The following is a 115,343-nucleotide window of genomic DNA, read 5'->3' on the forward strand; positions in this document are numbered from 1 at the left end:
CCACCACCCACCAGATCGAGCGGTCCGTCGCTCGGGCTGTAGGTCGACCCTCGACAGCGGCCCGGTGCACTGTCACCATGAGCCCATCGCTTGTCGGCGGCGCACGTCGGCCTTTCAACCGGACCCTTCTGGTCCGTGCCCGAGAGGCCATGCCCCATGGCGATCAAGAAGCTCCCCAACGGACGCTGGGAAGCGTCCTACCGAGACCCCGCCGGACGCGAACGCGTCAAGCACCACCGCACCCGCACCGAAGCCGACCGGTGGCTCACCACCACGAAGGAACAGCTCAACCGGGGCGGCTACGTCGATCCCCGCAACGGCAAGCGGCCCCTCTCGTCGTTCGCCAGCTCCTGGCTCGAATCGGCCGCGACGCACGTCCGACCGAAGACCTGGACCCACTACGAATCGATCCTGCGCATCCACGTGCTCCCGACCTTCGCCCAGCAACCCATCGCCGCCATCGGCCCCGCCGAGGTCCGCGGGTTCCTCACCGAACGCAGCAAGGCCGGCGCCGCACCCGGCACCGTCAGATCCGCCCGCAAGGTCCTGCGGCTCGTGCTCGCCACCGCCCAAGCCGACGGCGCCATCCGCGCCAACCCGTGCGACTGCTCCCGAGTCGCGGCCTCGCCCAAGGCCGAGATGGTGTTCCTCACCGCCGAACAGGTCGAAGTCCTCGCGACCGCCATCGACGAGCGCTACACCACCCTCATCCGCCTCGCCGCCTACACCGGGCTCCGAGCCGGAGAGATCTGCGCACTGCGCGTCGGCCGGGTCGATCTCGCTGCCAAGAGGATCACCATCGCCGAGTCCGTCACCGAGGTCCAGGGGCTCGGCCTCCACTTCAGCGAACCCAAGACCTACGAGCGCCGCTCGGTCACCCTCCCCGCCTTCCTCGTCGACGAACTCACCACCCACCTCGCCGGTCGACCCGACAACCCCGAGGCGCTCGTGTTCACCTCACCGGAGGGTTCGACGCTCAACCACAAGAACTTCTACCGCCGCCACTTCAAGCCCACCGTCACCGCCGCTCCTGACCTCCCCTCGGAGATGCGGTTTCACGACCTCCGCCACACCTGCGCCGCCCTCTGCATCGCTCTCGGCGCCCACCCCAAGGCCATCCAGGAACGCCTCGGCCACAGCAGCATCACCGTCACCCTCGACCGCTACGGCCACCTCTTCCCCAAGCTCGACGAACTGCTCACCGAAGGCTCAGGGCGTGTCTTCGCCCTTTCCATCGTCCGCTGGGCGGCTCCTCGACCTGGTCGAGACCACGTGGCCTCGCTTCGTGCTGCTGCGGGACTGCGTGATTCGCGATCGCCCCGATGTCGACGAAGCGTTCGAGCAATGGTGGGACATCCACCAGGATGAGCCTTGGCACATCGAGAACGCGATGAACCACGTCCACCTCTACGACTTCGTCGGTGACGACTACGACGACAGCGAGCTACCGATGCTGGAGCGCGCTGCGGAGCATATCGCCGAGGCCTGGCGAGCTGCCCTGGGCGTCCAGTTCCCCGAACACAACCTCGAGGTCACGATCGCGACTGAGCCCGACGAGTACGGCCCCACCGTTTCCTGTCACCGGCGGGCGTCATGACCGACCAACCGAGCCCGCTCCTCGTCGAACAGCGGATCCGCAACCGAATCATCGAGTACCTCGAACTGGTCTCCTCGTTCCAGGCACAACGGTCCTACGACCATGCTGGCTCCTTGGCGGACGTTCCCAACGAAGTGATCAACCAGTGGCAGGACTGGGTCCACTGCGATCCGCGCCAGCACGACGACCACTCCCTCGTGTACACCGCCAACGAGATCGATGCGCTGCGGTCCTTCCATGCTGCCTGGGAGTCCGTCACCGCTCGCCTCCCCCAGATACTGCCGCCGCTGACGGAATGCCAGTCGCTGACCGCGTGGCAAGACTTGCGAAGCGCGGCAGTCGCCGCCGCACAAATCTTTGCCTACCGCGGCAATTTGCCAGAGGACAGGGTCGACCCGTAGTTCGGAGGGTGTAGCCACCCGTCGAGATTGATCGCAATGAGTCAAGCATCGAACTACTCGACCGACGCCCCTACTGGCGGATCGGTCATCTCTTGTGCCCAACCGACCCACGCCGGCCCACCGCGTCCAACTGAGTACCACCCTGTCTCGCGGAGTTTTCGCGGAGTGCGGGCACTCGGCCCGACCGCCAAGGCCGGGCCGCAACGCTGTGACCTGGGGAAATTTGGTGGAGACGATGGGAATCGAACCCACGACCCCCTGCTTGCAAAGCAGGTGCTCTAGCCAACTGAGCTACGTCCCCGGGTGGGTGCGCTTGCACGCGCCCGGTTCGGGCAGGCTACCGACCGGACCACTGTCGCGAGAATCCGGTCCGGCCAATGCACGACACATGACCGGTGGGGTCCGGGCCTGGGCACCACCGATGAAGATGCCACGACCGTGTCCCGCACGGGATTGACCCGCTGGTGGTTGGGCTGACGACCCGGGGGCAACGTCCGCCAAGGGTGCGCTGAGGGTGCGCCGACGGCGTCCGGGCTCGAAGAGCCATTAGCGTCTCGCCCGTGTCGGCCCCGCCCGTTTTCGTGTCGCGCCTGGTCAGGCTGCCGTTGGTTGACAGCGACGACGGCCACGTCGGTCGCGTTCAAGATGTGGTTCTCCTGCGAAGTGGGACCAAGCTCCGGGTGCTGGGCTTGATCGCCCAGCTCCAGCGGCGGCGCATCTTCGTGAACATGGCCCGCGTCGCTGAGATCGACCGGTTCGGAGTTCACCTGCGGGGTGGCACCGTCGACACCCGAACCTTTCAACAACGGCGGGGGGAGGATCTAGCGGTCGGCGACCTACTCGACACCGCCATCGGGGACGAACACCTGACCGACCTGGCCATCGAGCCCGGTCCAGACCAGGCCTTCTGGTTCGTCACCCAAGCGGCCCTGGCCCGTCGAGGTCCGCTGCGACGTCGACCACCCCGCGTCGTCGCCTGGTCCGAGGTGGCCCGCCACTTCACCACCACCCCCGAACTCACCGAAGTAGCCGAGATGCGGGATCTCCATCCTGCCGACGTCGCCACCCGGCTCAGCTCGCTGTCACCGGGTCGTCAACAAGAGGTGGTCGCACTCCTCGACGACGAACAGGTCGCGGACCTCCTCGAGGAGATGCCTGAGGAAGAAGCGGTGAGGATCGTCGAACGCCTGGGGGTGGAACGGGCCGCCCACATCCTCGAGGAGATGGAGCCTGACGACGCGGCCGATCTGCTGGCCGACCTAGCCGAAGCCGACCGCTCCGCCCTGCTCGAGGAGATGAGGCCCGAAGAATCCACTCCAATCCGCCGCTTGCTCACGTACGACGAGAACACCGCTGGTGGTCTCATGACCCCTGAACCAGTGGTGCTCTCGCCCTCCACCACCGTCGCCGAGGCTCTGGCTCAGATCCGCCAACGCGAGACACCTTCGGTCCTGGCCGCCCAGGTCTTCGTGACCCAGCCGCCCCACTCCACTCCAACTGGTCGTTACCTGGGCGTGATCGGATTCCAACGCCTGCTACGTGAGCCGCCCTCGACCGAGCTGGGAGACTGCGTGAACGACACGCTCGATCCCGTCGCCACCGACCTGCCTCGCCATGACGTGGCCGAGCGACTGGCCTCCTACGACCTGCTGGCTCTGCCGGTGTGCGACCAGGCCGGACGCCTCGTTGGTGCGGTGACCGTGGACGACGTGCTCGACCACGTCCTGCCCGAGGGTTGGCGTCGCCGAGCCGCCCGGCGTTGAAGTCGTGACCCACTCCACCCTCATCCACCGGATCGCGGCGCTCGTCTCGGCCGTCGCCCTGATGGCGGCATGTACCCAGAGCGGTGCAAAGCAAGGTGCGTCCTCTTCCACCACAGTCTCCCGCCAGCAGGGAACCACCACCAGCGCTGGGCCAGCCACGTCTACTGCCGAGCCCAGCGGCACCACCGATGTCGACCAGGCCCCGGCCCAGTGGGAGGAGTGTGGGTCAGGTCTGGACTGCGCCACGATCACCGTGCCGTTGGATCACGAGAACCCAGACGGCCCGACCATCGACATTGCCCTCCTTCGGCGCCCAGCTCGAGACCCTGAGTCCCGCATCGGTTCACTGGTCGTCAACCCCGGTGGACCAGGAGCCTCCGGGATGGCCCTGGCCGGCAACCTGATGCTCCCAGGCCCGGTCATGAACCGTTTCGACATCGTCGGATTCGATCCCCGGGGCGTGGGCCGGAGCACCGCCCTCGACTGTCACAGCCAAGTCCCAGCCATCTACGACGCCGACCCCACCATCGAGGATCAGGCCGATGTCGATGCCTTCCGTACCGTCTCCCAGCAGTTCGTCGACGAGTGCAGCCAAAAGCACGGGGATTTGCTGGCTCACCTCGGAACCGTCGCCGTAGCCCACGATCTCGACCGGATCCGGGCCGCCATCGGAGATGACCAGCTCACCTACCTCGGGTACTCCTACGGCACTGCCATCGGTCAGCAGTACGCCAGGCTCTATCCCCAACGAGTTCGGGCCATGGTCCTCGACGGTGTCGTCGATCTCACCGAAACGGGTCTGGTCACCGCCGAAGGTCAGGCCGAAGGGTTCACCCGATCACTCGACGCCTACGTCTCAGCGTGTGATGCCCGTGGGTGCATGGATGCTCCGGCAATGGAGATGGTCGACCGAGTGATCGCACGGTCCGAGGCATCGCCGATCCCTGCTCCCGGTGCGGACCGACCGGCCACGCCCGGGGTGGTTTCGCTGGCCTTGGCCCAGGCCCTCTACACCGAGATGTTCTGGCCTCAGCTCACCCGGGCGCTCACCCGAGCCGACGAGGGCGACGGCACCGGGCTGGTGCTCCTGGCCGACACCTACCTCAAACGGAACTCCGATGGCACCTATCGCAACGGCACCGAGGTCTACTTCGCGGTGAGCTGCGTCGACTTCGCCTGGCCCCGCTCCTTCGACGCTGTGCTCGACGCGGCCAAAGACGTCGGTCAGCGCTACCCCAGGCTGGGCGAAGCGTTGGTGAACGACTACGCCCGCTGCGCCCTGTGGCCGGTCCCCTCCGATCCGCTCGAGCCGGTCCCATCCGACCTGGAGGGACTTGCACCGGTGATGATCGTGAGCACCACCGGAGACCCGGCGACGCCTCATGCCGCCGGAGTGGCAGCCGCCGAACGAATCCCCGATGCCCGTCTCGTGACCAACGTCGGTGAGGGTCACACCGTGGTCGGGCAGGGTAAGCCGTGCATTGACGGGCTGGTCAGCCGTTACCTGGCCGATCTCGAAGCACCTCGAGACGGTGAACGCTGCGAATAGGCCGCTCGAGGTCCTCAGACTCAGGTTGGATGATCGCCGGCCACCAGCGGCTCCAGCACCAGTTCTGGTTGTTCGGCCTCCAGGCGTTCCAGCCAGTACTGGCTTTCGAACACGGCAATGAGGGTGCCGTCTGACCGGCTCAACACGTCGACTCCGCGCATGGCCCGAAGGGTCGGTGCACTGGTGGCGTCGGTTCGGCGAGCCACCGAGTAGGTGGTGGGGCTCAGCTCCACCGGCGCACCGAACTCGGTCTCCAGACGGTGAACGGCAACGTCGAACTGCATCGGTCCAACGGCGGCCAACACGGGAGCCTGATCGCCCAGATCGGGGTCTCGGAGCACTTGGACCACGCCCTCTTCGTCCAGTTGCGCGATACCTTTACGGAATTGCTTGAACCTACCGGTGTCGCGGACGCGGGCCACCGAGAAGTGTTCGGGAGCAAAGCTCGGGATCCGCGGGAAGACGACGGGCTCGTCGATCCACAACGTGTCGCCCACGCGTACGTCGGTGGCGTTCACCAAGCCGACCACGTCGCCGGGATAGGCCTCCTCCACCGTCTCGCGGTCTGACCCGAAGACCTGATGGGCGTACTTGGTGGCGAAGGGCTTGCCGGTCTCGGAATGGGTGACCACCATCCCCCGTTCGAAGCGTCCCGAACAGACGCGTAGGAAGGCGATCCGGTCCCGGTGGGACTTGTCCATGTTGGCCTGGACCTTGAACACGAACCCGCTGAAGGGCTGATCGAGGGCACGGGCCGCGCCAGCGGCGTCTGTGCGGGGTCCGGCGGGAGGGGCCAGATCGATGACGGCGTCGAGAAGGAGTCGAACCCCGAAGTTGGTCAGCGCAGAACCGAAGAAGGTTGGCGACAGCTCACCACCCAGGAACAACTCCTGGTCGAAGTCCAGGCCCATCGTGGCCAGAAGCTCGGATTCTTCGACCGCGGTGGTCCACGCTGCTCCCTCCTCGGCTTCGGCTCGATCAGGATCGACCACTTCCTCGGGGGCTTCGGTGGCACCGCGGGCGGTACGGGTGAAACGGACGAAGCGGCCGCCGCCGGCCCGGTCGATGACACCCCGGAAGTCTCCTGCGATTCCGACCGGCCAGGTGATCGGGGCTGCGGTCACCCCGATCTTGGCATCGATCTCGTCGAGCAGTTCCAAGGCATCCAAACCGGGACGGTCCCACTTGTTGATGAAGGTGAGCAGAGGCATTTGACGGGCCTTGCACACTTCGAACAGCTTGAGCGTCTGGGGCTCGATGCCCTTGGCGGCGTCCAGGACCATCACCGCAGCGTCGGCCGCGGCCAGCACCCGATAGGTGTCTTCGGAGAAGTCGCGGTGACCGGGGGTGTCGAGCAGGTTCACCACACAGTCCCGGTAGGGGAACTGAAGGACCGTGGAGGTGATGGAGATCCCGCGCTGCTGCTCCATCTCCATCCAGTCCGAGGTGGCCGATCGCCTGTCGCCGCGGGCCTTGACCGCTCCGGCCCCGCCGGTAAGGGCACCGCCGTAGAGGAGGAACTTCTCGGTCAACGTGGTCTTGCCCGCGTCGGGGTGCGAGATGATGGCGAACGTGCGGCGGCGGGCCGCTTCGGCAGAGGGCGTGGTCACTGTTGGTCCGGTCGTGGGTGAACTTGGTCAGCTGCAATCAGCGCAGCGGCCGAGCAGGTCGAGTCGATGGTGCTCGGTGTGAAATCCGGTGGCTCTGGCGACCTCGGCGGTCACGGTAGCGAGGTCGGCTTCGAGCGAGTCGGGAACTGTGAAGTCCAAGACCGTGCCGCAGCTCGTGCAGATCAGGTGGTGGTGATGATCGGTGAGGTCCTCGGCCAGTTCAAAGCGAGCAAGCTCGTCGGATCCGATGACTCGATGCACGACACCGCAGGCCTCGAGCACGGCCAGGTTCCGGTACGCCGAGCTCTGGGGTAGCGATCCTGCCTCCAAGATCTCGGCCGCGGTGAGGGGACGACCGGCCTGGCCCAGCACCTCGACCAGGCTGCGCCGCCCGGCGGTGTAGCGCTGCCCATCGTCACCGAGCAGGACGCCAACGGCTCCGTGCAGATCGTCGCTCACGACCCGAACCCTACCGGGGCATGGCGTGGGCTTTCCCGGTCGGAGATGGCCTGTGTCGGCCCGTCACGGTTCTTACCCGGGCAAACGGTCGGCCGCCATATCGGTTCACGATCGTCACTGGCGTCCCGAGAGACGATGGCCGGATGGGCCGTTCGACTCAGGTCCGACCGGCAATGTGCCGATGGTTGGAGGACGTTTCGACCGGCATCCACCATGCGATGCCTGGAACCGGCCCGGTTCGTAACGCTATCGTAACAACCTACAGGCGTCAGCCAACCGGAGGCTCAGGCCCCCGGGCAACCGAGCCCAGAGGAAGTAACCAGACATGTCCTGCTCCTGCGGTCATCACGAGACCCCCCACCGGATCGGTGGGAAGCACCTGTCCCGCCGTACTGTGATCGCCACCGGTGCCGCGGCAATCGCCACGCCACTGCTGCCCGGCCTCGGAGGCGTCGCCTCGGCCAGCGACGGTGAGGGTGGTGTTCAGCGGGACTTCGGGTTCCTGCCACCCCAACCCGCCGGCGCCGAGCACGTCCGGCCCATCATGTTCCCGGTCCTTCCCGACCCGGTGCTGGGCAAGGCCAGCTGGTCAGACACCTACCTCGCTCCCCGCAGCAACGGGCGCAAGCACGAAGGCCAAGATCTCATGGGCAAGAAGCTCCTCAAGCTCCTGGCCTGTGTCGACGGCACCGTCGCCGAACTCCGCCACGGCAGCGGCGGCAACTCGCTGTACCTCGAGGGCGACGATGGCTGGTACTACTGCTACCTCCACATCAACAACGACAGCCCCAACACCGACGACGCCGCCAACCGGTTCGACGAAGCCTTTGCCGCCGGCCTCAAGAAGGGTGACCGCGTCACCAAGGGTCAACACATCGCCTACCTGGGTGACAGCGGCAATGCCGAAGGCTCTGGGGCACACCTCCACTTCGAGATCCGTATGCCCAACGCCAACATGTGGCAGGCATCGGCGGTGAACGCCCACTACTCCCTGTTGGAGGCCGAGCCCGCCAAGCTGGGCGGAGGGCCCACCGAGCCCGAGCCCGAGGAGGAGTCGGCGTTCGCCACCACCGGGCCGTTCGTACCCTTCGCCAAGGCCGGCGACTTCGCCCGACGCCAAGCCCTCGATTTCCTCGGGGTCACCCCCAGCGCCGCCTGGCTTAGCGACGCCACCAAACGACTCGAAGCACAGTCGGTGACCGCCGACGGATTCATCCTCGACCAGATCGCTTCGGATGCCTGGACCAGCATCGTCGCACCCACAATTCGCCTCTACACCGCCTACTTCCTACGGCGACCCGATGCATCCGGCTTGCGCTACTGGGTTGAGCGGGTGAGGGGAGGCACCTCGTTGGACAAGGTGTCCCAGGACTTCGCCGGGTCAGCCGAGTTCAAGGACCGCTACGGCCGCCTCGGCAACGCCGAGTTCGTGAAGCAGATCTACCAGAACGTGTTCGATCGGGATCCCGACAACGCCGGCTTCTTGTACTGGACCCAACAACTCGACCATGGCAAGACCCGGGGCTGGGTGATGCGCCAGATGTGTGAATCACCTGAGTACTTGGCCAAGAAGGAGCACGAGGTCGGCGTGATCTCGGCTTACTTCGGTCTTCTCAACCAGATACCCAGCCAGGGTGACGTGAACGGTTGGACCGAGATGTCACGAGCCAACCGGGGTGCCCTTGGCGTGCTGGTCGGCCAGCTTCGAACCAGCGGCGACTACGCCAAGCGGGTCAAGTCCCTCTGACCGTGGCCTCTGGGCCGTCTGGCTCCCCATCTCGATTTCGGGCACGGGCCCCGTTTGGGGAGAGAACCCAGCGGTTTGCGCGAGGATTGGCCCCATGTCTGCCCCGATCGATCTCGCTCTCCTCGACACCGCTGTGGCGCTGCTCCGCCAGGCCGGTGAGCTGACCCTCGAGTACTTCCGCCACCCCGATCTCGCCATCGACTCCAAGGGCGACGGTACGCCGGTGACCGTGGCAGACCGGGCCGCCGAACGCATGCTGCGCGAGGAGCTCGAGAGCCGGTTCCCCGAGGACGGGATCCTGGGTGAAGAGGAGGCGGAGAAGATCGGCACGTCCGGTCGGCGTTGGATCATCGATCCGATCGACGGGACCAAAGCCTTCACCCACGGCGTGCCCCTGTACACCAACCTCCTGGCGCTAGAGGACGGGAACGGCATCGCCCTCGGTGTCATCAACGTGCCCGCCCTGGCCGAAACCGTCTACGCCGGACGAGGCCTCGGATGCTTCTGCAACGGCGAACGCGTGTCGGTCAACCAGCACCCCACCGTTGCGGGCTCCTATCTGACCTCCAGCGGCCTGTCCCCTTGGTCTGACGACGAGCTGTTGCGAGCCAAGCACGCGGGCTACAACCTTCGTACCTGGGGTGACGGGTACGGCTACGTCCTGGTCGCCACCGGACGGGTGGAAGCCATGTACGACCCCAAGGCCGAGCTCTACGACGTGGCTCCGATGCCGGTGATCCTGGCCGAGGCCGGTGGCCGCTTCACCGCCATCGACGGCAGCCCCAGCCCGGACCGGGGCAGCGGCCTCGCCACCAACGGGCTGATCCACGACGAGACCCTGGCCATCCTCCGGGGTGAGAAGTAGGCCTCAGCGCAAGAAGTCGAGCAGGTCGGGCATGCGCAGACGCGCAGCAGTACCCAGCACTGCTTCGAACGCGGCCCCCTGAGCCAGCCGGGTCAGCTCGGCGTCGCCAGCGTCGCCCATCGCCGCGGGATCAGGTCCCCCGGCTGCCACCCTTGGCCTCTGCAATGTCTCCAGACCCAATCGGGCCTCGTTGGAGTTGAGGTGGGCGGTCACCTCGATCTCGGCCACCAGCGAGGTGAGACGGTCGTGATGGTCCCTGAAAATCCCAGGCCACGGCTCGGGCGCCTCGGCAGCCAGGTCGCGCAGCGTCACGCCCGGACGATGCTGGGAGACGGTGGCAGCCCGCATCAGATCCAGCTCACGAGCCCTTGTGCGGGCCCGCTCTACCTCCCGGGTCGCTCGGGACAAGAAGCGTCGTTCCCCGTTCTCCAACAGGAGCCGCGTCGCCACCAGCTTGAACAGAAGGGTCTCCAGGACCTCTTCTTCACGCTCGAGAATGGCGTTGATTCGCTCCATGGGACACTTCCATCGGCCCCGCTTAGCGGGGGGTGAGGCAAACGAGCCGATTGCACCGCCACCTGGAAGTCAGGTGGAGACCATGGCGGCCAATCAGGCCGTAGCGGCCTCTTCGCCGATCCGGGCATGCCACGGGGAGGCATCGGCGATGGCGTTGGCGTATCCGGCCTTGCGTCGAGCCACCCGGCCTTGGGGCCGTTCCACGACCTCTTCGGCGGCAGCGCCGTACTGGGCCGAGATTCCCTCACGGAGCATCTCCAGCGCCTCGGAACGGAGCTGAGAGATCCGTGACTCGGTCACCCCGAGGTGGCTGGCCAGCTCCTGGGACTTGCGGCCTTCGAGGAAGTAGCCGGCCACCACGATGCGATGACGCTCCGGCAGCAAGTGAACCGCGTCGCGCAGGTAGGAATGCAGCTCACGGTTTTCCAGCTCCTCGGACGGCTCTCGGGTGGAGTCGTCGGTGAGAACCTCGACCAGGGTCAGGTCTTCGTCCCCGTCGTTCACGTCGTACTCGAGCGCCAGGACCACCGAGCGGAACATCTTGTCTTGGAGGCGACGAAGCTCCTCGGTGGTGACACCCAATGCTTCGGCGGTCTCCTCCGAGGACGGCATCCGCCCCAGATGGGTGGCCAGGCGCTGTTCGATCGACTCCAGGCGGCGAGCCAGGTTGCGAACCGACCGAGGAGCCCAGTCTGCTGCCCTGACTGCGTCGAGGATCGCCCCCCGGATCCGCTGAGCTGCAAATCGGTCGAAGGGTACGCCCCTCGACTCGTCGAAGCGTTTGGCTGCCTCGACCAGTCCCAGGGCCCCGGCAGTGGCCAGCTCTTCCCGATCGACGTGTCGAGGGAAGTTCACTGCCACCTGAAACACAACGTGCCTCACCAGTGGAAGGTGCTGTTCGATCAGTTCATGAACGGAGGTTTCTCCGGTTCCTTGCATGTTTCGCCCTTCCCCTCGAGCTGACCCGTGTCCAGTGGGTCATATGAACTACGGACCTCGCGGCCGAACACTTGAGCACAATTGCGCGAATCCAACCCGAAAATCGAGAGGACTTGAGACAAATGATCCAAATGGACCATACGAGTGACCAAGCTGGCTGGTAACCGTGTGCTAACTGCAGTACGGCTCTTCGATGTGTTCTCGGTCACTTTAGTTGCCCGAAACATCTCTGTGCGGAGCTGTGGTAGCATCATTGTCACCGGCAGTGGCCAAAGTGGTTGCTGAAGTTGCCTCCGGCGATGCTGGCAGCAAATCGGCACGACCGAGGTCATCACCGCGGCAGATTTGGCCCATCCGCAAGCACCTTGGGTCCTAGTTCGATCCGCAGACCGGGGCGGATCGGCAGACGGTCAGGCGAACCGGGCCACCTTGACACCTCTTCGGGCCAGTTCTCCCAACAAGCCAGGGGCATCCACCAAGCTCGCCAAGCCAGCAGCCCCCACGATCCTGGTCCGGCCCGCACCCACCTCGACCGCGGCCAGGGCCGCCACCGCTCCGCCCGCCACACCGGGACGGTCCATCGCGCCCAGAACCGACACGTCAATTCCCTCAGGACCGCGGCCGCGTATCTCCACCCGCAGCGCGCCAAGTCCACCCTCGGGATGGGGGCGACGCGCCATCGGGAATCGGGCGGTGAGGCGATCTCGCCTTGTCGCCGCCAGTCGGGCCGTAACCCTTCCCACACCGGGGAAGGCGGGAACCAGGAGCAGGGCATCGGATAGTTCAGCCCGGTAGCAGTCGGCTCCGCCGATCGGATCAGGAAACCAAACCAACTCTCGTCCGGACCCGGCTCGACGCTGTTGCCACCCGCCGTCACGCCAGTCGATGGCCTCTCCGCCCAGGGCGGCATGGTGCTGGCGGGCACAAGAAGGCCCGCCTGTTCCCAGCCGGGCAACATGGATCTCGTCGACGGTGTCGAACCGGTCGGCACCAAACCGAGCCAGAACGCAGCTAAGACCGGGCGAGAACCCCGCACCGACCGCCACCGTGACCCCACGCGCCTCAGCCTCGGGCCCGAGATCCAACAAACGTCGGGTCTCACTGACATCGTCGGTGGTGCAAACCACCGACGATCCCCGACCAACCAGGGTTTCGGTCATGGCGGCCTGCGTGCCGACCGGAGTGGCAACAAGCACGACGTCGGCGTTAGGAAGACCATCGCCTAGGGCGTGGCTCTCGGCCTTGGCGCCCAAGGAAGCCACCACCTCAGACATTCGGTCGGGTTTGGGGTCGGCCACCACCACCGACTCCACCTCGGCCGTGGACGCCAACTGACGGGCCGCCCGCGTACCCACGGCCCCTAGGCCGACCACCGCGACGCGCATCAGCGCAGCTCGGAAGGATCCAGCTCGCGCCACCCACCCCGCTGGGGTGGGGTACCTCCAGAACCTCGGAGACGAAGGACCGCGGCCACCCCACCCGCCACCCCTAGGGCCACCAACGCTCGGCGGATGAGGGTCACTGGGGTGTCTCCCGGGTGGATTGACGGTCTTCGTGGGGCTAGCTGGAATCGAACCAGCGACCTCACCCTTATCAGGGGTGCGCTCTAACCGACTGAGCTATAGCCCCGAGCGGGGGCCGACGGTAGCGGGTCAGGCCGGGGTGATGCGAACCGTTGACCGACGTTGGTGCTCGCGCCCATTCCACTGGGCCAACAGGCCTGTCCGAACATGTCCACGCCTGGCCCGACTCGTCCAACCCGACTCACCTCCACGGTGAATCGAAAGACTCCGACTCGCTCAGCGAGAGGGTGGACGTCGGCGTGGTCTTGGGTCTTCCTCGATCACGACGAACCTGATGCCACCGGTTGCCTCGCTGATCACGTTGACCAAAGCTGTGGTCAAGACGGTGACGGTGGTAGCGGCCAAGACACCGATCGCACCGATCATGGCGCATGCCCGCCACATCTGATCGCCGTAGAACCGGTAGTTGTCCAGTCCAACGTCGGACATGAACGACTGGACCTTGTCTATCTGTCCGCTGGAGTAGGCCAACCCCCACAGCAACGCCAAGGTGGCCATCACCGCGGCATAGAGGCATGTGTACAGCACGATCGACAACTTGAGGACAGACCACAGGTCGATCCGCCGTACGACCCTCCTAACCCGTCGACCCTGACGACGACCCACCCGAACGACGTCTGGATCAGCAGGCCGCTCTCGCCGGGCTCGGGGCGGCGAGAGCGTCCCACTGTCTTGTTCTGGTGATCGCATCTCCGATGTGGCGCCAACAACCGACGTCACCGGCTCATCGACCAGAGCAACTGTGGAGTCAACCTCGGGAGCCGACAAGGCCCCCGAGGCAACGCCCAAGACCAGGTCGTCAGCCGAGGTAGCTGCATCCAAACTGATGAAACCCGCTCCTCCACCGGCGTCTGACCCTGAGCCATTGGAGTGAGCTGCGCCATCCCCCACTGGCCGAGGTGTCCGCTTTGGACCGGCCTCACCGGAACGGTCAGCGTCAGAGCGCGACCTTCGGGGACCAGGAGCGGGATGCACCGGGTCAGTCTAGGAAGCACCGCGATGCCCCTATGCATCATCGCCGACTCCTTGAGCCGGGATGAGCGGACCGCTCAGTAGGTGAGGAGGCGAGCCGAGCCATCAGCACGACATGGTTCAACCGACGGCGAAACCTCCATTTGATCAACGTCGCAGCGACGACGACTGGGCCCATCCGCCAAGGGACCTCGTGACCAGGCTCGTCGAGCTGATGGAGGATCCAGTCGACCCGGGCTCCACGGTATATGACCGAGGTTGCCACCTAGCTCTGGCCACGGCCGTGTGGCCGGACCTGGTCACCGTGACCTCGACATCGAGGCCGTCCTGTACGAAACCGGTGAGGACTGACCCGTTCGCGGCGGCAACTCTTTCGGCGCCAGGCCGGCCGTCCTCGGCGCCGGCTAGGGCACTGGCGTCCGCCGCGGCTTGGGCCGCGGCGGATCGGGCAGCGGCTCCGCCCACCCGAGCTACGCCGTATCCAACCAAGGCCGCCAGCACCAGAGCCACCGCCAGCAGCAGGCTCACCGAGCCGCTATCTCGGTTTGCTCGGCGCTGTCGAGCTCGTCGTGCAGCTACATCGACGTGGACTGGTTGATCAAGCATTGGAGATCCCTTCGCGGGTCACCCTCAGTCGAGGGCCATGTACCGGGGAAGGTCTCTCGATGGCTAGTGGCAAGATCACCTCTAGCCCGGCTCTGGGCGCAGCGGCGCCCAGGCCTCACTCGTCGTCGGCGTTGAGCACCGGAGCCACCGCGGCCACCGTGCGATCACCTTCCACGTTCATCACCTTCACCCCGGTGGCGTCACGACCCTGGGACGAGATGTCTCGAACCGGCATCCGGGTGACCACACCATCTGAGGCGATGGCGAAGATCTCATCGTCCAGGCCGACCATGAACGCAGCAACCACGATGCCCTTCTTGGCGGTGAGCTTGATACCCCGCACGCCTTGGCCACCACGGTTCTGGTTGTTGAACTTGTCCAACTGGGTCCGCTTGCCATAGCCGCCGTCGGTGACGATGAGGATGGCGGTGTCGTCTCGCGCGACGTCGCACGACACCACCTCGTCACCAGCCTTCAGCTTCATCCCTCGAACCCCGGCGGTGGAACGACCCATGGGCCTCACGTCGTCCTGTCCGTAACGGATGGTCATGCCGGTTCGGCTCACCATGAAGATCTCGTCCGAGTCGTTGACGGGGATGACCTTCACCAGCTCGTCACCATCGCGGAGGTTGATGGCTATGAGGCCCGCACGCAGCGAGGAGTCGTACTCGCTGAACCGGGTCTTCTTGACCTGGCCGTTGCGGGTGGCGAAGAACAGGTACTGGTTGGTCTCGTAGTCCCGGGTGTCGATGATCGCCCTGATCTGCTCCTCGGGCTGGAGCGGGAGAAGGTTGACGATTGCCGTCCCCCGGGCCGTGCGGTCCTTCATCGGGATCTCGTGGGCCTTGAGTCGATAGACCCGTCCGAGGTTGGAGAAGAACAACAGGTAGGCGTGAGCTGTGGTGGTGAGGATGTTGGCTATGTAGTCCTCGTCTCGGAGCTTGGCGCCCGCCACACCTCGGCCCCCGCGTCCCTGGCTCTTGAAGGCGTCGGCGGCCACGGTCTTGATGTAACCCCGGGCGGACATGGTGACCACGAGGTCCTCGTCGTCGATCAGGTCTTCGATGTCTATGTCTCCCACATCGAAGGTCACCTGGGATTTGCGGTCCGACGCGTACTTGGCCCGGACCTCACCCAATTCGTCCTTGATCACCTGGTGCAACACCTCTCGGTTGGAGAGGATCGCCTCCAGTTCGGCGATGGTGGCCCGCAGCTTCTCCATCTCCTCCTCGAGCTGGGCCCGGCCCAAGCGGGTGAGCCGGTGGAGCTGCATGTCCAAGATGTACTCGGCCTGCACCTCAGAGAACTCGAATGGAGCAGCCTGAAGCGCGGTACGGGCCGCGTCCTTGTCTGCCGATGCCCTGATAGTGGCGATGATCTCATCGATCAGGTCCAGCGCCTTGAGCAGACCCTCGACGATGTGGGCCCGTTCCCGGGCCTTGCGCAGCCGGTACTCCGAGCGTCGGGTGATGACCTCGACCTGGTGCTCGATGTAATGGAACAGCACCTCGCGAAGGTTGAGGGTGCGGGGAACCCCGTCCACCAATGCCACCGTGTTCACCGCGAACGAAGTCTGGAGCGGTGTCCGCTTGTAGAGGTTGTTGAGGATCACCAAAGCCGGGGCGTCACGCTTGAGGGTGATCACGATCCGGGTCTGACCACCCGAAGACTCGTCGTTGGCGTCCGATATCCCCTCTATCTCGCGGGCTTGGACCAACTCACTGATCTTGGCCAGAACGGAACGAGGGCCGACCTGATAGGGCAGCTGGGTGATCACGATGCGGTCACCACCCCGCTTGGTCTCCTCGATCTCACACACCGCCCGCATCCGGATCGAGCCCCGACCCGTGCGGTAGGCATCCATGATCCCCGACCGCCCCATTATCAGGGCACCGGTGGGGAAATCTGGTCCCTTCACAAACGCCATGAGGTCGTCGGGAGTGGCGTCAGGGTTGTCCATCAGGTGGACCGTGGCGTCGATGACCTCCCCCAGGTTGTGGGGCGGGATATTGGTGGCCATACCCACCGCGATTCCCTGACCCCCGTTGACCAACAGGTTCGGGATGCGGCTCGGCAACACCGCCGGTTCCTGGAACTCGCCGGAGTAGTTGTCGACGAAGTCGACGGTCTCCTCTCCGATGTCTTGGAGCATCGACATGGCCAGGGGATCCAACCGACACTCGGTGTATCGGGCGGCGGCCGGGCCGTCATCGGGTGATCCGAAGTTGCCGTGACCGGCTACCAACGGATGGCGCAAAGAGTGCGGCTGTGCCATGCGGACCAGAGCGTCGTAGATGGCGCTGTCTCCGTGCGGGTGGTACTTGCCCATCACCTCGCCCGTGACGCGGGCGCACTTCATGAACGGCCGGTCGGGGCGGGCGCCCACGTCGTACATGCCCCACAGGATCCGACGATGGACGGGCTTGAGACCATCCCGAACGTCGGGAAGGGCCCGCGAAACGATCACCGACATGGAGTAGTCGAGGAAGGACCGCTCCATCTCCTCTTCGATCTCGATTGGTTCGATCAGCCCGTAGGCGGTGACCGTAGGGTCGTTTCCTTCGGTCTCGGTGGGGATCTCGTCGTCGGACATTGCTGGTGGGCTACCTCAGAATCGGGGGGGCGGAAGGACGGCGCGCTGGGTCAGATGTCGATGAAGCGGGCGTCTTTGGCGTTCTTCTTGATGAACTCCTTGCGAGCCTCGACGTCGTCTCCCATGAGGGTGGAGATGGCGGCGTCAGCGGTGGCCGCCTGTTCGACGGTGACCTGGAGGAGGGTGCGCGAAGACGAGTCCATTGTGGTGCTCTTGAGTTCTTCCCAGTCCATCTCGCCGAGGCCCTTGAGTCGGGCGAACTCCTTGCGATGGTTGGGGTTGTCGGCCAGGAAGGCGGCCTTGGCCGCATCGTCCTTCAGGTAGATCTTCTCCTTGCCCACCACCGTCGAATACAGGGGGGGTTGAGCGATGTACACGTGGCGGTGCTCCACCAACTCCTTCATGTGGCGGAAGAAGAAGGTGAGCAACAAGGTGCGGATGTGACTGCCGTCGACGTCGGCGTCGCACAACAAGATGACCCGGTCGTAGCGGGATTTGGTGACGTCGAACTCCTCGGCCCCGAACCCGGCTCCGATGGCCGAGATCAACGCCTGGACCTCGGTGTTCTTGAGCATCTTGTCCAGCCGAGCCCGCTCGACGTTGAGGATCTTGCCTCGGATGGGAAGGATCGCCTGGGTTCGAGGATCACGGGCGCTGGTGGCTGACCCGCCCGCAGAGTCGCCTTCCACTATGAACAGCTCGCATTCGCTGCGATCCCGGCTCGAGCAGTCCCGCAACTTGTCGGGCATGCCAGCACCGTCGAGGGCACTCTTGCGACGAGTGGCGTCACGGGCGTTGCGGGCCGCGGCCCGAGCCCGCTGGGCGTTGATGCCCTTCTTGACGATCTTGTTGGCCTCGGTCGGGTGCTCCTCGAACCAGTCGGCCAGCTTTTCGTTGGTGGCCTTTTGGACCAAGGTCTTGATCTCGGGGTTGCCGAGCTTGTCCTTGGTCTGGCCTTCGAATTGGGGCTCTCGCAGGCGTACCGAGATGATCCCGGTCAGGCCCTCTCGCACGTCTTCGCCGCCGAGGTTGGGGTCCTTCTCCTTGAGCAGCCCCTTGGCCTTGGCGTACTTGTTCACCACGGTGGTGAGTGCCGCCCGGAAGCCCTCTTCGTGGGTTCCGCCACCGATGGTTGCGATTCCGTTGGCGAAGCTGTGGAGCCCGTCGGCCTGGTAACCCTCGTTCCACTGGAACGCGATCTCCACCTCGGCTTCTTCGTCGGTGGCCTCCAGGTAGCCGACGCGGCTGAACAACGGTGTCTTGGTGGAGTTGACGTGCTTCACGAAGTCGATGATCCCGCCCGCGTACTTGAACACCACCGGCTCGTTGTCGTGGCCCTCACGTTCGTCTTTGAACCGGATCTCCAGACCCTTGTTGAGAAACGCCATCATCTGGAACCGTTCCAGCATGGTGCGAGCCACGAACTCGGTGGTCTCGAACAGCCCACGGTCGGGCCAGAAGCTAACGGTGGTTCCGGTGCGCCCCCGTGGGGAATCCCCCACCACCTCGAGCTTGGTCTTTTTGGCTCCGCCCTCGGCGAACTCGATGCGATGGCGCTTTCCGCCTCGATCTACTTCGACCACGACCTTCTCGGACAAGGCGTTGACCACCGAGACACCCACGCCATGCAGCCCGCCCGAGACCTTGTAGCCGTCTCCACCGAACTTGCCGCCGCCGCCGAGCTTGGTGAGCGCGATCTCGACACCGGTCAGCTTGAACTCGGGGTGTACGTCGGTAGGGATGCCACGACCGTTGTCGATCACCCGACACCCGCCGTCGGCGAGGATCGTGACGTCTATCCGGTCACAAAAGCCGGCCATGGCCTCGTCGACAGAGTTGTCGACCACCTCCCACACGAGGTGGTGAAGACCGGACACGCCGGTTCCACCGATGTACATGCCTGGGCGCTTGCGGACGTGGGCCAGACCTTCGAGGATGGTCATGGAACTAGCGGAGTACGACTGGCTCGCGGGGGCCACGGCGCGACCTTTCAAAACCGAGGGGAGAGGCGGTGTGCGTCTTCCTGGAATGCCGACGCCATAAGGCTTCTCGGCGGGTCACCGGGGCGCATCACGATGCTCTCAGCCTACCACGCCACCATGACGATCAGGACCATCCCACCGGCCTCATCGACTTGGGCGCACCCAATGCTCACAACGTTTTGGGCCGAACTGGAGGCGAGCTGATCGGCGAGCCGACTCATGAGTACGGCATGGCTAAACCGAGGGGAAGCCGCGGCCTGATCAACCGTGCAGCGAGGGTCACCGTCGACCGACTCGGACCGACATTGCCGTCACCTGACCTGGTCCCACCAGAGATTCGATTCGGGTGACGATCTCGGCCTCCGCCCACTTGAGGTGGCTAGCCCATGCCGGCCCATCGGTCACCACCCGGAGGCAACCGTCCTCGATAGACACCGGCTGAACGTGGGCGGCCACCTCGACCCCGACCAACTCGCTCCAGCGGTCGTGGATCAACACCACCGCGTCCACCGAGGGGCCACCCAACCCTGCGAGCACACCGTCGAGCAGGTCGGCCAGCGGAGATGGGCCCGGACCCGAATCACCACCCGGTGTTGGTAACGGTGACCACGGCACCGGTCCATTGTGGCCTACGGATCCGCCATCTTGGGCGGCCACCGGTGGTGTTCGACTGTCCGACGAAGTGGAACCGGTGAACAGGCGGGGGTTCGGGGCAGAGCCCTTTGCGGCGGAGCCCCCGAACATTCCGAGATGGGCTTGTCGGTCCTAGCAGCGAAGACGTCGGCCGCCAGGTCGGCGGCCGACGCACTCAGCCGAGGGAGACCACACCAGCGTCGACCCGCAGCACACGGCCCGGAACCGCCCCGGTCGGCAAGGCACCGGCGGTGGTCAGGATCGTCTGGCCCGGCGGCAGGGAGCGCAGCAAGGCATCGCTCCTGTCGGGGTCCAGCTCGGAGAACACGTCGTCCAGCAACAGGACCGGCGATGCGCCGGTTCGAGCCCGAACCACTTCATGGGTGGCCAAGCGCAAAGCAAAGGCCAAGGACCGTTGCTCTCCTTGAGATGCGTGGGTGCGGGCCGGCAGACCGTTCAAGGCCAGCTCCACGTCATCACGATGGGGACCTACCGTGGAGACTCCCCGTCTGAGGTCGTCGCGCCGTGCCGCGGCGAGTGCCGTAGCCAGGCCTGATTCCAGCCACCACGGCTGGTAGGTAGCCGTGACCGGCGATGGTCGGCGCGCCAGTTGGTCGTAGGCCTCGGCCAGCACCGGTGCCATTTCTTGCACCAGCTCTATTCGCGCCTGGGCGACCGCTTCACCCGCTACGGCCAACTTGGCATCGAACACGTCAAGGGTGGTTTCCAGCTCGGAGTTGAGTCGACCGCCAGCCTGTTTCAACAGTGCGCCACGCTGGCGCAGGATCCGGTCCAGGTCGCTCTGTTGTTGATCGTGGCGGGGATGCAGGCTGACCAACACATCGTCCAACAACTTGCGCCGCTCCCCGGGGGAGCCTTTGACCAGCACGAGATCATCGGGCGAGAAGACCGTGACCCGCAATGCTCCCAGCAGATCTCGCGCCCGTCGGAGCGGCTGGCGGTTCAGTTGGGTTCGGTTTCGGCCGTTGGCCACCAGCTCGGCTTCGAGCAATAGCTCTCGTCCTTCACGCTCAGCGCGGGCCCTCACAATGCCACGAGCTGCCCCCACCCTCACCAGGGCTTCTCCCGGCGCACCTCGAAACGAACCCAGGGTGGCGAGATAGGCAACGGCCTCGATCAGGTTGGTCTTGCCCTGACCGTTGGCTCCGACCACGGCGGTGAGCGTCGGATCGAAGGAGACCTCGGCCTCGTGATAGCAGCGGAAGTCGCTCAGCCAGAGTTGGTCGATCCTCACATCACGCTCGGAAGGCGTGTGATCAAGAGACCCTGACGGGCATGATCAGGTAGAGGAACTCCTCGGCTCCCTGAGCCCGGATAACCGCTGGCTTTTGGGCGTCGACGGTGTGGAGGGTGATCTCTTCTCCAGGCGACACCTCCACGCCGCTGAGTAGGTAGTCGGGGTTGAAGGCCACGGTGAGGTCTTCGCCCGAGTACTCCGCGTCGAGTTGTTCGTTGGCCTGGCCCACGTCTTGGGTGATGGCTACCAGTTCCAGGCCGTCTGAGCTCATCACGAGCCTCACCGGAGTGTTCGCTTCCCTGGCCATCAGCTTCACTCGCCTAACCGCTTCGACCAGGCTCTCACGGCTAACGGTGAGCTGGTTCGGATGGCTGGCCGGGATCAGGCCTCGATAGTTGGGGAACTCACCCTCGATCAGGCGGGTTGTAAGGCGAAGGTCGCCCACCTCGAAGGATGCCTCGCGCTCACCGAGGCGAAGGGTCATCTCCTGCTCCGATCCCAAAAGCCTCTCGAGCTCCCTGAGGGCACGAGACGGAACGAGCACGCTCTGGCCTTCACCCATGACCGAGGTGCCAGGGATGTCCCTCACTGCGAGACGGTAAGAGTCGGTGGCCACCAGGCGAAGACCACCGGATTCCGCCGCGAGCAACACACCGGTCAGGATCGGTCGGGCATCGTCGGCGCTGGCTGCTGGGACGACTTGGTGCAGCGCAGTGGCGAATTCTCCAGCCGAGATCGTGACCGCATCATCGGCGGGCATGGTCAGTCGTGGAAACTCATCGGCGGGTAGGAGACGGATCGAAGACTCAAATCGCCCGGCGACGATGGTGGCCTCGTCTGCTTCACAGGAGATCTCAACTCGGGGATCTCCAAGGGACTTGACCACGTCGAGAGCGATCTTCGACGGGAGAACGGCCACGCCATCACGCTCACCCGCTACCTCGATCCTGGTTTCAATGGTGAGCTCCAGGTCGCTGCCGGTGAGCTTGAGCTGGTTGCCGGTGAGCTCGGCCCGGACGCCGGACAGGACCGGTAGAGAACCGCCTCGGTTGGCGACGGCCCGACCGGCGGCGCCGAGGGCTTCAACGAGTCGGTCACGCTCACAACGGAACTTCACGAGGACTGCTCACTTTCTCCGGAGAGGTGCGTGTAAAGAAGTTGATGGTGGTGGTAGGGGGTGTGGATTGTGGACAACGGCTCAACCGTGCAGGTCAGAGCCGGTGCCGGGTGTTCCCGTTTCATCCCCAGCGTTCCACAGCGAACAGGTGGGAGCGGGGATGGCTGGGGAACACGGGACCCTCGATCCCCAGATGATCCTGTCCTGGCTACCGGTTTTTCCCAAGCGTTCCACAGGGTAATCCGCTCACCAATTGGCGCTACCCCCAGATCCCTGTGGACAACAGTGGAAAACTGTTGTGACGGCAGACACCGTACACCAGCGCTTTCCATGCCGTTTCAGCCACCCTTGCGTATCTGTTGCACCAGCTCGGAGACCTGGTCGTAGATCTGGCGACGTTCCTTCATGAGGGCTTTGATCTTCTCCACCGCATGGATCACCGTGGTGTGATCACGTCCACCGAACTCACGAGCGATGGCGGGGTAGGACAGATCGGTCAATTCTCGGAAGACGTACATGGCAATCTGGCGAGCGGTTACCAGCGGTCGACTACGGCTCTTGCCCTTGAGATCCTCGACGGTGAACTCGAACATGGTTGCGGTGGCTTCCAGGATCACTTGGGGCGTGATGGGTCTGGGCTGACGATCGCCGAGGATGTCGTGGAGGTGGCGTTCGGCTTTCTCCAGGGTGAGCGGTTCCCTGTCCAGATTGGCCAGCGCCGATACCCGGTTCAGCGCACCCTCTAGCTCGCGGATGTTGTCGGTGATGTTCGTGGCGATGAACTCGAGGACCTCATCGGGAATCGCCACCGTCTCGCCCTCGGCCTTCTTGCGCACAATGGCAAGGCGGGTCTCGAGGTCTGGCGGCTGGATGTCGGTGATCAGACCGCCCTTGAACCGGCTACGAAGCCGGGCCTCCAACGTCGAGATGGCGTCGGGTGGACGATCCGAGCACAACACCAGCTGCCTTCCACCGCCGTGGAGAGCGTTGAAGGTGTGGAAGAACTCCTCTTGGGTCTCCTTGCGGTTCTCCAAGAACTGGATGTCGTCGACCAACAAGACGTCTACCTCGCGGTAGCGCTTCTTGAAATCAGCCGAGGTCTTGTGACGGATCGACTCGATGAACTGGTTCAGGAACGTCTCGGTGCTGACGTAGCGAACGACGTAGTGGGGGTAGTTGACCTCTATGTAGTGGCGTATGGCGTGAAGCAGGTGCGTCTTGCCCAGACCAGCATCGCCGTAGATGAACAGCGGGTTGTAGGAACGCCCAGGCGTCTCGGCCACCGCAAGGGCAGCGGCATGGGCAAATCGGTTCGAGGGCCCGATGACGAACGCCTCGAAGGTGAGGTTGTTGTCGTCTATGAGCCCAGGCCCCGGTATCGGTGTCTCCTCGGTTGGACCAACGATCGCAGGGGGAGCGCCGAGCAAGGCATCTAGAGGATCATCGAACAGGGTCGGTTCGGCCGCGTCGGGCTGGACGGTGAGCTCGATGGTGAGGGGCTCGCCGGCGCTGTCGCGGGCGATGTCCTCCACCAACGACATGTAGCGGTTCTCGACTCGGTCCTTGACCACCGCGCTGGGAACCGACAAGACGAACGTCATGTCCTCAAGAGATATGGCGGTTATGTCCTGGAAGGTCGATCTCCAAACCGCATCGGAGACCTGGGCCTGCAGGGCGGTTTGGCACGTCGCCCACAGGTGCTGCGCATCTGGTGCCACCGTGTGGACCGTCCCTCCTGATAACAGTTCCACAGCTAGTCCACAAACTGTGGAAAAGAAGGCTAGAGACGTCTGCCGGGTGGCGGACATCTCGAGCTGTGGATGCTGTGGGCGAGACACGGTACTTCGTGCCCCGGCTGGAGAGCGGACCGTAGCACCGTGTTGGACCGGGCGTGCAAGAAGGCTTACGCGCCGGAGGAATCGACAGTCGCACAGGCCCTTCGATGCGACGTCGAGGGAGACCACGATCGCTTCCTGAGGACCTGAGCTCGGGTTCGTCGGTTGCCTGTTTGGTGGCCCAAGGCGTAGCGTTGTCGGACGTTTCGCGCGTCGGGGTCGTTCCCGTGCACGAATCAACACAGCCGGTGTCACGTCTGACACCAGGTCGGGCGCTGCCGCTCGGCCCCGAGGAGGATTTCCGACGTGAAGAGAACTTTCCAACCCAACGTCCGCAAGCGGGCCAAGAACCACGGTTTCCGTAGCCGTATGTCGACCCGAGCCGGTCGCGCCATCCTGCGCAATCGTCGCCTCAAGGGCAGGGCCCGGCTGTCGGCCTGATCGGCCGGATAACCGACCGCCGCACCTTCGAGGCCCTCCGCCACCGCGGAACGAGGGTACGCAGGGGACCTCTGGCCCTCGTGTACTTGCCCGAACCTCTCGACGGAGCGCCTCGCACCCGGGTGGCTTTTGCCATCACCCGCAAGGTTGGCTCGGCAGTGGTTCGAAATCGCCTCCGGCGACGGCTCCGAGCCGTGTTGACAGACATGGCCACGACCCTGCCACCAGGGGCGCTGCTTGTTTCGGCCAGCGTCGGAGCGGTGGAGCGGAGTCCCGCCGAATTGAGAGATGACGTGGTCCGCTTGCTTGAGACGCTCCAAATCCAGTTATGTCGGGACCGGCCATGAGCGTCATGGCCCGAGCCTTGCGCGCTCTGATCCACTCCTACCAGGTCGTTCGAGCCGGTAGGCCGTCTCCGTGTCGGTTCATCCCGTCCTGTTCCGCCTACGCCGCTGAGGCCATCGAGTCACACGGCGCGGGTCGGGGTTCATGGCTGGCGGTGAAGCGAGTCTGTCGTTGTCACCCCTGGGGTGGACACGGCTGGGACCCGGTTCCCGAGGCGAACAAGGCCAACTTGGGTGTCAGCGGTGCGCCCAACCCATCTGACCACCTCACCGAACGGACGGTCGCCTGATGTACAACGTCATAGCCAGGCCCTTGCAGTTCTATTACGAGCTCTGGCCCAGCTACGCCGGCGCCATCACCCTGCTCACGCTCACGGTGATGTTGGTACTGCTGCCCCTCACCCTCAAGGGCACGCGGTCGATGCTGGCCATGCAGAAGCTCCAGCCCGAGCTGAAGAAGCTTCAGAACCAACACCGCGACGATCGGCAGAAGCTGAACGAAGAGGTGATGAAGTTCTACAAGGAGAACAACATCAACCCCCTCTCGGGTTGCATGCCGCTGCTCCTACAGATGCCGATCTTCATCATCCTGTACCGGACCCTGCACGACCTGCTGTGGCGTGCGTCCTCGGGGTTCGACCTAGGCGCGGCCGCAGCCAGAGCCGCGAACGGGGTGAAGGGCGGGGTCTGGGAGCAGTACGGCAACTTCGCTCCCAAGCACCTTGATCCCACCTCTCAGCTCTACCAGGACCTGACCAAGACCAACGAGATGTCCTCGCTGGGCATGAACCTCGCCCAGTCGGCCCAGCAGGCCATGTCGGATGGGGCTGGGGTTGCGGCTCCCTACATCTTGTTGGTGATGGCCGTGGCCGGTACCAGCTACTACCAGCAGCGCCAGATCGCGGGCCGACCAGGCGCGGCCCAAGTGAATCCGCAACAGCAGATGCTCCTGAAGATCATGCCGGTCTTCTTCGCCTTCATCTCGCTGACACTCCCGGCAGGTCTGGTGGTCTACTTCCTGGTCTCCAACCTGTTCCGCATAGCTCAGCAGGCTTTGATCACCCGCACCATGTACAAGGATCACCCCGGAACGATTGAGACCACCGCCACCGATACTGACGAATCGTCAGCTAAATCCGGGGGTGGGATCTTCGCCATGATCAAGGAACAGGCCAACGCCAGCTCCAAGGCACGTGAAGACCTCCAGAAGTCGAAGTCCACGGGTCAGGCTGTCTCCAAGCAGAGCAGCCAACCCAACTCCAAACCGTCCGGAAACCAACCGGCTGGGAAGGGCGGCGCACCGAGTCGGAGCGCCCCCTCCCAGGCCAACCGGTCCAAGGCCAAAAAGAAGCGAAGGTGATTTCCTATGCAGTGGGTTGAGACTACCGGCCGAACGATTGAGGACGCCAAAGAGGCAGCTCTCGATCAGCTCGGCATCGACGAAGCCGAGGCTGAGTTCGAGATCCTGGAAGAGCCCAAGACCGGCTTGTTCGGACGGGTCAGGTCCGAGGCCCGCGTCCGGGCCCGGGTAGTTCCGCGCTCTCCTAGACCCAAGACCGAGCGACGGCCTCGGAAGCCCAAGTCACGCGCTGATGGAGCCAAGACCGCAGGTGCCAGTGATTCCTCCGGAGCTTCAGACCAGCAGTCTGAGGCCAAGGCCTCCAGCTCCCGTCCCAAGAGCTCGACACCCCGCGGCCGCGGCTCTCGAGACCGAAGCTCGGAAACGACGACCAACCAGGAAGGCAAGCAGATGAGTGACGAGATCGTGCCGATAGCACAACAGGCTGATGTCATCACCGGGTTCTTGGAAGGCCTCTTGACCTCCTTGAACATCGTGGGTTCCGTGAACCGGACTCAGGTCGATGAGGACACCATCGAGCTTGATGTTGTCAGCGACAGCGCCGATCTAGGTCTGCTGATCGGACCCAAGGGTCAGACCCTGGCAGCGGTTCACGAGCTCTCACGGGCCGTCCTCCAGCGTCGGGAGCCGGGTCGCCACGAAGGCCGAGTCCGGATCGACATTGGGTCCTACCGCCAGCGTCGGCGCGAGGCCTTGGCCCGTTTCGTTCGTGACCAGGCTGCCGCGGTGGTCGAGTCGGGGGTCAGTCGGGCCTTGGAACCGATGAACGCGGTCGACCGGAAAGTGGTCCACGACACCGTCAACGAGATCAACGGGGTGTCGACCATCTCAGAGGGACAAGATCCCGACCGACGAGTGGTCATCGTTCCCAACTCGGCGGAGTGACGGTCTCAGTTTCTGCCCTCCTCGAGGAAAGCCGGTCACTGGGCTTCCTGGGACCGGGTCCCGTCGAAGATCACATCCGCCATTCACTGGCCTTCATAGACGCTGTCCCGACTGAACCATCGAAGGCCCTCGATCTGGGGGCCGGCGGTGGTCTCCCGGGCCTGGTGCTGGTGGCTGAGGTGTGGCCGACTACCTCGTGGACATTCCTGGATAGTCAAGCCAAGCGCACCGCGTTTCTGGCCCGCTCCGTAGAGGCGCTCGGACACTCGCACCGTGTCGAGATCGTCACCGACCGCGCCGAGGTTGTTGGTCGGGACGGCGTCCACCGATCCAGCTACGACCTGGTCGTATCTCGTAGCTTTGGTCCCCCCGCGGTGACCGCAGAGTGCGCCGCTCCCCTGCTTCGACCAGGTGGTCTGCTGGTGGTTAGCGAACCTCCTGAACCGGCGACGGATCGTTGGCCCAAGTCTGGCCTGGCTGAGCTCGGGTTGATAGTCGACCACGCTGATGACAGGTACGGCGCTCATCTGATGGTGTTGAGGCGAACAGACGATCCCGTGGAAAAATATCCCCGCCGAACCGGGATCCCCGCCAAGCGTCCCCTTTTCTGATCGCCCCGCATCGCGGCTTGCTACCGGGGACGCCAGGATCATCGTAGGGCTGGGCTTCGAGTCTCACGTCTCACGTTTCACGTGAAACCGGGCATCGACTTAGCCTGGCTGAGCAGAAGGGCAGAGCCTTCCGGCGGAGTTCGGTCGCTGGCCTGACGGCCGACGTCTTCGCTGCGACGACCGGCAAAGCCGATCTCCGCAGGTCAGGAGCTCCGCCACAAAGGGCTCTGCCCCCGAACCCCCGCCCAGTCCTGTGACTTCAGCTCGTCAGACAGCCGAGCACTAACGGTGGCCGCACAGAGAACCCGTTTCGCCTGGGTGACCATGGAGAATCGAGCACAACCCAAGATCGATCGGTCGATCGAGGCTAAGGACCCGAGCGGAATGGTCCAGTCGTCATCGCTGTGAGCGTAATCAGACCAAGGCTTCGCCTCGGTCTGGCCATTTTCGGCGGCCATGAGATTGTGCCCGGTGGCGGTCATGTAGCTGCCTGTTGGCGGCCAACGGTTTTGCCCAGTGGCGGACGGTTGGTCTGCCTTCGTTGAAGTCCGTTTCCTGCTGGTCCGTCGGTGGGGTTGCTTCTCCTACTCGACTGGTCGGTCACCACAACCATGACCATCGAGCAGGAGGAGCGAGTGAAGTCTCGCGAGGAGATCCTGAACATTCTGGAAGCGTTCGACCTGCTGGGTCGTTCCAGGGATGCCGGCGAGTTGGCCGGCTGCTCACATCACACCGTCGCCCGTTACGTCGAGAAGCGTGACGCTGGCGAGCTGGTTGACAATGGGCCCGAGCGGCGGGAGCGGATCATCGATCCGTTCCTGGCGAAGATCGAGGAGTGGGTGGAGCGCAGCGAGGGCAAGATCCGCGCCGATGTGTGCTTCGACAGGTTGCGGGCGCTGGGTTCACCGGGTCTGAGCGCACGGTGCGTCGGGCGGGCGCGGAGGTGAAGGCGAACCATCGCCGGGGTCGCCGCCGGGTGTATCGGCCTTGGATTGTGGAGCCTGGCACGTGGGCGCATTGGGACTGGGGCACCGGTCCGAGTGTCGGGGCGGGCGACGTTGTTGTTCTGGGCCTGGTTGGCGTGGTCGCGGTTCCGGGTGGTGATCCGGGTCTGGGAACCCAAGCTGGCCACCACGATCAGCTGTCTCGATCGGGCGATGCGCGCCTTCGGAGGTGTGCCGACCTACTGGTTGACTGACAACGAACGGACCGTCACCACCGGCCACGTCGCGGGGATCGTGGTCCGACATCCGGAGATGGTTGCCGTCGTCGGTCACTACGGGGTCACGGTCGAGACGTGCGTTCCGGCCGATCCCGAATCGAGGGGAGGCGTCGAAGCAACCGTGAGGATCGCGACGGCTGATCTGGTCCCGACCGATGCAAGCTTGCGAGCGGCCTACAGGTTGTGGGCCGAGTTGGTCGAGGCGTGCGACGCGTTCATGGCCGAGGTCAACGGTCGGGATCATCAGGTGACCCGTCGCCCGCCGACGGCGATGTTGGTCGAGGAACAGGCCCGGCTGCACCGGCTCCCCGAACGGCCCTACACGAGCGTGTTCGGCGAGACCCGACGGGTCGGTTGGTCGGCGACGATCAGCTACGGCGGGGTCTCCTACTCGGTCCCCCACGGGTTGGCCGATGAGACGGTGTGGGTGCGTGTCGATGGAGACGAGGTCGTTGCTGTGCAACTGCGGTCCTGCGGGCCCGGTCGAGGTTGCCCGGCATCGCCGTTCTTCACCGGGCAACCCACAGATCGACGACGCCCACGACCCGCCACGCCCCGACGGGCCCGGCCGCACACCGAAGCCGACCAACGCTGCGGAGGAGACGTTCCTCGCGTTGGGGGACGGCGCCCGCCTCTGGCTCATCGAGGCCGCCTCGGCTGGGACGGCAAGGATCAAGGTGAAGATGGGCGAAGCGGTCGAACTCGCAGCGCTCCACGGTGTCGGCCGGGTCGACTGGGCGCTCGGTCACGCCGCCGGGTTCGGCCGGTTCGCCGATGGTGACCTGGCACGAGCCTCGCGGCGAACCTGCCCGGACAACGACGTTCCGCCGATGAGGTCCATTCGTTGCAGACCGGCACCGCCGCGTGGGAAGGCTTCGGCCGATGACCACCACCTCGAACCCCGCGGATGACGTCGTCGATCTGTTGCGCCAGTTGCGGCTCCCCCACATGCGCGCCGCGGCCCCCGACCTGCTCGCCACCGCGAAAGCCCAACGCTGGGACCCCGCTGAAGCGATCCGGGCACTGCCGCCGAGGAGCTCACCAGACGACAGGCCTCGTCGGTCAGGTCTCGTCGCAAGGCGGCCGGGTTCCCGACCGGCAAGACCTTCGACGGATGGGACGAGACCATCTCCTCCATCGCGGAGCCCACCCAACGAGCGTTGCGGACCCTCGAGTGGATCGACCGCCACGAGAACATCGTCGTCTGTGGTCCATCGGGCACCGGCAAGAGCCACTTCCTCGAAGCACTCGGCCACGCCGCCATCGACCAGGGCGCCCACGTCTCGTGGTTCAGTCTCGAACAACTTGGCGTCCTCATCGGACGGCACCGAGTCGACGACTCGACCAGCCGCGCCATCCGCAAGATCCTCCGCGCCGATGTGATCGTCATCGACGACATCGGCCTGCTGCCCGTGTCCGCCGAGACCGCCGAAGCGCTCTACCGCGTCGTCGACGCCGCCTACGAGAAACGCTCCATCGCGCTCTCCTCGAACCTGCACTCCGCCGGCTTCGACGAACTCATGCCCAAGACCATCGCCAACGCGACCGTCGACCAGTTCCTACACCACGCCCACGTCGTGCTCACCGCCGGTGACAGCATCCGCCTCACCCACGCCACCACCAGCAAGGGGTGACGCCCCTGGCCAACTGACCCCGGGCAGTACCCCCGGCCACCACCGGGCAGTTCTGCTGGCCACCCCCGGGCAGTTCTCCTGTCCGTCAGCGGGCACAAACCACTGGCCCTTGACAGCTTCCTATCCCAGTCAACGAGTCCTACGGTCAAACCCAGGATCGGCACCCGTGGTGATGTCACCGGTCCCCTCTGATGCGTCAATCGCCGATTGGCCCCCATCATTTGGCCTCTGTCCGCTAGATCTGATCGGCGCTGACGCTTGAAGCACACCTAGTCCATGCCTCGGATCCAACGGTGCCGTGCGGCTGGCTCACCTCTCCGCCAAGCCTGGTCTTTAGTGGCGTTGATGCGGTAAGGAGGCGAGTGGATAGCAATCACCGATGTGTTCAATCCTGTTTCACGTGAAACGTAGCCACAAGGGCACTTGGGGGTGAGAGCAGCGCTGCGAGTACTGCCAGAGACCCGCCGCAACCGGTAGCCCGATAGGGGCAATGTCCAACGTGACCCGGCAGCGTTGGTCGGACCGAGGTCTTGCCTCGGTTCCGCACGCCGTGTGCATGGTCGGCTCACTATTCGCTCGCCTCCTCGGCGCGTCCGCTGTGGGTGCTTGACCCATACGCTCTGGGCGGGAAGGATAGGCGGGTGACCGACTCGACGCCGTCGACTGACGCGCCTACAGGGGAGGAGCGGACAACGGCATCATGGTCGTCCGTTCCTCAAATGCCAAGGCTGTCAGCATCTGACTCTGCGCCATCCAGCCCTGAGGCTCCGGACTTGGACGCACCCCCAGTTGACACTCCCGGCCATGATCCGGGTAGTTCCATTCCAGAGCCCGTCGTTGCCTCGGCTCCTGAGAGGGTGAGGCCACCGTTGCCCAGAATCATTGCGGTGGCAAACCAGAAGGGTGGTGTTGGGAAGACCACCACGGCGGTGAACCTTGGCGCATGTCTTGCTGATCTGGGCTATCGGACGTTGGTGGTCGACCTAGACCCCCAGGGCAATGCCAGCACTGGTCTCGGCATCAACATTCGTGGTCTCCAGGCCTCGATGTACGACGTCATCCTCAATGATGTTCCCATCGAAGATTGCATCGAGGCATCGTCAGTGAGGAATCTGTTCGTAGCTCCAGCGAGCCTTGACCTGGCCGGTGCAGAGATCGAACTGGTGCCGGCATTCAGTCGAGAGCTCCGTCTCAAGCAGGCTCTGGCCGAGGTGCGTGAGGACTATGACTACGTACTGATCGATTGTCCGCCGTCATTGGGGCTGCTCACCATCAATGGGATGGCAGCAGCTACCGAGGTATTGGTACCCATACAGTGCGAGTACTACGCCCTAGAAGGACTTGGTCAGCTCCTGCGCAATGTGGGACTTGTCCAGAAGAACCTGAACCCCACGCTGGACGTTTCAACCATTGTCTTGGTCATGTACGACGCCCGCACGAAGTTGGCCGACCAGGTGGTGACCGAGGTCAGGAATCACTTCGGTGACAAGGTATGTCGAATGATGATCCCGAGAACCGTCCGTTTGTCGGAGGCCCCGTCGTTCGGTCAGCCGATCATCGCTTTCGATCCGTCTTCTCGCGGCGCCATCGCCTACCGGGAACTGGCCAAGGAGGTAAGTGGTGGCGCGGCGTAGTGGTTTGGGACGCGGTCTGGGGGCGCTGATCCCCAGTGAGGTGACGGCGTCCGAGCAGGACGCATCCTTGCGGGAGCTGGCGGTGAGTCAGATCGATCCCAACCCGATGCAGCCTCGCGAGCGGTTCGATGAAGAGGCCCTTGTTGCCCTGACCGCATCGGTGAGCGAGCTTGGTGTGCTCCAGCCGGTGTTGGTGCGCCCGGTAGGGGATCGCTTCGAACTGATTGCCGGAGAACGTCGATGGCGTGCGGCCAAGCGTGCCGGGCTTCAGGCGATCCCCGCTGTGGTGAGGACGGTGGATGACACCGCCTCACTGGAGCAGGCTGTGGTCGAGAACCTGCATCGTCAGGACTTGAACGCGTTGGAGGAGGCTGCTGCCTATCAGCAGTTGATCGAAGACTTCCAGCTTTCCCATGACGATGTCGCCCGCCGGGTAGGCAAGAGCCGGTCGGCAGTGTCGAACACGCTTCGACTGCTCCAGCTTCCGCCTTCGATCCAAAAATTGGTGATCGAGAGCCAGATAAGTGCCGGGCATGCCCGGGCTCTGCTGGGGACTCCGGACCGTGCCTTCCAGGAGGCACTGGCTCGCCGTACGGTTTCCGATCAACTGTCGGTCCGGGACGTCGAAGAGGCAGTGAAAGCTCGAGGCGGAGACGAGTCCGAGCAGGGTGGTTCCTCGGGGGTTTCCGGTGGAGACCACCATCAACAACCAGGCGCACAGCCCGGATCGAAGTTGCGTCCCCCCGGTCTGCTGGAGTTGGAGGAGTTGCTCTCCGACCGACTCGACACCCGGGTCAAGGTGGTAATGGGGTCGAAGCGGGGCAAGGTGACAATCGACTTTGCCACGTTGGAGGATCTCGAGCGGATCTATCGGGCTATGACCAACCCGCCAACAGTCGAAGATTGATCAGACTCCTTGGGAGGTGCGCATATAGGCGGACCGACCCACCGATGACCGGACGATGATCGCCCGGGCTCTAGGTTGACTTGACATGTGTCCCTCATGGCGCTGTGACGTCTGACATCACCCTGAGCAAACGGGTTGTCCACAGCTTGTGAGGAAGTCTGTGGTAAACCGTTTCCCTCAACCTGCGCATGAGCTGGTTACAATGGCATCCGTCTTCTTGATCGAGACCGCTGGCAGGCGCGGAGCGCGGCGACCGAGATCGGGGTAGCGGCGCTCGCAACCCTCAGCTTCGGTGGGAGTTCGCCTAGGTGATATTGACATTACGTCAACGAGCAGGGCAGGACGTGGGTAGCACGAAGGGCGCGATCTTTCGTTGACAACGATCTCGTGATGGGGCTGTCATCGACACCACTCCGCTGGCGGCCGCTCGGAAGCCAGTCGAGAGGTAAGGGCGCTTGAGACGCGAAACGAGGCCAGGTCCTAAGACCAGGCCTCGCTCCGAAGGTCGCCGTGGGGGGGAGGGCCGACGACCTCAAGGGTCATCATACGTTGTTACTGCTCGGTATGCCACCCTCCGTGGCTAATTATGCGCGAACCGACGCCGAGGGTGAAGCCATCGGTCAGATCATGACAGCCGGATCAGAGGAACTGATCGAGCTGTTGGAGCATTCCGGCCTTGCCCGAAGCGCCTTGAAACCGGTGAACCGGTTGACCGTTCTGAAACACAATGAGCGTCGGGATGCTCATGATGTCGAACTGCCGGGCTATGTCCGGGTTCTCGTCGACGTTCACCTTGGCGACCGTGATCTTGTCCAGGTTCTCTGCCGCGACCTCTTTGAGGACAGGCTCGAGGGCTCGGCATGGTCCGCACCACTCTGCCCAGAAGTCAACGAGGACGGGCTTGTCGGCGGTGGCCAGCTCCTCGGCGAAGTTGGCCTGGTCGAGGGTGGCAATGGCATTGGCCATGGTTTGATGCTCCTTGATATTGGCTCGCCGACTGTAACCGTCCCGGCCCCCAGCTGATTCCCGTCGATGGACGAGGCGAGCGGATGGGCGAGCCGACCCATGAGCACGGCATCGTTAGACCGGGGCAACGCCTCGGTCTGATCAACCTCACAGCGACGACGACCGGACCTATCCGCTGAACCGATTAGCTGTGGACGTTGGACTCCAGCCATCGCTCTGCGTCGATGGCGGCCATGCATCCAGAGCCGGCGGCGGTGATGGCCTGCTTGTAGGTGTGATCTTGTACGTCTCCGCTGGCGAAGACCCCCGCCACGGTGGTGGCGGTGCCGGGACCGGTGACCACGTAACCGTCGCTGTCGAGCTCCAACTGGTCTACGAACAGGTCTGTGTTCGGTCGATGTCCGATGGCCACGAACAGGCCGGTGACGGCGAGGGGCGACTCTTCACCGGTCTGGGTGTGACGTACCGTCAGACCGGTCAGCTTGGTGTCACCTTCGATGCTCACCACCTCGTGGTTCCACAGCATCTCGATCTTGGGGTTGCTCAACGCCCGGTCCTGCATGATCTTGGAGGCTCGGAGCTCGTCTCGCCGGTGGATCAGGACCACCTTGTCGGCGAACTTGGTGAGGAATGTGGCTTCCTCCACTGCGGAGTCTCCGCCGCCCACCACGGCGATGGTGTGATTGCGGAAGAAGAAGCCGTCGCAGGTGGCACATGTCGACACGCCGTGACCGAGCAACTCGCGCTCGCGGTCCAGGCCGAGCATCAGCGACTGGGCCCCGGTGGCCACGATTACCGAATGGGCGCGATAAGTGGGTTCGGGTGCGTCAGGGTCGCCAACCCACAGCCGGAACGGACGTTCCGTGAGGTCGACGCGGCTGACCTTCTCGTAACGGGTCTGAGCGCCGAATCTCTGAGCCTGCTCGCGGAACCGCATCATCAGGTCGGGACCCATGACCCCCTCTGGAAATCCGGGGAAGTTCTCCACCTCGGTGGTGAGCATGAGTTGACCACCCGGTTGATCAGAGGTCGAAGACGGCTCGCCCTCCAGCACCAGGGGCTCGAGGTTGGCTCGTGCCGTGTAGATGGCCGCGGTGAGCCCGGCAGGGCCGGATCCGATGATGACGACGTTGTGGATGTCGGACACGGGGACTCCGTTTCGGGACAGGGACGTCGGAAGCAACCGGATCGGACCGGTAGTTCTTCCGGGACGCTTAGGAGGCGAGCGGATAGACGAGCCGACCCATAAGCACGGCATGGTCTAGATCGAGGCAACGCCTCGGTCTGATCAACCTAGTAGCGACGACGACCGGACCTATCCGCTCGGGTCCTGATGACGATGTCTTCAGTAGGTGTCGGGGGCAGCTGGGCTGTTGGCTTTGCGGATCAGGACGATGCCCGTGATCGTGAATACCACCGCGAGCCCCAGGTAGATCCACCAAACCGGCCCGGGTACGTAGTTGTCCAGCACTCGGATCAAGACGATCAGGAACAGAACCAGCGCAATCGAGGCGACCACCGCGGCGACCAAGCCGTAGACGAGCGCGCGGGCCGCGATCAGTGCCGGTCTTGTGGTCTTGTCCCTGACCTTGCCGATCACGTCGACGACGGTGTCGGCAGCCTGAGCTGGCCACTCGGCCGGGATCACGGTGCCGGGTTGGGAGGTTCCATTGGGCGACGAAGGCGCGGCCATGGGACCGCACCCTACCCGCCCAGGCCATCACGTCAGTCTCCCGAGCTTTGCAAGTGACCGCGATGCGGTTGCCGCTGGGCCATCGCCCCCGGGCTGGATCAGCGCTGGAAGCCGAGGACCGGTATGCAGCTGAGCTCGCCGACGGCCAAGACCAGCGTCGTGGCCGTCCCATCATCGGTTTCGTACGGCAGCTCGTAGACCACGGTTCGGTCTCCGGCCACGGTGGCCAACCCGACGTTCACCGGGTCGCCATCGGTGTTGAACATGGCGTCGACCTTGCCTAGGCAACGGAAGGCGGCGTCGAGGTCGGCCTCGGAGGATGGGGGCGTGGACTCGTCGGGTTGAGGGAAACCGTCACGCAGGTGGACTCGGAGTGCGTCGGAGTCGGTGAAGTCACCCAACGGCACTAGAACCGGCACATCGTCGCTTGTTTCGGAGCCGGCGGAGGCGGTGGTGGTCGCCTCGGCTCCGGCGGCCTCGGACTCGGCAGGGGCCGCGGCGTCAGGAGCCACGGCTGACGCCTCGCCACGATCGGCCAGGTCACCCGAGCCATCATCGGAGGTGCCTATGGACGAGCCCACCGCGTTGAACGCCACCTCGGCTTGATCACGACCGGTGTACACCAGGGTCAGCCCGATCCCCATGAGGATCAACACCACCGCGGCGACCAGCCAGCCCGGTACCGGCCCGGTCCGAGACGATGGAATCGGTACGACCCCGTCCCGGTCGGGCTCCTGGTCATCATGTTCAGAGGTGGTCTGAACGGCACTATCGATCATGGCGGTGATCACGTCATCGCCCAAGGGAGGCACCGACGACTCGGCCAGCATTCCTTGGGCGTCACGAAGCTGACTCAGGCGCGAGCTGGCGCTGGGGTCGGCGGCGATGCGGGCGACGGTGGCGGCATCGGCGTCACCGTCGAGGACGGACGACAGCAGATCGTCGTCGAGAGGGGAAGGGGTGGAGGTCATGGTGCAGTAGTGGGACGAACGGTGGGGGTCGTTGAGTTCCCGGGTTGAGCATGGTCGATTGCGTCAGCCAGTTGACCGCGGCCCCTGGCAATGCGCGACCTGACAGTTCCGATGGGTACGTCGAGTACTTCGGCGATCTCGGCGTAGTCGAGTTGGCAGATGTCGCGCAGCACGACTGCGGCCCGGAATTCGGGGGCCAGCCCGGCAAGGGCTTGATCCACCAGCAGGCGGCTCGAAACGGCGTCTCCGACTCGGTCGACACCGACTGACGTCGTATCACTTCGATCGTTGCCCCCCTCGGGTGACCCGGTTTCGATCGGGGTGGGGCGGCGCTTGCGTCGGCGCAGCTCATCGAGGCAGACGTTGGTGGTGACGCGGTACACCCAGGTCGAGAACTTGGATCGGCCGTCGAAGCGGGGAAGACCCTTGACGATGGCGATCAGGGCTTCCTGGGTGGCGTCGAGAGCATCGGTGTCGTTGCCGGTGATACGTCGGCAGACCGCATGGATCTGAGGTTGGTGCCTTCGGAGCAGGAGTTCCAGCGAGGCGCGATTGCCAGCTTGGGCGGCTTCTACTTCGGCTCGTTCCGCAACTGGATCTGTCATCGGCCTCGCACCTCCAGCGAGCTGACCGTCACGGCTCTGTCCTCACCCACATCGGTGAACCAGATCATCACACGCGACCCCGACCGACGGGCGAAGGAGACCAGGGTCGCTCCTGGCGAGGCGTCGGTGACGGTGGCCACTGGGTCACCCCATGCGGCCCTGTCGGTGGGTTGGCCGCCCGTCGACACCAAGATCTCAGCGGCCCAGCCTCGGTTGGGTGACGTGACGGTGAGTTCGGACAACTCGTGGGTGGATCCAAGGTCAGCTACCAGGCCGAAACCGGGCTTGTGCACGGTCACATCCCGGTTGCGGTAGGTCTCACTGGTCCATCCCGAGGTGGGATCCTGGTCGGTCAGGCCGGCTAGGAGGTCGTCGTTTTCACCGTTGGTTCCTGGTGGAGGGTCGAACGTGGAGAACCCAGCCACGGCCACGATGGGATCTTCCGATGCACTTCTGGTGGCACCCACGTAGATGGCGGCCGCGGCGACGGCGACGATCAACAGGACCAGAAGGATGGCCCCAGCCCCGCCCCGTCGACCGGCCCCAGGTGGGCTACCGACATCAAGGGCCGACTCGGGAACGGTCCGAGGGCTCGATGATCCCGCGACCATCGGCCCGCCAAGGTCGTGTCTCTCCTCAACTGGTCCCATCGACGGGCCAGGGGTGGAGGTGGCGGCGGCCAGGGCCACGGCGCTTGCTCGGGACGGGTCGGCGCCGGCATGGAGGAGTGCAGCGCGCATTGCCGTGGCCGTGGGGAAACGGTCCTCGGGGCGCCGAGCCAGCGCTCGGCCGATCACCGCTTCCACCGCGACGGGGATGTCGGGGCGCAGTTGGCGGGGGCGAACGGGGTCGTTGTGGAGCCGGGCCAGCGCCGTGGCAGTGTCGGAGTCCCCCTTGAACGGCGGTACACCGGTGAGGGCCTCGTACAGCACGATGCCGAGCGCGTAGATGTCGGTTCGGGCGTCGACGGTGACGCCTTGCACTTGCTCGGGAGCGAGGTATTTGGCGGTACCCACCATGGCCCCGTCGTCGGTGTGATCGGCTCCCTGAGCGGCCTTGGCGATTCCGAAGTCGGCGACCAGGACTCGCCCATCGGCCGACAGCAAGATGTTGGCGGGTTTCACGTCGCGGTGGACCAGTCCGCCAACGTGAGCGGCACCCAAGGCGTCGGCTACCTGTATTCCGATGGCGAGAACGGCCTGAAGCTGTAGCGGACCGTGAGCGTCGATGTCGGCTCGCAGCGTGGTTCCCCGCACCAACTCCATGACGATGGCGTTCACCTCGCCATCCACCACGGTGTCATAGACAGAGACGATCGAGGGATGGGTGAGCCGGGCGGCGGCCACGGCCTCCGCTCGAAACCGTTCAACGAAGGCCCGGTCGGTGGCCAGGTGAGGGTGTAGCACTTTGACCGCCACCCGTCGGGCCAGGACCTCATCGGTGGCTTCGTAAACCTGGGCCATGCCACCGGCGGCGATGGGGCGGTTCAGGCGGTATCGCCCGGCCAGGACGCGGCCGGTGAGCAGGGCGGAAGCAGGGGAGGTGGCCACGACGCCACAAAGCTAGAGGGCGCGCCCTCCGACACAGGGGCGAGCCCGCCCGTGGATACCGCGGGTGCCGTGACCCTGATGAAGCATGATCGGTCGCTAGCTGGGTCAGGCGTTGCTGTGCCAGCAGAGGCCTGCGATGGCGGGGCCGCCATGGGAGCCGATCACCGGCCCGATGGTCCACACGGTGATCTGCTCGGGGCTGTAGCGAGGCGATAGAAGGTCGGCGAGTTCCTGTTGGTCGTCGGCCATTCCCGAACAGACGGCCACCATCTCGGCGTCTGGTTCTTGGAACAGCCGGTCTCGCAACCAAATGAGGGACTTGCCTCGGGTGCGCTGCTTGGCGGCTTCCTCCACCTCGCCGCTGGAGATGTCAATGATCGGCTTGATCGACAGGAGCGACCCGAGCATGGCTTGGGCGCCGCCGATGCGGCCGTTCTTCTTCAGGTTCTCGAGGGTGTTCAAGGCGCCGAAGATCCGGGTGCGGGGAATGAGTGCCTCGACGCCTGCGACCACCTCGTCGACGCTGGCTCCCTCCGCGGCCATCTGCGCGGCGGCGATCACCTTCATTCCTAGCCCAGCGGTGATGGACCGGGAGTCGATGACCCTTACGTAGAGGTCGTCGCCGATGGCTCGGGCCGCGTTCTGAGCAGACTGCATGGTGGCCGAGAGGCCCGCCGAGATGTTGATGCACACCACCGGGTCCCCATCGCGGCCGGCCTCGCGCATGGCCTGCTCGAACTGACCCGGACCGGGAGCGGCGGTGGAGGGCATCACGTCGCTGCGGGCCATCTTCTCGTAGAAGGCCTCGGTCGTCAGTTCGATGCCGTCGATGTACTCCTCGTCACCGAAGCGGATGGCGAGCGGAACCACCCGGATGTCGTGGGCAGCAACCTGGTCGGCGGTCAGGTCAGCTGAGCTGTCGGTGACGATCTTGACGGGCATTAGAGCTCCGGAGTGGTTGGGGAGTAGATCGGGGTTTCGACCCGAGACAAGAGGAAATGGTTACACGGACCGTGACGGTGCCATGGCAATGGGTCAGCAGGCGTGACGACCCCGGGGTCGCCGACTCCTGATGATGTGACGACCCCACCAGATGGCTAGGAACAGACCGGCGCCCACGGTGAGCACGAGGCCAACACCCGACACCGCGGTTGAACGCACGGAGTAGGTGCCTTCACTGAGCAACACGGAGCCATCGGGGGTGGTGACCCTCACCTTGAGCGGGGTGTCACCGGGGAGGCGGCTTCTGACCGCGATCGGTACCTCGGTGTGCTCTCCGTCCAGAAGCACCTCGATTCGAGGCTTGTCGATTGTGAGTCGATCGGATGCGGTCAACTCCACGACCACCTCGAGGGGAGTGGGCGACTGCGAGGTGATGACCAACGGGAACTCGGCGTCGCGATTTCCCAGCGTGACCTGGTCTGAGGGTGGGATCGACACCTGCCTTAGGAGACGCTCGACGTCTTCGCGTACCCCGGTCACCTGCTGGCTACGACGGTCGGGGTCCAGTCGATGGTCAGCGGAGAGCGAAAGGCGTTGGGACAGTTCGGACACCGACGTGGGCTGGTCCGGCACCATCGACGAGTAGCTGTCGACCAGTGACCTGGTCCGGCGCAGGTCGCCAGCCCAGCTTCGGTCTGCGTCGGTGGTGGCCGTCGTGGGGGCGAAGACCACCGGGGTGTCGTCGTGGGGGCCTTTCGACAGGGGGCTGATCGCCTCGGCGTCTACGAAGGTATTGGCCTCCAGCAGGGTCAGGATCGCCTCGGTCTCGACCGCGTCCTGAGCTGTTCGGGGTAGTTGGATCGTGACCACGGTCGAAGGTCGGCCTTCGATGGACGACAGCGCGGCCAGGTGACCGATGAGGCGGTTGGCCGCCAAGACCGGGTCGGAATGGTTGCCGACCCTCAGGGCGGGTTCGACGACTGTGGCCCGGCTGCTCGGTCCTCCAGACGGGACGGGGCTGGCGGGATGGCCCTGGTCGCCGATCACGGCGTCAGGGGCAACCAGTAGGTGGTGGATCCCGATGCTGGTCAGCGCCTTCACCGCGGCCGAGTCGAGCCTGGTTCGGAGCCACCAGGCCGACGTCAACGGTTGCTCGAGATGTCGGGTCAGGATCTGAGCACCCCGGAGGTTCTGAGCCGCCAGTTCGTCGGCAAGCCCCAGCTCGATCAACTCGGCGGGGTCGATTGTTTGGGCTGGGGCCCCGAGGACCTCTCGCCCGCTCGACTTCAGAACGGTTCTCAGCCCATCCATTGCCTGAGCCGCGGTGACATCGTTCGGGTCGGTCCCGCGGGGCTGGGAGGTGGTGGAGCTGGGCGGGGTTGAACCGGAGGAGGTGGTCGTCGTCGCCGAGGTCGACGATGGGTTGTCTTCGGTATCAGCGTCTGAGCGGGGCCTGGTGGAGGCCAATCGTTCCACGACCTCGGGGGTGACAGAGATGGTGGCGGGGACCGTGGGGTGATCGCCCAGGAGGTCGGTGAGGGTGGCGATGCCTTTGACCATGTCGTCGCCGAGCGGTGCTGTCGGGTTGTCGATCAGTTCGTTGGCCTGTGTTCCGGATCGGATGTCGGCCAGCAGGTAGGCAGGGGTCGGCTCGACGTCCTCGTCGGTGTCGGGCCCTCGCAGGAGGAACGTGACCACCGTGGTGAGGGTGGTGTTGTCGGGACCACGCAGTCGGATCCGGATCGGGTACACGCCAGCCTTGGTCAATCGCTTGGCCCAGCCACCCCGTTTCGGAAGCCCATGTCGTCCCCACAAGTCGATGACGAACCCGGAACGGACCGGTGAGAGGTTGGGGTCGCCGGGCAGTTCGACGACGGGGAAGGTGCCGATCGAGCTGCGGGGCTTGTTGTCCAAGGCGGCGTCGAGCTGGCTCTGGGTGGTGACGGCCGGGAAGATGTCGACGGCCAGATCGCTCCCTGACGCCACACCGGATGCCTCTACGAACACGGTGAACTGCCCGTCGGGTGCCACCACACCGTCCTGAGCGATCAGCTGAAGCCTGGGCTCGGGATCCACCTCCGAGGATTGGTTGAAGGTGGAGGGCTGGCCTGATCTGGCGTGCGCGGCGCGGCCCGGGATCACCGCGAGTCCGAGCGCGAACAGCCCAGACAGAGCCACCAGGGCCATGACCCCCAGTCGCAGCGAGTAGTTGTTGGCCACTGGATTTCTCGGGTCGCGTTGACGCGCTGACCAGCTCGAGGAGAGGCCCCGCTTGACCGAGTCTCGGCCGTGATGATCAGAGGAAGTCAAGGGGGAGGTCACGGCGCAGTCGATGGTTCCAGAGTCCGGGAGAGCACAGCCAGACCAGCCGGTTCCATGGCGAACCCGCACGCCAGGTAGAGGGCCAGCGCGGCCTCGTTTTGTTCCTGGGTGTTGACTAGGGCCAGCGTTGCACCACCGCGCCTCAGCCACCCGAGGGCATCTACCACCAGGGCGGTCCCGATGCCGCGGCGCAGGTGATCGGGACGTACCGCCAGCCGTTGGAGGTACCCACGTCCCCCGGCGCGACCGGTGACGGCATATCCGGTGAGGTGAGAACGTTCTTCGTCTCGCGTAACCCGGAAGCGGTTTACCGGGGTCGCCCGCACGGCGTCGTCGAGTCCGCGGGCATCGAGCGTCCAGAACGTGTCGAAGGCAGAGGCGTCCAGCGCCAGGACCGCCGGTCGGTCACGCCGCCAGGCGCGGCGGACGGGAACCGGAGGCACTGGGGGAAGGCGTTCGAGGGTGTGACGCAGCAGATGGAGGCGCTCGTGCACGTTGAAGCCGTTGGCGAGGAAGGGCTCGAGCTCGTTGACGTGCAGGGCGCTGGTGATGGCCCGCTCATGACCATCGGCGCTCAGTTGGACGATGAGGGCTTCGACCTCGACAGCCGAGGGCGTTGGCCGGTCGGCGTTGGGGGTGAGAACGACGGTTCGGTGATCGTCTCGCCATGTCGATACCTGCACCGCGCCGCGGTGGAGGCGGCGCCGGTCATCGACAGCCATGGCGAGCGCCGGTGGGGCGGGAAGGTGGCACGGGTGACGGCTCTGGTCTCGGCGGAGGTCGGCAGCGGTGGGTGGGCGAGGTACTGCAACTCATAGGGTACGGAGCTATGTCGGTGCTGTACGTCACCCACCCCCGTTTTGCCGACCACGACACCGGATATGGCCATCCCGAGCGACCGGCCCGCTTGGCTGCGGTCGATGCCGGACTGGACCGAGCGGACCTACGTGATGCTCTGATCCCGGTCGCCGCGGTTCCGGCACCGGACACCGTCATGGATGCGGTCCACCCCGAGGCGTATCGGACCGCTCTGGCCAACTTCTCCATGACCGGAGGTGGATACCTGGATGGTGACACCCACCTTGGCATCCATTCGTGGGAGGCGGCTCGGTTGGCTGCCGGGGCCGGTCCCGAAGCGGTGCGGCGGCTCGACGCCGGCGAAGCCTCGGTGGCCTTCTGCGCGGTCCGTCCGCCGGGGCACCATGCCTTGTCGTCTCGAGCCATGGGGTTCTGCTTGCTGAACAACGTGGCGGTAGCGGCGGCGCATCTGGCCGAGCGGGGTGAGCGGGTCGTGATCGTGGACTACGACGCTCATCACGGCAACGGGACCCAGGACATCTTCTGGAACGACCCGAGGGTCTTCTACATCTCGCTGCACGAGTGGCCGCAATATCCGGGCACCGGGGCGCTGAGCGAGATGGGAGCCGGTCCCGGACACCGGACGACCATGAACTTCCCCCTTCCATCGGGGGCCACCGGCGATGTCTACCGGCACGCTGTGGACGAGGTGATCGTGCCAGCGCTGGAAGCATGGGGCCCGACCTGGATGATCCTGTCGGCTGGCTTCGACGGCCACCGTCGGGACCCGATCACCGATCTGGGCTTGACCAGCGGCGACTACGCCGACATGACCCGGGACTTGGTGGCCTTGGTTTCTCCGGGTCGTCGGCTCGTGTTCCTGGAGGGTGGATACGACCTGGAGGCGCTGAGCCTCTGCTCCGGATCGGTGTTGTCGGTGCTGGTCGACGGTGGGTCCTACCGCCCGGAGCCGGCCTCGGCTGGCGGTCCGGGGCTGGCGGTGTCGAACGCAGTCCTCAAGAACTGGTCCGTGTCCGCCGACGGGTAGTCACGGTCCTTTTTTCGGGCCGATCCCCCGTCTGTCGAGGTGCGTCCCGTGGCCCGTGTAGTCGATCTGTTGCAGTACCTGTTGGAGGAGCGCGGCTCCGACCTGATCGTGAAGGTGGGGTCGCCCCCCTGCATCCGTCGCAACGGACGCCTGGAGCGGACTCCGTTGGAGACCCTCAAGCCCGACGAGATCGAGGCATTGGCCACCGAGATCCTCTCCTCGGACAAGGCGGTTGAGTTCCAGAACTCGGGGGAGACCGACCTCGCCTACAGCGTGCCGGGCCTGGGCCGGTTCCGGGTGAACATCTACCGCCAGCGGGGCTCGGTGAGTCTGGCCATACGGCGAGTGGTGCCCGGCGCGCCGGCCATTGCTGACCTGGGAGTTCCAGCAATCGTCGCCGACCTGGCGTCTCACCGCGATGGTCTGGTGGTTGTCGCTGGTCCGGCGGCTTCGGGAAAGACCACCACGGCGGCAGCCATGATCGAACACATCAACGCCTCGCAGAACCGTCACATCGTGACGGTCGAGGATCCCATCGAGGTCCTGTTCGCTGATCGGGAAGCGATCGTCAGTCAACGCGAGGTCGGCTCCGACACTCCCGAGGTCGCTACGGCGTTGCGTCGGATCTCGCGTCAGGACGCGGACGTGGTGTTCGTGTCCGACCTGCCTGACGCCGAGGCCGTACGTGAGGCGCTGGGCGTGGCCGCAGCTGGACGTCTGGTGATAGCGGTGCTCAACACGCTGTCGGCTACCGACACCGTCAGTTGGATGATCGATCGTTTCCCGCCCCACCAGCAGGGTTCGGCCCGTTCTCTGCTGGGCCGGGTTCTGAGGGGCGTGGTTTGTCAGCGCTTGGTCGACCGAGCTGACGGTCGGGGCCGGGTGGCGGTGGTGGAAAGCCTGGTGGGTACCCACAAGGTGCGAGACGCCATCATCGACGGGGCCGAGACGTCGGTGCTGGAACGGTTGATGTCAGAGGGCGAGTACCACGGCATGGCCACCTTCGATCAGGCTTTGTTCCACCTGTTCAGCGAGGAGTACGTGTCGTTGGACGAGGCGCTCGAGCGGGCCATTCACCCCGAGGACTTCCGCATAGCGGTACAGCAGGCCGGGTTGGCCACCCTCCGCTAGTTCCCAGGTCAGGCTGGCGACCGAATTCCGCCGGAAGGTTCTACCTTTCGGCGGATCGAGCGAATCGGTCTGGCGGTCGCCGCCCGTCGGTTCGTAGCTTTCGGGGTGTGATCCCCGCCCGCATGCAGTCTGTCCTCGAAGAGGTTCGACCTCTGGCCGAGGCGTTCTCGACCGCGGGGCAGCCGCTCTACCTGGTGGGTGGGGTGGTACGTGACCTGCTTCTCGGTCGTGAGCGACCCGAAGGAGCCGACCTCGACCTGTGCACGCCGGCCCACCCCGGCGAGATCAAGGCAATCGTTGCACCGTTGGCCGACGCGGTGTGGACCCAAGGCGAGCGGTTCGGGACGATCGGTCTTCGGATCGCGGGCCGTGACTACGAGATCACCACGTTCCGGGCCGAGTCCTACGAACCTGATTCTCGCAAGCCCGAGGTTTCCTTCGGCGATTCCATCGAGACCGACCTTTCCCGCCGCGACTTCACGGTGAACGCCATGGCGCTGGCCGTTCCAGAGCCGGAGCTGTTGGATCCCTTTGGGGGAGCCGCTGACCTGGCTGCCGGGCTGTTGCGCACGCCGTTGGATCCGGAGGTCTCCTTCGTGGACGATCCGCTGCGGATGTTGCGGGCGGCCCGATTCATCGCCGGTTACGGACTGGAACCGACCCCCGAACTGGTCGAGGCGGTGCGAGCCAACGCTTCGAGGTTGGAGATCGTCTCGGCCGAGCGGATCCGCGACGAGTTGGACAAGTTGCTGGTCACGCCGGACCCGTCGGCAGGCCTGTGGTTTGCGGTGGACACCGGGCTGGCCGATCACTTCCTTCCGGAGCTGCCGGCCATGCGCCTGGAGCAAGATCCGATCCATCACCATAAGGATGTTCTGGCCCACACCATCGCGGTGGTGGCCAAGACCAAGCCTGAGCGAACGGTTCGGCTGGCGGCCCTGCTCCACGACGTCGGCAAGCCGCGAACCCGCGACTTCGGTGATGGCGGTGTGACGTTCCATCACCACGAGGTGGTCGGGGCTCGGATGGCACGTGATCGCATGAAGGCGCTCCGCTACTCCAACGATCACGTGGAGGCGGTACGCCTGCTGGTGTACCTGCACTTGCGGTTCCACACCTACAAGATGGGCTGGACCGACGCCGCGGTGCGGCGGTTCGTGCGCGACGCCGGGGATCACCTTCCCGAGCTGATCGACCTGACCCGTTCGGATTGCACCACCCGCAACCAACGCAAGGCCGCCACCTTGGCCCGCCGCATGGATGAGCTCGAGCTCAGGATCGCCGCGCTGCGCGAGCAGGAGGCGCTGGATGCCATCCGTCCCGACCTGGACGGTCAGGCGGTGATGGCCCACCTGGGGGTGGGTCCGGGCCGTCACGTGGGTGAGGCCTTGGCCTACCTGTTGGAGTTGCGCATGGACGAGGGCCCACTCGGCGAAGAAGAGAGCTCGTCGCCGCCTCGACGCCTGGTGGTCTCAGCGCATCGCCTCGGTGGATCCAGGCTAAGCCTGTATCCACGTATCGTCGGGTCGTGATGACTCCGAAGGTGGGTAGGCGGTGGTTGACGGACCACCCAGCCCGCTTCGTGGTTTCGGCCTTCCTAGCCGCGATCGTGGTGGGAGCGGGCTTGCTGTCACTGCCGTGGTCCACCGCCACGGGGCGTGACACGGACTTGGTGACGGCGTTGTTCATGTCGACCAGCGCGGTCTGCGTGACCGGCTTCTCCACCGTGGACGTGGGAACCCACTTCAGCGGTTTCGGACAGGGCGTCTTGTTGGTGCTGGCTCAGGTCGGAGGTCTGGGCTTCATGACCTTGGCGTCGCTCATTGCCATGCTGGTCTCGCATCGACTGGGGTTGCGGATGGCGCTGGTGGCCACCGCTGAGCGGGGAACGTTGGAGCTCGGTGATGTGCGGCGGGTCCTGACCGGGGTGGCGGTGGTGACTCTGGTGGTCGAGGTGACGGTGGCCTTGGCCCTGTTGGTCCGGTTTCGTTTCGGATACCACTACCCGTGGGACGACGCGGTGTGGCACTCGGTGTTCCATTCGGTGGCCGCTTTCAACAACGCCGGGTTCTCCCTGTACCCGGACTCACTGAACCGCTTCGCCACCGACATCGTGGTCACGGCCGCGGTGATGGTCGGGATCATGGTCGGAGGTCTGGGCTTCCCGGTGTTGGTGGACCTCTATCAGCGAAGAGGACGAGGGTGGCGGAGGCTCAGCCTTCATTCCCGCCTCACCTTGACCACGTCCAGCCTGTTGTTGGTGGTGGGATGGGTGATGGTGTGCGCGTCGGAATGGGCCAACTCCGAGACGCTGGGGTCGCGAGGTACAGCGGGCAAGGTCTGGATGGGGCTCTTCGGTTCGGTGACGGCTCGTACCGCGGGGTTTCACACGATGACCCCAGCGGTCATGACCGATGAAGGACTGATCGGAACGATGTTCTTGATGTTCGTCGGAGCGGGGTCGGCGGGAACCAGTGGTGGGATCAAGGTGGCAACGCTCGCCCTGCTGGTTCTGGTGGTCTTGGCCGAGCTGAGGGGTTCAAGAGACGTTGCGGTCTTCGGGCGGCGGATCAGTGAGCAGGTGCAGCGTCAGGCCGTGACCGTGGTCCTGTTGGGGATGTCGGTGGTTGTCGTCACCGTGTTCGGCTTGCTGTGGGTGACGGACCTACCAGTCGAGGCCGTTGCCTTCGAAGCCGTCTCGGGGTTCGGTACCACAGGTCTGACGACTGGCGTCACGCCTCTGTTGCCGACTTCCGGCCGGTTGTTGATGATGGTGGTCATGTTGGTGGGGCGCCTGGGGCCGGTCACGTTGGGTACCGCCATGGTCTTCCGGTTCCGGAACGCCCGGATCCGCTTCCCGGAGGAGGCTCCTCTCATTGGCTGACAACCGTTCCACTGTTCTCGTCGTCGGCCTGGGTAGGTTCGGATCGTCGCTGGCCCTCGAGTTGGAGGCCCTGGGGCACGAGGTTCTGGCGGTCGATTCCCGGGAGGCGGTGGTCCAGCAATGGGCCGCTCAGGTCACCCATGCCGTTGTTGCCGACGCCACCGATCATGACTCCCTGGTCAGCCTGGGGGTATCTGAACTGGCTCATGCCGTGGTGGCCATCGGTGAGGACGTCGAGGCCAGCATCCTGGCTACCGCGGCTCTTGGTGAAATTGGTGTTGCCGACGTCTGGGCCAAGGCCAACTCTGGATCCCACGCTCGGATCTTGGGTCTGGTGGGGGCGACCCACGTGGTGTTTCCCGAACGGGACTCGGGCCGTCGACTGGCTCATCAGGTAACCGGCCGGATCCTCGATTACATCGAAATCGATGACGACTTCGTCCTGGTGGAGACCGCAGTTCCACCCGGGGTTGCGGGGAAGACCCTGGGGGAGGCGCAGATCAGAGCTGCATTCGGGGTGACGGTGGTGAGCGTGAAACCAGCCGGTGGCCGCTACACCTACACCACCGCCGAGTCGGTACTCGAGGGCCTGCTGCTCGTGGCTGGATCGAAGCCCGACGTCGAACGCTTCGCGGCTTCGGCCCCGGTGTCTGCGCCCGGCAACGGCGCGCCACCTGGGCCCCGCCTCTGACTCGCCTTCATCGCGCTGGCGTTGCTTCAAGCGGTTGCGTCGGTGAGGGCGCTGTGCCCGCAGCTCAGTTGCCTTGCTTGCGGGCTCGGATGATGAGGGTGGTGGGTACTGCGGGTACGCCGGCGGGGATCACCGAGGGCAGGGGCTCGAGCACCTGGTCGACTACGAAGCTGGCCCGGTGGAGGGTGGTGAAGATTTCACCGATGGTGCGGAGGTGGTCGAGCACCGTTCTGGGGCCGTCGACCCATTCGACCGGCGAGCTTCGCTGGTAGGGATGGACGGCACGGGTCGGGTCGTCGCCGTCGAAGTCGAACAAGCCGGCCACCGGATGCGGGAGCGATGCCACCAGTGGCGCTTCGGGCTTGAGGACGCGGTGGACCTGTCGGAACACGCGGGCCATGTCCTCGGCGGTGGCCAGCGCCATGACGCTGAGCGCGGCGTCGACGCTGTCGGAACGGAGAAAGGCCAGGTCGGCGAGGGCGGACTGGTGAAGTTCGACCTTCACCTCGGCGGTGTCGGCTCGCTCGCGGGCCCGGGCCAACAACCCTGCGTCGGGATCCACGCCCAGCACCTTGGCGCCTTGTTGGGCCAGGACCACCGCGTTGTGTCCGATGCCGCAGCCCAGGTCCACGAGCCGTCGGCCCTCGACCGGACCCAGCAGCTTGAGGTCTGCCTCGCTGGGGACGTCGCGTCCGTAGATCACAGCGGTGGCTCGGGTGGGATCGGAGTCTTGGGCCGTGCTGTACCGCCGGGGCTCGGGGGATGGGTTGCCGGGGAGCGGGACGGTGAGCGGTTGATCGGCCATGGTGGGAGTCTGCCGCCCGAGGCTGTCCCGGTTCGGGATCCTCCGCCACGAACGGCCCGAGAGCAGATCGGCGGGTTCGGACCTAGCCTGGTGTGCCATGGGATTCAGACCGGATGCCGTGCGGGGTGCTGGCCCCGGCCAGATCGACTACCGCTTGGCGCGGCGGTCGGTGTTGGCCGAGTACCGCAAGGGTCGCATCGCCCGTCACGAGGTGTGTGACGCCCATCCCGAACTGGCTCGCGCGGCGAAGGAGTGTGGCGAGCCCAGTTCACTCACCTGCCCGATCTGTGAGGAGGTGAAGGTCGTGCTGGTGTCCTACGTGTTCGGTCCGAGATTGCCGGCGTTCGGTCGTTGCATCACCTCCAAGAAGGAATTGGCCTCGATCGCCAAACGATCGGGCGAGTTCACGTGTTATGTGGTGGAGGTGTGTCCGGCGTGTTCGTGGAACCACCTGGCCCGCACGTTCCTGCTCTCACCGGGTCGTGGCCGACTGGTGGCCCGCTGATCGGCGTTCGGGGTGACTGCCAGAGCGGGGTGGACCGTTGGTAGCCTCTGGTGCCCGTTCGTGACCGCTCCGCCTCGATGCGTGTGATCCCGAGCCCCGAGCGGATCCGACCCCATGCGCAAGCGAACTCGTAAGCCGGTACCGGTCCACAACCTCAAGGTGACCCGCAAAGGCAAGGTCAAGAAGCGCGGGATCATCTGGCGGTGGCGACGGGTCTTTTGCGCCTTGGCTCTGGTTGCCACCTTCGGCCTGGCTGGCGTTGTCTTCGTGCTCACCCAGATCGAACTACCCCGAGACCCGCGCTTCGAGGACGAGTACAAGCAGACGTCGTTCATGTGTTCGGCCGAGGTTCAGGTGAACTGCAACGCCCAGAACGCCATGGCCCAGCTCCACGGCACCGAGGACCGAGTGCTCGTCACCTACGAGCAAATCCCCGAGGTACTCAAGCAGGCGGTGATCGCCACCGAGGACAAGGACTTCTTCGAGCACGACGGTGTCGATCCGCTCGGTATCGCCCGGGCCGCCTACCACGACATTCGGGGAACCTCTGCTTCTCGTCAGGGTGGGTCGACGATCACCCAGCAGTACGTGAAGAAGACCTACCTAACCGCCGAGCAGACCGTCACCCGCAAGATCAAAGAAGCGGTGATGGCAATCAAGTTGGAGCAGAAGCTCTCCAAGGAGGAGATCCTCACCCGCTACCTCAACACCGTCTACTTCGGTCGAGGGGCCTATGGGGTGCAGGCGGCGTCTCGAGCCTGGTTCGGTCACGACGTGGAGGCTGTCACCGCCGGGGAAGCGGCCTTCTTGGCCGGTCTACTCCGCAACCCCAACGGGGCCGACCCTTACCGTGGTCCGGATTCTCTGGCCGAAGCCGAGCGCCGTCGCCTGGTGAGTCTCCAAGCCATGGTCCGCGACGGGTACCTGACCGAATCCGAGAAGGCTGCGTTCGCTGCCGTTCCGATGGATCCCGACGCACCCGGCGTGGCGGTCGAGGACCGGTTCATCCAACCACCGCCGGTGCCGTCCACATTGGGTGAGGACGTCAAGGGTGCAGAGTGGGGCAGCGAGTACTTCGCCGAGTACGTCCGCCAATGGTTGATCGACGAGTTCGGAGCCGATGCCGTCTACGGCGGAGGCTTGAAGGTGTATACGACCCTGGACCAGTCGATGCAGAAGTCTGCCTTCGAAGCGGTCACGTCGGTTCTCGACCGCGACGGTGATCCGTCGGGAGCCTTGGTGGCACTCGACGACCGGGGGCAGGTGAGGGCGATGATGGCCGGCACCGATTTCGCCGACCAGGAACTGAACCTGGCCACCGGTCGCGAAAGCGGTGGGTCTGGTCGTCCGCCGGGGTCGACGTTCAAGACCTTTGCCTTGGCCGAGGCGGTGCGCGAGGGCTACTCGATCCGCTCGGTGCTCCCGTCACCTACCAACCTCGAGATCTCCGAACCGCAGTGCACCAACGGTGGCGATGTCTGGAAGGTTCGCGGGGGACCGGGTGGAGGCTCCTCTCTGGTGACGGCCACCAAGAAGTCGATCAACACCACCTACGCCGAGCTCATGGTGCGTCTCGGCCCCGACGCCGTGGCGGATCTGGCCCAGTCCATGGGGGTGAGCTCCCTCGCCGACCAGAAGGTCCAGTGCTCGTGGGTGCTCGGTTCGGGCGAGGTCTCGGTGATGGACATGGCTGCCGCCTATTCGACCCTGGCCAACGAAGGCACCGCCCGCACCCCGATCGTGGTGACCAGGGTCGAGTTCCCCGACGGCACCGTGCGCAACTACGAGGCCGAGGAGACCCAGGTCCTCACCCCCGAACAGGCTGCTCGGGTCACCTTCGCCCTCCAGCAGGTGATCCAGGGCGGCACGGGTCGGGAAGCGAACTTCGGTCGACCGGCGGCAGGCAAGACCGGTACCACCCAGAACAACGCCGACGGTTGGTTCGTGGGGTACACCCCGGATCTCACCGCCGCCGTGTGGATGGGATTTCCCGAGGGCCAGATCCCCATGCGCAACGTGCACGGCATGTCGGTGCAGGGCGGCAACTTCCCGGCCCGGATCTGGAACCGGTTCATGACCAGCGCCACGGCCAACATGGAACCCGCCGAGTTCCGGGAGTGGGACGACGACGTCCTGGGAGATGGAGAGACTCTCGATCCGAACTTGGGCAAGACGTCTGTGATCGGCAGCGGTTCGGACCAGAACTCGCCCAACCAGGCACCCCGCACCACCGTCCCTGGCGGTGGCACCACGTCCACGACAAGCGGAAGCGGTTCGACCACCACCTCACCGGCGACGACGGCTCCCGCCACCACCGCGCCACCGGCCACCACGAGCCCCCCGGCTACCACAGCCCCGGCAGGGGGAGGGGCCGACCCATAGATGCGGCATGGTTGAACCGAGGCGGAGCCTCGGTCTGGTCAACCTGGTAGCGACGACGAGTAGCGACGACGATCGGAACTATTCGCTCGGGTCCTAGGTGATCGGCTCGTGTGGGTAGATGGTTCTACAGATCGCGCACCACGTCTCGAACTCGCCGGCTCGGTGTTCGCCATCGGGCTGGCCTGCCTCGTCGAAATGGACGTAGATCCGCTGCACGGTCACCAGGTCGGGGCCGGAGTCACCGCAGGAGTCGCATCGGTCGCTCATGGAGCCGACGGTACCTTCCGCTCGTTGAGAGTCCCCCGAGCGAGAGGTGGGGAATGGAACAGCCTCAGGAGCTGGTTCTAGCCTGGTGACACCGCCGGCAGCCGAGGGGCGCTGGACGGGAACAACCAAGGAGGCTCACATGAGCACATCTCCCTCTTCTTCGGCGACCCCGGTCACCGTTCCTTCGATTCGGGGGACCAAGGTCCGCAACGGCGCGGACCGGCTGGTGATGGTCACCGCCTACGACGCGCCCGGCGCCCGCATCGCCAGCGAGGCCGGTGTCGACCTGATCTTGGTGGGAGATTCTCTGGCCATGGTGGTTCTGGGCTACGACGACACCCTTCAGGTGACCGTTGAGGACATGGCCCACCACACCGCGGCGGTGGCAAGGGCCAAGCCCCGTCCGCTGATCGTCGGCGACCTGCCGTGGCTCAGCTACCACGTGTCGGTGGAAGACACGGTTCGCAACGCCGCCATCCTGATCCGGGCCGGTGCCGAGGCCGTCAAACTCGAGGGTGGGACGAAGCGGATTCCGATGGTCGAGGCCCTCGTGGATGCCGAGATCCCGGTGATGGGTCACATCGGTCTCACTCCCCAGTCGGTTCACGCGATGGGGGGATTCAAGGTCCAGGGTCGCAGCAGCGACGCCGCTCTTCAACTGGTGGCCGACGCCAAGGAGCTCGAGCACGCCGGGTGTTTTTCGATCGTGCTCGAGGGGGTTCCCAGCGAGGTGGCGGCGATGGTGACCGAGACGGTGAACGTGCCCACCATCGGTATCGGTGCCGGTCCGGAGTGCGACGGCCAGGTGCTGGTGTACCACGACGTATTGGGAATCGAGGACCGAATGGCTCCCAAGTTCGTGCGGCGCTACGCCGATGTGAAGGGCGTGTCGGTGGCGGCGATGGCCACCTTCGCCGAGGACGTTCGGGCCGGGACCTTCCCGGGCCCGGCCGAGTCGTACCACCTGTCGGCCGAGGTGGCCGAGGCCCTGAACCTGTACGGATCCGGAAGCTGAAACAGGGGCTCGCTCCCATGGTCGGTCATGGCGGACCTATGGTTCCGCCGTGACGACGTCAGCCTGGATGGGTCAATGACGGGGCCAGAGGGAAGGGGACGCCGCCGACTGGCGGTCGGTGCCGGCTTGGTGCTGTGTCTGATCGGGCTGGCCTTGGTGGGATACTCATATCGCGGGTCGATCAAGCAGCGGGTGAAGGAAACGGTTCGGCCGGACCCCGAACCCCCGGCCTGGGTGGCCTCGGTGACCACGGCCCCAGCGGATCCGACCGGCATGGTCGGGGCCTGGTCTGAGGTGGTTGGGGGGCGTACCCCGCTGGCCGGTTTCGGTGAGGTGAAGGCCACCGTCACCGCGGCTGACGGCACGGTTTGCGAGGTGTGCCTGCTGGCGGCGCTGACCCCGGACCAGCGTGCGACGGGTCTCATGTACGTGACCGATCCGGACTTGGGGGGGTACGACGGGATGGTCTTCGTGTTCGACGCCGACGTCTCCGCGGGGTTTTGGATGCGCAACACGAGGTTGCCGTTGTCCATCGCCTACTTCGACGGTGACGGGGTGCTGGTGTCAACCAACGATATGGAGCCGTGTCCGGACGACGAACCCAACTGTCCGACCTACCCGGCATCGGGGCCGTTCCGCTATGCGATCGAGGTACCGCAGGGTCGACTGGCCGACATCGGAGTGGTCGGTGCCGACGGAGGTGTGCCGGAGCCGCGAGACGCGGTGCTCGAGATCACCGGCGAGCCATGTCCGGCGGCGGCCGACGCCCCCTGAGGGTTCGGGGACTGAGCTCTTTGTGGCGGAGCCCCCGCCTCTAGCTGGGATGGGGCCGTTGGTGGTTACACCCCGGGTCAACCCCCCTCGCCCGGTTTCGTTGTCACACCCCTCGGGGAGGATGGTGCGATGAGGTCCGAAGGGCACAGGTCCGCTACCGTCATGCGGTCCAATTGCAGACCCTGCCCCAACCGTTGGGGCCCCGGCTCAGCCGGGTCCGGAGGGAGGTGAGGCTCGCGATGCGAGCATATGAGTTGATGGTCATCTGTGACGGTGGGCTCGAGGAGTCCGAAGTTGCCAAGGTGATCAACCAGGTGACCGCTCAGGTCGAGGCTGCCGGTGGAACGGTGCCCAAGACCGAGAAGTGGGGTCGCCGACGTTTCGCCTACGAGATCAACCACAAGACCGAAGGTTTCTACGTGGTGTTCGAGATCGAGGCCGAGCCGGGTGCGCTCGACGATGTCGACCGCAACCTGCGCCTCGCGGACGAGGTGGTCCGCCACAAGATCATCCGGCTCCCAGATGCCGAGGCGTTCCGCCGCGGCCTGTTGGGTGCGCCGGCCCCGGCCGCTGAGGCTGGGTGACCACCAGGAGCAATCATGGACAACACCGTCACCCTCGTGGGCAATGTGACCCGCGATCCCGAGATCCGATACACCCCCAGTGGTCAGACCGTGGCCACCTTCGGCCTTGCGGTCAACCGCCGCTGGCAGAACAAAGCCACCAACGAGTGGGAGGAGCAGGTCTCCTTCTTCGACGTCAAGTGCTGGTCACAGATGGCTGAGAACGTGGCCGAATCCGTGCCGCGGGGTACCCGGGTAATCGTCACCGGTCGCCTCGAGCAGCGCTCGTGGGAGACCGACAACGGCGAGAAGCGCTCCAAGGTCGAGGTCGTGGCCGACGAGATCGCTCCCAGCCTGCGCTGGGCCACCGCCCAGGTGCAGAAGATCGACCGACGAGACGGAGCCCCTAGCGGTGGCTCCTCCGGTGGTGGGGGTCGTCCCATCGCCAATGAGCCCACCAACTACGACGGGGAGGAGCCGTTCTAATGGCACCCAAGCCAAAGCGCGTGAAGAACAAGGACAACGCGCGTCGCGCCAAGAAGAAGGTCAGCATCCTGACCCAGGAGTCCGTCGACTACGTCGACTACAAGGACGTCAACCTGCTTCGCCGATTCATGTCGGACCGGGCCAAGATCCGCGCCCGTCGCGTTACCGGAAACGACACCCAGCAGCAGGCCGCCATCGCCATGGCGATCAAGAACGCCCGTGAGATGGCTCTGCTGCCTTACGCCAACCGTGTCACCCAGCAGCGTGGTGGTCGGGACCGTGGTGCAGACCGTGGCGTCCGCGCCGATGGCCCGCCGCCCCGTCCGTCGGGTCCGCCTCCCTCCGGTGGCGGCGCCGAGGGTGAAGAGTTCGAGAACTACGAAGAGTTCGAGGGCGAGGACGAGGGCGTGGAGGCCGAGGAGGTGGACGCCTGATGAAGCTCATCCTCCGCTCAGATGTCGAGGGTGTCGGCCACAAGGGCGACGTCGTCGAGGTATCCAACGGCTACGGCCGGAACTTCCTGTTGCCCCGTGGGCTGGCCTTCAAGGCCACCGATGGGGCCAAGGCTCAGGCCGATGCCATGAAGCGGTCTCGCGACATCCGTGATGCCGCCGCTCGTCAGGCCGCCCAAGAGGTGGCCAAGCAACTGGTGGCCTCACCGGTTTCGATCACCGCCCGGGTGGGTGGCGACGGCCGTCTCTTCGGTTCGATCACCACCGCCGATGTGGCGGCGGCCATCGTGGCCCAGACCGGAGTCGAGATCGACCGCAAGCAGCTCACCCTGGAGGAGCCAATCAAGGCTCTGGGTACCCACTTGGTGCCGGCCAAGCTGCATGCAGACGTGGAGTTCCCCGTCACCGTCGAGGTTGTCTCCAACTAGTTCCTTCCGGCCTCGGGGCCGGTGATCCGGTGACCCGGTGGGTTCGGAGGTTTCTCCTCTGAACCCACCGTGATCCGGTCTCTCTGACGGTCCTGGAGTGCTGGCTCCTGGACCGTCCGGTCGTTTGCTCGACCGTTTGCCTCTCTTCGGCGCGTCCCGGTCGCGGTCCCAGGGTCCAGAACCTCCCCGCCTGACTCGTTGTCCACACCCTGTCCACAGGTAGATCACAGGGTTTCGGTACTGGTTATCGACAGCCCGCTTGCACGAAGGTGTAACCCACCATGCCTGACGAGCCACCTCCGGAAATGGACGAGCCTCCGGGCGACTACCTCGATGCTCCCGCTCCGCTGGCGCCACGTCGTGACGGTGGCGTTGACGGGTGGTCGAGGGGTGGTGGGCGATCGGCTGAAAGGCCTTCGGGAGGTGGCGCCGGTCGACGCCTGCCCAGCAACATCGACGCCGAGGAGTCGCTGCTGGGCGCCATGTTGCTGTCGCGCACCGCGGTCGACGTGGCGTCGGAGGTGGTGTCCTCCGACGACTTCTACCGACCAGCGCACGGTCACATCTACGACGCCATCACCTCGCTGTCGGCCCGGGGAGAACCGGTGGATCCGGTCACGGTGGCCGAAGAGCTGCGCCGGGCCGACCTCCTCGATGCAATCGGTGGCCCCGGGACCCTGCTCGCCCTTCAGGCCGGCACACCGGCCACCTCGAGCGCGGCTCGCTACGCCAAGATCGTCGAGGAGCACGCCCTCCTGCGCAGCCTCATCGGAGTGGCAGGTGAGATCGCCGAGATCGGCTACGGGCTACCCGAAGATGTGCCCAAGGCGGTGGACCTGGCCGAGTCGCTCATGTTCGAGGTGGCCCAGCACCGCCAGACCGACTCCACCAGCCGCCTGCACGACCTGCTCGATCAGACGCTGGACAGTCTCGAAGCTCTCTATGAGAAGGGCGATGCGATCACCGGCACGCCCACCGGCTACATCGAGTTCGATGAGCTGACGTCTGGCCTTCAACCCAACGCCCTAGTGGTGGTGGGGGCCCGCCCGGGCATGGGCAAGACCAGCTTCGCCCTGGGAATGGCTGGTCACGCCGCGCTGGAGGCCCACCGTCCGGTGCTGTTCTTCTCCCTGGAGATGAGCCGGATCGAACTGTCCCAGAGGCTCTTGTGCTCTGAGGCTCGTGTCGATTCCACCAAGGTCCGCAACGGCCGTCTCACCGACGACGACTGGCGACGGATCTCCCACGCCATCGGCCGCCTCGGCGATGCCCAACTCTGGATCGACGACAACCCCCACGTGACCGTGATGGAGATTCGGTCCAAGGCCCGTCGACTCCAGTCCAAGGTGGGCCAGCTCGGCATGATCGTGGTCGACTACATCCAGCTCATGACCGGCAACTCCCGGGCCGAGAACCGCCAGACCGAGGTAGCCGAGATCAGCCGTGGTCTCAAGATCTTGGCCCGCGAACTCCAGTGCCCGGTGGTGGCCCTGGCCCAGCTCAACCGTGGCCTGGAACAACGGGCCGACAAGCGGCCCATGCTTGCCGACCTCCGCGAGTCGGGATCACTCGAACAGGATGCCGATGTGGTGGTGTTCCTGTACCGAGACGAGCAATACAACGCCGATTCACCCGATCGAGGAACTGCGGAGGTGTTGGTCACCAAGCACCGCGCTGGCCCAACCGGCATGGTCCGCCTTGCCTTCCTCGACCATTACACCAAGTTCGCCAACATGGCCCGGGACTGAGGCTTGCCGGGGATCGTGGTCACCCTCGACGCGCCGTGAACCCTGAGGATTACGACGACTGGCTGATGACCCAGGCCGGTGAGCGGGCCGAACGCCGACGCCGCCTGATGGTTTGGGCTCTGTTGGTCGCCATGGGAGCAATGCTCTTCGTGCCGGTGATCCAGGCCTTCACCTGAGCACTTTCGGTGGATCCAGGCCTGTCGGTTGGGGCCTGTACGGTCGGCGGCGTGTGGTTCTGCGACGAGTGTGGTTCACGGGCCGAGGGAGGTGCACCGGCCGCGGCGGTGCCGCCGGTGTGTCCCCAGCATGGACCTCGGTGGCGTCTGGTCCGCAACGCGCCGTGTGCCGAGGTCCTGGTGGAGCGAGACGGACGGGTGTTGTTGAGTCGACGGGCCCACGAACCGTTCCTCGGGGTTTGGGAAATCCCGGGCGGCTTCGTCGACAGGGGTGAACACCCGGTGGACGCCGCGGTGCGCGAGCTCCGGGAGGAACTGGGGATCGACGTCGAGCTCACGGCTCTGCTCGGTACCTACCTGGAGCAGAGCGCCTATGGCGAGTGCTTGGAGATCACCTGCTATCTGGGCCGGTCGGCTGAAGAGCCGGTGGCCAACCCGGCCGAGGTGAGCGAATGGGGATGGTTCACGTTGGTGGAAGCCCCCGAGACGATGGCTGGTCGTGACCGCCAAAGGGTGGTCGACTGGGCCGCCGGTCGGGCCGTAGCGCTGCCGGCCGACGGGCTCTGACAACCGAGAACTGCCCCGGTGTGGGATCGGGTCACCTGTCCACGCGACCTCACCGGGAATCCCCACGAAGGCGGGCGGCGAGAATCACCCCGGCCGGGGGATCATCGACCGTGGCGATCTGGTGTGTGATCCTGATGGAAGTCGACGGAGCGGAGAGCTGACCATGGACATGAAGCGCAGACTCGGTGCCGAAGCGTTCGGCACCTTCTGGTTGGTGTTCGGGGGCTGCGGCTCGGCGGTGCTGGCAGCGGGAGTGCCTGATGTGGGCATCGGTTTCGCCGGGGTGGCCCTGGCCTTCGGATTGACGATTCTGACCATGGCCTATGCCGTTGGCCCGATCTCAGGTGGTCACTTCAACCCGGCCGTCACCATCGGACTGGTGGTGGCCAAGAGGTTCGACCAGAAAGATGCCCCGGCCTACATCGGGGGCCCAGGTGGTCGGGGCTGTGGTGGCTGCCGCAGTGTTGCTGGTGGTGGCTTCGGGTGTCGACGGGTTCAGTGCCTCTGACGGTTTCGCCTCCAACGGGTTCGGGGAGTTCAGCCCGGGCGGCTACTCGATGTTGGCCTGCCTGGTGGCCGAGGTGGTTCTCACGGCCTTCTTCTTGTTGGTGATCCTGGGTTCCACGGCCAAGCAGGCGGCTTCGGGGTTCGCCCCCATCGCCATCGGGCTGGCCTTGACGCTCATCCATTTGATCTCGATCCCGGTCACCAACACCAGCGTCAACCCGGCACGATCGACCGGTCCGGCGCTGTTCGCCGGGGGTGACCACCTGGTGCAGCTCTGGTTGTTCTGGGTTGCCCCCATCGCCGGCGCCGTTCTGGGGGCACTGATCTGGAAGCTGGTCCTGGCTGATCCGGCCGAGGAACCCGCCTGAGCCTCCCGCTGGAAGGGGCGTTCGGCCAGACGGAGGCCGAGTACCCACCTGGCCAACTCCGAGGCGTCCGAGGAGATGGATCTCCGACCGCGTCATCTCCCAGGCAGAGGACCCCGATCCCGGCACTAGCGTCTCGGGCCATGTCCGAGACGTCCTCGCCCAAGCCTCGCTCGCGACTCACCCGCGGTGTCGCCGTGGCCTCGGCGGTTGGTGTAGCCGGTGTGGCGGTCGTGCGGAACCGTCGATCCGACCGCCTCGATGCCGCCTCCATTGCCACCGGTCCGGTACCGGCTCTGGGACCGATCGGTGCCACCGGCCGTGCCCGCCGGTCGTTGATCACGGCACGGGCCGCGTCCAGGGCTGGTGGAGCGTGGGCGCTGCACCGGGCCCGGCGGACCTTCGCTGATGCCGAACGACGAGATGAGCTCGACCTCGCCCATCAGATCAAGACGGCCACCGAGGTGGCCGAGACCCTTGGCAACCTGAAGGGCGCCATGATGAAGCTGGGTCAGATGGCCAGCTTCTTGCACCAAGGGATGCCCGAGCCGGTCCGTGATGCGCTGGCTCAGCTCCAACAGGACGCCCCACCCATGGCCCCCGAACTGGCGGCCCAGGTGATCGAGGCCGAATTGGGCCAACCCCCAGAGAAGGTGTTCGCGCAGTGGGATCCGGTTCCCGTCGCCTCGGCCTCGATCGGTCAGGTCCATCGAGCTATGACCCAGGACGGTCGGGCGGTGGCCGTGAAGGTCCAGTACCCCGGAGTCGACGAGGCGATCCGAGGGGACCTGGACAACGCCGGGCTGCTGTTCGGAGCGATGAAGGCCATGTTCCCGGGGCTGGACCCCAAGCCTTTGGTGGCCGAACTACGAGAACGGATCAGCGAGGAGCTCGACTACCGCATCGAGGCCGACAACCAGCGCCTCTTCGCCGACTACTACCGCGATCATCCCTTCATCCACGTACCCGCCGTACTCGACGACCTGTCCACCACCCGGGTCCTGACCACCGAGCTGGCCACCGGCGCCCGGTTCTCGGAGGTCAAGACCTGGTCGCCAGAGCAACGGAACCTGGCCGCCGAGACGATCTACCGCTTCGTCTTCGGGAGCCTGTATCGGCTGGGAGCCTTCAACGGCGACCCGCACCCCGGCAACTACCTGTTCGGTCCGGACGGTCGGGTCACCTTCCTCGACTACGGCCTGGTCAAACGGTTCACCACCGAGGACATGGACCTGTTCGAGCAGATGATCCGGGCCATGGTGATGGATCGAGACCTGCCGGCCTATCGCCGCATCGTGGAGGAGGCGGGGCTGTTGACCCACAACCCCGACTTCACCGACGAACAGATCGGAGAGTACTTCGGTCACTTCTACGCCTTCGTCATGGAAGACGAGCCGGTGGCGATCACCGAAGAGTACGCGTCGGAGACCGTCGGGTTGTTCTTCGACACCAGCGGTGCCCACGGCGAGATCATGAAGGCAGCCAACGTGCCGGCCCCGTTCGTGATCATCCAGCGGATCAACCTGGGGATCTATGCCTTGCTGGGTGAGTTGGGCGCCGTCGGGAACTGGCGACGCATCGGCGATGAGCTGTGGCCGTGGGTGAACGGACCGGCGTCCACCGAACTCGGACGCCGAGAGGTCCGCTGGCGGGAGAGCCACCATCCCGACTGAGCGGGCTCGCCTCGTTAGGGTCCTACCGGATGGGTCTGGGGGTCAACGTTCGGTCACGACCGCAGGCGGAACGAGGAGCCTCGACGGGTCCGGGGAGGTCGGGGCCGGGCCAAACCCATCCATTGGTAGACCCGAACTCCACCCTCGATCAGGGCGGCGACCAGGGCCACGAGGGTTCCCCCCATGACCAGCCACGCGGCGGGCCGGGCTTGGTTAGCCGCTCGTTCCTGGCACGGATCGTTGTTGTTGGCCTTGGCCTCAGATGCGGTCGTTCCCGAAGGGGGGTTGTCGGGGTCCACGTATTCGTTGAGGCGCCCGTCGAGCAGGAAGGAGAACGAAGTACCGCAGTCCTGGGTAGGTGTCGCTAGTGGCCGTGTTCCCCACACCAGCCCGGCCCCGGCGACCACAACCCCGACCATTGCGACCACCAGGGTGACGGTGTGAAGCAGGGGACGGCGGGTGACCTGGGCATCTTCAGGTGCCGAGGAGCCGGAGCTGGCCTGGTCATCGGCTTCGGTTGTGATGGTCTCGGTCACGGGGCCCCGGTTGGGTCAGGTGTGAACGGCCAATGGTAGGCAGCGTCGACCATTCGTCCCACGCGCCGTCGTCCAGAGCGCGCACGGCTCGAAAACGATGCCGCCGGTCGGGGGGAGCGAAGGCCACGTCACAGGTCGTCGCATCCTGGACCGATGCGACGGCGATGTGGTGTGGAGGGAGGAGTGTGACCTCCGCTCCTACCCCTAGGTGGCCAGCGGGGGCGAACGCCACTGACCACGTACCTACTCATCGGCACCCGGGGGACCGTCTTGAGGGTTCGGTAGCGTGAGGGACTGTGGCAACCATCACCAACGCCGTGTCCGTGGCAGGCCAGGAGTCATTCACCCCGTTCCTGGGCGATGACCTGATCGTCTGGCTGGTGCTGGCCATGGGCGGGGCGCTGCTGGCCGGCAACCTGGCCGCCGTGCTGCGCCCTCCTGCTCAGGCCAACCGGCGTGAAGGTGACCTGGAGCAGGCGCCGGTGACCCGTTCTCTGGTCATGGCCGGGGTGGGTCTGGTAGCCACGATCTGGGCTCTGCTGTCACTGTTGGCTTGAGTGCCCGCATCCCGGGCCGGAGTTCACCAGCCCGGGATGTTCCAACCCTCGGGTGTCCAGCCCGGTGGAGCGAGCTCGAAGCCCTCGAAGTCGAAGGCGGGGGCCACGGTGGCTCCCACCAGGGTCCAACCTCCGGTGGTGCGCGCGGCCTGCCAGGCCCGGGCTTCGACGAGGGCCTGGGGCGACTGTCCGGAGAGCACATCTGGCCCGAGCAGCGTCACGTCGTGATCGTTGCCGTGGGCTACGGCCAGCTCCAGGGGGGCGCCGGCGTAGTAGTGCCATATCTCGGCGGCATCGACCCGGTGCCAGTGGGATCGCTCGCCTTGCGACAGCAGGAAGTAGATGGCGGTTCCCGCACCGCGCCCACCATCGGCGGGATGATCCCGCCAGTTCTCCCGGTACCAGCCACCTTCGGGGTGGGGATTGAGCCCGAGCTGGTCGATGACGGCCAGAGCTTCGGGGTTGGGGGTGCCAGGCGACATCGGACCAGTCTGTCCGAACGGTGTGCCAGACCAGAGGATCGCTCCGAGGCCGGCTGGATCAGCGCTGAGGGTCGAGCGCGCCGTCGTGGTCGGCGTCGGCGGCCGCCAACCAGGCCGCACGACGCTGGCGCGATGTCTTGGATCCGCGCACCACCTTCACTCCGATGCCGGAGATGGACGCGACGATCAGGACCAGGAGGCTGAGCTGAGCCCAACCACCTCGATCACCGGCATCTTCAGGGGCTCGACCCTCGTTGGGTTTGGGGATGCTGCGCGGCTTGGCATCGGGCTGACCTTCGGCTGAGGTCTCGATGGCCGTATCCCGGCCGGTGTCACCATCGGAGAGCAGCGCTACTGCGGTCACGCCGCCGAGGATGGCCACCATGAGGACGATGGCACTCAGGATGATGGTTCGACGGTTGGCCGCGTCCTGATCCCGCCGGACTCGCGTGGGAGGGGCGGCACGGGCCTGAACACCTCGGCTGGTCGGTTCCACAGATGATCGATCGTCAGCGGGGCAGGTGCTTGGCCGCTTTGAGCAAGGCGGTGAAACGCTTTGCGTAGGCGGGGGCATCGTCGCCAGGGTCCATCAGCTTGTCGACGATGGGGGCCCGTACGGCGATGGTCTGGGACTCGGTGTACTTGAGCAGTCCCTCGCGGGCGTGACGGCGGCCGACTCCCGAGGTCTTCATTCCACCCATTGGGGAGTCGATGGCAGCCCAGCCCGATGAGTAACCGTCGTTCACGTTTACGGTGCCCGACATGAGCCGGGCGGCGACGGCCTTACCCTTGCGCACGTCGCCGCACAACACGCTGGAGTTGAGCCCGTACTCGGTGTCGTTGGCCAGGTCGATGGCCTCGTCCACGGACTGGACCGTGTAGACCGACACCAGCGGTCCGAACGTCTCTTCCTCGAAGACGGCCATCTCGGGGGTGACGTCGGCCAATACGGTCGGCTCGTGGAAGAAGGGTCCGATGTCGGGGCGGGGGTTGCCACCGGCCACCACGCGGGCCCCCTTGGACACCGCGTCGTCGATGTGCTCGCGCACCTTGTCCAACTGCGCTTTGGAGGCCAGTGCTCCCACCTCGGGCCCGTATTCCTGATCGGCTCCGAGGGTCAAGGCGTTGACGCGGGCGGCCAGGCGGTTGGTGAAGGCCGAGGAGATGGCCTGCTCCACGTAGATGCGTTCGATCGAAATGCAGAGCTGTCCGGTGTTGGCGAAACAGCCGCGGGTGGCCGTCTCCACGGCCCGGTCGAGGTCGACGTCGGCCATCACGATCATCGGGTTCTTGCCCCCCAACTCGGCTGAGAAGCCGACGAGTCGGGCGGCGGCCTGCTGAGCGATGGACCGACCGGTCTGGGTGGAGCCGGTGAACATCACGTAGTCGGTGGTGTCGATGATGGCGGTCCCGACCTCGGTGCCAGGGCCGGTGACCACCTGGACCAGGCCTTCGGGTAGACCCGCCTCTTGGAGGAGTTCGAAGGCGCGGAGCGCGGTGAAGGGGGTCTGGGAATCGGGTTTGATGACCACTCCGTTGCCGGCGACCAGCGCGGCGAGGGCGTCGGAGGTGGCCAGGGTCAGTGGGTAGTTCCACGGCGAGATGACACCTACGACGCCCTTGGGGATGTGGTGCTCCCGGGCCGTCACCAGGCCAGGCATGGCGGTCAGCCGCGGCGTTGGCCGCAACGCCCGGGGGGCGAGGCGGGCGTAGTAACGGGCGGTGATGGCCTGATCCATGATCTCTTCGAAGGCCCAGACCCGAGCCTTGCCGTTCTCGGCTTGGATCAGGTCGAGGAGCTCGTCTTGGTGTTCGAGGACCAGATCGTGGTAGCGGAGCAGGACTGCGGCCCGCTCACGAACGGGGGTCTGAGCCCAGCGTCGCTGTACCCGTCGGCACTCGGCCACCGCCGTTTCCACGTCGTCGCGGGTACCGAGGGGAACCTGTCCGATCACCTCACCGTTGAGGGGAGAGGTGATCGACTTGAGCTCGCGGCCTTCGGCCACGGAGATTCGGCGGGCCAGACGGTCGGTCTCCATGGGCCCGGGACGAAGCTGGCCGCCTCTCGCACCCGATCGGTCGCCTCGCTCCGATGCGGAGGACGACGGCGCGGTGTCGGTGGTCTCGGTGTCGGTGGCGCTCACGGGATGCTCCGATCGGGAAGGGGTCGCAATGACTCGACTAGGCGGGTCGACCGGCGACGGTGACGTGGGACAACGGTAATGGCGCCCTCTTCTCGGTGGAAGTGGAGGGCCTCGAGGCACATGCCCGCGATGGTGCGGGCCAGCTACCGTGGCCGGTCCGGGGGGAACCGGTACGCGGCTCGGCCGCACGAAGGGTGAGCATGTTTCCGTTCTGGGACAAGGTGGTGGCACCGATCCTTGAGGCCGCTGACGTGAAGCGACTGGTGGAGATCGGTGCCCTTCGGGGTGAGAACACCCGTCAGATCCTCGACACGGTTGGCCCCGAGGCCGAGCTTCACGTGATCGACCCGGTACCCGACTTCGACCCTGACGAGCACGCCCAGGAGTTCGGTGGCCAGTACATCTTCCACCGAGACCTGAGCGTGAACGTTCTGGGCGGGCTGCCGGTGATGGACGCGGCTCTGATCGACGGTGACCACAACTGGTACACGGTCTACAACGAGTGCCGCCTGCTGGCCGAGGTGTGCACCGAGGCGGGGGCTCCCTTGCCGGTGATGATCTTCCACGACGTGGCTTGGCCCTACGGTCGCCGTGACCTCTACTACAACCCCGATGACATCCCGACCACCTACCGCCAGGAATGGGCGAAGAAGGGGATGTTGCCCGGGGTCAGCGAGCTCGTACCCGAGCACGGGCTCAACCCGACCATGGCCAACGCCGTGATCGAAGGCGGACCGCGCAACGGCGTCATGACGGGTGTGGACGACTTCGTGGCCGAGTATCCCAAGCCGTTGCGGGTGTTGGAGATCCCCATCTACTTCGGGCTGGCCGTGGTGGTGGAGGAGGATCGTCTGGCCCAGCTACCCCGTCTGGCCACCTTCCTCGACTGGCTTGAAGGCATCGAGGGCAAGTCGATGCTGCTGGAGTTGGCCGAGACCATGCGGATCCAGGCCATGTTGTTCCAGCATCGGATCTACTTCCAGAACGAGGCCGAACTGGAACACGTCGCCCGACGCTACTTGGATGCCCTCAAGCGCGAGCTGGTGGCCGAGCTTGGCGACCCTCGTAAGCCGGCCCTGGATGCCCTTCACGCCGCGCTGGAAACCATGCGCTCCGATCACCTCCGGGGGCACGTGGCCGTGGCCGGCGTCGGTCCCGGCAGCTCCATCGGACTGGTCCGGGCCCACCTAGACGCCTACAAGCAGCACGGTCGTGAGGTGTACGCCATCGACCGCTTCGAACACACCGAGATCGCCCAGGTCCGGCGCAACCTCGAGCACTGCGGCCTGTTCGACGGTCGGGTGAACCTGGTTCACGGTAACCCCGAGGCCACCCTGGTCGAACCTCCCGTCGACAGAGTGGCCGTGTTGTACCTCGGGGCGTGGACCGGTGCAGACGTGGCCACGGTGTTGGAGCGGCTCCACCCCCGCCTGGCCCCCGGTGCAGTGATCCTCATCGAGAAGGCCACCGACCCCGCCGTCCGGGCTGCCATCGATGCCTATCGGTCCAGTCACGGGATCACCGCTCCCGAGACCACGGTCACCACCGCCACCACCTGGCGCCACCAACCCTGACCTCGAGTGTCCGCCGAAAGACCGAGCCTTCTGGCGGATCGAGATGGGTACCGGCTCGCCAGAAGTCAGGCCCGTCGGGGACTCGGGGCAGCCTTCGGGGGTGGTTCGGCGCCCTCGGGGAAGCGGATGGCGGCGAGTTGGGTGGCCTGGCCTACCAGGTGGCCCGCGCTGTCCCACAGCTCGCAGACCTCGTCGATGCGGTCGTGGTGTACCGACTGCACATACTGGCGGACGCGCAACGGGCCCGGAGCAGGCCAGGACCGGACGTAGGCGGTGAGCGACAGTGTCGGCACCCAACCGGTGGGGGCCAGGTCGAAGGTGGCGGGCGGCAATGCATCGAGGAAGAACAGCAGGGAGTAGGGGTCCGCGGGACGACCGTCAGCCAGCGAAATCCAGCCCTTCAGCTCACCTCGCCCCGTCGGTTGACCGAAGGCGAAGCCCAGACACGCCGGGTCGAGACGGGTGTCGGCCCGATCCATCACCGGGATCGTGAACCCGCTTCCCGGTGGTGCGCTGGGCATGCGGTGACAGGACTCGGGCGGAGCGACTTCGAAGGGGTCGGGTCCGGTCCACCACGGGGGTGAGGATCGATCGGGTTGCTCCAGGCGGCCGAGGGTTACCACCACATCGACGCAGGCTCGGCCGGCCTGGGAGAGCGTGGCCCGGGCTTGGCTGGCGCCGTGGCCCAACCGGAGGATCTGTACTGCGATCTCGGCCGGGCCTGGGTCGGGGGCCCTCATGAAGTGGGCGGTGGCGGCCAGGGGATGGGGGTGGTCGGCACCGTCGGTGACCACCTCGTCGGCGGCAGCGCGGACTAGGGCGGCCAGAAGGTACCCACCGTTGGGTTTGGGGCCGACAGTCCAGCCAGCGTCGACGTTCAGGTCGTACACCGGGAGGCCTGGTCGGCGGGTGCTGGTGGTGGCGGTGTCGAACTCGGAGGCTCCGATGGTTGCGGACATCTCGGCAGGGTAGGGCTGCATTCGGGGAGAACCTCAGCCCTACGTCGGGTACGTTGCCGGCCATGGCCGAACCAGATCAGATCCGAGAGACCGTCGCCCGATACGTGGCTACCTTCAAGGATGATCGTGCTGGCTGGTTGGCCCTGTGGTCCGCCGACGCCACCTTGGAGGACCCGGTCGGTTCGCCGGTTCGACACGGCATCGACGAGATCGCCGAGTTCTACGACCAGAGCCAGGCCTCGGCCGACAGCGTCGAGCTGCGGGCCGACGGTCCGGTGATAGTGCTCGGTCATGAAGCCTCGTTCCGGTTCCACGCTCGTCCGACTCTGGGTGGGGTCACCTTCAGCCTTCCGGCCATAGACGTGATGACCTTCGATGACGAAGCCCGCATCACCAGCCAACGGGCATTCGTCGACTTCTCCATGTTGGCTCCGGCCGAAGACTGAGCTCGACGACGGCCAGGTGGCGGCGCCCTGGCTTGACCCGGCGGTCAAGTTGGGCGATACGGTCCGTTGGGCAAACGTGCACACAGGGGGTGTAGCGCCATGACCGTCACCGACCCGTCCATCAGCGCCGAGGCTCTGGTCCAGGATCGAATCGACCAGCTTCTGGGAGTCGGCGATGCCCGATTCGGCGACCCCGTCGAGTTTCGGGGTCGCCAGTACGACCTGGGCCTGGCTTGGGTCCATTTCCCCGAAGGGTGGGGCGGGCTGGGGCTTCCTCCCTCTCATCAAAAGACGATCGACGCTGCGTTGCGGGCGGCCGGGGCCCGTTCACCCGAGGCCCGTCACTTCTTCGGGTTGACCATGGCCGGGCCGACGGTGGTAACCCACGGCGATGACGCAATGCGGGCCCGGCTGCTACGACCGATGTTCACCGGGGAGGACGCCTGGTGCCAACTCTTCAGTGAGCCCGGTGCTGGCTCGGACCTGGCCGGTCTGGCCTGCAAGGCCGTTCGCGACGGGGACGAATGGGTGATCACCGGCCAGAAGGTGTGGAACACCCTGGCTCACCTGGCCAATCGGGGGATGCTGGTGGCCCGCACCGACCCCGATGCCCCCAAGCACAAGGGCATGACGTACTTCGCCTTGGACATGCACGCCCCAGGGGTGGAAGTGCGTCCGTTGCGTCAGATCACCGGAGAGGCCGAGTTCAACGAGGTCTACCTGACCGAGGTGAGGGTTCCGGACTCCGACCGCATCGGCGACGTGGGCGAAGGCTGGCGAGTCTCGATGACCACCCTGTCCAACGAGCGCACCACCATCGGTGGTGGCGGCGGAGTACCCGCTCGTGGTTCGGGCGCTATCGCCGAGGCGGTGAGGATCTGGCGGGACGAACCCCACGTCGAGCGGTCCCCGGTGGCGCGGGACCGTCTCATGGATCTGTGGATCAGGGCGGAGGTGTTGCGTCTGACCAACATCCGGGCCTCACAGAACCGCAAGGCGGGGAACCCCGGGCCCGAGGGCTCGATCGCCAAGCTCATGTTCGCCGAGGTGAACAAGGACATCTACGAGCTGTGCGTGGATCTGCTGGGCCCGGCCGCCACCGTCGGTGCCGACTACGAGATGCGCCGGTCTGAGAACCTCGGCTTGGTGGGTCCTCCCGGCTCGTCCCGCAAGATGTTCCTTCGTGCCCGAGCGAACTCGATCGAGGGGGGCACCAGTGAGATCCAGCGCAACATCCTCGGTGAACGGGTCCTGGGACTTCCGGGAGAGCCGCGCACCGACAAGGAACTCCCGTGGAAGGACGTTCCCCGGAGCTGAGTTTCGCTCAGCCCGCCCCGAGGGCTCGACTCGACGACCCGAGGCCGCGCTGACCCAGCCCGGCCCGATCAGCAGCCGACCGCCCGCTGCGCCAGCCTGCGCCCGAGGATGCCGAGAGTCTCGCCGTACGGGTGCGAGGGTAGGCCTCTCGTAAAGCCTCATCTACCGCGGCGTCTCGGTCGGCCAGCATCAAGGCCACCCCGGACCCGCCCACCGCGGCGGCTTCGGCACGGGCCTTCTCGCCGGCCTCTCTGAGGCGCTGACCGACCCTGGTGGCATAGGACAGCAGGAAGGCGTGACGAAAACGCCTGGGTGTGTCTCCCGGCGGTACCGGAGCGGCCACCATGGCCCGAACCGCTTGGACCGAGAGGCTGGCGAAGAGGGTCTCGACGTTGGCCAGTTCACCCCGATGGCCGAACACGTGACATATCTGGGTGCCAGCCGCACCACCTAGGTAAACGGTGCGGCAACTGTTGGCCGCCGACACCGCGCCCAGCAGGGTGCGCTTGGCGCTGGCGTAGGGCGCGTCGATCGTGATCTTGAGGGTGGTGACCGATTCGGAGGCAGTGGCGGAACCTCGGCCAGCCTCGACCATCGCTTCTGAGATGGCGTGGCGGGACATGAGGTCCTGGGCCTTGGCCAGCAACGCTTCGGCCTCTTGTGGGAACTCGGTACGTTCGGCCTTGGCCAGCAGGGCCTGAACCCGGCCCAGCCAGGCTTGGCCGTTGGTGGTGGGGGAGGGGGGGTTGGGTGTGGTCATGGTGGTCCTTGGGGTGCGGGCAGAGCCCGACGACACGACCGGGGAGGCGGCAACCATCTTCTCAGGTGGCAGTGACGATGAAGCCGGACGTACCTCGTCACTCGACCTCGGAACGTCGATGGACCTCGATGGTCCACCTCTGCCTCGGATGGCTGCTGACGTTTCCGGCGCACGAGACCGGCCGGAGGTCTAGCCTGCGGTCACCTTCGGGGAAGGGGAACCCCATGGATCATCCGATGCAGCCCAATGGCGGCAGCGTTGGCGACGCCGCGGTCTTCACGACGCCTTGGACCGGACCCGGAGAACCCACTGATCCGGTCACCGAGGTCACCCTGAGTCCCGCGGCGTTCCGGTCTCTGTTCGACTATCTCTCTGAGACCGTCATATGCATGGACGGCGATGGCCTGGCCAGCTTTGTCAGCGGAGGAGTGCGGGGCTTGTTGGGCTATGACCCCGACAGCCTCCTGGGCAAGGACCTGTTCAGCTTCGTCCACCCCGACGACCTGCCGGTGGTGGCGGCCGGGCTGGCCCGATGGGATGGACGTCGAGGCACGCCGTTGGGACACCGCATCCGGGCTCGGACCGCCGACGGCACGTGGCGCGAGGTCTGCTACGACGCCCAGATCGGGGTGGACATGGGGACGCTGGGGTCCATTGTCATCACCCTCTACGACCCGGCCGACCGGAGCGAGGAGGTTCGAAGGCTCCGCTATCGCCTACTCGTCGAGGACCGTCTGTCCCGGCTGGCGTCCATCGTGCTGCACGCGCCCACGTCCCGCTTCGAGGATGCACTGGACGAGGCCGCTCGAGAGGTCGGGACCTTGGACTGGGTCGGGCGGGTGTCGGTGTGGACGGTGGATCCCCACGAGCGAGATCGCTTGGTCAAGCGGGCCGAGTCGGCCGCTCCCACTTCGGCTCCAAGCTTCGGGCTGTCCAGATCGTTCCACCTCGACAGCTTCCCGGCGCTGAGACGAGTGTTGGATGGAGTGGAGCTGCACCTCGACGCCGCCAACGTCTCGGCCGCTCCGCTCTCCGACCAGGAGCGCAAGGCGTTCAACAACTTCGGGCTCCAGTCGATGCTGGTGGTACCGCTGCTGGCCGAGGACACGTTCCTCGGCATCCTTCTGCTGGAGTCGATCACGGGAGACGTGGCCCACGACTCGATAACCACCGCCACCGCCCGAGCAGCGGCCACCTTCCTGGCCGGTGCCCTCCAGCGAAACCAGGCCGAACGCCTGCTGGCCGAGCACGCCCACACCGACAGGGTGACGGGGCTGGGAAACCGGTGGGCGTTCGATGATGCCCTCCACCAAGCCTTGACCAGTCTCAACGGTGACCGCAGCGCGGGTTTCGGCCTGGCTCTGGTGGACCTGGACCGGTTCAAGCTGGTCAACGAGGCCTTGGGCCACGCCGCCGGTGATCGCCTGCTCAAGAAGATCGCCGACCGGCTGACCGGCGCCGCTGACGATCACACCGTCCTGGGCCGCTTGGGCGGGGATGAGCTCTTGGTGTTGATCGACCGATCCCCGACGGTGCACAGCACCCGCGAACGGGTGAACCGGCTTCTCCAGAGCTTGGCCACCCCGTTCGACGTTGACGGTCACGCCATGGGGGTGACAGCCAGCGTCGGCGTGGTTCACGTGGCCGAGGCCGCGGCCGCGGGACCAGGAGAGCTGCTACGCCGAGCCGATGTGGCCATGTATCGAGCCAAGGCCCGCGGTGGCAACGCCGTCGAGATGGACAACCCCTATGAGCAGGGCGACGACGGCGCCACCCTCAGACGAGAGGCCGAGTTGCGCGACGCGTTGAGCCGCCGGGCATTGGAGGTTCACTTCCAGGGTGAATGGGACCTCGAGACTGGGAGGCTGGTCGGGGCCGAGGCGTTGGTGCGCTGGCCCCACCCCACCCTCGGGTTGTTGTCGGCCGGGCAGTTCGTGCCGTTGGCCGAGGAGCGCGGCCTCATCACCGAATTGAGCTGGATGGTGCTGCGCGAAGCATGCCGGACGGCGGCAGCGTGGACATCGACCGTCGCCTCCGACGGTTTCGTGCTGCGGGTGAACGTGGCCGCAGATCAGCTCCGCAACCGCGATTTCGCCGATCGGGTGGTCGAGACCCTCCATGACGTCGGGTATCCGCCCGAACTGTTGTGCCTGGAACTGACCGAGAGCACACTGCTGTCTGACCCCAAGGGCTCTGCTGAGCTCTTCAACCAGCTACGCGGCAACGGGATCGGGTTGGCCATCGACGACTTCGGTACCGGCTACTCGTCGATGCTCCAGCTCAAGCAGTTGCCGCTGACCGCGCTGAAGATCGACCGCTCGTTCGTCACCGGTCTCCCGGCTACGTCAATCGATCGGGCCGTGGTCCGTACCGCAGTTCAGTTGGCGGAGGCACTCGATGCGTCGGTCACCGCCGAAGGGGTGGAGCGACCAGATCAGGTCACGGCCTTGGTGGAACTGGGTTGTACCCGGGCCCAAGGGTTCCTGTTGGCCCGTCCCGAACCCGCAGCCGAGTTCGAACGCCGCGTGCTGTCCAGCTGCGCCTAGGAGGCGAGCCGACCCATAGGCACGGCATGGTTGAACCGTGGCGGAGCCTCGGTCTGATCAACCTGGTCGCGACGACGACTGGACCTATCCGCTCGGGCCCTTGTGCATGGCCCTGGGGGGTTTGGATCAGCCTCTGACCGTGAGGGTGGAGCGGGTGCCCTTGGCTATGTCGGCCTCGCGGAACTCGATGGGACGCCACTTCTTGTCCCGGAATGCCTCGGTGGCTTCGGTGAACACCGGGTCGGCTGGATTCTCGGTGTCGCTGTAGACGAGGAAGGCCTGGGCCTCGGGGCCATCCTTTCCGTAGGCGAGGGTCATGAAGAACGAGCTTCCGAACGTGATGGGAGTTCCCACCTCGCCGTCCATCCGGTACAGCGCCGAGTTGGCCACCAACGGCTCCAGCTTTCGGTTGGTCATGGCCGGGTCGAGGATCGTGCCGGGGCGTCCGCTGGTGGACACCACGTTGGTGGTGCCATCCACGCCGGTGCCGCCGTGGACCGGGATCCGCTGCCCGTTGCGCATCGTGAACTGGACATCACCGAGCTTGGCGCTCGGCTCGAAGCCGGCCACCTCCAGCGCTTGAACGGCGCGGGCCAGGTTCACCAGCACCGGGTCCGGAGCTCCTGGCGGGGCAGGGGCTAGGCCCGATGGCGTGTCCAGCGGGCGGGTGGGATCGAAGGGCTGGGCCCACAGCGTGCCGCTTCCGGTGTCGTACTGGTCCTTGGCCGGGAACTTGAGGATGAACTCACGCCATAGCGGGGCGCCGGCGCTGTCCAAGTCGTAGACCCCGTTCCAGCCGGCCAGCACGTCGCAGGCCTCGGTGATGTCGATGGTTGCCGCGGGGAGCCCCTCCGCGGTCTCGGTGCCTTCCATGGCAGGGATTGCGACCGGGCCGGCGGCGGCCTGGCATCGGGTCACCACCGGTTCGAGCAGGGCCCGAGCCGTGAAGCCGACGTTGTCTATGGCGGCGGCGGCCAGTTCGTCGAGGTCGAAGGTGCCGTCCTCGCCCGAGGCCCCGAAAGATGTGGTGTCGTCGAGCACCGTGGCGTTCTCACGGGTACGAACCGACCGCACCGTTTCCTGACGACCGTGCAGCGGTGAGTAGTCACCCGACAGCAAGGCCGAGGCGTGGGGCATCCAGAACGAGTCGTTGGCGTTGAACACGTAGTCGGAGCGCTCGACTCGAGGCTGACGTGAGGCGGGAACCAGACCGGGGTCTCGGGCACCGGGTTCGTCAACCCACTCGAACATCGGGTCTGACCCGTCGAGGAGGATGGCTCGGCTATCGGCCGCCACCTTCACGATGGGATCGGTGGCCAGGGACGCCTCGTAGGCGGCCAATGCCTCCTCGGACAGGTTGGGGGTGGCCGACGTGTCGGCGTACCAGGCCCGTCCGTCGGCCGAAGTGGCGACGGTGTTGAACAGCGGGACCCCGTTGGCGGTGGTCATCACATCGACGAAATCGTCGAAGGACTTGGCTTCGAGCATCCCGAAGTACTGGGTGACGAACTCGTCGTTGTCGATGTTGGCGTCGCGGTAGGTGATGGTGGCCGTGTCGGACCAACCGAATCCGGGGAAGTTGATGATCGGTCCGTAGTGGCTGGCCCAGGTCGTGTGTTCTTGGGTCTGCACCTTTCCGTCCTCACCCTTCACCTCGATGTCGAAGGTGGTGGGGGTCATCTCCCGCCACTCATCGCCGTAGCGGTAGGTGGTGGGCGATCCGGGTTGGAGCTCGAGGCGGTAGGCGGTGAAGCGGCTACCGGCGGACACGGTGTGGGTCCAGGCGAACTGGTCGGTGAAGCCGATGCCGATGCCAGGCAGCCCAGCCAACTGAACGCCGTAGACGTCGGGCCCATCGTTGACGGTGAGATGTGACTCCCAGAAGCGAAGCTCGCCCTCCCACGGGAAGTGGGGGTTGGCCACCAGCATCCCGCCACCGGAGGTGGAGCGGTCCGCACCGATGGCCCAGCCGTTGGACCCGATCTCGGCCGGTGCCGCTATCGACACCGACTCGGCGAACCGGCTCAGGTCGACCTGGTCGGAGGCGGCGGTGAGGTCGCGGGTTCCCGGTGCTGTCGTGGACGGCGTCGGAGCGGTGGTTGTGGTCGAAGAGGTCGGGGCGGGAGCGGTGGCAGGTGCGGACGTAGTGGTGGCGTCCCCGGCGGGCGAGCCGGGCGGCACGGCATCTGCGATGTAGCGGGCGAGCTGGCCGCTGCTGGCCAACAGGATCACCGAGCGGGCATAGGCGTAGGCATCGGATGCCTTGATCTCCTGCACCCAAGGTTGGCCCTTGCACCAGCCTTCGATCTTGTCGACTCCGGTTTCGTTCAGGTGCAGGTTCCAGCCCGCAGTGAACGCCTCGAACAGGGCCTGGTCGTCGGGGTCGACGTCGGCCCACTCCTCGGTGGCCTTCTGGTGGATGCCGATGGTCCGCCACGCGATGTCGGAGTCGAGGTGCACGTTCTCTTCGCCCGCCCCGAACCACTTGGAGCGCTCGCCCTTGATCTTCACCACTTGGTCGGCGAGGTCACAGGTGTGATCCTCGCCGTTGGCATAGCCCTGACCGAAGGCCACGTCCGCGATCGAGTCCCCGCTGATGTGGGGTACTCCGCCGCTGGCCCGCCTGATGGTGGCCTCGTAGCGGTCACCCGAACCGATCAGCTCGCCGCCGTCGACGGGTCGGGTCGTCGACGCCGGCTTGTCGTCACCGTTGTCGGAGCAGCCAGCGACCCCACCCAGCAGGAGGAGCGCGGCGGCGGTCACGGCTGCGGCCCCCCGATGCCGTGGCGATCGGGTCCGGGAGAGGTGGCTGGTCACGAGTTCTGTCCCCTGTTATGTGTCGGATCCCGGACGTCGAAGGCTCGAAGTTGGGTATCTGCACCAGGGACGGTAGACCGTTGCGGCCACATCTGTCATCGGATGCCACAAACCCGGTAGGAGCCATGCACCAGGAGACCGCCACCGACCGTTCCAGCCTGTTTCGTCTGGGACGTTGGTGCTATCGCCGTCATCGCCGCGTCCTAGTGGGTTGGGTCGGCATGATCATCATCTTCGGTGCCGCCACCGCTTCGGTCGGAACCGGATACTCCTCCAGCTTCGGCGACTTCCAGAGTGAAGCCACCCGTGGCTTCGACTTGGTGGAGAAGGGGTTCGGGGGCGAGTCGGCCGGAGAGCGAGGAACCATTGTGTTCGTCGCCGAAGGCGGGCTCGACGATCCCGCGGCCCGCGCCGCCATCACTGAAATGGTGGAGGCGGCCGACGCCATCGAAGGCCTCGAGGTCACCAGTCCCTTCGACAACCCCACCCAGGTGGTGGCCGATGGTCCGCTGGCGGGGAAGTTGGGCTACGCCGACGTCCAGTTCGCGTCCACGATCACCGACTTCGCAGATATGCAAGCCATCGGCAAGAAGGTCAGGCTCCTGGTCCCGGCCGCCGAGAAGGCCGGGTTGCGCGTCGAGTTGGGGGGCCAGGTATTCGGGGAGTTCGAACCGCCCGAGTCAGAGGTGCTGGGGCTCGGATTCGCCATCGTCATCTTGATCTTGGCCTTCGGATCGGTTCTGGCCATGGGTTTGCCGATCGGCATGGCGGTGGCCGGCATCGCCTCGGGGGTGATGGTCGTGGGCCTGGTCTCAAACGTGATGACCATGCCCGACTTCACCTCGACCATCGCCGTGATGCTGGGCCTGGGGGTGGGCATCGACTACGCCCTGTTCATCGTCACCCGGTTCCGTGAGGACCTTCACCGGGGGATGCCGGGCGAGGAAGCCGCCGGTCATGCCATCGACACCGCCGGTCGGGCGGTGATCTTCGCCGGGATCACCGTCATCATCTCGGTCCTGGGCATGATCGTCATGGGCCTGGGATTCATCCGCGGCCTCGGCGTCGGATCGGCCATCGCCGTGGCCTTCACCCTGGCGGCGTCCATCACCCTCCTGCCTGCGCTGCTCGGCTTCGCTGGCTCCAAGCTGGAGGTCACGCGGCGCCGAGGCCTGGTCGCCGCCGGCCTGGTGGCGGTGGCCCTGGTGGGTCTGGGACTCGGGTTCCCGGCCGCGGCTGGGGCCCTCGGTCTGGCGGTACTCGTCTTGGTCGTGGGCACGTTCATCCCGGCCCTGCACCAGCCGCTCGAACCCCGACCACCCCGGGACCCGCGGACCACGTTCTGGTATCGCTTCGCTGGTTTCGTCCAGCGTCGGCCGTGGCCCATCGCCATCGGCGGTCTCGCCCTCCTCGCCTTCTTGGCCATCCCCGTCCTCAGCCTGCGCCTGGGCTTTTCCGACGAGGGCAACTACCCCGAGCACACCACCACCCGCCAGGCCTACGACCTGTTGGCCGAAGGGTTCGGTCCCGGGTTCAACGGTCCGCTCCTGCTGGTCAGCGAGGTTCCGGACGGGACCGATCCCAAGGCGCTCGAAGCGGTGTCGAGGGCGGTGGCGGCCACCGACGGCATCGCCTTCGTGTCTCCGGCCATGACGTCCCAGGACGGCACCGTTGCCCGCTGGTTCGCCATCCCCGAGACTGCCCCTCAGGACGCCGCCACCTATTCGCTGGTGCGCGAACTGCGTGACACCGTCTTGGAGGACGCGACCAAGGGAACCGGTCTGGATGTGTTGGTGTCGTCGGGCACGGCCATCGGCGTCGACTTCTCGGAATACCTGGCCGAGCGGTACCCGATCTTCTTCGGCGTGATCCTCGGTTTGTCGTTCATCTTGTTGATGGCGGTGTTCCGATCGATCCTGGTTCCGCTCAAGGCGGTGTTCGTCAACCTGCTGTCCATCGGGGCGGCCTACGGCGTGGCCGTTGCCGTCTTCTCGTGGGGCTGGGGTGGATCGTTGATCGGTGTGTCTGGAGGTGGACCGATCGAACCGTTCATCCCGATGATGCTGTTCGCCATCGTCTTCGGGTTGTCCATGGACTACGAGGTCTTCCTGCTGTCTCGGATCAAGGAGGAATACGACCGGACCGGAGACAACGCCTCGGCGGTGGGAGACGGGTTGGCTCTGACCGCCCGCGTCATCACCGCCGCCGCCCTGATCATGGTGGTGGTGTTCGGCTCGTTCCTGCTGGAGACCGACCGGGTGGTGAAGCTGATGGGGCTGGGTCTGGCCACCGCGGTGCTTCTCGACGCCACCGTGGTCCGGATGTTGCTGGTCCCCGCCACCATGGAACTGCTCGGCGACCGGAACTGGTGGCTTCCCCGCTGGTTAGACCGGATCCTGCCGGTGATCCATGTGGAAGCACCACCCGATCACGTCGACGTGGCCAACCGGACCACCGATCTCGGTTGACGCCCCAGCGTCAGGGCTGGGACGGCTCTACCCAGTCTGCGATCGAGGGGAGCTCGGCTCGGGCCAACCAGTGCCGCACGGCGTGGGTGGCCCGTACGTCGTCTTCGTTGTAGTTGAGCAACCGTTGGCGGTTGCTGGCTCGAACCGCGGGATCGGGGTGGGTGACGGCGTTGCGGTGCCAAGACATCGACTGGAGCCCGCCAGCGTCGGGATCTCTCCATGAGAACCCGGCCAAGGGGGCGATCCGCTTCAGACCCAGGCCGTGACCCACCACCAAGGACGCCCGAACCAGTTGGTAGAGGTCGACCCAGTCCGGTGAGGAGACGAGGGCCTCGACCGAATCGATGATGGTGGGGTCTGGACCGGCTGGGGCTTCGGTGAGGATCTGAACCATCTTCTGGTGCTCGGCCGAGGTGTAGCAGTAGGCCGCGAAGGTGAGGCCGGCGGCACTGCATCGTTCACGGAGGTCGGTCAGCCAATCCCAGAACCGTTGGAACACCGCGAGTTGGACCGAGGGATCTACCGCTGACCACGAGTAGAAGGGTCGGTAGCCCCGGTCGACCCCCACCGCAGACAGGGTGTCGGCCGCGCCGGAGACAAGTGTCCCCCACAGGTATACGCCGTCCTCGACGTTCTCCATGTCTACGTCGACTTCCACGTCGGCCAGGCGAACCGAAGGACGACGGAGCCCGCGGGCCAAGAAGGGGGTGCCGCTGACCGTGGCGCGGGCCTCGTCGATGACGGTGGGTAGATGTCCGCATTGCGAACCGCTGTAGGACGCGGTCAAGGTGTCGACCCGGGACAGGTCGGCCACGGTGATGATGCCGAGCGAACGAAGCCGGGCCAGGAGTACCTCACCGCCGAAGATCGGTGAGGGATGGTCTGGTGAGCCGCCGTTCGGCATCGAGCCCGAGGCGGGATCCGAGGTTGGGACGGGAGCTGGGGCGGCTAGCCCGGTCGCCTCGTCGGGATCCAGTGGAGGGGCGAGGTCTTCGCCGTCGGCTCGCAGGGGACTGGGATCTTCGGCGGGTCCGTAGCCTCCGAGAGGCAAGGCCAGCTGGATCCCTCGGGTCGAGGGCGAGGCGGACGTGGGGTCTGGGCTGTCTGGGTCGAGCGGTGCGTTGTCGGAGCCATCGCCAGCTCCGGCGGTGGTGGATGAGGTGCCTCGTGCCTCGTCGTCTGGGGTCGGCTTCAACAGCGGCTGGAGGTTCGCGGACGGTGGAAGCTGGCGCGCAGCCTCGATGAGAGCCGAGACATCGGTGATCTCGCTCCGAGGACCATCGCCGAAGATCAACCACGCGGTGGGCCAGTGCAGGCGAGCGACCTGACGGCGCGACTCGATCCCCCGGTCTCGGTGAGCCAGCACATGGTCGTAGGTGGAGCGGGGGATCAGCGACAGGTGGTCCTCGGCTTCGAGCTCGTCTCTGCATACCCGTTCCCAGGGGCAGGTGGCGCATTGCCCGATGCGGATGGGCACGACCCCGCGGGGTACCTCGGGGTCGCGATCACGGGCCAGTCGGTTGGCGATCACCTCCAGGCGAAAGCCGAAGGCATGGTCGTAGTGGGCCAAGGTGGTGACGGGCGTGGGCGACCACCGTGTGGACCACCGTGAATCTTCGAGGTCGACCCACCACAGGGTGCCGTCGGCGTCGACCAGGCCACCCTGGGCTCGTTGGCCGGGGGCGGTGGCCCCGGCCGCCACCAGGAGGCGCCAGCCGTGGGCGAGGGCCAATCCGTTCTCGTTGTGGCGGTTGGTGCGTGGGGCCACACCCGTCATCGGGGAGGCCTGGTCGGGGAAGGGTTGAGACAACGGCGAGCGGTACATGACCCCAGAGGTCGTCGGTCGGGTGAAGGCGTGGCGACGGATCTCCACGGGCACCCATCCGACCGGCTCTGACATGGCGGGGCGGACCAGCAGCATCGATCGACCCCGGCGCCGCCCGTCGGGGTCGTCTGGGAGTTGGGCACCAACGATGACCTGGGCACTGCCTTGGAGTGCGGCTCGTGTTTGTTCCTCACGCGTGACCCGGTCGGGTGCGTCGATCACCACGGTCTCCAGGCCACCAACTCGGGTCTGATCGGTCACTGCGGCCCAAGTGGTGAGCACGTGGGCCTGGGTCAACTCGGCACGGGTCAGCTCGGAAGGGTCGGGCTCGGCTCTTAGTGCGGCCAGTGCCGGGGCGTGGTCGAGGTCGGCCCGGACCGGGCAGCGGGTGGCCACCTGGGCCCCCTGGAGCGGCACATCGAGGACCGTCACCCCAGGGTGGGGGGTGGGGGTGCCGTAGTGCATGACCCGAAGGTACCGCCGTGCGGTGACAGGCTGTTGTCCCGTGCCTCCAAAATGGGTCCTATCGGATAGGTCCAGTCGTCGTCGCGACCAGGTGATCAGACCGAGGCTCCGCCTCGGTTTAGCCATGCCGTGCTTATGGGTCGGCTCGCCGATCTGCTCGACTCCTACGCTCGAAACGTGGAACTGATGATCAGAGTCGATGGGCGAGCCGTGGCGAATTTCAACAACATCCCCTGTGGGTGGCAACGGACCGGCGGCGCCTTGCCCCGATTGGCCGGCCCGTGCCCGGGAACGCCCAGTGCGTTGTTCGATCTGGCTGGGAACCCATGAGCAGGCCCATCCGCTTCGGAGTGGCGGCTCACGCCGTGGACGGTGCCGACACGTGGCGTGCGCTGGCCCGGCGGGTAGAGAGCCAGGGCTACGCCACCCTCCTGTTGCCCGATCACACCAACCCGCAGCTGTCGCCGATCCCGGCGTTGGTGGCGGCGGCCGCGGTGACCACCACCTTGCGGGTGGGGACCCAGGTGCTGTGCAACGACCTTCGCAACCCAACGATGACAGCCAAGGAGGTGGCCACCCTCGACGTCCTCACCGGGGGGCGGGCCGACTGGGGTATGGGGGCGGGATGGTTGCCGTCGGATTACGAGGCCACCGGCATCGCCTTCGATCCGCCTGGGGTCAGGGTCCGGCGTCTTCAGGAGTCGGTGATGTTGATCAAGGCTCTGTTCTCCGGCGACGAAGTGTCACATCGAGGCGAGTTCTACCGGGTGGATGGTCTGCGCGCGACCCCGGCCCCGGTGCAGGCCCCGCACCCGCCGCTCCTCATCGGCGCTGCCCAGCGACGCTTGTTGACGTGGGCCGGCAAGGTGGCCGACATCGTGTCGGTGGCACCGTCGTGGGAGTCCCGGCGTATCGGTGACATCCCGGCGTCGGTGTCGATCGTCGAGGGCATGGATCGTCAGATCGGCTGGGTTCGGGCCGGGGCTGAGTCGGTGGGGCGTCGCTTCGAAGACATCGAGTTGAGCGTGACGGCCATGCCGGTGACCGTGACCCCAGGTGCGGCCACCATGGAGGACTTCGGTCGAGCCGGCGCCCCGCACGGGATCTCACCGCAGGATTCGGTGGATGCTCCCTACCTGCTGGTGGGGTCGGTGGATCAGATCGCCGAGACTGTGCGCCAGCGTCACCAACGTTGGGGTGTGTCCAACTGGGTGGTACCGGTCGAGGTGGCCGACGCGTTCGCCCCGGTGGTGGAGCGGGTCCTGAGTGGAACCTAGGAACCGGAGCGGAATGGTCCGGTCGTCGTCGCTTCCGGGCTGATCAGACCGAGGCCCTGTCGGTGGGTTCGGTGGTACCGGCCAACGCGGCGAGGACGTCGGTCGCATCGGGTGCGGTCATGTCCACCACCGCCGAAACCGGGCCATCTACTCCCGAGGATTGCTTGAGAGCCTTGGCTCCCGGGGTGGAACCGGCCGGTAGGTCGGTGGTGAGGAGCACGACCGACAGCTCGGTTGCCGAGTGGAGCACCGCGGCTTGGCCCAAGGATCGCCACAGCACGTCGGAGCGCCGCAGCCCGTTGCGCGAGGTGGTCAGTCCCCCCGAAACCAGAAAGGCCCACTGGTTGTCGTGGACATCTGACGCGACCAGGTCGACTTCCACCCCGGTCCCGCGGGGCCTGGCCTTGGCGGTCACCTGGGTGAACCCGGCCTGTTCGACCATGATCCGGGCGATATCTCGAACCTGGAGACCGGCTCTTATGGCGGTTGCGACGTCGACTGGGCTTCCGTTCGTGTCGGCCTGGAGGCCGGCGAGTTCCCCGAGTGGATCGACCTCGACCAGCCGTGAGCCGTCGCGGCGGATCGGTGCCTCGATTCGACTGCCGGACGCGGCTGAGGTCGGGGTGGAGGGGTCGCCCTCGCGAGCCAGTCGGGAGTTGGCCAGGTCGATGTAGGAAGCGTCGGTGTCGAAACCGATGTAGTGGCGCCCGGATCGCACCGCTGCCAGCGCGCTGCTGCCCGACCCCATGAACGGATCGAGCACCACGTCTCCGCCGTAGGTGTAGAGGTCGATCAGCCGCTGGGGAAGTTCCACCGGGAAGGGGGCCGGGTGACCGACTCGGGTGGCGCTCTCGGTGGGTAGCTCCCACAGGTCGGTGGTAGCCTCCATGAACTCATCTCTCGAGATGGTGATGGTCGACGGCAAGCCGGCTTGTTGGCGGCGACGGGGATCTTGGGCACGGTCGAACCGCCCCTTGCTGGCGATGACGATGCGTTCGGTGACGTCGCGCAGCACCGGGTTGGACGGTCTCTGGAAGGTCCCCCAGGCACACGAGCCGCCGGCGGCGCGGCCCTTCCACCAGATCACCTCGCCCCTCAGGAGCAGGCCGAGGTCTTGGAGGATGGCGGTGACATCTCCCGAGAGTGAACGGTAGGGGCGACGACCAAGGTTGGCCACGTTCACCGCTATGCGACCACCCGGTTCCAGCACCCGGCGGCACTCGGCGAAGACGTCGTAGAGGAGCTCCAGGTATTCGAAGTAGGTGGCAGGGACCCCGTTGTGGCCGAGGCTCTGCTCGTACTGTTTGCCGGCGAAATAGGGCGGTGATGTGACCACCAGGGCCACCGAGTTGTCGGGGACCATGGTCATGGATCGGGCGTCGTGGTGGTGAATCACGTCGATCTGGCCCGGCGGGTTGACGGTGTCGTCGTCTGAGATCTCGGGGCTGATGAAGCGGTCGTAGAAGGCCCGGGCGTCGTGGCTCTCTCGTCGGCCGGACCCGAACTCGGCGGTTGCCGTGGGCCGACGGGTTCTGGGCCCAGTTCCGTTCGAGGTCTGTGGTCGGGCCGGAGTCACCGCTGAACCTCGGGTTGGGTCCTTGTGGTCTCTGCTAGCGCTGGGAGCCGGTCGAGGTATTCCTCTAGGGCGCGGGTGATCAGGAGGTTGGCCGAAACCGTCCGCTCCCGAGCTTCCTGGTGCAGGCGCTGGTGTAGCGACTCGGGAAGTCGTACTGCGGTTGGAATTCGCGGTTCGGAATAGGAGCGCGGGCGGGCCATCTGAGGACCATAACGGGGGGCAGTGACGATTCATGGGTTTTCGCGCGTTAGTACGCGCGAAAACCGTTGGGATCGGGTCCCCGAGCCGAGTGATCGCTCAGGACCCGAGCGGATCGGTCCAGTCGTCGCCGCGACCAGGTAGATCAGACCGAGGTTTCGCCTCGGTTCAACCATGCCGTGTTCATGGGGCGGCTCACCCACCCGCTCGCCTCCATGGATTCAGCCGAATCATTGCTCAGGTTCCTACCTAGCGAACCGCGACCAACACACAGGGTGGCGGAGCGGCCCGTTATCGGCGGTCTGGCTGAGATACTGAAGTTCTTTTCCTTGACAATGATCCTGTGACCACGCACGGTGGCCCAAAGGCTCCGTGCTCGGGGCCTGTGCTGAGTGATGGGGACAAGTGCCTGGGCAGCAAGTCCAGGTTCCAATGAAAAGGGGATATATGTCACCACGTCGTCTGTTCGCCGCCCTGGCTGTGCTGGCCGCTTCGCTGGTGCTAGCTACGCCAGCTACGCCAGCTCACGCTGCCGCCAAGGACCCGGTGGTGGTGGTACCGGGGTTCACCACCGGTCCTATCGCCGCGGTTGGGTATGTGCCGCTCGTCGAACGCCTGAGAAACGCGGGCTATGACGTGACCCTGCTCGTCTACCCCGACTACGGCCTGGGTGACATCAACGCCAATGCCCAACGGTTGGCCAACACCGTGGCCTCTGTCCGGGCCCGTACCGGAGCGGCCAAGGTCGACCTGGTCGCCCACTCCATGGGTGGCCTGGTCAGCCGGGCCTACGTGAAGAACCTGGGTGGTTCCTCCAACGTCGACTCGCTGATCATGATGGGCACCCCCAACTACGGCACCGACTTGGCCGTGGTGGCCAAGTTCCTCACCTTCGGAAGCTGCATTGGGATCACCGCCTGCAACCAGATGGCCCGTGGGTCGTCGTTCCTGAGCGCTCTCAATGCAGGTGACGACACCATCGGCAACGTGCGCTACACCTCCATCGCCACCAAGGTCGACGAGATCGTCTTCCCCTACTCGACGGCCTACCTGGCCAACGACGGCAACATCCGCAACGTGGCGGTGCAGGACCAGTGCTGGGCCCGCCTGCCGATGCACCTGGGTCTGATCCTGGATGGAACGGTGTTCGACGGAGTGAACGATGCCCTCAAGGGCAACTCCGTCTCCATGAACTGCTGGGCCTTGTAGGTCCGGCGGTGGCAGCCGGCTTCGGCCGGTTCCCCCCTGCTGCTGAGCAGGTGACACACGAAGGCCCGGTCCCTAGGACCGGGCCTTCGTAGTTCGTGCAAGCACTGGGCCGCAGCGGCGACAGTCCGGCTGCTACCAGTACTCCTCGTAGTGGATGTTGCCGCGCTGGTTGCGATGATCGAGGGTGAAGCCTCGGTCCACCAGGAGCTGGACCACACCGGTGGTCTCGGGGAAGGTGACCTGGCCGTCGGCCTCGGTCGGCAGGCCGATCATGGCCGGGTTGCCGCACAAGAACACATGGGTGGTGGCCGGGTCGAGGGCCACGCCGTGCTCGGTGACGAAGAGGTCTTCGGTGATCAGGTCCTGGATGTAGCGCTTGGGTACGTCGGCTTCCCTGGTGGGGAGCGGAACGTAGCGGTAATTGGGGTAGCGGTTCTCGAGCTCGCGGTGCTTGTCGAGGTATCCGAGGTCGGCCCATTGGCGCACCGTCACCGCCGAGACGATCGGGCCGTGGTGGCCCTTGCGGAGCAGCTCGGTGACCATGGCGTTGTGGGGGGCTTCTCCAGTTCCGGTGGAAAGGAGGATCACGGTTCCGGCCGGGTCGGTAACCGGAGCCAGGGTGTATCGGCCTGCAACCTTCGGGCCCAGGTAGATGCGGTCGCCGGGCTTCTTGAGGGCGAGCCTGGGGGTGAGGCCGGGCACGTTGTCGGGCGTGGGTGGCACCAAGACGATGTAGAACTCGAGCTCGTCGGCCCGGCTGTCGTCAGCCAGGTATCGGTGGTCGTCGAAGATGCGGCACGAGATCGAATACGACCGCCGGATCAGCTTGTCGAAGCGGGCATCCAGATCGGGGTCGACGGCGTCGTCCACCCGCTCTTCCCAATAGCCGAGGCCGAGCGATGCGTACTGCCCGGGGAGGTGGCTCACGGACCCGTGATCGGGCTTCACCCGCAACACCCACAGGTCTGAATGGGTGGGCTCGAAGTGGGTGATGGTGGCGTTGTAGTGCTCGGTGCGCAGTTCTTCGATCACCTCGGGGAACCCGCGGCGGCGTTCGGGTCGGACCAGCTCGGGCACGCTCACCTCGGGGAACGCGCCAGAGACGATCTCCCGGCCCACGCGCCAGCCGGGGGCGGTGGGCACGCCCTCTGGGGTTTCTTCCGGCTCGCCCAGGAACCAGACCCGGCCAGTGGCGAGAGCGGCGTCGCTAAGGCCGACCTCGGCGGTGGTGTGGGGCCGGCGTCCCGACGCGAAGACCACGTAGTCGAACTGGAGGTCTGGGGTGCGACGGTCATCGAAATCGGCCATGGGGTAGCCGTCCACCGACCGGATTGCGGTGGGCATAGACCGGTAGAGGAGGGTGGCCTGGCGCTCCAGTTCCAGGCGGTTCAGCAGGCTCTCGGCCACCGGTGACAGGCGTGACGGGTCCATGCCGCCGGCGGCCACGACCACGCCGCTGCCCTTGTCGACCAGGGTCACGGCCAACTCCACGGCATGGTCGGTGTGGCCGACCACCAACACGTCGGCGTCAGAGGGGTGATCGGGGAGGTGGTCGACGAGCACGCGCTCGCTGTCGACCACCGGCACCGGGGGCACCCAGTCCACCCGTGCCGTGCGTTCGGCGACCAGCACGGCCCGGGTGCGGTAGGTGCGCCGGGCGGTGGTGACCACCAAGACGTCGCCATCGGCGTCGATGGCCGAGACCTGCTCGCCGTAGCCCACGTCGAGGCGGTGAGGTCCCACCACATCGGGAAGGGCCAGGGCGGTCCCGGGTTCCAAGATGGTGACCCGCTGGACGCCGCACTCGCGAGCGAACACGGCGGCCGACAGTCCTCCGGCGTTGCCGCCCACGACCACCAGGTCGTGTTCGGCGCTCACAACGGGCCTCGGGGGTCGCAGGGAAGGGTGAGGAGAGCGTGCATGGGGCGAGAACCTACCGGGGAGGGACCGGTCTGGACCTGTTCGAAATTCTGACGCCGTTTCACGAACGTCACTGTTCACAGATTGCTACGGTGTGGCTGTGAGCAGTCGAGCCGAGCCCCGTCCATCAGCCCACACCGGTACCGCAGGTCGGTACCGGCCTTCGAGGGGCCTCACCCTCGGTGCCTTGCTCACGGTGTCCTCGCTGTTGGCCCTCGGTGCCTGCTCTTCTGATCCATCGGGGCCGGCGGCGACCACTGCGGGAACCGAGCCGGAGGCGACCGCTCCCAGCGGATCGGGACCGGCCGGCTCGAGAACGCCGCCCGAACAGTTCTCGGGCTCGCTGGAAGAGTTCTACGAGGTGCCCGACCCGCTGGTGGAAGGTGATCCGGGTCAGCTCATCCGGGTCCAGGACCTGGGGGAGTCAGATGGTTACCGCCACCTGAGGGTCATGTACCACTCCCGCGACGCACAGGACCAGGACCGGGCCGTCACCGGAATCGTCAGCTATCCCCAGAACCCTGCCCCCGAGGGTGGCTGGCCCGTCGTTGCCACCGCCCACGGGACCACCGGCTTGGGCACGAAGTGTGCTCCGAGCCGAACGGCCAGCGCCGCGCCCGATTACGGCATCGAAGGGGTTCGGGTGATGACCGACTACATCGGCATGGGACCGGTGGGTGAGGTTCACTCGTACCTGTCGGGCCTGAGCGAAGGCCGGTCGGTGATCGACTCGGTTCGAGCAGCCCGCCTGTTGCCCGAAGCTTCGGCCGGAGATCGTTGGGTTGTGGTCGGTCACTCTCAGGGGGGACATGCCGCGCTGTTCACCCACGAACTCGCCGAGGAGTACGCCCCTGAGCTCGATCACCTCGGCAGCGTGGTCAGCGCCCCCGCGGCCGTCCTGGACAAGCGGTTCGGACCCGATGACGAGGTCGTGCCCCGGATGGTCGCTCTCATGGGCCTCTACGGAATCGCCCAGGACCATCCCGAACTGGACCCCGACGACTATGCCGGAGATCAACTCCGAGCCAATGACCAGGTGGTGACCACCGGGTGTACCCAGGACGTGATCGATGCCTTCGTCACCATCCCGCCCGATCAGCTCTACAAGCTGAACCCCATGGATGACCCCGGGGCACGGGCCGTGGTCATGGCCAACGACCCCGCCACGGTCGCCACCGATGTGCCCATGTTGCTCCTCTACGGCGATCTCGACTGGTGGGTCGTGCCCGAGCGGGTGAAGTACCTGTTCGGACAGCTCTGCGACGGTGGGCAGAAGACCGAACTGGTCGAGGTGGTGGGGGCTGACCACGGCAACCTCTTGGCCAAGGCGGACCAGACCGTGACCTCCTGGCTGGACGACCGACTCCAAGGTGCGAACGCGACCGACTCCTGTCCGGACGCGGCCTGACCGTGGTCCCGCGGCGGTGAGGTGCGTCCACCGGCGACTGCCGATCCACGACCGGTCGCCGAGCCCGGCCTTGCGGGCGAAGTTGCGGGTCGAGGAAGGGCGCAGCCCGGTTGCGGACCAGACTGGAGTCGGTCATGTCGGCCCCGCTGGCCCGACGGTCCTAGGAGTGTGAATGCCCGCTGACACCGATGAGACCCTGACCGCACCTGAGGCCGAGGTGGAACGTCTGCCTCGAGGTCGGCACAGCCTGAGCCGCGAGGAGGTCGCGGAGCGACAGAGGAACAGGATCCTCATGGGTTTGGTCGACACCATGGCCGAGAAGGGCTTCGTGCCGACCACCGTCGCCGACGTGATCAAGGCCGCCGGTGTGTCGCGCGAGACCTTCTACCAGCTGTTCACCTCCAAGCAAGATGCCTTCATGGCTGCCTTTGACGCCGCGGCCGAGCTGGCGGTTGGAACCATGGGCGTCGATCCCGCGATGCCGGACACCCGGAGCGGCGAGCCGAACGTGGCCGGGTCAGATCACGACATCCGCCTGAAGGTGTTTGCGATGGCTTTGCAGCGCTACCTCACCAACCTGGTGGAGAACCCGGCCTTGGCCCGCATGTTCCTCATCGAGGTCTATGCCGCCGGCCCCGAGGCGCTGGAGCGAAGGCTCCAGTTCCAGGGTCGGCTGGTGGATCGCATGGTCGGAGACCTGGGGTTGGGTGAATCCAACCGGTTCGCGTGTGAACTGACGGTGGCGGCCACCGCGGCCATGGTCACCCCCCTGTTGGTTGCCGGAGACCTGGGGGCCATCGAGTCGCTCGGCCCTCGACTGGTCGAAGCTCTAGACCGCCTGGTGGTCTGGCCGGCCTGATTTTCTGACTCCGCCGAAAGGCAGAGCCTTCCGGCGGAGTTGGGTCGCCGGTCTGCCGGCCGAACACCAATGGCGGCTGCTCAGAGCCGGATCCGCCTGGCGGACCATGCCCAGGGTCAGGTCTCCAGGCCCCTTTGGTGGGCGGCTATGTGGGCGGCGGCCGCGGCGGCGGTGGTGGGCCCGTAGGTCGGGGCCGGGCCGAGTGCCATTCGGACCTGTCTCAGCTCGGCGTCGTCCACCACACACCGCCCGGGTTTGGGTTCGATGCCATACAGGGCCGCCGAGGTGAGACCAAAGATCTTGGCCTTCAGGTCGGGCGTGAGCTCTGGGTATCCATGTCGTTCTTGTAACTCGGCTGAGATCTGGAAGGTGCGCATGGCCTGGATCTGATCCTGGGGGGTGCCGAACCAGATCGAGTCTGTCCCCCACACCACCCGGTCCGGGCCGAGGTGTTTGAGCAGCTTGCCCAACACGTGCGCGGCCTCGGTCGGGTTCCCCATGAGGAACCACCAGGTACCTCCCAGCTCGGCGTACACGTTCGAGTTTGGCTCCACGCCCGCCACCTCCAGGCTGCGGATCAAGCGATCTACGCCCTGGGGGGCGGGATCGGCGGGATCATAGGGACCGACCCCGGCGCCCGGCTCGAAGCCCGAGTGGTACACCACGAAGGAGATGTCGGGGTTGCGGGCTGCGGCTGGGCCGATGTCGGCAGGATCGGCCAGTGCGGGGCTGGACCCCACGATTCCCGACAAGCCCTTGTGCGTGCAGATGATCGGCGGCCCGATCTCGCGGACGTGGTCGATGAACCGCTGTCCGATCTGAGGTCGGTTGGGGTCGTGATCGTCGAAGTAGAAGTGCGAGTCCAGCGGGGTCATCGTGTAGATCTTCCACGCAGCCAACTCGTAGTCGGCCCGCAACTCGGTCATGCCCGACAACGCGACCTCGATGGGTCCGCGGTGGGGATATGCACCACCGTGCATCAGCACCCGACCGTCGCAGCCGATGCGGGTGGCCAGATCCGCAGCCCGGGCCATCTCCGAGGCCGGGAGCGCCCCTTCCACGGCACTGGGCAGGGCCGAGAGGATGGCCATGGACGTGTCGGAGCGCACGAACATCTCCACGAAGTACGCCGACACCGTGAAGCACGTGGTCGGGTCGCCCTCAGCGATGCCCTCGGGGCAGCCGGCCTGGGGGAAGGCCCTGGTCCATCGGCCGTCGAGGGGGTCGATGTCGGCGTTCACGTAGTAGGACTGGACGTCGCAGATGAACTCGTCGCCGCTCAACTCGTGTTCGGCTCGCTCCTCGTCGAGGGTGGCCTCCGGGCTCACCTCGAAGGTGCCACCCGGTGAGGTACCTCTCGATCGCGCTTCCTCGTTGGAGCATGCGGCCAGGGTGAAGAGGGTGGCCGCGGCTCCGGACGCACCGAGCAGGAACCGGCGTCGGCTGACACCGAGCTTGCGGGCGTGGTCGTCGGCGAGGGCGTGGGTACGGCGGATCGACTCCCGTAGCAACGGGGAATGTGGGACCGGTAGGAACTCACCGTTGGAAACCGGTCCGTACTTGATGGGTAGCCACTGATCGTCGTTCACGGTGAGCCTTCCGGTGGTTCGGGACTGCCAAGACGTGGTTCGGGACGGTGCCGCGGCGGGTGGGGAGAGCCCAAGGGTGGAGCGGCCGGCGCGGAGGAGAGGCCACCCATCATTGTTGGAAATGCCCCCGGAGCGCGGTGAGGGACAAGACTGGGGCCCGGTCGTGTCAACCGAACGCGTCGTTGGCACGTCTCCAGAGCAGATGCCTGCACCGACCCGACTTCCAGAGGGCTTCGACGCCTCCTTCGATGCGCTGTTCGCACGCGCCTATCGGGTGGCTCGTCGGATCCTGGGCGACTCGGCAGCGGCCGAGGATGTGGCCGCCGAGGCCATGGCTCGCGCCTATGCCCATTGGGCCAAGATCGCCGATCAACCATGGCGTGAGGGGTGGGTGGTCCGGGTGGCAAGCAACTTGGCCCTCGATGTCGTTCGCAAGGAAGCCCGGGTCTCCAACGTCGAGATCGAGAGGGTGGTCGAAGACGACGATGTGGCCGTGCGGGTGACGCTGTCCGAAGCCCTATCTCGCCTGCCCCGCCGGCAACGGGAGGTGGTGGTGCTTCGCCACCTCGGCGGCCTGTCAGAGGCCGAGTGTGCCGATGCGTTGAGCGTGTCAACCGGGGCGGTCAAGACCCACCTGCATCGCGGTCTTGCCGCTCTGCGGGTTCGGCTCGGTCCGGTGATGAGCGCCGAGGGGGTGAGCGCCAATGGTTGATGACCAGTGGCCGGTCGCCACCTCCCGAGAAGAGATGTTGGCCCGGGTGGCGGCGCGGGGCCGTAGGATCCGAGCCACTCGCGGTGCCCTCAACGCGGTGGCGGTGTTGGCGGCCATCGGTGTGTCCAGCATCGGGGTCGGCGCTGTCGTCCAGAGGGTTTCCGACGGTACCTCCGGCACCGAGGTCGATGGAGTGGCCACCGGTCCCCAGCGCCCCGAGTTCCCCACCGACGCGGTTGGTGATCCCGATGTCGGTCCCCGCCCGACCGGCGTACCCGACGATGGTGTTGGTGAGAGCAACGGTTCGGAATCGGCTGGTTCTGGGCGGACCACCACGACCAGACCGGGGTCGTCCACCAGTGGGACCACGGCGCAGTCCACGGCGCAGTCCACGACGCCTCAGACTGGCTCGAGTTCTTCGTCCACCACCTCGACCACCCCAGGTACCACGGTGACGACGACAGTCGTGGTCACCACGACCACTGTCCCCACCGACCCCACCGGCCCTTCCGACGGTGCCACCCCCAGACCTGCGGTCGGCAACCCGAAGGCCAGGACCAGCGGACTGCCGACCAACCAGAGCATCTGCGCCGGTGAGAACGACTCGGTGGTCGTGGTCGAGATCATGGGCGCAGACTTCGCCACCCTCAGCTGGACCCAGGGCAGCGAGACCACGATGGTCCCAATGGAACGTGACGGAACCAGCTGGTGGGCTCCCATCGGCGCTGTCGACGGCCAGGTCAGCGGAGCTCCCATCATCGTGAGCATCGAGGCTCAGGGGATGGGCGGCACCGCACACGAGACCGCGGTGTTCGACGTGGTGGAGTGCACCCCCCAACCCCGGGCCTGATCCGCGCCTCTGCCGCATCCGTCTTGACCTGAGCAGGTCCGGTTGCCGGCTTGGGTCGGCTCGCAGTTCCGCTCGCTTTGTTACCGGTCACGTTGGCGCGAGGCGCCGACGACCCTAGGGTGCAGGTCGATCGTCTTGTGCGAGCGTCGACGGCCTGGGTTCGGGCCGTGGCCGTCCCGGACCCGAACCCATCTGAGGCTGAACGTTGCCTGCTGTCGAAGTGAACTCGATCGACGCCGACCACGGCATCGACGAAGTGGTCTTGGCCCGTCGGTGGGCGATCCTGGCGGTGCTGTGCACCAGCTTGATGATCGTCATCATCGGCAACACCAGCCTGAACGTGGCCATCCCAACCTTGGCCCGGGATCTGGGCGCGTCCACCAGTCAGCTGGCGTGGATGGTCGACGCCTACTCGTTGGTGTTCGCCGGCCTGCTGTTCACCGCGGGGACGCTGGGGGATCGCTACGGTCGCAAGGGGGCGCTGCTGTCGGGTCTGGCCGTCTTCCTGGTCGGCACAACGGTGGCCGCCGTCGGCGACTCGGCTGGTCAGGTGATCGCCGCCCGAGCGGTGATGGGCGTGGCTGCCGCCTTCGTGATGCCCTCTACCCTGTCGATCCTCACCAACGTGTTCCCCGCCCACGAGCGGCCTCGGGCCATCGCCATCTGGGCCGGCATCTCCGGTGGTGGGGCGGCGATAGGGCCGATCGCGTCGGGGTACCTGTTGGAGCACTTCTGGTGGGGCTCGGTGTTCTTGGTGAACATCCCGGTCATTCTGGTGGCGTTGGTGGCGGTCACCGTGTTGGTGCCGACCTCGAAGGACCCCAACGAGCAGCCACTCGACGTTCCTGGTGCGGCCCTGTCCATCGTGGCGTTGGGGTCGCTGGTGTACGGGATCATCGAGGGTCCTCATCACGGGTGGGCATCGCCGGCGTCGCTGCTCACCTTCGGGGTGGCGGTGGTGGCCATGGTCGCCTTCTTGGTGGTGGAGTCCCGGGTGGCGCACCCGATGCTGGACCTCAAGTTGTTCGGTGACCGTCGCTTCAGCGTGGCTTCTGCCGGGATCACCCTGACGTTCTTCGCCATGTTCGGCACCTTCTTCTTGGTGGCTCAGTACTTCCAGATGGTGTTGGGCTACTCGCCGCTCAAGTCGGGGATGCTCCAGTTGCCCATGGCCATCGTGATGATGAGCCTGGCACCGCAGGTCCCCAAGCTGGTCGCTCGCTTCGGCACCCATCGGGTGGTCCCGGTCGGGCTGACCTCGACGGCGCTCGGCCTTTTCGTGTTCTCTCAGATGACGGTGAGCTCACCGCTGTGGTCGATCTACTTGTCGGTGGTGCCTTTGGCGTCGGGCATGGCCCTGACCATGACCCCCTTGACCACGCTGATCATGTCGTCGGTGCCGCTCCACCGAGCCGAGGTCGGTTCGGCCATGAACGACACCACCCGAGAGCTCGGCGGTGCCCTCGGTGTGGCGGTGCTGGGTTCGGTGGTCTCATCGGTGTACGTGGACCGGTTGGCCCCCGTCACCGCTGGCCTTCCCGAACAACTGCGATCGGTGGCCGACTCAGGTCTGGGCGGCGCTCTCGGGGTGGCCGCCCGCATGGGGCCGGCGGGTGTGGAACTGGCCGATGCCGCTCGCCAGGCCTTCGTGGACGGGATGAGCACGGCCGCCATGGCCGGCGGTGTGGCCGTTCTGATCGCGGCGGGGGTGGCGGCTCGCCTGTTGCCCCGCGGCGGCTTCCTGCCCGCGGGCGCCCATGCCGGTGATCAGGGTGCGGCCGGCGATGTGGTCGACGAGGGTCAGCACACCACCTCACCGGTCCTCGACTGACCCTGGGGTCAGCGGATGCCGATTGCACCTGGGGGGATGACGCCTAGACGGCCGGCCTCGAAGTCCTCGAAGGCCTGGACCAGTTCGGCGCGGGTGTTCATCACGAACGGTCCGTGCTGGGCCACCGGTTCGCCGATCCGTTGGCCGCCCAGCACCAAGACGTCGAAGGCGTCGGTCCGTGAGTCGGGGCTGGGTGAGCCTCCCAACGTCAACACGTTGCCCGGGCCGGTCACGGCCAGTTGGCCCGAGGACAGCGGCCGCTGGTCGGTTCCGACCGTGCCGGCGCCGCTCAGCCCGTACACGAGCCCGTTCCAGTCCTGGTTCCAGGGCAGGTCGACCTGGGCACCGGGGGCGATGGTGAGGTGTTGCATGGTGATGGGGGTATGGGTCGAACCCGGTCCAGCGTGGCCGTCGACGTCTCCGGCGATGACCCTGATCAGTGCCCCGCCGTCAGGCGAGGCGAGCAGGGTCACGTCACCGGGTTCGAGCCCCTGGTATCGGGGTTCGATCATCTTGTCGGCGGCGGGAAGGTTCACCCACAGTTGGAGGCCGTGGAAGAGGCCGCCGGAGGCCACCAGCGCTTCTGGTGGGGTTTCGATGTGGAGGATGCCGCGCCCGGCGGTCATCCACTGGGTGGCTCCGTTGGCGATGACACCGCCGCCGCCATGGGAGTCCTGGTGGAGGAAGGTGCCGTCGATCATGTAGGTGACGGTCTCGAAGCCGCGATGGGGGTGCCACGGGGTGCCCTTGGGTTCGCCGGGGGCGTATTCGACCTCGCCCATCTGGTCCATGTGGATGAACGGGTCGAGGTCGGCGTGGGAGACACCGGCGAAGGCGCGGTACACCGGGAAGCCTTCGCCTTCGAAGCCCTTGGGGGCGGTGGTGACCGACCGGATCGGTCGTGGAACCGAGGTGGCAGGGTCTGGAGTGCTCAGGCGGGGTAGGGCCAGGATGTTGTCGGTGGTTACGGCGGGCATGGGGGCCTCCTTCGTGACGACCCTCATGGTCGTCCGTTCTTGTTGACATGTCAACTACTTTGGGAGGCGTTCGATTCCCGTCCTGGGCAATGTCGGCTTTCGAACCGGTCAGTGCCGTTCCAGCCAGATGACCGAAAGAGGTGGAAGCGTGAGTTCGGTCGAGGTCGGTTGACCGTGACGGCCCTCGCCATCGGCGGATGCTGACCCCAGGTTGCCCATGCCCGACCCGCCGTAGTGGGTGGAGTCGGTGTTGAGGACCTCCTGCCACGGCCCCGCTATCGGTAGGCCGATCCGGTAGTGGTGGCGGGGAACCGGGGACAGGTTGGCCACGCACACCATCGGTGGCTCACCGCTGCGGCCGGCGCCGCGCCAGAACGCGGCCACGTTCTGGTCGGGATCGTCTCCCACCAGCCAGGCGAACGTGGACGGGTCGGCATCGCTGGCCCACAGCGAAGGGCGGGATCGGTACAGGCGGTTCAGGTCCCGTACCAGGTCTTGGACACCCTGATGGCCGGGGTCGGCCAGCAAGTGCCAGTCCAGGGACCGGTCGTGATCCCACTCGGCCTCCTGGGCCAGCTCACCTCCCATGAACAGCAGCTTCTTGCCCGGATGTGCCCACATCCAGCCGTACAGGGCCCGGACGTTGGCCAGTTGCTGCCAGCGGTCGCCGGGCATTCGGGTGAGGATCGAACCCTTCTCGTGGACGACCTCGTCGTGGGACAGCGGGAGCACGAACCGCTCGGTCGAGGCGTAGTGGAGGGGAAAGGTGAGGTCGTGGTGGTGGTGACGGCGGTGGACCGGTTCGTGACCGAAGTAGCCGAGGGTGTCGTGCATCCATCCCATGTTCCACTTGGCCCCGAAGCCGAGCCCGTCCCGGTCGGTTGCGCCGGTGACACGAGGCCACGCCGTTGACTCCTCGGCCACCGTGATCACGCCGGGGTGGTGGTCGTGGACCATGTCGTTCAGCTCTCGCAACAGCGAAACTGCTTCCAGGTTCTCTCGTCCTCCGTAAGGGTTGGGAAGCCAATGGCCCGGGGGACGTGAGAAGTCGAGGTACAGCAGCGAGGCCACCGCGTCGACGCGTAGGCCGTCCACGTGGAATTGCTCGATCCAGTGGCGGGCGCTGGACAGCAGGAAGCTGCGAACCCCGCCCCGGCCGTAGTCGAAGACCAGGGTTCCCCAGTCGGGGTGCTCACCACGGCGGGGATCGGGATGCTCGTAGAGGGCTTGACCGTCGAAGCGGGCCAGCGCCCATTCGTCGCGGGGGAAGTGGGCCGGAACCCAGTCCAAGATCACCCCGACCCCGGCCTGGTGCAACGTGTCGATCAGGTGGGCCAGGTCCTCGGGGGTACCCCAACGGGCGGCGGGGGCGAAGAACGAGGTGACCTGGTAACCCCACGATCCGCCGAAGGGGTGGTGCATCACCGGCAGCAGTTCGACGTGGGTGAAGCCCATGTCTCGTGCGTAGGCCGCCAGTTCGGGGGCGATCTCGCGGAAGCCGCGCTCACGGTGGGGTTCGTGGGGATCGCGTCGCCACGAACCCAAGTGGACTTCGTAGACCGACATCGGTCCGGCCCACAGGTCCCCCTCAGCTCGTCGGGCCAACCACTCGTGATCGTCCCAGCGGTGGTTGAAGCGATGGATGATCGAGGCGGTGGCCGGGGCTGGTTCGGCTCGGCGGGCCAGCGGATCGGCGTGCTCGACGGTCACGCCGTAGGTGCCGGTCACCGCGTACTTGTAGCGGTGGCCCTCACCCGCGTGAACGCAATGGCCCTGCCACACCCCGCCGTGGCGGTGCAGCGGATCGGATCCCGGCCTCCAGTGGTTCCAGTCTCCGACCACGGACACCGCTTGGGCGGTGGGGGCCCACACCGAGAAGTGGGTACCGGCCTGCCCTGGTTCGCCAGTGAGGTGGGCGCCGAGGCGGTGGTGGAGGTCGAGGTGACGGCCGGTGTCGAGCAGGTGGAGATCGAGGTCGGTGACGCGGTGATCGGAGACGGTGTGATCGGTGGATTCGGGGGATTCGGTCACGGATGGCTGACCCCGGTCCGTTCGAGCCGGTCCAGGACCTGGCCCAGACCCGTGACCGGGAGATCGACCCAATCGGCCCGATGGCTCAGCTCGTACCCGATCTCATAGACCGCCTTCTCCACCTCGAACAGGGCGAGCAGGAGTGCGGTGGTCCCCGCTCCCTCCGGCAGCAGGTCTCGGGGTAGCTGGCTCAGGTAGCCGTCGAGCAGGGCGGCTCGCGCGGCCGGTTCCCACCCCGGCCCTACCCGGCATCCCCCGGCTCGGCGGACGGTTTCGGACGCGTAGGACAGGGATCGGAGGAGACCGGCCATGTCGCGCAGACCGGGCTGACGATGGCGTCGTTCGACCAACGGACGGTCAGGTTCCCCCTCGAAGTCCAAGATCACCCACCCGTCGGAGCCGAGCACCGTCTGGCCCAGGTGCAGGTCTCCGTGTACCCGGAACTCGGGTCCCAGCACTCGGTCACCGAGCGCCGCGGCGAGATCGGCCAACACCCGGTCGGTTCTGGCCACCAGATGGTGGCCGACGGTCGGCTCGAGCGCCGCCAGTGCGTCTACAACCGACGAGATGGTGGTGGTGATCGCCTCGGATCGGTAGGTCGTGACCCCGAAATCGGCGGTGGTGCCGGGCTGGGCCAATGCCGCGTGGAGGTGGGCCACGTCGGTCCCGAGCCGATGAAGGCTGGCAAGCAGGCCCCCGGGGTCGGCGGCCAACCCCGATAGCACCAGCCCCCACCCATCCAGTGCGGCGGGAATCAGGCGGTGGATCACACCGAGGGTGGTGACTCCTCCGGCGGTATCGGTTAGCTCGTACCAGCCACATAGGGGTGCGACCGGTGCCACCGGGTGGCCGGCGGTGGCCTGGTGATGGAGGTGGAGACCCACTTCCACCTCGGGATGGATGCCGGTGCTCAACCGACGAAGAACCTTGAGGACATGGGTGCCGCCAACCGCCGATGAGGTGTTGGACTGATCCACTCCGAGCGGTCGGGGCAGACGCCGGCCCGGGGGGGCCGCCCCAGTCACCCAGTGGCCCCGGATCGTGCCCGTCGGCCCGTCCACCGAACCTTCGTCCACGCACAGGCGGGCCAGGGCCTTGGTCGAGTCCGGGTCCGTTGCCACGTCCACGGGTGGCCAGGCGCGGTCGGTGGCCGCCGCCCGCCTGGAGCCACCCCTGGCGCCGGGCACCGGACGGATCAACTGGTAGGTCTCGTCGCGGTCGTCGGTGATCAGCGCGATCCCGACCCGACCGGATTCGAGGACCTGGGTCTCACCGACCGAGACCGAGACCGAACCCGAGACCAGGCCCGGGTCGGAGCCGGTCTCGGTGTCCTGGGAGGAGTACCACCGTTGGCGGCGGATCCATTGGGCCACCGATTCATCCGACGGTTCGTCGGGGACCGTGGCACTCATGGTTCTGCCACCACCAGGATGTGGGCGGGACGGTCTCCGGGTTCCAGGCGGACGTAGTTGCGGCCCAGATGCCACTGCCACCGTTCGCCGCTGAGCTCGTCGAGCACCGTGAAGGAGGGGGGCAGTCCGGCATCGTCGGGGACGATGCACACCGCTTCGTGTGTGGCACTCGGGTCCAACAAGACCACCACGATCACAGTTCCCACGCCGCCGCCGGCAGGGCTGGTTTCGGAGTTGGCTCCGTGGTGATCAGGGCGAGTCGGTGGAGGCCGCAGGTAGGCGAGGATCTGGGGGTTCTCTGTGTCGAGGAACCGGATGCCGGTCAGGTGTTGGAGGGCTCCGTTGCGACGGCGCACCTCGTTCAGTTGGGCGACGAGCCCCAGCAGAGGCCCGTCCAGCCTGCGGTCGTGGATCTCGTACTTCTCCGAATCCAGGTACTCCTCGGACCCGGACTTGACGGCCACCGACTCGAAAGACTCATAGCCCGAGTACATGCCGTAGGAGGGGCTGAGGGTCGCGGCCAGGATCAGTCGACTGGTGAACACAGCACGCCCACCGGCCTGTAGTTGCTCGGTGAGGATGTCGGGGGTGTTCACCCAGAAGTTCGGTCTGAACAGGTCCCGTTCGGGGCCGGCCAGTTCGGTGACGTAGTCGCGCAGCTCGTCGGCTGACTGCTTCCAGGTGAAGTACGTGTAACCCTGAGCGAAGCCGACCCGGCCCAGCTCCTGTTGCATGGCCCGATAGGTGAAGGCTTCGGCCAGGAAGATCACCTCGGGATGCGAGGCCCTCACCCCCGCGATCAGCCACTCCCAGAACGGCAGCGGCTTGGTGTGGGGGTTGTCGACCCGAAAGACACGGACCCCTCGCTCGACCCAGGTGATCACCACATCGCGCAGCGCCGCCCACAACCCGGCCCGGTCTTCGCAGTTGAAGTCGAGGTTGTAGATGTCCTCGTAGCGCTTGGGTGGGTTCTCGGCGTACTTGAGGGTGCCGTCGGGTCGGTGAGCGAACCATTCGGGGTGTTCGGTCAACCATGGATGATCGGCCGAACACTGAACGGCCAGGTCGACGGCGACCTCCAAACCAAGGTCTCGGGCATCGGCCACCAAGGCCTCGAAATCGGCCACGGTTCCCAGATCGGGGTGGACGGCGTCGTGCCCCCCGGTGCGGTCGCCGATGGCCCACGGGGAGCCGGGATCGCTGGCGGTGGCCTCCAGGGCGTTGTTGCGTCCCTTGCGCTTGGTCAGCCCGATGGGGCTGACCGGAGGCAGGTAGATCACGTCGAAACCGAGCTCGGCCACGGCGGGCAGACGGCGGCGCAGCCCGTCGAGCCCGCCCCAGGAACGGGGAAACACCTCATACCAGGCTCCGAACCGGGCCAGCGGCGGGTCCACATCGAGGGCGACCGGGCTGGGCAGAGATCCGGCCCCGGTTCGGTCGGGGTGGGCGTCACAGGTGCGGGCCAGGTCGTCATCGAGGGCCGCGGCCACCCGCTCGGCCACGGCGAGGCTTCGGTCACCGACGATGACGGCGGCTTGTTCGATGGCCTGGGCCACCAGCCGGGCCGAATGGGTTCCACTGGCCTCGGCCCGTTCGCTGCAGCGACGAAGCAGTGCCGCGCCTTCGGCCAGCTCTCCGGCCAGCTCGGTCATTCCCGCGGCGTGCTTGCGTGACAGCTCCACCCGCCACGACGCCAACGTGTCGGCCCACGCCACGATGTTCCAACGCCAGATCCCGGGCCGGTCGAGATGGAAGGAGCCCGCCCACCTGACGCCGAGAGACCCGCCGTCCACGTGGTGGAGCGTGATGGTCGATGGGGTCGTGGAACCCGGGGGCCACACGATGCCCTCAGCGCGGAGCACCTCGTGGCCGTCGCGGATCACGTCGGCCGAGACGGTGACCGATTCACCCACGGTGCGTTTGGGGGCGTGGCGCCCGCCGTCGAGGGTGGGTTCGGGCCGGGCCACGACCACCCGGGCCGGGATGGGATCGGGAGGATCAAAGGGCGACGCGGTCCCGGCCGTGGTGGCGGCCGGTCGAGGACGGGTCACCAGTCTTTGAGCCGAGCGGTGGCGGCTGGGTCATAGAGGCACACCACATCGGCGAAGCATCGCAACTGGAGAGCGGCCCGCAGCATGGCCGCGCCCGCCCCGGCCTCGGGCAGGTGCGAGGTGACCACCACGTAGGGCGCCGGGTCTGTGAGGCTCCGCAGCAGGGCCCCGTTGGCGATGGCCTTCTTCAGGGTGTCGGTTCGGCGCAGCCCGGGTCGGGTGCCCTGAACGCTGCCCTTGTATTCGAACCACACGATCCGCCCCGACGGGCTGACCGCTTCCTGATCGATCTCCACCCCGACCTCGGTGAGGACTCGTCGACCCCGAAGGGTGAAGCCCATGTGGCTGAGGAGCGTGTCGCACTGTTCGGCGAACTGGCGGCCTTGGATGCCGGCCGAAGCCTGGAAGGACCGAGCCGGACCAGGGTTGCGAGAACGGTCTCGAGCGGGCAGGTGCGGCCCACCCCACGGGCTCTCGGCGTCATCGGCCTGAAGGTCGTCGTCGGTTGGGGACGGGGTCGAGCCGGCGACCGTCGCACCCGCGTCCGAACCGGCGCCGCCATAGGTGAAGAACGACTCGTCACCACCCAGTGGAAGCTGCCCCGACGGTCCCATCACTGCCCAGCCTACGACCCCTGCCAAAGCTCTGGGAGTGGCTCCACGGAGGAGGGTCACCTCCTGGCGTGCGGCTCGACCTGTCGATGGCTTCATCCCACCGAAACTGGCTGTGGGTCCACGGGCCTGTGTGGCAGCGCAGGTAGTAGGGTTTGGCTCCGTCTGGCCGGTGGGGTCAGTTGTCTGAATAATGGAGCGGAACCAATGAGAATCAGAGCAAAGCTGTTGGCCATGGTCGCGGTGGCGGCCGTCGGCTTGGCCAGTGCCACCTTGCCGGCGTCGGCTGACATGGTGGTGTACACGGGAGAGATCGGGCCGAACGACACACCGACCATGTCGGTCGTGACGATCTCCAATCCCGACTGCGTCGGGCAAGGCGTATTTCAGGTGGCATACCGAGAGCACCTCCTGCCGGCGAACCTGAGCGGTCCCTTCACCTTCACCCACACCGAGAGCGACGGGGCGAACCTGTCGATGTACCTGATGACGGCAGACTGGTACCCCGGTGCCGCCTACCCGTACTGCATCGCCGCCGTCAACGGCAGCTCGGGCACGATCACCGCCAACCTCGACCCGTCAGTGCGTTACTCGCTGGTGGTGTTCGACGATTCGTTCGACCAGAACGGCGGTTCCTATGAGGTGTCGGTCAACCGACCCGGCCTGAACCCGCCGGTGTTGCGACCCGGGCTTCCTGGTGATCGGCCCTCCGACTCGGTTCCGGCCACGACCACCACCGCACCGGTGACCACCACGACGCGGCCGTCGACCACCTCGACCACCGCGCCCGCCACCACCACAACGCGGCCGTCGACCACCACCTCGACCACCGCGCCGGTGACCACCACCACTCGGCCGGGCACCGTTCCCCAGGCTGGTGGGGCACGTCCCGTGCCGGCTTCAGCCAGCTACACCGGCTGATCCAGGCTTACCCTGGATCCTCTGAAGGGAGGCGCCGGGCCAGTTGGCCCGGCGCTCCTTCGCGCCACTGCACCTATGGGGGAGGGTCGGGTGCCGCAGGGGGAGGGGTCCCGGTCGATAGCCTCTCGGGGGTAGTACGTGGGCTGGAGGGTCTAGCGGTGGCAGGTAGGCAGGGACGGTCGCTGGCCTGGGTGATGGTCGCCCTGGTCGCCATCTTGGCGTTGGTGGGTGGAGCCACCTATCTGGTGTTGGAGAACAGCGACCCCGACGGTGGCGGGGGTTCGAAGGCCGATCCGGCCCGACCTGGAGTGGATGTGGCCGATCCGGCGGTGGTGGCTGCCGATCGATTCGCGGCCGCGGTGACCAGCGGAGATTTCAGCGGAGTCCGGGTCACCGACTCGACGATCACCGCCCGCCAGGCCCAAGAACAGGTCGACCTGATGCTGGCCGGAATGTTGACCGGCGGCGCCACCCGTCCCACCGTGAAGGTCTCCGAAGTGGAGCGGGGCACCGGTGAGAACTCAGACACCGCCCAGGCCACCATGGGCGTTACCTGGAACCTTCCCGGTGGCCAGAGGTGGACGTATGACACCTTCTGGACCCTGGTCGAGGATGCCCAGGTCAAGGGCGGGGATCGTGAATGGCGGGTGTCGCTCAGCGTCGACCGGCTGTTTCCGGCCGAGGCCGATGGCGGTGTGGTCCGGCTGGTCCGGGTGCCGGTCGGTCGAGGACGCATCCTCGACACCACCGGCCGGCCGCTGGTGGCTGGCGGCGGCACCGTGACCATCGGCATCCGCAAGAGCCGCGCCACCGACCCCGAGGCCACGGCTCGCACCGCGGCCAGCCTGACCGGGGTGGACGCGGATGACCTGGTGGCCCGAGTCGCCGCGGCCGGGCCCGATGAGTTCGTGGAGGTCGCCACCCTCGACCGTCCCGCCTACGACCTGATCCGCGCCCAGATCCAGCCCCTGCCCGGCACCGTGTTCACCGAACAGGCCGCCGAGACGGACCTACCCGCCGGCTACGCCAAAGGTGTCCTGGGAACCGTTGGTCCGGCCACTGCCGAGATCGCGGCGGCGTCGCAAGGCAAGGTGGTCGAAGGGGATCTCACCGGGCTGTCGGGTGTGCAACTGGCCCGCAACGCTCAGCTCGCCGGTGAGCCCGGCATGCGGATCGAGGCCGTCAGCACCGACGCTGCCGCCGCCGTCACCACCTTGGAGGACTACCCCGGTCGGCCCGGCGCCGACGTGACCGTGACCTTGGATTCGGCGGTGCAGTTGGCCGCTGATGCCACCCTTGCCGTCTCGGGACAGCCGGTGGCACTGGTGGCGGTCAGGGTCAGTACCGGTGAGATCTTGGCCGTGGCCAACGGTCCAGCGGGATCGGCTGGCTACAACCGAGCTTTCCTCAACCGCTACCCCCCGGGTTCCACGTTCAAGGTGGTGTCGGCCCTCACCTACCTGGAGGCCGGTCTGAGCCCCGATGACACCGTGTCTTGCCCGGCCACGGTGGTGGCGGGCAAGCGGTTCAAGAATGCGGGTGGGTTCGCGTTGGGTGACGTCCCCTTCCGGCGGGCGTTCGCCCGTTCCTGCAACACCACGATCGTGGCCCGCTCCGACACGGTTAGCTCCCAGCAGTTGACCGACACCGCCCGCCTCCTCGGGTTCCGGGACCTCGATGCCGAGCTGGGCATGGACGTGTTCGGAACCGAGGTGCCGGTCACCGACAACGAGACCATGCATGCTGCCAACACCATCGGTCAGGGCAAGGTCGAGGCCAGCGCCTTGACTGTGGCTCTCATGGCTGGATCGGTGGCCAACGGTTCGTCTTTGCTGCCCCGGCTGTTCGTCGACCCTGGCGCGCCGGCCCCGGTGTTGGGCCCGGCCCTGCCCAGCGGTGCGGTAACGGCCCTACGGGAGATGATGCGAGACGTCGTCACCGACGGAACCGGTTCGGCGCTTCAGGGCGTGGCCGGTGGTCCCGTGCACGCCAAGACCGGGACCGCCGAGTTCGGTACCGACGATCCGCCCCGGTCCCACGCCTGGATCACCGGCTGGCAGGGAGACGTCGCCTTTGCGGTCGTGGTGGAGGACGGTGGTGGTGGCGGTGCCGTTGCTGGCCCGGTCGCGGCCCGGTTCCTGAACGCTCTGGCGGGGGCCTGACGACGGGACTCGCTCGGCTGGGCCATCATTGCGGCCATGACAAGCGTGACCCGTTCCGACTTCGGCCCCGATTTCACCTGGGGTGTAGCCCACGCCTCCTATCAGGTGGAGGGCGCCAAGGACGCCGACGGCAAGAGCCCGTCGATCTGGGACACGTTCACCCACAAGCGAGGCAAGATCCGCGACGGCTCCAACGGAGACGTGGCCTGCGACTACTACCACCGCTTCGAGTCCGATACCGCGTTGGTGGGAGAGCTGGGCTTCGGTGCCCAGCGGTTCTCGATCGGGTGGCCGCGGATCCTGCCCGACGGCACCGGACGGGTGAACCAGGCTGGGCTCGACTTCTACTCCCGTCTGGTCGACGCCAACTTGGAGCGGGGCATCGAACCGTGGGCCACGCTCTACCACTGGGATCTTCCTCAGGTGCTCGAGGATCGGGGTGGTTGGGTCAACCGTGACATCGTGGGCTGGTTCGGCGAGTACGTGGCGACCGTGGTCGACAAGCTGGGGGACCGGGTCACCAACTGGATGCTGTTCAACGAACCGTGCAGCTTCATCCACGGTGGCTACCTGTCGGGCTACCACGCACCGGGTCGACGGGGCCTGCTCAAGGCGCTGGCCGCCACCCACCACGTGAACTTGTGTCAGTCGGTGGGGGCCGAGGCCATCCGGGCGGGGGTGACCAACTCCAACGTGGGCACCACCCATGTGGTCTCGCCCATGCGAATCGCTTCTCAGAGCGACCGGCACCGGCGCGGGGCCGAGGTCATCAACGCCTTCACCAACCGCATCTTCATGGAACCCAATGCCGGGCTCGGCTACCCCGTAGACGTGTCGCCGTTCATCCGGCCGGTCGAGCGCTACATCAAGAACGGTGACGAGTCGGCCATCAAGGTCGACTGGGACTTCATCGGGGTTCAGTACTACTGCCGGTTGCTGGTGAAGCCGGTGCCGGTGCCGGGCCTGTGGGGTGTGCCCTGGCCCAGCAAGGACCATCGCAGCTTCGACGTGTCGGGCATGGGACAAGAGATCCAGGCCGACGGTCTCTACGAGGCCCTTCAGATGGTGAACGACCTCCCCGGTGATCACCGCATGGTGATCACCGAGAACGGTGTGACCGTGCCCGACCGCCTGGTCGACGGCCGGGTGCGTGACGTTCGACGGGTGGCCTTCTACCAGGACCACCTGGCCGAGGTGGCCCGAGCCCGACGCGATGGCCTGCCGGTGGACGGCTACTTCTGCTGGTCGCTGATGGACAACTTCGAATGGGCCGAGGGCTACACCGCCCGATTCGGTCTGGTCCACACCAACTTCGACACCCTGGAGCGGACGGTCAAGGACAGCGGGCGCTGGTTCCAGTCGTTCCTCACCGACGACCCCGCCCCGGCGCTGATCCCCGACTCCCCGATGGTCACGGCGTGACCAGCACCGGAGGGGCTCTGCCTCTGGCCGGGTCCTCGGTGACGATCCCCCGCCTGGGGGTGGGCACGTGGGCGTGGGGGGATCGGTCCACTTGGGGGATGGGCACCTATGACCAGGCCCTCACCGAGGGCACGATCCGTGAGGCCTGGAGGCCTCGATCGATGCGCGCGACCTTCTTCGACACCGCCGAGGTGTACGGCGCGGGTCGCAGTGAGTCGATAATCGGGGAGTTGCTGGCTGCAGACCCGGGCCGGGCCGACAAGGTCCAGATCGCCACCAAGTTCATGCCGTCGCCGTGGAAGCTCGATGTCCGTCGGTCTTTGATGGCGGCGCTACGGGCATCGCTGGATCGGCTCGGTTTGCCGGCTGTGGACCTGTACCAGATCCACGGCCCGGTGAGCCTGCGTGGCCACGCCGCGTTGGCCGATGCGCTTGCCGACGCGAATGGCGCCGGTTTGGTGCGAGCGGTGGGGGTGTCCAACTACTCGGTGCGCGAGACCCAGGCCATGGCCGCCGCCTTGGCTGAGCGGGGCCTGGCCCTGGCCACCAACCAGATCGAGTTCTCACTGCTGCGCCGCATCCCCGAGACGAGTGGCCTGTTGGCAGCATGTGCCGATCTCGGGGTGGTGCCCCTCGCCTATTCGCCGATCGGGCAGGGTCGCCTCACCGGCAAGTACAACGCCCACAATCGTCCGCAGGGGCGGCGCAACTTCTCTGACCATCCCATGGAGGTGGTCGACGACGTTGTGGCCGTGTTGCGACGAGTCGGAGAGGCCCACGACGGCAAGACCCCCAGTCAGGTGGCACTGAACTGGATCATGGCCAAAGGGGCGGTTCCGATCCCTGGAGCCAAGAACCAGGCTCAGGCCAGCGAGAACGCTGGGGCACTGGGGTGGGATCTGACCGCTGAGGAACTGGCCGAGCTGGACCATGCCGCGCTGGTCCGGGTTGGGGGAATCGCCGGCCTCAAGACCCGGCTCTGGCAACACGGCTGATCTGATCGGTGACGCGCCGGGGGCGGGGCTGGATCTGATGCGATCGTGGCCCCCGCCCCCGGGACGGAACCTGGTGGTGGCTGAGGTCAGCCCGCAGCAGTGGTCGAGGTGGTGGTGTCCTCGCCCCTGCCGTCGGTTTCGCCTCCCATGTCTTCACCCATGCCCATGAAGGCGCAGCCCATGATCCCACCCATGATCTCTTCCATCTCGGGGTTGGTCTCCATGCCCTCGTCGCCTTCCATGAACATGCTGACCAGGAGCTTGCGGAGGTTTTCCTCGGTGAGGACGGTCTCCATGCACGCCTTCTGACCAGCGGTCATCTCCTCTTCGGCAGACATCGACTCGAGCATCATCTCGTGCATGTCGATGCCGCACTTCTCGAAGTTGTCGAACATCTCGTTGGCCTTGTCCTCGGAGAGCTTCACCTCGGAGAAGTCCATCGAGTTGTCCGAGACGAAGTCCTCGGGCTTGATGCCAGCGGCCTGAAGGGTGTCGACGCCGATGGTGTTCACGGTGCGGGCCGCGAAGCACTCGGTCTGCTCGTCTGACAGCGGGAAGTCCTCTTCGCCCTTCATGGACTCGGTCATGGCATCGACATAGGCCCGGGCGTCAGCGGAGACCTCGACGTCGCCGCCGTCGTCTTCCTTCTCGGTGGTGGTGGTCTCGTCGCCTTCACCTTCACCTTCGGTGGTGGCGGTGTCTTCGCCGCCGCTCTCACCCTTGGTGGTGGTGGTCTTGTCTGAGGCCTTGTCGTCTCCCCCGGAGCTGCACGCCCCCAGAGCCATGGTGGTGACCATGGCGAGGGCGAGCAGGAGGCTGACTGGTCGGCTGGTTCTCATGAACGTTCCCTTCGGTGTGGGTCACCGACTCTCCCGCCGGCGATCCCCGAAATGATGCCTCATCGGAGCCTCCGGACTGGCCGCGGTGGCAGGTGGGGTCGGATCGGTCTCGGTGACACCGTCGTCTGCGGCCACCTAGGTTGCCGACCATGGAGATCAACGGATCCACGATTCTCGTCACCGGTGCCAGTGGCGGCTTGGGCGCTGCCATGTGTCGTGAGCTGGCCCGGCTCGGGGCCCACCTGGTCGTCACTGCTCGGCGTGAGGCGCTGTTGGCCGACTTGGCGAGTGACACCGGGGCCGAGGTGCTGGTGGCGGACCTGACCGATCGGGACGACGTGGTGAGGGTGGCTGATCGGGCCGCCACCTGCGATGTGTTGGTGGCCAACGCCGGCGTAGGCAACGACCCGAGCCTCGATCACCTCAGCGATGACTCCATCGACTTCTCGATCGACGTGAACCTGCGGGCTCCGATCGTGTTGTCGACCCGGTTCGCCCGTGATCACGTACAAGCTGGCAATCCGGGTCAGATCGTGCTGGTCGGATCGTTGTCGGGGTTGGCTGCCAGCCCCGGAACTCGCATGTACAACGCCACCAAGTTCGGGCTCAGAGGGTTCGCCCTGTCGTTCCGCCAAGAACTGGAGGGAACCGGGGTGGGCTGTACCCACGTGGCGCCGGGGTTCATCCGCGACGCCGGCATGTTCGCCAACGGCGGTATCGATCTACCTCCGGGGGTGCGCACCAAGTCTCCCGGCGATGTGGCGGCCGCGGTGGTGAAGGCCATCACCTCCAACCCGATGGAGCTCTACGTGTCTCCCCCCGAGTTGCGGGCGGTCTCGACCTTGGCCACGGTGGCGCCGGCGTTGAGCGCCTTCGTCCAGCGCAAGCTGAACGTGTCGGACCGCGTGGAACGGTGAGCGGTGGCCACCCCGATCGCTCCACCTGAACTGGCCCGCCTGGTCGACCTGTCCGAGTGGCCGCGGGCTCAGGGCTGGAGCCTCCGGGCGGCCCTGGTGCGCTACGCCCAACCCCAACCGGTGCGGGCCGCGGCGATCTTGGAGGTGGTGCGTCGAGTGGATGCCGCCCTGGCGGGCCAGCGCCGATCGTTGGAGAAGGACGGACCCGCGGTGTGGGCGGCGGTGGTGGGCGGAGACACGGCCCCTCTTCCGGCGCTGCTGCGGGCCGTGGTTCCGCTCGACCGTCTGGCCGACGTCATGACCCGATGGGCTCCCGATCGCGCTGGTGAACGCCCCGACGCCGATGTGGACGCGGCGGTGGCCGAGGTGTCGGCCACGCTGGATCTTTTGGGCGTACCGAGAGAGGAACGGACCGGGCCTCCCCGGGCGGCCCGTGGTGCTTCTCGCCGGTCGGGCCCCGAATGACCACCGCAGGTGGATGGTCTCGGCGGTAGAGGCTCGGGATCGTGATTTCAGGTGGGGGTGTCGCCGAGTGTCGACGTGACCACCTCGATGACCTGGTTTTCGGTGAGCGGGGTGTAGTCCCACACGTCGACCCCGACGTTGATCATGTGGCCGTTGGTACGCCAGCGGGAATGGACGTGACCGTGCAGCAGTACCCGGCCCTGGTCGACGGGGCGCCAGTCGAGGTAGCGGTCCTGGTCTCCGGAGTCACCCTGGTAGGGGAAATGGTCGACGCCGACCACGGTGCCGTCGGCCAGTTCGATAGTGGCTGGTGCGTCGATGATCCGGTCGACCCCCGGCGTCAAGGTATCGGTCGAACCAGTCGCCGCGGTGGGGGTTGCCCAGCCAGGCCCGGTCATGGTTTCCAGGCACCAGAACGATCCGTCCCTGGAGCTCGCCGATGAGGCCAAGGGTGGTGTCGAGCTTGCCCATGACGATGTCGCCGAGCACCCACACCTCGTCGTCGGCGCCGACGGTCCCGTTCCATCGGTCGATGAGGAAGGTGTCGAGCCGAGCCTGGGTGGCGTCGTCGGCGGGACCGTCGAGTGGTTCCACTCCAGCAGCTCGGGCGCGCCCGGCCTCATAGCAGGCGATGTTGCGGTGGCCCAGGTGGAGGTCGGAAGTGAAGAAGCGAGCCATGACATCCTTCTACCGTTCGTTCAGCCTGGCTCCAGAGGCTGAGAGGAATGTGGCGGCCCGCGGGTGAAGTCGGCGTCGTCGGTGAGCAACATGAGGTTGTTGGAGATGCAGATCTGGGCGATCAGTGCGTCGACCGAGTCGAGCTGCACTCCGGCCCGGCGACACGTGAGGCACAAGTTGGAGGCCTCGGCGTAGTCCTCGCGGGTGGGCTCCACGAAGGGGACGTTGTCGAAGTGGTTCCGGATCATTTCCCGTGTGCTTTCCCGAGTGAACCCGCGCAACAGCTCCAAGTAGACGATGCCGGTGGTGACGACGTTTCGTTCACCGAGCTGATCGTCCAGTTGGGACACGATGGGATCGCTGTCGTCTATGTCGCTGCGGAGGTAGCGCGACCATGCGCTGGTATCGGCCAGGACTGCGCTCACTCGGTCAAGCCGAGCTTGCGGTCACGAGCACGGCGCGACGCCTTGTAGTCGAAGGTTGGGTCCCAGTCGCCGAACTGCCCGCGCGAGGCCCTGATCTTGGGCTGTGCCCTCCGCTGGATGTACTCGAGCGCCTTGGTGACGGTGGCCTTCTTGGTCCTCTCTCCGCCGATCGCCAATGCCCGCTCCAACAGGTCGGGGTCTATTGCCAGGTTCGTAGCCATGGTGTGTACCTCTTTACACATGATGCTACACAAGTGCGGGTCCGGATGGTCGCAGCTCACCTGGTCGCTATGGAGGTGGAGAGTGGTATCGCCGCCTCAGGTCGTTCAGGTACGCCTCGGTGACACCGCGATGCCCGCTACAGGGCCTCAACGGGGACGGGTCAGAATGCTGACGGCGTGACCTCGGCCCGGCTCCTTCCCTGACGCAGGTTGATGAGCGGCAGTCCGATGGTCATCAGCGCGGCACCGCCGATGAGAGCAGCAAGCGTCATCGGGTTGACCCGGTTGAAGGTTCCTATCGCCCACACGAGCATGCCGACGCCCCACAGGGCGCCGGCCGCCACCAACGTGCCGTTGGCGTTGCCAAGTCGGCGCCAGACGCTTCCCGTCTTGGTAGCCAGCGACAGAACGACGGTGAACACCGCAATCGGCAGGCTGAAGAAGAGGAGCTTCTCGGCCAGGAAGAAGGGAATCATCGTGCCCGACATGGGTGTAGGTCTCGCTCCAGTACCTGCACCCGCTGCCAGTGGCCGTCGGCACCCACCACGACCACACCCTGATCTCGGGCCGACACGACGACCGAATCGGTACCGCTCTGGTCCACCACCGCCACTGCGGTGAACAGGTCGTAGAGGCTGGCTCCCTCATCAAAGCGGCGATAGTCGATGACCGCTCGCTGCCGCTTGTTGAACGTGAAGGTCGATTCCAGGTCTCCGTTCGCGGCCCGATGCCCGATGCTGTGACCGACAGCCTGGAAGCAGTGGCCATCACTGCGACAGGCCTTACTGGCGGCCTCGACCGCACCCGCGGGGACGGCTCCCTCCAATCGGCGCCACTGGTGCCCCCCGTCATCGCTGACCGCCCACACCTCGCTCTGACCGTAAGAGTCGGGTTGGTCGATCTCGGCGTAAACCGTCGAGCCCATGGTGCGCAGTGCGATCACCTCGGGCCGCGAAACCGGCGATGTCGCGGTCAGGGCCAGGAGTGCCACGAACGCTCCCCCGACGGGCGCAGCCAGCGGTGCCCGCTGCTGACGTTGTGGAACCGCTATTCCTGGGGCGGTGGTGGGCCATGGTGCCGCTGTTCTGGTCGAGTCACGGCACCGACCGAGCCAGTACCAAAGCAGGGGGATAGCGCTGAGCCCGACGAGATCGCTGGGGTCTCGGAGGGTCACACCACCGAGGATTGGTGCCGCCGACTCGGCGACACCGGGGACGGTCTTGAGGGCAACAAACCGGCCCCGGTGATGATGACGGCGGCGTTCCTGCCCGCGACGACGGCGATGACGGTGGCGACCATGAGGGGCCCGGCGAAGTCGCTGAGCTTGCCGGTCACGGTTCCAGGGAACCGTGCTTTGAGGATGTGATCGTTGACCGCCAACACCACCACGAAGCTCAGGAAGCACGGCCGTCCCAGCACCGTCGGTGAGACCCCAGTTGCACCGACCCGCCCGACTCTCATCGATCGGACTCTAGGTAGAAACGATGCGCGGTGCCTCGACCCCGTGTCTTCGAAGGGAGGAACACGGCAAGTCGGCACCAGACGGGCTCGGCACCTCGGCATCGCACCGGTCGCTCGCACTGGGCTGGGCCGACGGCAATAGCCACATGGCGCGGAGTTACGTGCCGGCCTGCTCGATGGAGTGAACCAGGTCGACGATCGTGCTCTCGGGAACCGGGCGGTAGTCCCACACGTCGACGCCGACGTTGACCATTCGCCCGTTCGTCTGCCACGTGGAATGGACGTGGCCGTGCAGCAGCACCCGGCCGCGGTCCACGGGCCGCCACTTCTCGTGTCGGTCGGTGTCACCGGAATCTCCCCAGTACGGAAAGTGGTCGACGTCGACCACGGTGCCATCGCACAGCTCCAGGGCCGTGGTGCCGTCGACGATCTCGTCTATCCCCGAGTCGAGGTAGCGGTCGTACCAGTGATCGCGCCTGGATTCACCCTTCCAGACCCGATCGTGGTTGCCAGGCACGAGAACGATCCGGCCGAAGAGGCGACGCATGGACTTGAGCGTGTCGTCGAGCCTGCCCATGACGGCATCACCCAGGATCCAGGTCTCGTCCTCGGGTCCGACGGTTTCGTTCCACCGGTCGATGAGGAACGTGTCCAGGCGGGCTTGGGTCTTGTCGTCGGCCGCCCCGGTGAGCGGCGCGACCCGGGCCAATTCGGCGCGCCCTGGTTCGAACCTAGCGATGTTGCGGTGCCCCAGGTGGAGGTCGGAGGTAAAGAAGCGGGCCATGACACCCTCAATCGTGCCGCCTGAACCCAACACCCCACCCAGCAAATTTCCCGACGGTCCTTGCTGCCCGAGGTCGTTCAGGTAGCTCTCGGCCACACCCGACTTTCTCGTGCGTCGTAGCCTGTCTCCATGAGCACGGTCCTGCCGGGAATCGATGTCGACCTCGATCTCCTCGCCGACATCTGCCGTCGGTATGGCGTCGCCCGCCTCGACGTCTTCGGTTCCGCCAGCCGTGGGGAGATGAGTGACACGAGCGACATCGACGTTCTCTACGAGCTGGAACCTGGCACGCGGCTGGGCTGGGACATCGAGGATCTCGCCAGCGAGCTCACCGGGGCACTCGGTCGGCGCGTCGATCTCGTCTCTCGCCGCTATCTCAACCGCCGGCTTCGTGACATCGTCATCGCCCAGGCGACCCCGCTCTATGCGGCGTGACTCGCTCCTCCTCGAGGAGGCGATCGAGGCGGCCTCTCGATCGATCGAGATCGTCGGCTCTCTGTCGGTCGACGAACTGGCAGACGACCGGCTCCGGCTGGACGCACTCCTCTGGAACCTGACGATCCTCGGCGAAGCGATCACCCAGCTCTCGGCCGAAACGATCTCGCCGTACGCGGATATCCCCTGGCGCAGACCGATCGACCTTCGAAATCGGATCGTGCACGGTTACTGGTCCGTCGACATCTCGGTACTCCATGCCACAACTACTCTCGACCTTCCGCACTTCACGGCTCAGCTCCGCATCGTGTTGGCTGACCTCGACGGGCCGCAGAGGTAGTTGCGGGAGGTCCGCGACGCCGGCACCTACGAGTCGGAATTCGGCCCGGCGGATCCGTTCTCGGTCGCCGAGGAAGTCGGCGAGACGCGCCTTCGCTTCGAACCTGAACCTTCTGGTGGGCGAGGGGACTTGAGCTCTGGGGAACTGGTGCCAATGCACACCAGCCAGCCTCGCTCGGTACCGCACTAGCCGGGGGCTTCTCGGTTCGGACGTTCGTCCAGTAACAACGAGTGCATCGCCCTATCTGCTCGCCCGGTAGAGATCCCGGTAGAGACCCAGATAGAGGTCGGACGTTCGTTCCGCTCGTCACATCGAGCGCCCGCGCCCGCGGGCGCGGCCATGCGCCGTTGCACGATCACATGATCAGGTGCGGGAGACCGCTCGTGGTCGCACCCACGCGAGTGGCCGAAATCCCGGTTGTTTGGCTTCTAGGTCAGGCTTCGTTGTCATACCTCCTTCTTAGGCTGGTCGAGCGGAGCTCGACCGAGGAGGCATGGCGATGGCCACGGCGGAGAATGACACGACCGGCAGGTTCACCACTGAGCTGGCGGATGTGCCGGCGGAGCGGTTGGAGGCCGAGCTGATCGATCTGGCGGGGTGGCTGTCGGCGGGCACTTTCGAGTTGTTGGTGCTGGTCGGTGAGCTCGACGCCCGAGGGCTGTGGGCGCGTTGGGGTGCCCTGTCGTGCGCGGCGTGGCTGGCTGAGGTGTGTGACGTCGAGGTGGGCACGGCCCGTACCCAGGTTCGGGTGGCCCGGGCCCTGCGGACCTACCCGCTGTTGGCCGAAGCGATGGCCGATGGTGACGTCTCCTACGCCAAAGCCAGGGTGCTGGTCCCTCACCTCACGGAAGCCAACGTTGACGTCTTGTTGCATCTGGCGGTCACCAACCCGGCCGGGCGGCTGGGAGCGGCGATCGCGGCGTGGTCCCAACGCCACGAGGACCCCGAAGCCATCGCCCGTCGCCAACACGAGGAGCGCAGCGTGTCGTGGCGTACCGGGCCCGACGGAATGGTGACCATCACCGCGCGTCTCGCTCCCGCTGTCGCCGGTGCGGTGTGCGCGGTGATCGACGCGCAGGTCACCCGGTCCGCCGCGCCCGCGGACGCGTCACTGACCCAACAACGAGCCGACGCCCTGGCCGCGGTCGTGACCGGCGGGGGAGGCAACCTCGACGCCGAGGTCGTGATCCACGTCCGCGGAGACGCCACCACCCTCGCTGACGGCACACCCATCAACGACCACGTGGTGGCCCAACTGTTACCTCACGCGTTTGTTTCGTTGCTGATCGTCGACACCAACCGTCAACCGATCGATGCCAGCCCCCGCCGCCGCACCCCGACCCGCCGCCAGAAGCGCGTCATCGACGAAACGAACCCCGAATGCGGTCACCCGGGCTGTCGGGCCCGAACCTTCCTCCAGTACGACCACATCCAGCCCTACGCCCAAGGTGGTCCCACCGTCGTCGCCAACCTCCGACGCCTCTGCGGCCCCCACAACCGAGCCCGAATCGGCCCCACATTGCATGACGAAGCCGCCGAGTTCGTCGCCGACCTCATCCCGTAGGCAGGAGCTGTCATGGCGACTCAGATCAAAGAACACCTGCGCGACGAAGACCCAAGAGAGTGGACGCTCGTCATTCGAGGCCGGCCGCTGACCGTCGATGGCCTCCTCTTGGCGGCCGGGCGGACCCTTAGCGAGTTCACCTTGCGGGGCGATCCAGTCGCTGCCATCTCCGCGGAGGTCACCGGACCGGGCCGAACGACCGACGACCTGCTGGCCGGTCCTCGTCTTCGTACCCGTCGGACCTACGCCTTCGTCCCGGTTGCTGTACTCATCGAATGTGGGTTCCCGGTGTTGGCGACGTTCACCGCGCCCCATGTGAGCATCGTGCTACCGGCGTACGATGACGAGCGTGTTCGTGCGTTGGTCGACCTCCTCGGACCGGAGCACGTAAACCCGCACTATCTGAGGACACTCTGATGGCCACACGAATCACGCTCCCCGCCGACGTTCACCAGATCGACGCGACCGGCTACGTGTGGACCTTCCTCGACGAGGCTGACACCCCAGGTCGCATCACGGTCGGCAGCGTCGTCGTCGCCGGCGACAGCGAGGACCCGTTCCTCGCCCGGGTCATCGACATCGTTGCCGGTAGCTCAGGCCGCGAGATCGTCCACCTCGACGTGATCGGCGTCCCCGACCAGGTCATCGACGAACTCCGCCACGCCAACCTCCTCCCCGCGTAGCGGACCGAGCTCGTAGATGGTGCTTGTAGAACGACCGACGACGAAGGTCGTCGATCAGTTCGGAATGGCGCCCGTTCTTCACTGCACCCAGACAGCGAAGAACCCCCTGCTGAGCAGGGGGTTCGTGGTGGGCGAGGGGGACTTGAACTCTGGAGAACCGGGTATCGGTGCGTACCTCTGCGTCCCGTTCCGTACCCCCTGAGCAGGGGTTTCGCGATTCGGCCGTCCAACCCGTACCAACGAGTGC

The 115,343-nt window shown here is 66.1% G+C and carries 107 protein-coding genes, 2 tRNA genes and 3 pseudogenes (1 of these 112 cut by a window edge); 60 read left to right on the forward strand and 52 right to left on the reverse strand.

The window, feature by feature from the left end:
- The 4 genes from IPG97_05510 to IPG97_05525 all read left to right on the forward strand — a co-directional run.
- Nucleotides 1-42: the final stretch of a hypothetical protein gene (locus tag IPG97_05510; GenBank protein ID MBK6856017.1), read on the forward strand. The gene continues 276 nt to the left of window position 1, outside the view; only the last 42 of its 318 coding nucleotides appear in the window; its start codon lies off the left edge, out of view; its stop codon occupies nt 40-42.
- Nucleotides 43-156: 114 nt separating this feature from the next.
- Nucleotides 157-1,368 carry a site-specific integrase gene (locus tag IPG97_05515; protein ID MBK6856018.1) on the forward strand — a complete coding sequence of 404 codons (1,212 nt, stop codon included), beginning with the start codon at nt 157-159 and terminating at the stop codon, nt 1,366-1,368.
- Nucleotides 1,369-1,390: 22 nt separating this feature from the next.
- Entirely contained in the window at nt 1,391-1,597 is a 207-nt protein-coding gene (locus IPG97_05520) for a hypothetical protein (protein ID MBK6856019.1), read from the forward strand.
- Complete coding sequence (locus tag IPG97_05525; protein ID MBK6856020.1) at nt 1,594-1,998, forward strand: hypothetical protein; 405 nt, start codon at nt 1,594-1,596, stop codon at nt 1,996-1,998. The genes IPG97_05520 and IPG97_05525 overlap by 4 nt, the downstream gene beginning before the upstream one ends.
- A 224-nt stretch (nt 1,999-2,222) precedes the next feature.
- Here IPG97_05525 and IPG97_05530 read toward each other — a convergent pair.
- A tRNA-Ala gene (locus IPG97_05530) sits at nt 2,223-2,299 on the reverse strand.
- 280 nt (nt 2,300-2,579) lie between these two features.
- On the opposite strand from IPG97_05530, the gene IPG97_05535 reads away from it, so the two are divergent.
- Together IPG97_05535 and IPG97_05540 are read left to right on the forward strand one after the other, a co-directional pair.
- Nucleotides 2,580-3,761 carry a magnesium transporter gene (locus tag IPG97_05535; GenBank protein ID MBK6856021.1) on the forward strand — a complete coding sequence of 394 codons (1,182 nt, stop codon included), beginning with the start codon at nt 2,580-2,582 and terminating at the stop codon, nt 3,759-3,761.
- Nucleotides 3,762-3,765: 4 nt separating this feature from the next.
- Nucleotides 3,766-5,310 carry an alpha/beta fold hydrolase gene (locus IPG97_05540; protein MBK6856022.1) on the forward strand — a complete coding sequence of 515 codons (1,545 nt, stop codon included), beginning with the start codon at nt 3,766-3,768 and terminating at the stop codon, nt 5,308-5,310.
- Between the two features lie 20 nt (nt 5,311-5,330).
- Here IPG97_05540 and IPG97_05545 read toward each other — a convergent pair whose 3' ends face one another.
- The gene (locus IPG97_05545) at nt 5,331-6,920 is read right to left on the reverse strand and encodes a peptide chain release factor 3 (protein ID MBK6856023.1); all 1,590 of its coding nucleotides are present in this window, start codon (nt 6,918-6,920) and stop codon (nt 5,331-5,333) included.
- A gap of 27 nt (nt 6,921-6,947) precedes the next feature.
- Nucleotides 6,948-7,379 carry a transcriptional repressor gene (locus tag IPG97_05550; protein ID MBK6856024.1) on the reverse strand — a complete coding sequence of 144 codons (432 nt, stop codon included), beginning with the start codon at nt 7,377-7,379 and terminating at the stop codon, nt 6,948-6,950.
- Nucleotides 7,380-7,704: 325 nt separating this feature from the next.
- Between IPG97_05550 and IPG97_05555 the strand changes: the two genes are divergently transcribed.
- Together IPG97_05555 and IPG97_05560 are read left to right on the forward strand one after the other, a co-directional pair.
- Nucleotides 7,705-9,126, forward strand: coding sequence for a DUF4214 domain-containing protein (locus IPG97_05555; protein ID MBK6856025.1), 1,422 nt, complete (start codon nt 7,705-7,707; stop codon nt 9,124-9,126).
- Between the two features lie 94 nt (nt 9,127-9,220).
- Nucleotides 9,221-9,991, forward strand: a complete 771-nt coding sequence (locus IPG97_05560; GenBank protein ID MBK6856026.1) for a histidinol phosphate phosphatase — start codon at nt 9,221-9,223, stop codon at nt 9,989-9,991.
- Between the two features lie 3 nt (nt 9,992-9,994).
- On the opposite strand, the gene IPG97_05565 is transcribed toward IPG97_05560, so the two are convergent.
- The 12 genes from IPG97_05565 to dnaA form a co-directional block, all read right to left on the reverse strand.
- Entirely contained in the window at nt 9,995-10,507 is a 513-nt protein-coding gene (locus IPG97_05565) for a hypothetical protein (GenBank protein ID MBK6856027.1), read from the reverse strand.
- A gap of 93 nt (nt 10,508-10,600) precedes the next feature.
- Nucleotides 10,601-11,389: a sigma-70 family RNA polymerase sigma factor gene (locus IPG97_05570; protein MBK6856028.1), complete on the reverse strand. Its 789-nt coding sequence runs from the start codon at nt 11,387-11,389 to the stop codon at nt 10,601-10,603.
- A 467-nt stretch (nt 11,390-11,856) separates the two neighbouring features.
- Nucleotides 11,857-12,831: a Gfo/Idh/MocA family oxidoreductase gene (locus IPG97_05575; GenBank protein ID MBK6856029.1), complete on the reverse strand. Its 975-nt coding sequence runs from the start codon at nt 12,829-12,831 to the stop codon at nt 11,857-11,859.
- Nucleotides 12,831-12,968, reverse strand: coding sequence for a hypothetical protein (locus IPG97_05580; GenBank protein MBK6856030.1), 138 nt, complete (start codon nt 12,966-12,968; stop codon nt 12,831-12,833). Before IPG97_05580 ends, IPG97_05575 begins: the two co-directional genes overlap by 1 nt.
- Before the next feature lie 33 nt (nt 12,969-13,001).
- Nucleotides 13,002-13,075, reverse strand: a tRNA-Ile gene (locus IPG97_05585).
- Between the two features lie 170 nt (nt 13,076-13,245).
- On the reverse strand, nt 13,246-13,851 hold the full coding sequence (locus IPG97_05590) for a DUF3566 domain-containing protein (GenBank protein ID MBK6856031.1): 606 nt from the start codon (nt 13,849-13,851) through the stop codon (nt 13,246-13,248).
- An 871-nt stretch (nt 13,852-14,722) separates the two neighbouring features.
- Complete coding sequence (gene gyrA / locus IPG97_05595; GenBank protein MBK6856032.1) at nt 14,723-17,200, reverse strand: DNA gyrase subunit A; 2,478 nt, start codon at nt 17,198-17,200, stop codon at nt 14,723-14,725.
- Nucleotides 17,201-17,250: 50 nt separating this feature from the next.
- Entirely contained in the window at nt 17,251-19,143 is a 1,893-nt protein-coding gene (locus IPG97_05600) for a DNA gyrase subunit B (GenBank protein ID MBK6856033.1), read from the reverse strand.
- A gap of 318 nt (nt 19,144-19,461) precedes the next feature.
- Nucleotides 19,462-19,797, reverse strand: coding sequence for a DUF721 domain-containing protein (locus tag IPG97_05605; protein ID MBK6856034.1), 336 nt, complete (start codon nt 19,795-19,797; stop codon nt 19,462-19,464).
- A gap of 193 nt (nt 19,798-19,990) precedes the next feature.
- Nucleotides 19,991-21,070: a DNA replication/repair protein RecF gene (locus IPG97_05610; GenBank protein ID MBK6856035.1), complete on the reverse strand. Its 1,080-nt coding sequence runs from the start codon at nt 21,068-21,070 to the stop codon at nt 19,991-19,993.
- Nucleotides 21,071-21,092: 22 nt separating this feature from the next.
- Complete coding sequence (gene dnaN / locus IPG97_05615; protein MBK6856036.1) at nt 21,093-22,190, reverse strand: DNA polymerase III subunit beta; 1,098 nt, start codon at nt 22,188-22,190, stop codon at nt 21,093-21,095.
- Nucleotides 22,191-22,528: 338 nt separating this feature from the next.
- Nucleotides 22,529-23,998: a chromosomal replication initiator protein DnaA gene (gene dnaA / locus IPG97_05620; protein MBK6856037.1), complete on the reverse strand. Its 1,470-nt coding sequence runs from the start codon at nt 23,996-23,998 to the stop codon at nt 22,529-22,531.
- 333 nt (nt 23,999-24,331) lie between these two features.
- On the opposite strand from dnaA, the gene rpmH reads away from it, so the two are divergent.
- The 10 genes and pseudogenes from rpmH to IPG97_05670 all read left to right on the forward strand — a co-directional run bounded on the left by rpmH (nt 24,332) and on the right by IPG97_05670 (nt 33,063).
- Nucleotides 24,332-24,466 carry a 50S ribosomal protein L34 gene (gene rpmH / locus IPG97_05625; GenBank protein MBK6856038.1) on the forward strand — a complete coding sequence of 45 codons (135 nt, stop codon included), beginning with the start codon at nt 24,332-24,334 and terminating at the stop codon, nt 24,464-24,466.
- Nucleotides 24,463-24,813, forward strand: a complete 351-nt coding sequence (gene rnpA / locus IPG97_05630; protein MBK6856039.1) for a ribonuclease P protein component — start codon at nt 24,463-24,465, stop codon at nt 24,811-24,813. The genes rpmH and rnpA overlap by 4 nt, the downstream gene beginning before the upstream one ends.
- Nucleotides 24,814-24,818: 5 nt before the next feature.
- Nucleotides 24,819-25,100, forward strand: coding sequence for a membrane protein insertion efficiency factor YidD (gene yidD, locus IPG97_05635; GenBank protein MBK6856040.1), 282 nt, complete (start codon nt 24,819-24,821; stop codon nt 25,098-25,100).
- The gene (locus IPG97_05640; GenBank protein MBK6856041.1) at nt 25,100-26,170 is read left to right on the forward strand and encodes a YidC/Oxa1 family membrane protein insertase; all 1,071 of its coding nucleotides are present in this window, start codon (nt 25,100-25,102) and stop codon (nt 26,168-26,170) included. Before yidD ends, IPG97_05640 begins: the two co-directional genes overlap by 1 nt.
- Nucleotides 26,171-26,176: 6 nt before the next feature.
- Nucleotides 26,177-27,055, forward strand: coding sequence for a Jag N-terminal domain-containing protein (locus IPG97_05645; GenBank protein MBK6856042.1), 879 nt, complete (start codon nt 26,177-26,179; stop codon nt 27,053-27,055).
- The gene (locus IPG97_05650) at nt 27,052-27,666 is read left to right on the forward strand and encodes a class I SAM-dependent methyltransferase (protein MBK6856043.1); all 615 of its coding nucleotides are present in this window, start codon (nt 27,052-27,054) and stop codon (nt 27,664-27,666) included. Before IPG97_05645 ends, IPG97_05650 begins: the two co-directional genes overlap by 4 nt.
- 635 nt (nt 27,667-28,301) lie before the next feature.
- Nucleotides 28,302-29,774, forward strand: a pseudogene (locus IPG97_05655) (transposase).
- Nucleotides 29,771-30,522, forward strand: a pseudogene (locus IPG97_05660) (ATP-binding protein). Before IPG97_05655 ends, IPG97_05660 begins: the two co-directional pseudogenes overlap by 4 nt.
- Before the next feature lie 869 nt (nt 30,523-31,391).
- Entirely contained in the window at nt 31,392-32,156 is a 765-nt protein-coding gene (locus IPG97_05665) for a ParA family protein (GenBank protein MBK6856044.1), read from the forward strand.
- The gene (locus IPG97_05670) at nt 32,140-33,063 is read left to right on the forward strand and encodes a ParB/RepB/Spo0J family partition protein (protein MBK6856045.1); all 924 of its coding nucleotides are present in this window, start codon (nt 32,140-32,142) and stop codon (nt 33,061-33,063) included. The genes IPG97_05665 and IPG97_05670 overlap by 17 nt, the downstream gene beginning before the upstream one ends.
- A 639-nt stretch (nt 33,064-33,702) precedes the next feature.
- On the opposite strand, the gene trxA is transcribed toward IPG97_05670, so the two are convergent.
- The 9 genes from trxA to IPG97_05715 form a co-directional block, all read right to left on the reverse strand.
- Nucleotides 33,703-34,029, reverse strand: coding sequence for a thioredoxin (gene trxA, locus IPG97_05675; GenBank protein ID MBK6856046.1), 327 nt, complete (start codon nt 34,027-34,029; stop codon nt 33,703-33,705).
- A 184-nt stretch (nt 34,030-34,213) separates the two neighbouring features.
- Complete coding sequence (gene trxB / locus IPG97_05680) at nt 34,214-35,287, reverse strand: thioredoxin-disulfide reductase (GenBank protein ID MBK6856047.1); 1,074 nt, start codon at nt 35,285-35,287, stop codon at nt 34,214-34,216.
- Between the two features lie 87 nt (nt 35,288-35,374).
- Entirely contained in the window at nt 35,375-35,722 is a 348-nt protein-coding gene (locus IPG97_05685) for a hypothetical protein (GenBank protein ID MBK6856048.1), read from the reverse strand.
- Nucleotides 35,723-35,820: 98 nt separating this feature from the next.
- Nucleotides 35,821-36,693, reverse strand: coding sequence for a hypothetical protein (locus IPG97_05690; GenBank protein MBK6856049.1), 873 nt, complete (start codon nt 36,691-36,693; stop codon nt 35,821-35,823).
- Nucleotides 36,690-37,298 carry a sigma-70 family RNA polymerase sigma factor gene (locus tag IPG97_05695; GenBank protein MBK6856050.1) on the reverse strand — a complete coding sequence of 203 codons (609 nt, stop codon included), beginning with the start codon at nt 37,296-37,298 and terminating at the stop codon, nt 36,690-36,692. The genes IPG97_05690 and IPG97_05695 overlap by 4 nt, the downstream gene beginning before the upstream one ends.
- A complete protein-coding gene (locus IPG97_05700; GenBank protein ID MBK6856051.1) occupies nt 37,295-38,848 on the reverse strand; it encodes a serine/threonine protein kinase in 1,554 nt (517 codons plus the stop codon). The genes IPG97_05695 and IPG97_05700 overlap by 4 nt, the downstream gene beginning before the upstream one ends.
- Before the next feature lie 105 nt (nt 38,849-38,953).
- Nucleotides 38,954-39,790, reverse strand: coding sequence for a DegV family protein (locus tag IPG97_05705; protein MBK6856052.1), 837 nt, complete (start codon nt 39,788-39,790; stop codon nt 38,954-38,956).
- A 93-nt stretch (nt 39,791-39,883) separates the two neighbouring features.
- Complete coding sequence (locus IPG97_05710) at nt 39,884-42,112, reverse strand: hypothetical protein (GenBank protein MBK6856053.1); 2,229 nt, start codon at nt 42,110-42,112, stop codon at nt 39,884-39,886.
- Nucleotides 42,109-42,834, reverse strand: coding sequence for a GNAT family N-acetyltransferase (locus IPG97_05715; GenBank protein MBK6856054.1), 726 nt, complete (start codon nt 42,832-42,834; stop codon nt 42,109-42,111). Before IPG97_05715 ends, IPG97_05710 begins: the two co-directional genes overlap by 4 nt.
- Before the next feature lie 107 nt (nt 42,835-42,941).
- Between IPG97_05715 and IPG97_05720 the strand changes: the two genes are divergently transcribed.
- The 5 genes from IPG97_05720 (at nt 42,942) to IPG97_05740 (ending at nt 48,664) form a co-directional block, all read left to right on the forward strand.
- Nucleotides 42,942-43,958, forward strand: coding sequence for a histone deacetylase (locus tag IPG97_05720; protein ID MBK6856055.1), 1,017 nt, complete (start codon nt 42,942-42,944; stop codon nt 43,956-43,958).
- Nucleotides 43,959-44,006: 48 nt separating this feature from the next.
- The gene (locus IPG97_05725) at nt 44,007-45,089 is read left to right on the forward strand and encodes a PilT/PilU family type 4a pilus ATPase (protein ID MBK6856056.1); all 1,083 of its coding nucleotides are present in this window, start codon (nt 44,007-44,009) and stop codon (nt 45,087-45,089) included.
- A gap of 122 nt (nt 45,090-45,211) precedes the next feature.
- Entirely contained in the window at nt 45,212-46,621 is a 1,410-nt protein-coding gene (locus tag IPG97_05730; GenBank protein MBK6856057.1) for a CCA tRNA nucleotidyltransferase, read from the forward strand.
- A complete protein-coding gene (locus tag IPG97_05735) occupies nt 46,621-47,973 on the forward strand; it encodes a TrkH family potassium uptake protein (protein ID MBK6856058.1) in 1,353 nt (450 codons plus the stop codon). Before IPG97_05730 ends, IPG97_05735 begins: the two co-directional genes overlap by 1 nt.
- Nucleotides 47,966-48,664, forward strand: a complete 699-nt coding sequence (locus IPG97_05740) for a TrkA family potassium uptake protein (GenBank protein MBK6856059.1) — start codon at nt 47,966-47,968, stop codon at nt 48,662-48,664. Before IPG97_05735 ends, IPG97_05740 begins: the two co-directional genes overlap by 8 nt.
- 64 nt (nt 48,665-48,728) lie before the next feature.
- Here IPG97_05740 and IPG97_05745 read toward each other — a convergent pair whose 3' ends face one another.
- On the reverse strand, nt 48,729-49,469 hold the full coding sequence (locus tag IPG97_05745; protein MBK6856060.1) for a class I SAM-dependent methyltransferase: 741 nt from the start codon (nt 49,467-49,469) through the stop codon (nt 48,729-48,731).
- A 97-nt stretch (nt 49,470-49,566) separates the two neighbouring features.
- On the opposite strand from IPG97_05745, the gene IPG97_05750 reads away from it, so the two are divergent.
- Both IPG97_05750 and IPG97_05755 read left to right on the forward strand, forming a co-directional pair.
- Nucleotides 49,567-49,974 (forward strand): DUF5318 family protein, encoded by a 408-nt coding sequence (locus tag IPG97_05750; protein ID MBK6856061.1) that lies wholly within the window; start codon nt 49,567-49,569, stop codon nt 49,972-49,974.
- A 114-nt stretch (nt 49,975-50,088) separates the two neighbouring features.
- Nucleotides 50,089-52,356, forward strand: a complete 2,268-nt coding sequence (locus IPG97_05755; GenBank protein ID MBK6856062.1) for a transglycosylase domain-containing protein — start codon at nt 50,089-50,091, stop codon at nt 52,354-52,356.
- 93 nt (nt 52,357-52,449) lie between these two features.
- Here IPG97_05755 and IPG97_05760 read toward each other — a convergent pair whose 3' ends face one another.
- Entirely contained in the window at nt 52,450-52,623 is a 174-nt protein-coding gene (locus IPG97_05760; protein MBK6856063.1) for a hypothetical protein, read from the reverse strand.
- Between the two features lie 139 nt (nt 52,624-52,762).
- On the opposite strand from IPG97_05760, the gene panB reads away from it, so the two are divergent.
- The 11 genes and pseudogenes from panB (at nt 52,763) to IPG97_05815 (ending at nt 61,377) form a co-directional block, all read left to right on the forward strand.
- Entirely contained in the window at nt 52,763-53,638 is an 876-nt protein-coding gene (panB, locus tag IPG97_05765) for a 3-methyl-2-oxobutanoate hydroxymethyltransferase (GenBank protein MBK6856064.1), read from the forward strand.
- Between the two features lie 75 nt (nt 53,639-53,713).
- Complete coding sequence (locus IPG97_05770; GenBank protein ID MBK6856065.1) at nt 53,714-54,412, forward strand: DUF192 domain-containing protein; 699 nt, start codon at nt 53,714-53,716, stop codon at nt 54,410-54,412.
- Between the two features lie 239 nt (nt 54,413-54,651).
- Nucleotides 54,652-54,996: a 30S ribosomal protein S6 gene (gene rpsF / locus IPG97_05775; protein ID MBK6856066.1), complete on the forward strand. Its 345-nt coding sequence runs from the start codon at nt 54,652-54,654 to the stop codon at nt 54,994-54,996.
- Nucleotides 54,997-55,008: 12 nt separating this feature from the next.
- A complete protein-coding gene (gene ssb, locus IPG97_05780; GenBank protein ID MBK6856067.1) occupies nt 55,009-55,461 on the forward strand; it encodes a single-stranded DNA-binding protein in 453 nt (150 codons plus the stop codon).
- Nucleotides 55,461-55,895, forward strand: coding sequence for a 30S ribosomal protein S18 (locus IPG97_05785; GenBank protein MBK6856068.1), 435 nt, complete (start codon nt 55,461-55,463; stop codon nt 55,893-55,895). Before ssb ends, IPG97_05785 begins: the two co-directional genes overlap by 1 nt.
- The gene (gene rplI / locus IPG97_05790; protein MBK6856069.1) at nt 55,895-56,341 is read left to right on the forward strand and encodes a 50S ribosomal protein L9; all 447 of its coding nucleotides are present in this window, start codon (nt 55,895-55,897) and stop codon (nt 56,339-56,341) included. Before IPG97_05785 ends, rplI begins: the two co-directional genes overlap by 1 nt.
- Before the next feature lie 305 nt (nt 56,342-56,646).
- Nucleotides 56,647-58,089 (forward strand): replicative DNA helicase, encoded by a 1,443-nt coding sequence (dnaB, locus tag IPG97_05795; GenBank protein MBK6856070.1) that lies wholly within the window; start codon nt 56,647-56,649, stop codon nt 58,087-58,089.
- A gap of 35 nt (nt 58,090-58,124) precedes the next feature.
- Nucleotides 58,125-58,265, forward strand: a complete 141-nt coding sequence (locus IPG97_05800; GenBank protein MBK6856071.1) for a hypothetical protein — start codon at nt 58,125-58,127, stop codon at nt 58,263-58,265.
- Between the two features lie 51 nt (nt 58,266-58,316).
- Nucleotides 58,317-58,832, forward strand: a complete 516-nt coding sequence (locus tag IPG97_05805) for an NUDIX hydrolase (GenBank protein MBK6856072.1) — start codon at nt 58,317-58,319, stop codon at nt 58,830-58,832.
- A 169-nt stretch (nt 58,833-59,001) separates the two neighbouring features.
- Nucleotides 59,002-59,707 (forward strand): annotated as a pseudogene (gene aqpZ / locus IPG97_05810) (aquaporin Z).
- A gap of 140 nt (nt 59,708-59,847) precedes the next feature.
- Nucleotides 59,848-61,377 carry an AarF/ABC1/UbiB kinase family protein gene (locus IPG97_05815; GenBank protein MBK6856073.1) on the forward strand — a complete coding sequence of 510 codons (1,530 nt, stop codon included), beginning with the start codon at nt 59,848-59,850 and terminating at the stop codon, nt 61,375-61,377.
- Between the two features lie 53 nt (nt 61,378-61,430).
- Here the strand turns inward: IPG97_05815 and IPG97_05820 are convergent, their stop codons facing one another.
- The gene (locus IPG97_05820; GenBank protein ID MBK6856074.1) at nt 61,431-61,913 is read right to left on the reverse strand and encodes a hypothetical protein; all 483 of its coding nucleotides are present in this window, start codon (nt 61,911-61,913) and stop codon (nt 61,431-61,433) included.
- Between the two features lie 296 nt (nt 61,914-62,209).
- Between IPG97_05820 and IPG97_05825 the strand changes: the two genes are divergently transcribed.
- On the forward strand, nt 62,210-62,470 hold the full coding sequence (locus IPG97_05825) for a hypothetical protein (protein MBK6856075.1): 261 nt from the start codon (nt 62,210-62,212) through the stop codon (nt 62,468-62,470).
- A gap of 23 nt (nt 62,471-62,493) precedes the next feature.
- Here IPG97_05825 and IPG97_05830 read toward each other — a convergent pair whose 3' ends face one another.
- Genes IPG97_05830 through IPG97_05840 form a run of 3 tightly spaced genes read right to left on the reverse strand, consistent with a single transcriptional unit; the run spans nt 62,494 to nt 64,991 of the window.
- On the reverse strand, nt 62,494-62,952 hold the full coding sequence (locus IPG97_05830; protein ID MBK6856076.1) for a cupin domain-containing protein: 459 nt from the start codon (nt 62,950-62,952) through the stop codon (nt 62,494-62,496).
- Nucleotides 62,953-63,010: 58 nt separating this feature from the next.
- The gene (locus IPG97_05835; protein ID MBK6856077.1) at nt 63,011-63,448 is read right to left on the reverse strand and encodes a hypothetical protein; all 438 of its coding nucleotides are present in this window, start codon (nt 63,446-63,448) and stop codon (nt 63,011-63,013) included.
- Nucleotides 63,449-63,461: 13 nt separating this feature from the next.
- Nucleotides 63,462-64,991, reverse strand: a complete 1,530-nt coding sequence (locus IPG97_05840; GenBank protein MBK6856078.1) for a succinate-semialdehyde dehydrogenase (NADP(+)) — start codon at nt 64,989-64,991, stop codon at nt 63,462-63,464.
- Nucleotides 64,992-65,296: 305 nt separating this feature from the next.
- Here IPG97_05840 and IPG97_05845 point away from each other — a divergent pair, with 305 nt between their 5' ends.
- Nucleotides 65,297-66,670, forward strand: coding sequence for a class I SAM-dependent methyltransferase (locus IPG97_05845; protein MBK6856079.1), 1,374 nt, complete (start codon nt 65,297-65,299; stop codon nt 66,668-66,670).
- Between the two features lie 65 nt (nt 66,671-66,735).
- On the opposite strand, the gene IPG97_05850 is transcribed toward IPG97_05845, so the two are convergent.
- A complete protein-coding gene (locus IPG97_05850; protein ID MBK6856080.1) occupies nt 66,736-67,629 on the reverse strand; it encodes a thioesterase family protein in 894 nt (297 codons plus the stop codon).
- A 62-nt stretch (nt 67,630-67,691) separates the two neighbouring features.
- Here IPG97_05850 and IPG97_05855 point away from each other — a divergent pair, with 62 nt between their 5' ends.
- A complete protein-coding gene (locus IPG97_05855) occupies nt 67,692-68,075 on the forward strand; it encodes a nuclear transport factor 2 family protein (GenBank protein ID MBK6856081.1) in 384 nt (127 codons plus the stop codon).
- A 99-nt stretch (nt 68,076-68,174) separates the two neighbouring features.
- On the forward strand, nt 68,175-69,392 hold the full coding sequence (locus IPG97_05860) for an acyl-CoA dehydrogenase family protein (GenBank protein MBK6856082.1): 1,218 nt from the start codon (nt 68,175-68,177) through the stop codon (nt 69,390-69,392).
- 7 nt (nt 69,393-69,399) lie between these two features.
- On the opposite strand, the gene IPG97_05865 is transcribed toward IPG97_05860, so the two are convergent.
- Nucleotides 69,400-70,152: a DUF2786 domain-containing protein gene (locus IPG97_05865; GenBank protein MBK6856083.1), complete on the reverse strand. Its 753-nt coding sequence runs from the start codon at nt 70,150-70,152 to the stop codon at nt 69,400-69,402.
- Between the two features lie 224 nt (nt 70,153-70,376).
- Here IPG97_05865 and IPG97_05870 point away from each other — a divergent pair, with 224 nt between their 5' ends.
- Nucleotides 70,377-72,698, forward strand: coding sequence for an EAL domain-containing protein (locus tag IPG97_05870; protein MBK6856084.1), 2,322 nt, complete (start codon nt 70,377-70,379; stop codon nt 72,696-72,698).
- A gap of 126 nt (nt 72,699-72,824) precedes the next feature.
- Here IPG97_05870 and IPG97_05875 read toward each other — a convergent pair whose 3' ends face one another.
- Nucleotides 72,825-75,461, reverse strand: coding sequence for a penicillin acylase family protein (locus IPG97_05875; protein ID MBK6856085.1), 2,637 nt, complete (start codon nt 75,459-75,461; stop codon nt 72,825-72,827).
- A 179-nt stretch (nt 75,462-75,640) separates the two neighbouring features.
- Between IPG97_05875 and IPG97_05880 the strand changes: the two genes are divergently transcribed.
- Nucleotides 75,641-77,983: an MMPL family transporter gene (locus IPG97_05880; GenBank protein MBK6856086.1), complete on the forward strand. Its 2,343-nt coding sequence runs from the start codon at nt 75,641-75,643 to the stop codon at nt 77,981-77,983.
- 10 nt (nt 77,984-77,993) lie between these two features.
- Here the strand turns inward: IPG97_05880 and IPG97_05885 are convergent, their stop codons facing one another.
- Nucleotides 77,994-80,273, reverse strand: coding sequence for a TM0106 family RecB-like putative nuclease (locus tag IPG97_05885; GenBank protein MBK6856087.1), 2,280 nt, complete (start codon nt 80,271-80,273; stop codon nt 77,994-77,996).
- Between the two features lie 326 nt (nt 80,274-80,599).
- On the opposite strand from IPG97_05885, the gene IPG97_05890 reads away from it, so the two are divergent.
- Nucleotides 80,600-81,550, forward strand: coding sequence for a TIGR03621 family F420-dependent LLM class oxidoreductase (locus IPG97_05890; GenBank protein ID MBK6856088.1), 951 nt, complete (start codon nt 80,600-80,602; stop codon nt 81,548-81,550).
- A gap of 43 nt (nt 81,551-81,593) precedes the next feature.
- Here IPG97_05890 and IPG97_05895 read toward each other — a convergent pair whose 3' ends face one another.
- Complete coding sequence (locus tag IPG97_05895) at nt 81,594-83,126, reverse strand: site-specific DNA-methyltransferase (protein ID MBK6856089.1); 1,533 nt, start codon at nt 83,124-83,126, stop codon at nt 81,594-81,596.
- Nucleotides 83,123-83,326 carry a toxin-antitoxin system HicB family antitoxin gene (locus tag IPG97_05900; protein MBK6856090.1) on the reverse strand — a complete coding sequence of 68 codons (204 nt, stop codon included), beginning with the start codon at nt 83,324-83,326 and terminating at the stop codon, nt 83,123-83,125. The genes IPG97_05895 and IPG97_05900 overlap by 4 nt, the downstream gene beginning before the upstream one ends.
- A gap of 445 nt (nt 83,327-83,771) precedes the next feature.
- Here IPG97_05900 and IPG97_05905 point away from each other — a divergent pair, with 445 nt between their 5' ends.
- Entirely contained in the window at nt 83,772-84,533 is a 762-nt protein-coding gene (locus tag IPG97_05905) for an alpha/beta fold hydrolase (protein ID MBK6856091.1), read from the forward strand.
- Between the two features lie 132 nt (nt 84,534-84,665).
- Here IPG97_05905 and IPG97_05910 read toward each other — a convergent pair whose 3' ends face one another.
- Nucleotides 84,666-85,841 carry a ferredoxin--NADP reductase gene (locus IPG97_05910; protein MBK6856092.1) on the reverse strand — a complete coding sequence of 392 codons (1,176 nt, stop codon included), beginning with the start codon at nt 85,839-85,841 and terminating at the stop codon, nt 84,666-84,668.
- A gap of 799 nt (nt 85,842-86,640) precedes the next feature.
- Between IPG97_05910 and IPG97_05915 the strand changes: the two genes are divergently transcribed.
- Nucleotides 86,641-87,861: an alpha/beta fold hydrolase gene (locus IPG97_05915; protein MBK6856093.1), complete on the forward strand. Its 1,221-nt coding sequence runs from the start codon at nt 86,641-86,643 to the stop codon at nt 87,859-87,861.
- Nucleotides 87,862-88,033: 172 nt separating this feature from the next.
- Nucleotides 88,034-88,720 (forward strand): helix-turn-helix transcriptional regulator, encoded by a 687-nt coding sequence (locus IPG97_05920; protein ID MBK6856094.1) that lies wholly within the window; start codon nt 88,034-88,036, stop codon nt 88,718-88,720.
- A gap of 116 nt (nt 88,721-88,836) precedes the next feature.
- Here IPG97_05920 and IPG97_05925 read toward each other — a convergent pair whose 3' ends face one another.
- A complete protein-coding gene (locus IPG97_05925; GenBank protein ID MBK6856095.1) occupies nt 88,837-90,309 on the reverse strand; it encodes an amidohydrolase family protein in 1,473 nt (490 codons plus the stop codon).
- 202 nt (nt 90,310-90,511) lie between these two features.
- Here IPG97_05925 and IPG97_05930 point away from each other — a divergent pair, with 202 nt between their 5' ends.
- The 3 genes from IPG97_05930 to IPG97_05940 all read left to right on the forward strand — a co-directional run bounded on the left by IPG97_05930 (nt 90,512) and on the right by IPG97_05940 (nt 93,702).
- The gene (locus IPG97_05930; GenBank protein MBK6856096.1) at nt 90,512-91,021 is read left to right on the forward strand and encodes a sigma-70 family RNA polymerase sigma factor; all 510 of its coding nucleotides are present in this window, start codon (nt 90,512-90,514) and stop codon (nt 91,019-91,021) included.
- Nucleotides 91,014-91,871, forward strand: coding sequence for a hypothetical protein (locus tag IPG97_05935; GenBank protein MBK6856097.1), 858 nt, complete (start codon nt 91,014-91,016; stop codon nt 91,869-91,871). The genes IPG97_05930 and IPG97_05935 overlap by 8 nt, the downstream gene beginning before the upstream one ends.
- Nucleotides 91,872-92,076: 205 nt before the next feature.
- Nucleotides 92,077-93,702 carry a DHA2 family efflux MFS transporter permease subunit gene (locus tag IPG97_05940; GenBank protein ID MBK6856098.1) on the forward strand — a complete coding sequence of 542 codons (1,626 nt, stop codon included), beginning with the start codon at nt 92,077-92,079 and terminating at the stop codon, nt 93,700-93,702.
- A gap of 8 nt (nt 93,703-93,710) precedes the next feature.
- Here the strand turns inward: IPG97_05940 and IPG97_05945 are convergent, their stop codons facing one another.
- From IPG97_05945 to IPG97_05965, 5 genes are all read right to left on the reverse strand, one after another.
- On the reverse strand, nt 93,711-94,679 hold the full coding sequence (locus IPG97_05945) for a pirin family protein (protein ID MBK6856099.1): 969 nt from the start codon (nt 94,677-94,679) through the stop codon (nt 93,711-93,713).
- Between the two features lie 108 nt (nt 94,680-94,787).
- A complete protein-coding gene (gene glgB / locus IPG97_05950; protein MBK6856100.1) occupies nt 94,788-96,782 on the reverse strand; it encodes a 1,4-alpha-glucan branching protein GlgB in 1,995 nt (664 codons plus the stop codon).
- Nucleotides 96,707-98,122, reverse strand: a complete 1,416-nt coding sequence (locus IPG97_05955) for a hypothetical protein (GenBank protein MBK6856101.1) — start codon at nt 98,120-98,122, stop codon at nt 96,707-96,709. Before IPG97_05955 ends, glgB begins: the two co-directional genes overlap by 76 nt.
- Complete coding sequence (locus tag IPG97_05960) at nt 98,119-100,107, reverse strand: DUF3416 domain-containing protein (GenBank protein ID MBK6856102.1); 1,989 nt, start codon at nt 100,105-100,107, stop codon at nt 98,119-98,121. Before IPG97_05960 ends, IPG97_05955 begins: the two co-directional genes overlap by 4 nt.
- A gap of 62 nt (nt 100,108-100,169) precedes the next feature.
- Nucleotides 100,170-100,787: a hypothetical protein gene (locus IPG97_05965; GenBank protein MBK6856103.1), complete on the reverse strand. Its 618-nt coding sequence runs from the start codon at nt 100,785-100,787 to the stop codon at nt 100,170-100,172.
- Nucleotides 100,788-100,991: 204 nt separating this feature from the next.
- Between IPG97_05965 and IPG97_05970 the strand changes: the two genes are divergently transcribed.
- From IPG97_05970 to IPG97_05985, 4 genes are all read left to right on the forward strand, one after another.
- Entirely contained in the window at nt 100,992-101,705 is a 714-nt protein-coding gene (locus IPG97_05970; GenBank protein ID MBK6856104.1) for a hypothetical protein, read from the forward strand.
- 158 nt (nt 101,706-101,863) lie between these two features.
- Nucleotides 101,864-103,867 (forward strand): penicillin-binding protein, encoded by a 2,004-nt coding sequence (locus IPG97_05975; protein ID MBK6856105.1) that lies wholly within the window; start codon nt 101,864-101,866, stop codon nt 103,865-103,867.
- Between the two features lie 36 nt (nt 103,868-103,903).
- Nucleotides 103,904-105,289, forward strand: coding sequence for a beta-glucosidase (locus IPG97_05980; GenBank protein MBK6856106.1), 1,386 nt, complete (start codon nt 103,904-103,906; stop codon nt 105,287-105,289).
- Entirely contained in the window at nt 105,286-106,284 is a 999-nt protein-coding gene (locus IPG97_05985) for an aldo/keto reductase (protein MBK6856107.1), read from the forward strand. Before IPG97_05980 ends, IPG97_05985 begins: the two co-directional genes overlap by 4 nt.
- 86 nt (nt 106,285-106,370) lie before the next feature.
- Here the strand turns inward: IPG97_05985 and IPG97_05990 are convergent, their stop codons facing one another.
- Nucleotides 106,371-107,123, reverse strand: a complete 753-nt coding sequence (locus tag IPG97_05990) for a hypothetical protein (protein ID MBK6856108.1) — start codon at nt 107,121-107,123, stop codon at nt 106,371-106,373.
- A 149-nt stretch (nt 107,124-107,272) separates the two neighbouring features.
- On the opposite strand from IPG97_05990, the gene IPG97_05995 reads away from it, so the two are divergent.
- Together IPG97_05995 and IPG97_06000 are read left to right on the forward strand one after the other, a co-directional pair.
- Nucleotides 107,273-108,040 carry an SDR family NAD(P)-dependent oxidoreductase gene (locus IPG97_05995; GenBank protein MBK6856109.1) on the forward strand — a complete coding sequence of 256 codons (768 nt, stop codon included), beginning with the start codon at nt 107,273-107,275 and terminating at the stop codon, nt 108,038-108,040.
- Between the two features lie 3 nt (nt 108,041-108,043).
- Entirely contained in the window at nt 108,044-108,505 is a 462-nt protein-coding gene (locus IPG97_06000) for a hypothetical protein (GenBank protein ID MBK6856110.1), read from the forward strand.
- Nucleotides 108,506-108,552: 47 nt separating this feature from the next.
- Here the strand turns inward: IPG97_06000 and IPG97_06005 are convergent, their stop codons facing one another.
- The 8 genes from IPG97_06005 to IPG97_06040 form a co-directional block, all read right to left on the reverse strand.
- The gene (locus tag IPG97_06005; protein MBK6856111.1) at nt 108,553-108,786 is read right to left on the reverse strand and encodes a hypothetical protein; all 234 of its coding nucleotides are present in this window, start codon (nt 108,784-108,786) and stop codon (nt 108,553-108,555) included.
- Nucleotides 108,752-109,183 carry a hypothetical protein gene (locus IPG97_06010; protein MBK6856112.1) on the reverse strand — a complete coding sequence of 144 codons (432 nt, stop codon included), beginning with the start codon at nt 109,181-109,183 and terminating at the stop codon, nt 108,752-108,754. Before IPG97_06010 ends, IPG97_06005 begins: the two co-directional genes overlap by 35 nt.
- A 20-nt stretch (nt 109,184-109,203) precedes the next feature.
- Nucleotides 109,204-109,608, reverse strand: a complete 405-nt coding sequence (locus tag IPG97_06015; GenBank protein ID MBK6856113.1) for a PIN domain nuclease — start codon at nt 109,606-109,608, stop codon at nt 109,204-109,206.
- Nucleotides 109,605-109,829, reverse strand: coding sequence for a type II toxin-antitoxin system VapB family antitoxin (locus IPG97_06020; protein ID MBK6856114.1), 225 nt, complete (start codon nt 109,827-109,829; stop codon nt 109,605-109,607). Before IPG97_06020 ends, IPG97_06015 begins: the two co-directional genes overlap by 4 nt.
- 161 nt (nt 109,830-109,990) lie before the next feature.
- Nucleotides 109,991-110,317, reverse strand: coding sequence for a hypothetical protein (locus tag IPG97_06025; GenBank protein MBK6856115.1), 327 nt, complete (start codon nt 110,315-110,317; stop codon nt 109,991-109,993).
- The gene (locus IPG97_06030; GenBank protein MBK6856116.1) at nt 110,302-111,003 is read right to left on the reverse strand and encodes a hypothetical protein; all 702 of its coding nucleotides are present in this window, start codon (nt 111,001-111,003) and stop codon (nt 110,302-110,304) included. The genes IPG97_06025 and IPG97_06030 overlap by 16 nt, the downstream gene beginning before the upstream one ends.
- Nucleotides 111,000-111,290, reverse strand: coding sequence for a hypothetical protein (locus tag IPG97_06035; GenBank protein MBK6856117.1), 291 nt, complete (start codon nt 111,288-111,290; stop codon nt 111,000-111,002). The genes IPG97_06030 and IPG97_06035 overlap by 4 nt, the downstream gene beginning before the upstream one ends.
- 157 nt (nt 111,291-111,447) lie before the next feature.
- Entirely contained in the window at nt 111,448-112,170 is a 723-nt protein-coding gene (locus IPG97_06040; protein ID MBK6856118.1) for a metallophosphoesterase, read from the reverse strand.
- A 33-nt stretch (nt 112,171-112,203) separates the two neighbouring features.
- On the opposite strand from IPG97_06040, the gene IPG97_06045 reads away from it, so the two are divergent.
- From IPG97_06045 to IPG97_06065, 5 genes are all read left to right on the forward strand, one after another.
- The gene (locus tag IPG97_06045) at nt 112,204-112,509 is read left to right on the forward strand and encodes a nucleotidyltransferase domain-containing protein (protein ID MBK6856119.1); all 306 of its coding nucleotides are present in this window, start codon (nt 112,204-112,206) and stop codon (nt 112,507-112,509) included.
- Nucleotides 112,499-112,849 carry a DUF86 domain-containing protein gene (locus IPG97_06050; GenBank protein ID MBK6856120.1) on the forward strand — a complete coding sequence of 117 codons (351 nt, stop codon included), beginning with the start codon at nt 112,499-112,501 and terminating at the stop codon, nt 112,847-112,849. The genes IPG97_06045 and IPG97_06050 overlap by 11 nt, the downstream gene beginning before the upstream one ends.
- A 499-nt stretch (nt 112,850-113,348) precedes the next feature.
- On the forward strand, nt 113,349-114,413 hold the full coding sequence (locus tag IPG97_06055) for a DUF222 domain-containing protein (GenBank protein MBK6856121.1): 1,065 nt from the start codon (nt 113,349-113,351) through the stop codon (nt 114,411-114,413).
- 12 nt (nt 114,414-114,425) lie between these two features.
- Entirely contained in the window at nt 114,426-114,830 is a 405-nt protein-coding gene (locus IPG97_06060) for a hypothetical protein (protein ID MBK6856122.1), read from the forward strand.
- On the forward strand, nt 114,830-115,096 hold the full coding sequence (locus IPG97_06065) for a hypothetical protein (protein ID MBK6856123.1): 267 nt from the start codon (nt 114,830-114,832) through the stop codon (nt 115,094-115,096). The genes IPG97_06060 and IPG97_06065 overlap by 1 nt, the downstream gene beginning before the upstream one ends.
- Nucleotides 115,097-115,343: the final 247 nt, after the last annotated feature.

The organism is Microthrixaceae bacterium, assembly GCA_016702505.1.
Classification (GTDB): Bacteria; Actinomycetota; Acidimicrobiia; order Acidimicrobiales; family Iamiaceae; genus Aquihabitans.

What these genes read in the sequence shown, in the direction of transcription:
- IPG97_05815 (MBK6856073.1), top strand. Translation starts at nt 59,848, where the DNA reads ATGTCCGAGACGTCCTCGCCCAAGCCTCGCTCGCGACTCACCCGCGGT.
- IPG97_05865 (MBK6856083.1), bottom strand. Translation starts at nt 70,152, where the DNA reads ATGACCACACCCAACCCCCCCTCCCCCACCACCAACGGCCAAGCCTGG.
- IPG97_05840 (MBK6856078.1), bottom strand. Translation starts at nt 64,991, where the DNA reads ATGGAGACCGACCGTCTGGCCCGCCGAATCTCCGTGGCCGAAGGCCGC.
- IPG97_05885 (MBK6856087.1), bottom strand. Translation starts at nt 80,273, where the DNA reads ATGCACTACGGCACCCCCACCCCCCACCCTGGGGTGACGGTCCTCGAT.
- IPG97_05555 (MBK6856025.1), top strand. Translation starts at nt 7,705, where the DNA reads ATGTCCTGCTCCTGCGGTCATCACGAGACCCCCCACCGGATCGGTGGG.
- IPG97_05515 (MBK6856018.1), top strand. Translation starts at nt 157, where the DNA reads ATGGCGATCAAGAAGCTCCCCAACGGACGCTGGGAAGCGTCCTACCGA.
- IPG97_05860 (MBK6856082.1), top strand. Translation starts at nt 68,175, where the DNA reads ATGACCGTCACCGACCCGTCCATCAGCGCCGAGGCTCTGGTCCAGGAT.
- IPG97_05755 (MBK6856062.1), top strand. Translation starts at nt 50,089, where the DNA reads ATGCGCAAGCGAACTCGTAAGCCGGTACCGGTCCACAACCTCAAGGTG.
- gyrA (MBK6856032.1), bottom strand. Translation starts at nt 17,200, where the DNA reads ATGTCCGACGACGAGATCCCCACCGAGACCGAAGGAAACGACCCTACG.
- IPG97_05745 (MBK6856060.1), bottom strand. Translation starts at nt 49,469, where the DNA reads ATGGCCGATCAACCGCTCACCGTCCCGCTCCCCGGCAACCCATCCCCC.
- yidD (MBK6856040.1), top strand. Translation starts at nt 24,819, where the DNA reads ATGGCCCGAGCCTTGCGCGCTCTGATCCACTCCTACCAGGTCGTTCGA.
- IPG97_05730 (MBK6856057.1), top strand. Translation starts at nt 45,212, where the DNA reads ATGCAGTCTGTCCTCGAAGAGGTTCGACCTCTGGCCGAGGCGTTCTCG.
- IPG97_05560 (MBK6856026.1), top strand. Translation starts at nt 9,221, where the DNA reads ATGTCTGCCCCGATCGATCTCGCTCTCCTCGACACCGCTGTGGCGCTG.
- IPG97_05930 (MBK6856096.1), top strand. Translation starts at nt 90,512, where the DNA reads ATGCCTGCACCGACCCGACTTCCAGAGGGCTTCGACGCCTCCTTCGAT.
- IPG97_05880 (MBK6856086.1), top strand. Translation starts at nt 75,641, where the DNA reads ATGCACCAGGAGACCGCCACCGACCGTTCCAGCCTGTTTCGTCTGGGA.
- IPG97_05640 (MBK6856041.1), top strand. Translation starts at nt 25,100, where the DNA reads ATGTACAACGTCATAGCCAGGCCCTTGCAGTTCTATTACGAGCTCTGG.
- trxA (MBK6856046.1), bottom strand. Translation starts at nt 34,029, where the DNA reads ATGGCCAATGCCATTGCCACCCTCGACCAGGCCAACTTCGCCGAGGAG.
- IPG97_05520 (MBK6856019.1), top strand. Translation starts at nt 1,391, where the DNA reads ATGAACCACGTCCACCTCTACGACTTCGTCGGTGACGACTACGACGAC.
- IPG97_05785 (MBK6856068.1), top strand. Translation starts at nt 55,461, where the DNA reads ATGGCACCCAAGCCAAAGCGCGTGAAGAACAAGGACAACGCGCGTCGC.
- IPG97_05735 (MBK6856058.1), top strand. Translation starts at nt 46,621, where the DNA reads ATGACTCCGAAGGTGGGTAGGCGGTGGTTGACGGACCACCCAGCCCGC.
- dnaA (MBK6856037.1), bottom strand. Translation starts at nt 23,998, where the DNA reads ATGTCCGCCACCCGGCAGACGTCTCTAGCCTTCTTTTCCACAGTTTGT.
- IPG97_06060 (MBK6856122.1), top strand. Translation starts at nt 114,426, where the DNA reads ATGGCGACTCAGATCAAAGAACACCTGCGCGACGAAGACCCAAGAGAG.
- dnaB (MBK6856070.1), top strand. Translation starts at nt 56,647, where the DNA reads ATGGACGAGCCTCCGGGCGACTACCTCGATGCTCCCGCTCCGCTGGCG.
- IPG97_05965 (MBK6856103.1), bottom strand. Translation starts at nt 100,787, where the DNA reads ATGGGACCGTCGGGGCAGCTTCCACTGGGTGGTGACGAGTCGTTCTTC.
- IPG97_05690 (MBK6856049.1), bottom strand. Translation starts at nt 36,693, where the DNA reads ATGACCTCCACCCCTTCCCCTCTCGACGACGATCTGCTGTCGTCCGTC.
- IPG97_05870 (MBK6856084.1), top strand. Translation starts at nt 70,377, where the DNA reads ATGGATCATCCGATGCAGCCCAATGGCGGCAGCGTTGGCGACGCCGCG.
- IPG97_05945 (MBK6856099.1), bottom strand. Translation starts at nt 94,679, where the DNA reads ATGCCCGCCGTAACCACCGACAACATCCTGGCCCTACCCCGCCTGAGC.
- IPG97_05720 (MBK6856055.1), top strand. Translation starts at nt 42,942, where the DNA reads ATGTCGGTGCTGTACGTCACCCACCCCCGTTTTGCCGACCACGACACC.
- IPG97_05575 (MBK6856029.1), bottom strand. Translation starts at nt 12,831, where the DNA reads ATGCGCGTCGCGGTGGTCGGCCTAGGGGCCGTGGGTACGCGGGCGGCC.
- IPG97_05955 (MBK6856101.1), bottom strand. Translation starts at nt 98,122, where the DNA reads ATGAGTGCCACGGTCCCCGACGAACCGTCGGATGAATCGGTGGCCCAA.
- panB (MBK6856064.1), top strand. Translation starts at nt 52,763, where the DNA reads ATGAGCACATCTCCCTCTTCTTCGGCGACCCCGGTCACCGTTCCTTCG.
- IPG97_05850 (MBK6856080.1), bottom strand. Translation starts at nt 67,629, where the DNA reads ATGTCCGCAACCATCGGAGCCTCCGAGTTCGACACCGCCACCACCAGC.
- IPG97_05760 (MBK6856063.1), bottom strand. Translation starts at nt 52,623, where the DNA reads ATGAGCGACCGATGCGACTCCTGCGGTGACTCCGGCCCCGACCTGGTG.
- IPG97_05715 (MBK6856054.1), bottom strand. Translation starts at nt 42,834, where the DNA reads ATGGCTGTCGATGACCGGCGCCGCCTCCACCGCGGCGCGGTGCAGGTA.
- IPG97_05890 (MBK6856088.1), top strand. Translation starts at nt 80,600, where the DNA reads ATGAGCAGGCCCATCCGCTTCGGAGTGGCGGCTCACGCCGTGGACGGT.
- IPG97_05990 (MBK6856108.1), bottom strand. Translation starts at nt 107,123, where the DNA reads ATGAGAACCAGCCGACCAGTCAGCCTCCTGCTCGCCCTCGCCATGGTC.
- IPG97_05995 (MBK6856109.1), top strand. Translation starts at nt 107,273, where the DNA reads ATGGAGATCAACGGATCCACGATTCTCGTCACCGGTGCCAGTGGCGGC.
- IPG97_05905 (MBK6856091.1), top strand. Translation starts at nt 83,772, where the DNA reads ATGTCACCACGTCGTCTGTTCGCCGCCCTGGCTGTGCTGGCCGCTTCG.
- IPG97_06020 (MBK6856114.1), bottom strand. Translation starts at nt 109,829, where the DNA reads ATGGCTACGAACCTGGCAATAGACCCCGACCTGTTGGAGCGGGCATTG.
- IPG97_05910 (MBK6856092.1), bottom strand. Translation starts at nt 85,841, where the DNA reads ATGGCCGATTTCGATGACCGTCGCACCCCAGACCTCCAGTTCGACTAC.
- IPG97_06010 (MBK6856112.1), bottom strand. Translation starts at nt 109,183, where the DNA reads ATGGCTCGCTTCTTCACTTCCGACCTCCACCTGGGCCACCGCAACATC.
- IPG97_05750 (MBK6856061.1), top strand. Translation starts at nt 49,567, where the DNA reads ATGGGATTCAGACCGGATGCCGTGCGGGGTGCTGGCCCCGGCCAGATC.
- IPG97_05970 (MBK6856104.1), top strand. Translation starts at nt 100,992, where the DNA reads ATGAGAATCAGAGCAAAGCTGTTGGCCATGGTCGCGGTGGCGGCCGTC.
- IPG97_05830 (MBK6856076.1), bottom strand. Translation starts at nt 62,952, where the DNA reads ATGTCGCCTGGCACCCCCAACCCCGAAGCTCTGGCCGTCATCGACCAG.
- IPG97_06035 (MBK6856117.1), bottom strand. Translation starts at nt 111,290, where the DNA reads ATGAGAGTCGGGCGGGTCGGTGCAACTGGGGTCTCACCGACGGTGCTG.
- IPG97_06050 (MBK6856120.1), top strand. Translation starts at nt 112,499, where the DNA reads ATGCGGCGTGACTCGCTCCTCCTCGAGGAGGCGATCGAGGCGGCCTCT.
- IPG97_05980 (MBK6856106.1), top strand. Translation starts at nt 103,904, where the DNA reads ATGACAAGCGTGACCCGTTCCGACTTCGGCCCCGATTTCACCTGGGGT.
- IPG97_05600 (MBK6856033.1), bottom strand. Translation starts at nt 19,143, where the DNA reads ATGACCATCCTCGAAGGTCTGGCCCACGTCCGCAAGCGCCCAGGCATG.
- IPG97_05855 (MBK6856081.1), top strand. Translation starts at nt 67,692, where the DNA reads ATGGCCGAACCAGATCAGATCCGAGAGACCGTCGCCCGATACGTGGCT.
- IPG97_05695 (MBK6856050.1), bottom strand. Translation starts at nt 37,298, where the DNA reads ATGACAGATCCAGTTGCGGAACGAGCCGAAGTAGAAGCCGCCCAAGCT.
- IPG97_06025 (MBK6856115.1), bottom strand. Translation starts at nt 110,317, where the DNA reads ATGTCGGGCACGATGATTCCCTTCTTCCTGGCCGAGAAGCTCCTCTTC.
- IPG97_05705 (MBK6856052.1), bottom strand. Translation starts at nt 39,790, where the DNA reads ATGCCCGTCAAGATCGTCACCGACAGCTCAGCTGACCTGACCGCCGAC.
- IPG97_05525 (MBK6856020.1), top strand. Translation starts at nt 1,594, where the DNA reads ATGACCGACCAACCGAGCCCGCTCCTCGTCGAACAGCGGATCCGCAAC.
- rplI (MBK6856069.1), top strand. Translation starts at nt 55,895, where the DNA reads ATGAAGCTCATCCTCCGCTCAGATGTCGAGGGTGTCGGCCACAAGGGC.
- IPG97_06065 (MBK6856123.1), top strand. Translation starts at nt 114,830, where the DNA reads ATGGCCACACGAATCACGCTCCCCGCCGACGTTCACCAGATCGACGCG.
- IPG97_05935 (MBK6856097.1), top strand. Translation starts at nt 91,014, where the DNA reads ATGGTTGATGACCAGTGGCCGGTCGCCACCTCCCGAGAAGAGATGTTG.
- IPG97_06045 (MBK6856119.1), top strand. Translation starts at nt 112,204, where the DNA reads ATGAGCACGGTCCTGCCGGGAATCGATGTCGACCTCGATCTCCTCGCC.
- IPG97_05645 (MBK6856042.1), top strand. Translation starts at nt 26,177, where the DNA reads ATGCAGTGGGTTGAGACTACCGGCCGAACGATTGAGGACGCCAAAGAG.
- IPG97_06055 (MBK6856121.1), top strand. Translation starts at nt 113,349, where the DNA reads ATGGCCACGGCGGAGAATGACACGACCGGCAGGTTCACCACTGAGCTG.
- IPG97_05920 (MBK6856094.1), top strand. Translation starts at nt 88,034, where the DNA reads ATGCCCGCTGACACCGATGAGACCCTGACCGCACCTGAGGCCGAGGTG.
- IPG97_05685 (MBK6856048.1), bottom strand. Translation starts at nt 35,722, where the DNA reads ATGGCCGCGCCTTCGTCGCCCAATGGAACCTCCCAACCCGGCACCGTG.
- rpsF (MBK6856066.1), top strand. Translation starts at nt 54,652, where the DNA reads ATGCGAGCATATGAGTTGATGGTCATCTGTGACGGTGGGCTCGAGGAG.
- IPG97_05900 (MBK6856090.1), bottom strand. Translation starts at nt 83,326, where the DNA reads ATGGCCCGCCCGCGCTCCTATTCCGAACCGCGAATTCCAACCGCAGTA.
- IPG97_05770 (MBK6856065.1), top strand. Translation starts at nt 53,714, where the DNA reads ATGACGGGGCCAGAGGGAAGGGGACGCCGCCGACTGGCGGTCGGTGCC.
- trxB (MBK6856047.1), bottom strand. Translation starts at nt 35,287, where the DNA reads ATGCCGTGCTTATGGGTCGGCTCGTCTATCCGCTCGCCTCCTAAGCGT.
- IPG97_05845 (MBK6856079.1), top strand. Translation starts at nt 65,297, where the DNA reads ATGTTTCCGTTCTGGGACAAGGTGGTGGCACCGATCCTTGAGGCCGCT.
- IPG97_05565 (MBK6856027.1), bottom strand. Translation starts at nt 10,507, where the DNA reads ATGGAGCGAATCAACGCCATTCTCGAGCGTGAAGAAGAGGTCCTGGAG.